The organism is Martinezella sp. CNPSo 3732 (genome assembly GCF_057784515.1).
Window position 1 is genome coordinate 1 of record NZ_JBXSOO010000023.1, and the last position, 112,206, is coordinate 112,206.

The following is a 112,206-nucleotide window of genomic DNA, read 5'->3' on the forward strand; positions in this document are numbered from 1 at the left end:
CGCGCCGGATTGGATCATTCGATTGGCTGCAGCCAGCCTCGATAATGAACGACGGGGCCGATGAACGGCAGGGCGATCGGAACATCGAAGTAGAAGCGATCGTCCTCCGCCCATTCATGAGCGATGCTTTGGGGTGCCAGAAGGAGCGGCAGCGGAATGCGCAGGAACGACCAGTGCCGCATCTCCATGCTGAGCCCGTTGCCACGAGTGGGAAGATCGAAGGAAAAGCGGAAGGGACCGAAGCGTTCGACGAGGCGGCCATTCTCTTCGCTCAAATGGCTGAGGAAGCGCCGGCCGGAAAAATCCCGCGCCCATTCTTCGATCCCGTTGTTTTCGTCGAAGGAGACATGTAGCGCGTGCTTTCCGGCTGCGGGAAAGCCGAATATTCTCGCAACCAGCCAAGAAAGAGGCGAGCGTCCGCGGGTGACGACTGCCTCGCCCCTGGCGCCGCCATCGCCGAAGACATGGTGCATGGCGCGTACCGGCTCGGATAGATGAGCAAATGTGGGACCCATGACACGCTGATAGAGCGGCGTGTAAGGGGCTTCCGTCGTTTCCTCGGTGATTGCCAGATCGCGAAACAAGCTCCGGAAATCCTCAAGCGACAGGAGCCCGCCGGCGTGACGGGCGCCGGGTGAAAGACGACCGTCGCGCAAGGCCCGCGCCAGCAATTGTGCCGGAAGCGTGGGAATTTCCACGCCGTCGCCATTTTCGGCAATCAGAGTCCAGCGGCGAGCCTTCATGGTGCCTTGTGCCACGCCCTTGATCTCGATCGTCACAGCCGATCGCGCTGTGCCAAGCCCCGCCGTCAAGCGTTGCAGCGGCAGCAGAAAGCGGCGGATCTTCCGAAGCGATGTCAACCAGCCCCAGGCAACCGGCCAAGACAGCAGCCAGAGGGCCAAAGTCTGAAAGGCGAATTCAGGCCCCGCCCGGAAGATGACGCTGGGCCGTCCGGCAAAGCTTTCGACCAGCAGGTCGTGATCCGGCACGTCGGCCAGCGCCACCAGCCGGTGCAGAGGGCGTTGGCCAGCGACGGCGTAGGTTTCGCGCTTCAGCATGTGCCAGCCCATCGCTTCTCGCCAGCGCCGGCCGCGCCAGAGCCGCACCGGCCTGCCGACATAACTCAGGATTGCCGATGCGACCGAGGCGCCGGCGGTCGTGCGATTCGAGGCGCTGATCGACATTTCTATCGAACGAACCTCCTCCATGTCCTTGGCAAGGTCCGCAACAACGGCGCTGGAGAGCGCCGGCACGCTCGATGCACCCGAGATGACGGTGACGCCGGCCGCCTTGGCCCGTTCATCGAGGCAGCTGATCGCGCCGACGAAATCGCGCGCGTCGGCGAGATCGATGTAGTGGATACCGGCCTCTATGCAGGCTCGCGGAACTCTGTCATCGCTTTGCTGGAAGGGGCCTGCCGCATCGATGAGCACAAACGGCTGATATTTTTCGAGGATCGCTGCGATATCGCCATTTCGATCGGCTTGCAGGCCAATCGCATGCGGCAATCGAGCGGCGAGTGCCTTTGCCGCTTCAAGATTGCGTCCGGCGACCAGAACCTCGAAATCGTCGCCGGCAAGGCGCCGCGACAGCCGCGCGCCGAACCCGCCATAGCCGCCGAGAACGAGGATTCTTTTCAAAGGATGCGGCTCGCCTGCTCTGGCGTCGGCAGCCAGCATGTCTCCCGCTTGCCGAAGATGCGGTAGCGATTGCGGGCAAGCCAGAGGTAGATCGGATCGCGCAGCAGACGGGGTACGATGCGCAGCACGGAAATCGCCTTCCAAGGCCAGCCGAGGCCGGCATAAATGGCCAGCACCGCGTCGCTGTCGCGTAATACCTTTGCGCCGTCGACGATGATGAGGCTGTCGGGATCGGCGGGATCCATGCCGCAGCGGCGATAGAGCGCGATGCCGGTTTCATTCTGCATGGAGGCAAGACGGAAACGACCAAGATGGTCATGACGAAGCACGAACTGGGCGTTGGCGGTACACAGGACGCACATGGCGTCAAAGACGATGATCGGCCCTTGATAGTCGCTGATGGTGCTTTTGCTCATGCTGGCGGCGTCTTTTTCCGCAAACCGGTCTCGCCACAGCTTTGACCAGTTGCATTACCGCCGTCAATTGCACGTTTCTGTGGGCTGCCATGTCAAACTGACAAACGACCGCGAGCTTTGCATCGCAGGGCTAGGCTGCGGAAGGATCGAAGAAAGCAGGCCGATCGATCTGTCGGTTGGCATGCGGCCCGATCTGCAAGATCGGGCCGCACACATCGCGGAAGAGTGGCTTAGCGATAACGCCAGCCACCATGCCACCACTCGCGATGCACCCAATAGCGATGCCCATCCCAATAGCCACGACCGGGGTAGAAGATGCCATAGGCCGGAACCGCCGGCACGACGACGACGGGTCGCCCATCCGGGCGGCAGTAGCCATACGGGTTGCGATGCCAACCGATGCCGCATCCATCGCGGGCCTCGGCTGGCGAAATGGCCGCAAGGCAGGCGGTCGCGACAAAGGCCAGCAAAATGATCTTTTTCATGATGTCCTCATTCGTCCTTGAAGAGCTTCAAGCTGTTATCCCTTCAGCGCTTAAACGGCGGCGAGAGACAAATCCGTCGCTGCACGGTGATGATTTTGCATTCGGTGAGAAAGGGTGGCATCGGCCGTGCCGAAGCAGACAAATGATGCGGGAAAGCTATACTCGCCTGAAGGGATCAGGATCGAATTTCAAGGCTACGAGATGCCAGACGAGCCTGCGATGGGCACGATTTTGCTGCAGGCACCGTTTTCTTGCCGATCATCGGCACTCGCCGGATCAAGGCGCGCAGCACAGCGAGAATTGCCTTGTATTGCTCCCCAGGACATAAGCGGCCATTGGAATCATAGGCGAACAGGAGGCGGCGCTGGGCGAATGCGTGTGCCAGCCAAAAGGTAAAGGCGACGCCGACGCCCCAGCCCATTAGCGTATCGCTTGCCCAATGCGCGCCGACCCATTGGCGCGACAGGCAGATCAGGATGCCGATTGGCATGAAGACGGGGCGAAGGCGGGGAAAGACGAGCGCCAGCGACATCGCCATGGCGCCGGCCGTTGCGGAATGTCCGGAGGGAAAGGAGGCGAAGTCGGCATGGAAGGCAAAGGGTCGGAAAGAGAAGGCGCCGTTCGTATCCAGCAGTTCCGGCCTGGCGCGACCGATGATGTTCTTGGCGAGCGAATCGACAATGCCGCCGCCGGCGACCGCCAGAAAGATGAAGGCAGCGGCCGTGGCGATGAGATCAGCGCCCGTTCGCATGGATTTCCGCAGTTTGTGCGCGGGCGCGAGGATTGCAAAAATCAGCAGCGCACCGCTGAATGAGAGCACCAGAAGCCCGGTACCGAGGCTGCTGATCCACTTCGCCGTCCCACGCAACTGCGCGGGAAAAGACTTCATCCAGATGCCCAAGGGATAATCGGCCGCCCACATGACGAGCAATGACAGCGCGAGGAAAATGGCGATGACGACGATCGGGCGCTCGAGAAAAGCACGATTTGCAGGGGGCTTGATGGTCGGAGTGTTGAAGAAGCAGCGAAGGCCCCCAGCCATGCGTCTGCGACCGGTGTCGGCGGAACGCTCCAGCATTTCTTTTATGGCCTCTCGGCCTCGCTGCCATGCCTGCATAAAGCCGACTTTCCATTGCTGTCGAGACAGCCGCTCGTGGAGCTGGGCTCACCAATCGCCTTCCGCTCCGTTTCCCTTGGAAAAAAGCTGCTACAGCAACACGCTGACAGGCGCCTGAAAGGTCTCGATTGGCGGGTCAGATCTCGGTTGCGTGCGCGGCAAGCCAAAATGCACGGCATCGGCCAGACAGCTTCGATTGTTGGACCGTGCAGTCATGGGCTGAAGAAAGGCGTGGCGCTGAAAAAGACCGTGCCGCCAACAAGGTAGCCGCTGAATTCCGCGATCCCGGACGAAAGCCGCCGGGAGGATTGCTTCAATGGCCATTTTTAGCGACAATTGGACCAGCGTTCGGTGGGAGGAGCCAAATGCACGACTATTCCGCACATGCGGATCAGGTTTACGCGTCGGCGCAATCCGCGGCGGCGAGTTCGTCAGTTGTGGCTTCCTGGCGACGGTGCATGGTCATGCATCGTCTTGCGCCGGAGGAGAAGCGTCTGCCGATGCGCTTGACCAGCCAGGAATTTCAAACGGCGTTGGAGCGATCGGAACTGCTGGTTGCCGAAGCTGCCAATGAGTTGGATCGCCTGTTTCTCGCGGTCGGCAAAGCCGGTTGCTGCCTGCTTCTGACCGACCGCAGCGGTATCGCGCTGGAACGCCGCGGCGCTGCCGGTGACGACAAGGAGTTCCACGATCTCGGCCTATGGACCGGTTCCGTCTGGACGGAAGCGAGTATCGGCACAAACGGCATCGGCACGGCGCTTGCCGACGAGCGGGCCGTTGCAATCTTCCGCGACCAGCACTTCTTCTGCTCCAACATCAATCTCAGCTGCACCACGGCACCGATCCGCGATCATCGCGGCCAGCTTGCTGGCGCGCTCGACATTTCCACCTGCCGCGACGACGTGAATGATGCGACATTGGCGATCCTGTCGCAGACGGTGCGCGACGCGGCAGTGCGCATCGAGCTCAATCTTTTCCGCAGCGCCTTTGCCGGTGCCCGCTTCGTCATGGTGCCGACGGATACCGCGTCCACCTTGGCACTGCTGGCGGTCGACCGCAACGACCTCGTGCTCGGTGCAACCCGCGCAGCCCGCCTTGCATTGAAGCTCGACGATCATCGCATTGCCGCCGGTATTCCAGCCTCCGATGTTCTTCGCGAGCAGCAAGGGGCTGTGGGCGAGGATCTGATCGAGGCAGAGCGCGCTGCCTTGCTTAGGGCTCTTTCGCGCGCCAACGGCAATGTCTCCCAAGCGGCGGCTGCGCTTGGCATGAGCCGCTCGACACTGCATCGGAAGATGAACCGGCTCAATCTGCACTGAAGCGCCACAACGCGCATTCAATCTGGTAGCTGTCGCAGAGTTGCGACACTGTGCGTTGCAGCATGTAAGGCGGCCCCTATCGCCTGCCGCCATGTGCCCGCAGACTTCTCCCATCCGGTTCGCTTATCGAACCTGCCGACCAAGGGAGGATGGCATGCTGCATCAAAAGATCGTTGAATCTCCATTCAAGCTGAAATACGGCAACTACATCGGCGGCCAATGGCGCGAGCCGATCGGCGGCAAGTATTTCGACAATCTCACGCCGATTACCGGCGGCAAGATCTGCGAGATACCACGCTCCGACGAAAAGGACATCAACGCCGCGCTCGATGCCGCCCATGCGGCAAAGGACAAGTGGGGGCGGACGTCTACCACCGAGCGCTCCAATATCCTGATGAAGATCGCCCAGCGCATGGAAGACAAGCTGGAAGTGCTGGCGCAGGCCGAAAGCTGGGACAATGGCAAGCCGATCCGCGAAACCATGGCGGCTGACATTCCGCTCGCGATCGATCATTTCCGTTACTTCGCCTCCTGCATTCGCGCCCAGGAAGGCTCGATCGGCGAGATCGACCACGATACCGTCGCCTATCATTTCCATGAGCCGCTCGGCGTCGTCGGACAGATCATTCCCTGGAACTTCCCGATCCTGATGGCGGCCTGGAAGCTTGCGCCGGCGCTTGCCGCCGGCAATTGCGTCATCATCAAACCGGCCGAGCAGACACCAGCCTCGCTTCTGGTCTGGGCTGAGCTGGTTGGCGATCTCCTGCCGCCGGGCGTGCTCAACATCGTCAACGGCTTCGGCCTCGAGGCCGGCAAACCATTGGCGACCAGCCCGCGCATCGCCAAGATCGCCTTTACCGGTGAGACGACGACCGGCCGGCTCATCATGCAATATGCCAGCCAGAACCTCATCCCCGTCACGCTCGAGCTCGGCGGCAAGTCGCCGAACATCTTCTTTGCCGATGTCGCGGCCGAAGACGATGATTTCTTCGATAAGGCGCTGGAAGGCTTTGCAATGTTCGCCCTCAACCAGGGCGAGGTCTGCACTTGCCCCAGCCGTGCCTTGATCCAAGAGTCGGTCTACGACCGCTTCATGGAGCGGGCCGTCAAGCGCGTGGAAGCCATCAAGCAGGGCAATCCGCTGGATGCCGCAACCATGATCGGCGCCCAGGCCTCGAGCGAGCAGATGGAGAAGATCCTCTCCTATCTCGATATCGGCAGGCAGGAAGGTGCCGAAGTGCTGACCGGCGGCGGTCGCGCCGATCTCGGCGGCGAGCTGTCGAGCGGCTACTACATTAAGCCGACAATCTTCAAGGGGCATAACAAGATGCGGGTCTTCCAGGAGGAGATCTTTGGCCCGGTCGTATCGGTCACGACCTTCAAGGATGAGAAGGAAGCGCTCGAAATCGCCAATGACACGCTCTACGGCCTCGGCGCCGGCGTGTGGACCCGTGACGGCAATCGTGCTTATCGCTTCGGCCGGGAGATCCAGGCCGGCCGCGTCTGGACGAATTGCTATCACGCCTATCCGGCGCACGCAGCCTTCGGCGGCTACAAGCAATCGGGCATCGGGCGTGAGACGCACAAGATGATGCTCGATCACTACCAGCAGACCAAGAACATGCTGGTCAGCTATAGCCCGAAGGCGCTCGGCTTCTTCTAAAGTTCTCCCAACCAAGCGAGCAAGACCCCCGGCTGCGGCCGGGAGCCTTCAAGCATTTTCGGGGAGTGATGGAGGATCATCATGGATCACAGTGGATCGGCGCCGCGGGTGCTCGCGACCGACAAGGCGCTCGAGCTTATCCGCGAGATACAGCAAGACCATCCGGATATCCTGTTTCATCAGTCGGGCGGGTGCTGCGACGGCTCTTCGCCGATGTGCTATCCGGCAAGCGAATTCATGATCGGCGACAATGACGTCAAGCTTGGCGAGATCGGCGGCGTACCGGTCTATATCAGCGGCAGCCAGTTCGAAGCGTGGAAACACACGCAGCTCATCATCGACGTCGTGCCGGGACGCGGCGGCATGTTCTCCCTCGACAATGGGCGGGAGAAGCGGTTTCTGACCCGCTCGCGCCTCTTCGGCGGCGGCGAGGCCTGCGCAATCCCGGACATCAGCCGTTCGCCGGCGCAATAGGCAGGGTCATAAACGGCGTGTAGTATTCGCCTAATACCCGCAACCGCAGGCGCTTTGCTAGACTGCTGTCCGTTGGTTTTGAGGGAGGAAGACGATGCCAGCAGCAAAGATTTTGATGATCACTGGTGATTTCACCGAAGACTATGAAACCATGGTGCCGTTCCAGACGCTGCTTGCCTGCGGCTATACGGTCCATGCCGTCTGCCCGGGCAAGAATGCCGGCGAGACGGTCGCAACAGCCATTCATGATTTCGAAGGTGATCAGACCTATTCTGAGAAGCGCGGCCATAATTTCGCATTGAACGCGACCTTCGCCAGCATCCGGGCTGAGGATTACGACGCACTTGTCATTCCGGGCGGTCGCGCGCCGGAATATCTGCGCCTGAATCCAGAGGTCATCAATGCCGTTCAGCACTTCTTCGAGGCGGACAAGCCGGTTGCCGCCATCTGCCACGGCGCGCAATTGCTGAGTGCTGCCGGTGTCCTCAAGGGACGCACCTGCTCGGCCTATCCCGCCTGCCGTCCCGAGGTGGAGCTAGCCGGCGGCATCTATGCCGACATCGCTATCAATGACGCCGTTGCCGATGGCAATCTCGTGACCGCACCGGCATGGCCGGCGCATCCGTCATGGCTGCGTCAATTCATGGCCGTGCTGGATGCCAACGCTTTGTCGGCGGCAAACGCCGCTTGAAACTTAAGGGAGACGCGCATGTGCGAATTGTTCATCAAGGCCGATGCCAGGCTCTGGGAAAGTACCACGCGCTCCCTCCGCATCGACGGCATGGTGACCAGCGTCAGACTGGAAAACTTCTTCTGGTCGAAGCTGGAGGAAATTGCCCGGCGTGACGGCATGAACGTGGTGCAGCTGATTACCAAGCTGCACCATGAATCAATCGATGCCGGCCATGATCTCGGCAATTTCACCTCGTTCCTGCGGGTCTGCTGCGCACGCTATCTCGACCTGCAATTGGCCGGCGACATTTCGAACGATCTTTCCCAGCCGATCGCTAGCGTCGACGCGCCCGCCATTCTTGGCCGCGAACGTCTGAAGTATCATTGAGCGTACGACTACGCCGCGCCCGGGAGGCGGCGTTCGGGTGCTCTTGCGGCCGACAATCGTTCGGCAATCAGCCGTGCTGCCGCATCCGCAGCGGTTTCCATGTAGCTCGGATCGCGATGGAGCAGCACGACGGCAAAGGAGCCGTCGAGCAGCAGCATGATCTGGCGCGCGAGCGGCAGGGCATTGTTGCCCGCACCCGCCTCCGTGAAAGCCGATCTCAGCCACTCCTCTACACGCTTCTTGTGAGCACGCGCCGCAACAAGGGCCGGATGGCCGGGGAGGTTGATGAGTTCCACCGAAGTCCGCAGAAAACCACAGCCCTTCCATTTGGCGCTGCGCGCCGATTGCGCCAGCTGGCGGAAAATGCCAGCAACCTTTTCTGAAATGTCGCCTTCGGTTTCCTCGAACCAGCGCTTGAAGATCGCTAGGTTCGGTTCATCGCGCGCTTGCAGATAGGCGGCGATCAGATCGTCCTTGCTGCGGAAATGATAATAAAGGGTGCGCTTGGTGACGCCCGCTTTCTCTGCCATGGCGTCGACGCTGATCGCACGAATGCCGTCGCTGTGGAAGAGTTTTGCGGCGGCCTGAAGAATGCGCTCGCGTGTCGGCAGGGAACTGTCTCTCATGGCTCAACGTATACCGGGTAGTGAATATACACAACGCGGCGATCGTCCCATCCTGGCGCCCATGAGCCAGCAACCTCGACCATCCTTGAATGAAAGCAGTCTTTCGATTTCCATCCCTTGTCGCGATGGCGTCGTTCTCGGCGGCCATCTTTGGCTGGCGCAGACGAAAAGGCCGGACGGTAGCGTCATCATCAATCCGGCCACCGGGGTTCTCGCGCGCTATTATCACCGCTATGCGCGATTCCTGGCGCGGCATGGGTTCGATGTCCTGACTTTCGATTATCGCGGTATCGGCCAATCGCGCCCGCAACGGCTCCGCGGATCCCGCTATCGCTGGCGGGATTGGGGCGAGCAGGATTTCGATGCCGCGCTTCGGCTGATGGCCGACCATCGTCGCAACGGTCCGCTTTTGGTGGTGGGTCACAGCGTCGGCGGGTTCCTGCCGGGATTGGCTGAGAATGCCCCGGAGGTCGACAGGATGCTGACGGTCGGAGCTCAATATGCCTGGTGGGGCGATTACATGCCGAGCAGGCGGGCCGCTCTGTTCCTCAAATGGCATGTCGCTATGCCTGTGATGACTGCGCTCTGCGGCTACTTCCCGGGCCGGCGGCTTGGCTGGCTGGAGGATCTGCCGAAAGGCGTGGCAAACGAGTGGAGCTTTCGTGGCCCCAGGTTCGAGCGCAGTCATCCCACGGGCGAGAGGCGAGAGGTGCTGCGGCGAATGAGCGCCGTCAGAGCATCGATCCTGGCCGTTGCCGTTTCGGACGATGAACTTGGCACCGTGCCGGCAATTCGCCGCACATTGAATTATTATACCGGCGCGCAACGCCAGTCGGTGCTGCTCTGTCCGGTTGATTTCAATAGGGACGCAATCGGCCATTTCGGCCTGTTTCACGATAGCCATGCTGCCGGTTTCTGGGTCGATACGCTGTCGTGGCTTCGGGAGGGCCGCAATCCTTGGCCGGCATCCGAGCTGAAATAGGAACGCCGAGTGTCCGTATCGGCTCCTAGCTCCGCGCTTGTTGCAGAGGCTGATTGTCTCGGGTAGATGCCACTCACAGATCGTGAATGAGATGAAGTCAGGCGTTTGCCGGCTTTGAATGCTCAAAGAAACCTTTAGGATGGAGTTTGGCATGACCAGCCAGAATGACGAATATATCTATGACGAAGTGACCGGCGAGTGGCGGCCCGCCGCAGAGATGGCAGCTGCCAAGGCCGCAGAGCTCAGCGTTTACGATGCAAGCGGCAACGTTCTCGCCGATGGCGACTCCGTTACCCTCATCAAGGATTTGAAAGTGAAGGGCGCCAATCAGACCTTGAAGCAGGGTACCGTTATCAAGTCGATTCGACTGACCGATAATCCTGAAGAAGTCGATTGCCGTTACGACGGGATCAAGGGACTGGTTCTCCGTACCGAATTCATACGCAAGCGCTAGACGAATTTCCCCCGATATCGCCAGACTCGATGAGCGCACGGTTCTTTTCATTGCCTCGGGCGTGAAGCACGGCAGAATGTGCACTTGCCGATACTGATCGAGGCGTTGCGCTATCGCGGTTGACTCTTCCTTTGAAGGTTGACCCAAGCGGTGCGGTCACAAACGACGCCGGCCGGTCTGCATGCGGCGGAAGGGAGTTACTCCCCATCGCCGGGCAGAGATAAAATTGATCGATGGCCGAGCGATTATCCGGATTTCCGAATTGTAAAATTGCAAATTGCCGCTTAATTCCTGTGTTGGCTGCTCTTACATAGCGTGTAAAGTTATGTAACGGCTGCAGGCCGGCTGGGGGACAATGCATGCATCTTGATGACTATGCCGCACTCGGCCGCTCGGAGTTGCGCGTCAGTCCATTTGCGCTCGGAACCATGACTTTCGATGAGGGGTTCATCCGGCATTCGCCCGAAAATCAGCCCGCGGCGATCTTGGCGCGCTATCTCGAACTCGGTGGTAATTATCTCGATACAGGCAACGGAGCCATGAAAGCGGGCGGGCAGACGGTTGTCGGCAGCTATGTCGCACAAAACTCGATCCAGCGCGATCGTCTTGTCATCGCCGCCAAATTCGATGTCGCGCGGCATGGCGAAAGGCTTGTCCGCAAAGGCGTAATCGACGGCTTCGAGGAGACCCTTCGTCGGCTGCGTACCGACTATCTCGACCTCTATTGGTTGAACAATTGGGACATACAGGCGCCTTTGGAAGAAATGCTGGAGGCGCTTCACGATCTCGTTCAGTCTGGAAAGCTGCGTTATTTCGGCATTTCGGATACGCCGGCCTGGAAGGTGGCGCATGCCCATCTCCTGTCGCAATCCAACGGCTGGGCTCCATTCATCGGTTTGCAGATCGAATATTCGCTTGCTGCACGGCTATTTGAAATCGAGCTCATTCCCTTGGCGCGCGGACTGGGGCTTGGCGTTGTCTCGCATTCGCCATTGAGTGGCGGTCTCATCAGCGGCCGATATACGCGGGCCAACAATGCGGGCGCGAGAACAGGACATGCAGCGCAATTGGCGCAAAGGCCGGACGAGCAGGATCTTGAAATCGTCGACGCCCTGTTCCGCGTTGCCGACGAACTCGGTACGACAGCCGCACGCGTCGCCCTTGCCTGGGCAATGGCGCGCCTTGGCGTATCTTCGACGATTATCGGCGTCCATACACTGGAACAGCTCAATGAGGACATGGGTGCGCTCGAAGTCCGGCTTTCGCCCGAACAGACGGCGACGCTGGATGCGCTTACGATCCCCAATCCCGTCATTGCCCTGCCGCTGCCATTGCAGAATGCAGCACCTCTGTGTTGTGTAGACTGAACCGCAAACCTCAGTTTGCGAGCGGTTGCGGCGCCGCCATCGCTGCCGACGATCGCAATGGCTTTCCTTATCGACTGGCTGGCCTATCTAATAGTTCAGTCGTTTAAATGAGGCATCGCATCAGCGACGGATCACGGACACCGAATGTCCATTGGAATGTATTGTGCTCTCAGCCGCAGCCATCGACAGATGAATGCGCGAGATAGCCTCAAAAGGCTATTTTGCACTTGCACCAATAGTACATTCTGCTCTGCAAGCTATGCATTGCCGCCCTACTTCATTGTTCATGGTCTCGGCGGGACGCCGATACCTCCTCTTCTGAAAAGCTCAAGGAGATCAGAAATGGACAAGAACCGTGTCAAAGGCGCAGTCAAGGAAGCAACAGGCTCCCTCAAGGAGGCTGCAGGAAAGCTGACAGGAAACAATCGGCTCAAGATGAAGGGTGCTGCCGAGAAGGTTGAAGGCAAGATCCTGACGAAAGTCGGCAAGGCCAAAGACGCCATCAGGAACGCGCTTCGCTGACGCCAAGCGCGCGCGAAACTTTGCCACCGCGATTTATCGAGGCTTCCAATGCTTTTCCTGGCCAGGTCCCCATCGCCGACGACACCGTCGGATCGCTACGCAATCTGTGCTGCGATCCGCTCTCTGATCGCTTATGCCGAGGGACTTGAGGATTGTCATATCGATGTTGCCGCCATTGAAGGCGCAATCGTTCTTTCCGGAGTGGCATCGAACGACGAGGCGCGGCAGCGGGCCATTGCAATAGCCGCTGAATATGCCAGGACCCGCATCGTCAGCTACATCACCCTCCGGGTTGATCGCGACCCTTCCAGCCATCCGCAGATGGAGCTGTCCAATTCCCCCGCGCCGTCCGGGCAGACCGCGGCGCCCAAAACGCCGAAGGAGACGTCATGAAAAAGGTTATTATAGCGGCCGCGGCAATTGCAGTCGCCCTTGGTTCTGCGGCTTCGGCCGCCAGCACCCATTCCAAAAGGCAGTCGACACAGGTGGTGTCCGAGCCGAAGCAAAGGCTCGGAACGCTGTCCTGCGAGGTCGCAGGCGGCGTCGGCATGATCATCGGGTCGAACAAGGCGATCAGCTGCACATTCAAACAGCGAACCGGCAGAGTTGAGCGCTATGCGGGCGCGATCGGCAAGCTTGGCATCGATATCGGGGTCACCCGCAAGACCTATATGAGCTGGGTCGTCGTCAATACCGCGCCGACGCGTGTGGGCGACGGTGCTCTGGCCGGCACCTATGTCGGTGCTTCGGCAGGCGCTTCGGTGGGTCTCGGTCTCGGCGCGAATGCTCTCATTGGCGGCAATTCCAAGAATTTCGCCCTGCAGCCGCTGAGTGCGGAGGCAGGAACCGGCCTGAACGTTGCAGCCGGCGTCTCGCGCCTTCAATTGCAGTCTGCGCGCTGAGGTCCGCAGCGCGTTTAGAAATTACGTCATGCCTGGACGCGACCCAAGTAGGGTCGCGTCCAGGCATGTTATTCAGTCACTTCAAGCGATGTCGAAGCGGTCGGCGTTCATGACCTTGGTCCATGCCGCGATGAAGTCCTGCACGAACTTCTTCTCGGCATCGGACTGGCCGTAGACTTCGGCGATCGCGCGCAGCTGCGAGTTGGAGCCGAAAACGAGATCGACGCGCGTTGCGGTCCACTTCACGTCGCCAGTTGCCCGGTCACGGCCCTCGAAGACGTCCTTGGCATCCGAAACCGCCTTCCACTCCGTGCCCATGTCGAGCAGGTTTACGAAGAAGTCGTTGGTCAAGGTTTCCGGACGCTTGGTGAAGACGCCGTGCTGGCTCTGGCCGACATTGGCATCCAGAACACGCAGGCCGCCGATGAGGGCGGTCATTTCCGGCGCCGTCAGCGTCAGAAGCTGCGCCTTGTCGATCAGCAGCTCTTCGGAAGAGACGGTGTAGGCCCGCCGCTGATAGTTGCGGAAACCGTCGACGATCGGCTCGAGAACGGCAAAGGCATCGACATCGGTCTGTTCCTGCGACGCATCGGTGCGGCCCGGAGCGAAGGGTACGACCACATCATGGCCGGCCTTCTTCGCAGCCTGTTCGATGGCGACCGAGCCGCCAAGGACGATCAGATCGGCAATCGATACCGTCTTGCCGCCGGTCTGGGCGTCGTTGAACTTCTTCTGGATGCCTTCGAGCGTCGCCAGCACGGAAGCGAGCTGGGCCGGCTGGTTGGCCTCCCAATCCTTCTGCGGCGCAAGACGGATGCGAGCGCCGTTTGCACCGCCACGCTTGTCTGAGCCGCGGAAGGTCGACGCCGAAGCCCAGGCGGTCGAAACCAGCTGCGGGATGGTGAGACCCGATGCAGCAATCTCGGCTTTGAGGCTGGCGACATCGCTGGGCTCGATCGACACGGGACCGGCAGCCGGGATCGGGTCTTGCCAGATGAGCTCTTCGCTCGGCACTTCCGGACCGAGATAGCGCACGTGCGGGCCCATATCGCGGTGGGTCAGCTTGAACCAGGCGCGAGCAAAGGCATCGGCGAATTCGTCCGGGTTTTCGAAGAAGCGGCGGGAAATCTTCTCATAGGCCGGATCGAAGCGCAGGGCGAGGTCGGTGGTCAGCATGGCAGGAGCGTGACGCTTGGACTTGTCGTGCGCATCCGGAATCGAGCCAGCGCCGGCGCCATGCTTCGGCACCCATTGATGCGCGCCGGCCGGGCTCTTCGTCAGTTCCCATTCATAGCCGAAGAGGTTCCAGAAGAAGTTGTTGCTCCACTTGGTCGGCGTCGAGGTCCAGGTGACTTCGAGACCGCTGCCGATCGTATCGCCGCCCTTGCCGGTGCCGAAGCTGTTCTTCCAGCCGAGGCCCTGTTCTTCGATGCCGGCGGCTTCCGGCTCAGGACCGACATGGGCCGCATCGCCGGCACCATGGGTCTTGCCGAAGGTGTGGCCGCCGGCAATGAGGGCGACGGTTTCTTCGTCGTTCATTGCCATACGGGCGAAGGTTTCGCGGATATCGCGAGCGGCTGCAAGCGGGTCCGGATTGCCGTTCGGTCCTTCAGGATTGACGTAGATGAGACCCATCTGCACGGCTGCGAGCGGGTTTTCCAGATCGCGATCGCCGCTGTAGCGCTTGTCGCCGAGCCAGGTATCTTCCGCGCCCCAGTAAATGTCTTCTTCCGGCTCCCAGACATCCTCGCGACCGCCGCCGAAGCCGAAGGTCTTGAAGCCCATGGATTCCAGCGCGACGTTCCCGGTCAGGACCAGCAGGTCGGCCCAGGAGATGCTGTTGCCGTATTTCTGCTTGATCGGCCAGAGGAGACGGCGAGCCTTGTCGAGGTTGACGTTATCCGGCCAGCTGTTGAGCGGAGCGAAACGCTGCGTGCCGGAGGAGGCGCCGCCGCGACCGTCGCCCGTGCGGTAGGTACCGGCGCTATGCCAGGCCATGCGGATGAACAGCGGACCGTAATGACCAAAGTCGGCTGGCCACCAATCCTGCGAATCGGTCATAAGGGCGGTGAGGTCCTTCTTAAGGGCCTCCAGGTCGAGCTTCTTGAATTCCTCGGCGTAGTTGAATGCCTTGCCCATCGGGCTGGAAAGCGCCGAATTCTGGTGAAGAATCCGAAGGTTCAGCTGATTCGGCCACCAGTCCCGGTTCGAACGTGCGGAAACGCTCGTGTTTCCATGCGGAAACGGACATTTGCCGGCAGTTTCGACTTTTGTATCCATGATACTCTCCCTTACGATGATTTGATTTGTGACGACCGGAGAAGGAGCTTTGCCAGCCCGCCGGGAAATGGCCCGGTTCCAAATTGGGTATGGCAGCGACATGTCAGACGCATGAATCTCTCGTTATTCTGGCCTCGCGTGAAACGGAGACGTGGAAGCAGGCAAAGCTTGGGTCCCCCTGCCTTCCGACCGGCCCGTGCATCGATGAACTGAACGCAGTCAAAGCTCTCAATATGAGCTCCATATGACAGGCGGCCGCATCTCATCTCTGCCGCGGCACTATAGCTAAGGCTTTCCATTAATTTAAGTTGGATTTCCTGATTGACGCGATAAGATGAGCTTATGGCAAACTTCACGCTCAAACAGCTTCGCTATTTCGAAGCGCTGGCTCGGCTCGGCCACTTCGGACGCGCTGCCGATCTATGTGCGATCTCTCAGCCCGCCTTGTCGATGCAGATCAAGGAGCTGGAGGAGCAACTCGGCACCGACCTCTTCGAAAGAGGTGCGAGACAGGTCCGGCTGACCAATTTCGGGGAAGCCTTCGCGATCCGCGTCCGAGACATCCTGCGCTCCGTCGATGAGCTGGGAGATCTTGCCCGCGCGTCACGCAATCAGCCGGTGGGCCGATTGCGTATCGGCATCATACCCACGGTCGCGCCCTATCTGCTGCCGAGCATCATCGGCAATCTCTCCCGTATCTATGACGGGTTGGATATCCATGTGCGCGAGACACTGACCTCGAAACTGGTCGAGGAGCTGGAGGAGGGGAGGCTGGATACGGCGATCGTCGCCCTGCCGATCTCTGAAGCATCGCTAACGGAAGTGCCGCTGTTTGTGGAAAATTTCGTATTGGTGCGGCCAAGCGAGGACGAGGGCAAGCCGGTGCCCAACCGCGAGGCGCTTCGCGAAATGCGGCTGCTGCTGCTGGAGGAAGGGCATTGCTTTCGCGACCAGGCGCTTTCCTTCTGCAACATCCAGTCGGCCCTGCCGCGGGAGCTGATGGATGGCAGCTCGCTCTCGACGCTGGTGCAGATGGTCAGTGCCGGCATCGGCGTCACTTTGATACCGGAGATGGCCGTGGCGGTAGAAACCCGCTCGGCCTCGGTGTCGACGGTGCGCTTCCAAAGCCCACAGCCCTCGCGCACCATCGGCATGATCTGGCGCAGGACGAGCCCTCTCGCCAAGCAGCTCATGCAGATTTCCGAAGTGGTGCGCGAGGCGGCCGACGCTATGCGCCAACATCACGATTCGATGTGGCGCGCACAGGACCTAGGGCGCGATGGCCAACTGCAACCGTCGGCTGCTCGCCACCCCGGCTTTGGTGCCGTCGATGACCCGTCATCGCGCCGGTAGGCTCTGCCTCGCGTACGAACGCTATTGGGATCTTTTCCACAGAAGGCGATATTTCAAACGATTGAAAATATTTTAATCGTTTAAATAGTTTAATGCCTTGATTTACAAAGAAACTCCTCCATGTCATGCCAGTAACGCATGGCAATGGAGGTCGTGATGCAAGAGTTTGAAAACGTAAGAAATGAAATTCCTACGTATGTGATTGATCGCCTCGAAAATGAATGGCGGGTAATGCAGACTCAGAATGGGCAGCCGGAAGCCGGGCTGGGGACTGAAACACCTGCAAATACAGCGCCTGCAACGGGCGATGGTCTCGGATCCTTCGATAAGTAGTATTTTTAAGGGCAGGAATCGCACCGCGCTCGCGGGTTTAGCGGCGCTATTGAAAGCATCGCATTCCGCCTTTTTCCATGACATCCAGAAAACGGATCAGCCCCGGCTTGTTGCCAGGGCTGCTGTTTATCGTGGCGTCGCCAGCTCCGCCTTGCGATCCAGATAGGAACCGGTTCAGGCGTCGAGATAACGCTCGGTCAGACGCGCCCACATAGCCGCGCCGACGGTGAGGCTTTCATCGGCGAAATCATACTTGGCGCTGTGGAGGATGGCCGAGTTCACGCCGTTGCCGAGGCGCAGGAAGCTGCCGGGCTTATGCTCCAGGTAATGCGAGAAATCCTCGCTGCCGGGGATCAGGCCGCAGGTGGTGACCTTCTCAGCGCCGACAAGTTCCTCGGCGACCATCCGCGCGAATTCCGTTTCCTTCTCCGAGTTGACGACCACCGGATGGCCGTGGACATAGTCGATCTCGACGCTTGCGCCATAACCCTCTGCAATCGACGCTGTCAGCTTGCGGATGCGCGCCTCAAGCAGCTCGCGCACCTTCGGATCGAAGGAACGGACCGTAAGCAGCATCTTCGCACTTTCGGGAATGACGTTCGATACTTCGCCGGCATGGATGGCGCCGACCGTCACGACCGCTGTCTGGGTCGGGTCGACGCTGCGGGCAACGATCGTTTGCAGGCTGACGACGAGGTTGCAGGCGACAACCACCGGGTCGATAGTCAGATGCGGGCGCGAGGCATGGCCGCCTTTGCCTATGATGGTAATCTCAACTGTGTCGGCGGCCGCCATCAGCGGGCCGGAGCGCAGCAGCCAGGTGCCTTCTGTAGCACCGGGGTGATTGTGCAGCCCATAAATGACGTCGAAGGGGAAGCGTTCGAACAGTCCGTCCTTGATCATCGCCGGAGCGCCACTGACGGCGCCCGCCTCCTCAGCCGGTTGGAAGATCAGGTTCACGGTGCCGTTGAAGCGGCGGGTGCGAGCGAGATATTCGGCCGCCCCGAGCAATATGGTGGTGTGGCCGTCGTGGCCGCAGGCATGCATCTTGCCGGGCGTCTTGCTGGCATAAGTGGCGCCGGTCTGTTCAATGATCGGCAGGGCGTCCATATCGGCGCGGATCGCGATGCTCTTCTTGCCGGCTCCAACCGTCATGCGCGCGACGACGCCATGACCGCCGACATTGCGGGTGACCTCGTAGCCCCAGGCCTCCAGCTTCTCGGCGACGAAGCGTGCGGTTTCAGCTTCTTCGAAAGAGAGTTCGGGATTGGCGTGCAGATGTTGGCGGATGCCCGTCAGCTCGGCCTTCATCGGCTCGAAGTCCGAGAGGCGGGCGAAATCGTTGTCGAGGGTCATGGCTATTCCAATGGTTCGCTTGAGCCGCCATCCGCCATAAAGCGTGCTGGCTTCCGTGATAATGGAGCCGCCGCGCTAGATGAAGCGCGACAGGAAGCTTCTGGTGCGGGGATGCTGCGGATTGCCGATAACATCTTCCGGCTTACCCTGTTCGACGATCTTGCCGCCATCCATGAAGACGACACGGTCGGCAGCCTCGCGGGCAAAGCCGATCTCGTGGGTAACGACGATCATCGTCAGACCCTGTTTGGCAAGGTCACGCATGGTGGCGAGCACTTCGCCGACCAGTTCCGGATCGAGCGCAGACGTCGGCTCGTCGAAGAGCATCAGCTTCGGTTTGATCGCCAGCGCTCTCGCAATCGCCACGCGCTGCTGCTGCCCACCGGAGAGTTGCCGGGGGTAGTTGTGAGCCTTGGCCGACAAGCCAACGCGGTCGAGCAATGCCAGCGCATTCTCGGTTGCCTGCTTGCGGCTTTCGCCATGGATGCCGATCGGCGCCTCGATGACATTCTGTAGCGCCGTCATATGCGGATAGAGATTGAACTGTTGGAACACCATGCCGATCTTGCGCCGCTGCAGCGCGATCGCATGATTGGACAGTTTGACCAGCCGGCCCTTGTTCAACCGATAGCCGATCTGCTCGCCATCGACTTCGATCGAGCCGCGATTGATCGATTCCAGATGGTTGATGCAGCGCAGGAAAGTCGACTTGCCGGAACCGGAAGGGCCGAGGATGACGACCACTTCACCGGGCGTCACATCGAGGTCGATGCCTTTCAGGACTTCAAGGTTTTCGAAGGACTTGTGGACGTTGCGCGCCTGCACCAATGGGGTCACGTTGACGACGGAGTTCATCGGAGCGTTCATTGGCCCGCCTCCTGAACCGGCAGGAGGGCCGGCGCATTCTCCGTTACCGCCTTGGTCCCACCGGAGCGGCGGTCGGCGCGGCTATAATGGCGCTCGATATAGCTCTGGCCGATATTAAGCACCGAAGTGATCAGCAGATACCAGATGACGGCGACGAGCAGCATCGGGATGACTTCGAAGGTGCGGTTGTAGATCGACTGCACGGAATAGAGCAGGTCTGCCATGGCGATGACGCTGACGAGCGAGGTCGCCTTGATCATGCTGATGAGCTGGTTGCCGGTTGGTGGCACGATGGAGCGCATGGCCTGCGGGATGATGATGCGGCGAAGAGCCCGGCTTCTCGTCATGCCGAAGGCTTCAGCGGTCTCGAACTGGCCCCTATCGACCGAAAGCAGGCCGCCACGGATGATTTCGGCCATATAGGCGGCTTCGTTCAGCGCCAGGCCGGCGATCGCCGCCGTCATCGGGCTGATGACGGAATTGGTATCCCAGCTGACGAAGGTCGGGCCGAAGGGAATGCCGATCGATAGCGTCGGGAAAAGCGTCGAAAGATTGTACCAGAAGATCAGCTGCACGAGCAGCGGCGTGCCGCGGAAGAACCAGATGAACAGCGAGGCGAGCGTGCTTGCCAGCGTGTCCTTCGACATGCGGGCAATCGCCAGCAACAGGCCGAAGACGATGCCGAGCACCATGGCGACGACGGTCAGCCCGAGTGAAACATACAGGCCGCTGATGACGACCGGATCGAAGAAATACTGTGCGACGACATGCCAGCCGAAGTTTTCATTGTGGGCGACCGACCAGGCCCAATAGGCCGCGATCGCAAGGGTAACGATCCAGGCCGCCACACGACCCTTCGGGAACGGTGTGTGGGCATTCGCCACATCCCGTTCCGACGCATCGCCTGAAGGCGATGCGATGTTTCCGGCGTTCCTACTCATTTCGGCAATGTCCCGCCAAGATTGATACCCGGTTCCTTGATCATGTTGTTCTCAAGGCCCCATTTCTTCATGATCGCGGCATAGGTGCCATTGTCCATGAGAAGTTTGACGGCATCCTTCAGAATTGGGCCGAGCGGCGAGCCTTTCGGCACGACGGCGCCCTGATAGAGATCTTCGAAACCGTTCTTCTGGCCGACGCCCGTTAGTTCGAGCTGGCCGTTCGCCTGCGAGACGAAATAGGTGAGCGGCGCCTGTGAGGAGAAGAAGGCGTCGGAGCGCTTGGAGCGGACGGCGAGGATCGAGCTCGGCTGGTCTGTGAAGGACTGGACCTCGATTGCACCCTTGCCGTCTGTCTTGCACTTCTCGGCTTGCACCTGGATGACCTTCTCGGCCGAGCCGCCGGCCATGACGGCAATGCGCTGGCCGCAGGCACTGTCGAGCGAGGTGATGCCCTTCGGGTTGCCGTTCTGGACGGCGAAGACCACGAATTCCTGTACCCAGTCGACGAAATCATTGGCCTCCTCGCGGCTCTTGAAATCGCCGATCGGGCCGAAGGCGAACTGGTAGCGGCCGGAATTGATGCCGGCGAGGATGGCGGGCAGGCCACTGACGCTTTCATGCTCGATCTTGACGCCGAGCACTTCGCCGATCGCGTCGGTCAGATCGGCGCTGGCACCGGTCAGCTTGGTGCCGGTGACGATTTCATAGGGAGGGAAAGAGCCGTTGTTGACGGAGATCATCTTGCCCGATGTGCGGATGGCTTCCGGCAGCTTGGCCTGCAGATCCTTGTTGACCGAAAGTTTCGGCAGGCTCGCATCCTCGGCGAAGGCGGCGCCCGACATCATCAGGCTTGCCAGGGCGACGTAGGTCATTTTCTTCAGCGACATGTTCATTCCCCTTTTTGCTTTGTGTCTCTGATTTTTGAGGCGGTGGTCAGGCAGCGCTCGTCCGGCTGCCGTCGACATCGAACGGGAAGAGTTCCTCCGGCGTCATCAGCCGCGGCAGGATGCCCTGCACATGCAGCTCCCCGGCGAAATCGGCGATCATCTTGCGGTTGGCGGCAAGGCCGCTCGCATCCCACCCTTCCGGCAGCTCGGCTGCCGATTTCAACAGCTCATCGAGCATAAAGGGCGTGGTGTCGGCATATTTGCGCCGCTTGCTCAGCCAGACACGCTGCGATTCATCGATGAGCGCGCTCAGTTCGGCCATGACCCATGGATGCTCGGCGACAAACTCCGCCTTGAAACCAATCAGATGCATACCCGGTACATAGCCCACATCGGCAAAATAGCGATGCTCGGCGGCGCGGAAATCCGGCAGCAGCTGGCGAAAGCCGGAATTGCCGGCGAAATAGCCGTCCGGCATGAAGGGCGTGAAGATCGCATCAAGCAGCCCTTCCTTCAGCAGCTCCACCATCGGCCTTTCGCCGGGTGCCGCCTCGATGCGGCCGGGGCGGCCAAAGCCGTCAAGGCGGTCGGTGATCGGATGGGCTTCGGTGAGGCGGCCGGCATACCACATGGCATCTTCGACGCCGACACCTTCGCGACGCAGCGCTGCTCGCGTCCAGGTATTGCCGGAGTCGCGCCAGCCGGTGACGCCGATGCGCTTGCCGGCGAGCTCAGCAAAGCTTGTGATCGGGCTTTCCTTGGCGGTGATGACGCAGCGATGGCGGAAGCCACGCATGATGAAGTTTGGAATGCCGACCACGCTGTCGTCGCCATCGATGCGCAGCTGCGTGTAGCGGCTGAAGGAGGTTTCGGCGGCGTCATAGGCGTCGCTCTTGCCGACATGCGAGATCAGTGTGCCGACCCGGTCCACCCTAATGTCGAGTTTCGGGGAAGAGACATCGCCCAGGACCAGAGGGGTCATGTAGTCCCAGTCGCGAAGGGCAAGGCGGAGAGTAAGGGGCATGAAATTCACTCGCGGGAAAACTTGTTTTCTCAACGAATAAATGTTCAATATAAGTCGATCAAATGTTATTACGTTATTGAACATTAAAAATGGTGCGGAAATGAGCGAAGAGCGGGATGCGAAATGGTTCGCCTCACAATTGAGCGATCGGACCATCCGTGGCATCGCGCTCGAAACGAGCGCGCTCATTCGCGCCGGTGCTCTGCCTGTTGGTACCAAGCTGCCGCCGATCCGCGACCTTGCCTTTGCCCTTGGGGTGAGCCCGGCAACCCTGTCGGAAGCCTGGAGCGAACTCAGACGTCAGAAGATCATCAGCGGACGCGGCAGGAATGGCACATGGGTCAGCGGCGACCGCTTCGTCGCCAAGCCGGCGCGGCTGGCAAGTGTCGGCGACTACGGTTCCGACGCCCTCAATCTGACGGCAGCCGTTCCCGATGTCCGGCTGCTGCCAAAGCTGGAGGCGGCGATGGCCTATGGCGCCTCGGCAGAAAATCTCAACAGCTATGAACGCAGCCGGATCCTGCCGGAGCTGGAGGAGCAGGTCAGGAAGACGTGGCCTTACGAGCCGGAGGCGTTTCTGGCGACCAATGGCGGCTATAATGCCGTCTACACCCTGATCAACGCCCTCGTCATGCCGGGTGCTGCCGTTGCGATCGAAGATCCGACGGGCATGCGGCTTCTCGATATTCTCGAGGATCGTGGCGCACGCATCATTCCGGTGAAATGCGACGAGGAGGGGCCGCTGCCGGCCTCGCTGGAGGAAGCGCTAAAATATCGCCCGGTCGCTTTCATCTTCCAGCCGCGCATCCATTCCGTCACCGGCCAGAGCGTGAGCCCGGCGCGCATGGCAAGCCTCACGGAGATCCTTCGCGACAAGGATACGCTGATCGTCGAGGACGATGGCATTGCCGATATCTCGACGGCACCACGTCATTCGATGGGGCATCTCTTTCCGGATCGGGTCATCCATATCCTGTCTTACTCGAAGACGCACGGGCCGGACCTGCGCCTCGCGGTCTTGTCGAGCTCACGGGCGATCATCGACCAGATCCAATCCTATCGCAGCTTCAGCTCCGGCTGGACCAGCCGTATTCTGCAGGCGGCGGCTGCCTGGCTGCTGCGCGATCCGGCAACGGCATCGTGCCTGGATCATGCCCGCAGGACCTATCGGGAACGCCGCGCAGGGCTCATCGATGCGCTTCGCGAGCGCGGCGTCGATGCGTGGCATGGAGAGGGATTATGTGCCTGGGTGCCGGTCTCCTCCGAGCCCTTCGCAATGGTGACGCTAGCTGCCCGAGGCATTGCCGTGCATCCCGGCGCAAAATTCTCGATCCTGCCCAGCAGCCATTTGCGTGTCGCGACCGCCAAACTCTTGGAGCGCCGCGAATATGTTGCCGATGCCATCGCACTTGCCGCCGTCCACACGTAACGCCCGGAAACAGTCAGCCGCGTTGGCTGGCTTCGATGCTTTTGGGAGCGCCTTTCGAGGCACCGATATAGCGAACCAGGATTTCAGCAAGCTTGGCCGAGATGAGGGCGATGATGGAAATCGCGACGAGATAGATCGCGATATAGACGGGCTGCGGTAAGGGGGTATCGCGCATCAGATGCCCGTAAATCTCGGTAAAACCGCGATGGCACATGTAGATCGGGTAGGAGAGATAGCCAAGAAAGATGCCGAGCCGCTGCAGCCTCTCCGGCAGTTCGAGCATCGTGCCGGCAAGGACGATGAGCGGCGAGATCAGGATGCAGAAAACAAGCGCATATTTCAGCGAATAGGTGGGGAGAAACAGCAAGATTAAGATCACCGCAATGGGCAATAGTGCCGCATAGCTGTTCATAGTGCGCCCAAGCGCGGTTTTACCTCGAAGCCGATAGATGATCATTCCGAGGGTGAAGGAGAAGAAGACGCGCGCAAGGCCGCCATCCACGGAGTGCCATTCCCAGCCGAGATCGAGCGATTTGTGGAAAAAAACCGAGACGATCAGCATCGCCAGAGATGCGAGGGCAATGACGATGAGGCTCCGCGTTTTCAATCTGAACAGCACCAGCGCGAATATGAGATTGGCCAGCAGCTCCCAAAACAGCGACCAGGCGGGGCCATTCAACGGATAAAGCGCCAGGATATCGCCCGCCGACCGCGTCAGAAAACTCGGCGAAGGCAGCATGAATATGGTCGTAAGGATGCTCGCGGCAAGATCGGCCCGTCCGACACCGGATGCCTGCCAGTGCAGCAGCAATTGCACAAGGCCGTAGACGCTGCCGATGAGGAAGAGCGGATAGAGACGCGCGTAGCGAGCCTTCATGAAGGCCAGCACGGTCATGCCGCTTGCGAGTTTTTCACCATAGGCCCTGGCAATCACGAAGCCGCTGAGCACGAAGAAGAAATCGACCGCGATATAGGCCGAAGGCGCATAGGGCCTGTCGAGGTGATAGACGACGACCGCGAATGCCGCCAGGCCGCGCATCGCATCCAGGGCGGCATATCTGTGTTTCGTCGTATTGGCCGGCATTGGTCGAAACCTCGTTGGGCGGAAAGGATTGCGCTTACGCTATCCGGCGGCGCGCGCGCCGAAGAATTCGCTTCTCAAGTTTCGATCGAGCGGGCGCACCCGCGAAAGATTGCCCAGGAACTGGCGGGGGCTTGTGAGTACCGACCGGTTCAGAAAATGGGTCCTGATCAGGCCGGAGGATTTGCTGTGGGCGCCGGCATGGCCGACCCGATAGATCGCGCCACGGAAGGGCAGCGATCCGAGCGGAGAGCCGGCATCGGCCAGCAGCTTGCCGATGCGCACGTGGCTGCCGAGCATGGATTTGATGTAATCGACCTCGGCATCCTCGAAGGTCGCCGGCAAGCGATAGAGATCGGAGCGAATGATCAGCGACGTTCCGCAATAATTGGCGAAATCATTGTGATGCATAAGCAGCCTGCCGCCTTCGTTCCAGAGATAGCCCCGGTTGATTTTCCAGCCATTGGCATCGGTATTTCGAGCTGCGAAATCGACGATATTGGCGCTGACGAAATCATCGTCGTCGACAATCATGAAAAAACGCGTCTCGCGCGCCGAAAGCATGCCGCTTAAGACACGACGGCCCTTGTCCAGCCGGAACGCATCGTAGACCTTTTCGCGATCGGCACCGTTGATGTCGTGCAGCTGGTTCGGCGGGAAGGTCACGCGTTCTGCCGTAAAATTCGGCGGCAAATCCGGCAGATCGGCGCCTTCATTGGCGACGACTACGCCGCGCCAGTTCCTGTTGGACTGGCCGGCGATCGATGCGATCGTTTGCGACAGCCGCCGTTTCAATGCCGGCCAATCATTGGAATTGGCCTGATGCCGAACGGGAATGATGAACGTAACCAGTGTCATGAGGCGCCTTTCCGACTTGGTATTCCTATCGCGAGATGGAATGAGCCTTGCTTCCGTCCCTATTCGCGATGACTGCTACTGTGCCTTCGCGCGACGGCCTTGCAGCGTCGTTCGCACGAGGAAGAGGACCCTTTCCCGGCATAAGAGAAGGATGAGGCCCGAGTAGGCGAGGCCACCGACCAGGACTTCGCAGACGAGGCGTTCCGCAAGGGGCCGGTCGATCAAGGCCGACGAAATTGCCACGACGGCGACAAGCATGCCGAGATAAGCGGCAATGGGCCTCAGGAACTGACCGAAATATTCCCGAATGCTGAGGCCGATCAATCGCGACACCATCCACAGCGTCACTGGCCAGAGCATCACCACTCCGAGCATGAGTCCGAAGACGACGGTCGCCACCCCATATTGGTGAAGAACGAACACGGTGAGGATCGAGACGACGTTGCGCACCAGCTGATAGTAGAACCACCAGTCGGATCTGCCCTGGCTGGTGATCAGGGATGCCTGGATGATGCCGATGCCGGCCATCAGGCCGATGACGCAGAAGAAGCGAACCGGCCAGATGGCCGCCGCCCAGTGCGGTCCGAAGATCAGCGGAATGGCATCGTCGGCGACCGCTGCAAGCCCCATAAAGGCCGGAAAGGACACCAAAGAGCAGCCGAAGGTCGCCATGAGGAAGGCTTCGCGCACCTTGTCCTTATCATGCTGCAGCGAGGAGAGCAGCACGTGGCTGACCGAATTCAGCCCGCCCGCAACGACATTGTTGAGCATCTCGTAGAGCCGCCGGGCGAAATTATAGATACCGAGAGCGGCCGGGCTTACCAGTGTGCCGATGATCAGCTGGTCGAGATTCATGGTCTGGAGGAAGCGGTTGCCCGAGGCGAAGATGCCGTAATGCAGCAGTTCGCGCAGGCTCGAGAGCTTTACTCTGAAGCCAGGCAGCCATTTTGCACCCCAGAAAGCGGCGATGCAGGCGGCCGCCGGTGCAGCGATCTGGGCGATTGCAAGCGCCCACAGACCGAAACCGGCGAAGATCAGCGAGAGACAGATGACCGCCGAAACAGAGGTGGCGATCGCGGTACGGGCCGCAGCAAGATGGAAGGACATCGTGCGGCCGATCAGTGCATTGGGGACGATGATCATCATGTCGAAGAAGATTTTCAGGCCGATGATCAGCAGCAGCTTGACGATATCGTCATGCCCGACCCAATGAGCTAGAAATGGCGAAAGCAGAAACAGCGCGGCATAGAGGATGGCTGCGGAGACGAAGGATAGCCAGAAGACCGTATCGAGATGGCTGCGCCGAATGGATTTCTGCTGGATTAGTGCCTCGCCGAAGGCCGTCGGGCCGAAGCCGGAGGCGAAACTGACGATGGCGAAGGTGAGCGCTACCAGACCGAAATCCTGCGGCAGAAGGAAACGGGAGGTGACGACGAAGACAAGGCTGTTGAGTGCCGTCGGGATAAGCGTATCCAGCGCCGACCAGAAGGCGCCCCTCAATGCGGCCCGCGACCGGTTTTCGCTCAGATGTTCAAAGACGACTTCATCCGCTTCGGACGCCAGCAATCGCATACCTCGCCGTTTTAGATCTGCGGCGGATACCGGAGTCCCGGCGCCCGCCATTGCCGCTTCGCCATCGTTCGATGGAGCAGGACGGCGTGTTGGATGCTTGATCTAGGCCAGCCCCTCGATTTGTCTAGGGAGAATTGTTGCATTGCAACATTGCGTTGCTGAAAGTGATCTCGCGATCAAGGCAAACGCGAAATTTGTCTCCCTAGAGCGGTGAAAAGCGCCGCCTCTACTGCGCGGCCGAGCGGATCCTTGGCTCGTCCCATTCGATTTCGGGAGCAGCATCGGTATCATCCAAAGGCTCGTTCATCTCGTATAGATAGCCTTCGAGCATGTCGCAGGCGCGTTCGCTGGCGCCGATCTTGGCTTCCGTTTCGCTGATGGCGGTGGCGATCGCCTTGATGCGGGCGCGCAGCATGTGGCCGACCACGTCCTTGCCGGGGCGCTTGCCCAGCCGGTCGAGGTGAAGGCCGATGCGATTGGAGTGTCGCTCGAGCTCGCTCTTGCTGAAATTCGCCTTGCGAATTTCTTCCAGAAGGCTCGCCCGCATCTTGGCGACCGGATCGAAAGTACCCGGTTCCCGCTCGTCCAGCACTATCTCGGTAATCAGCTTTTCAATGGCAACCAGCGCCTGCAGGTCGACGGCATCGGTCAGTTCGACATCATAGCCGGTATCGTCGAACACCTTGCGGCGTACGGGATCGAGAAGAAGCTCGTAGGCCTTCTGCAGCTGCGCGAAAGCTTCGGTATCGCCGCCGGAATCCGGATGGGCTGCCTTCGCGCGCTTACGATAAGCCGCCTTGATCTGCTCTTCGCCCGCATCGCGCGCAACGCCGAGAATATCGTATGGATCAGTCACTCCAACTCCTGCCGCCGCTCATTCCTGTTTTAAGGCCTGGCCGCTGATATCGCCGGCGCGGTTTAAACCTCCCGCCCGACCGTTTCAATCGGCTCCGGCGCTATTTGTACCATCACAAAGGCAGAGTTTGGACAAAAAGAGTCCTATGTCAAAGGCGAGCAACCTCTTCTGTGGAAATTCAGCGCCTCACAGCGTTCGGTCGAGGAAGACGTTCGAGCGTGACTGCTTGAGCCGGTAGAGTTGGCAAAGATCAGCATCGCTGAACGCCAGGGCTTGCTGGTGAGATAACGGCAATCGGCCCGCTTCGCTGTAGGAAGCGGGCCGATTGCAGAATGTCCCAGAATTTTTATGCGGCCGAGAACGGCACGGCGACGAAGGTCTTGTTGCCGTCGCGCTCGATCAGGAGCAGGACGGACTTGCGGCCATCCTTGCCGGCTTTGGCAACGGCCGTCTGCACCTCATGGGCGTTGCGCACCGGCTGGTCGTTGACCGAAACGATAATGTCGCCGGTCTGGATGCCGGCAGCAGCGGCGGGCTTCTCCGGATTGACGCTGGCGACGACAGCGCCCTCGACGCCATGCGGCAGGTTCAGCTGCTCACGCACATCGGGTGTGAGGTTGGCAAGGCCGACGCCGATGCTTGGCTGGTTGGAGGGCTGCACCTTACCGTCGCCGGCGCCGTTGGCAGCCTGCTTGCTGTCGTCATTGCCGCCGATGGTGACATTGACATCCATGCTCTTGCCGCCGCGCCACAGGGTGATGGAACGCTTGTCGCCGGGAGAGAGATCGGCGACGAGCCGCGACAGATCCTTCGGCGTCTTGACGGCTTCGTTCCCGACGGCCGTGACGATATCGCCGCTCTTGATGCCGGCGCGTGCGGCCGGCGTGTCGTCATTGACGCTGGCGACGAGCGCACCCTGGGTCTGGGAGAGGCCCATGGCATTGGCGATATCCGAGGTTACCGGCTGGATGGCGACGCCGAGATAGCCGTGGTCGATCGAGCCGTTCTTCTCGAGCTTCGCGACAATCGCCTTGGCCTCGTCCGAAGGAATGGCAAAGCCGACGCCGACGCTGCCGCCGTTCGGCGAGTAGATGGCGGTATTGATACCGACGACGTTGCCTTCGCGGTCGACCAGCGGTCCGCCGGAATTGCCATGGTTGATGGGGGCATCGATCTGGATGAAGTCGTCATAGGGGCCGCTGTGCAGGTCGCGGCCGCGAGCCGATACGATGCCGGCTGTGACGGTCGTGCCGATGCCGAAGGGATTGCCTATGGCGAGAATCTGGTCGCCAAGCTTCAGCTTGTCGGAATCACCCCAGGCGATGGTGGCGAGCGGCTTCGGCGCGTTGATCTTCAGGACGGCAAGATCGGATTTGGCATCGGCGCCCAAAAGCTTGGCCGGTAGCTCGGTGCCATCATCAAGCGTCACCTTGATGTCGACCGCATTCTGAATGACATGGTTGTTGGTGACGATTATGCCGTCCGGGCTGATGATGAAACCGGAACCGAGCGCCATGGCGCGCTGGCTCTGCTGCTGGTGCGGCATCTGCTTCGGGAAGGGGATACCCTGGTTTTCGAAGAATTGCCGGAACTGCTCGTCCATCGGCGAGTTGCTGCCGTCGGCGCTGGTATCGGTCGCCTTCATGGTGGTGGTGACGGTGACGACGGCCGGCTTGTCGGCATCGACGATCGGAGCGAAGGAGCCGCCGGGTGCGATGATGCCGGCCGGTTCGGCGGCCGAGGCGACGGTTGCGGATGTGCTGAAGGCAAAAGGCAGTGCGCCGGCCCCGACGATGATAGCGGCGCCGACAATGGCGGCTGTGCGATGTTTGCGGAGAAGAGAAGGCATGGCAAAAGTCCCTTGCGAGATCGTTGGCGGTTTGGCGGCCCGTCCATACCGGGGACGGGCTGTAATTGGTTCCGCGTCAATTTTGCGAGCGGCTTTGTTTCCCGTTTTTACTGCGGGAAGCAAAGTATAGATTTGAATTGGCGCTTGGTGTTAATATGATCCGCCAGAAAACTTTTACAAATTAAATATTGATCATGTTTTTATTGCAAAATTTTAAGATATTACATGAATTTAATGTTGGTCGACCGGAAATTTTCCATATTTAAAGCTGCGCTGCCGGCCAGCGCTTGAGGGCCTCTGTTCCAAGCTCCGTCAGTGCGTAAATGCCGCGGTCGATGCGCTCGAACCAGCCATAGACATTATCCCTTAGAATTTGTGGGGCCTTCGGTGCCGCTTCGCGCATATCCTTCGGGCGTTGCACGCCGTTTTCGATGGCGGCGGCGCAGGCAAGGGCCTGCTGGCGATAGGCGGTCATGATCGGCTTACGCGTGCTGCCGCCAAGTGCCGGGTCACCCTTGCGTCGGCGATGTTCGTCGACAAGGCGTGATCTGCGCCGTGCATTCTTGCGGGGCATCGGCGAGACGGGGCTGACGACGATGTCGACCAGGTCATTGTCGGATACCGCGAGCATGCCGAAGCCCAGCCTTCGGCAAAGGTCGCGGAACCGGCGATCGCCTTCCCGCCCCTTGCCCTTTGTCGAGACGCGGGCGGCAATCCAAACTTCGTCGCTGGCAGCGGCGCGATCCACTGCCTGCAGGATGAGTTCGAGATTAAAGGTCATCTTCAGCTCGCAGATGACGACGACCGGCGGCTCGCCATCAGTCAGTCCCACGAGGTCGCAGCCGCCGATCTCGCCTTTCACCGCATAGCCGGCGGCTTCGAGAAATGACTTGATCGGGAGATAGAGCGCCGTTTCCAAATCCGCCTCCGGGCTTTGCACATCCGCATGAGCTTAGCCGATTCGGTTAACCAGAAGGTCCACGGCGGCAAGAAGGCACTCCCAGAGGTGTTGGCGACTATCCCAGGCTGGCAAAAGGAGCCGGCGCTGCTGCCCCTCTTGCCATTCGCCGCTGCTCAGGCCTTGAAATCCAGCTTGACGTCGCAGGCGCCGATCGAGGCCGGCAGGAGCGGCTTGCGGATGCGCTGGCCGAATTGCCGCTTGAAGCCGAAGATGTTGCCGATCAGGCTCTTGGTATAGAGGCCGGGGCCGCTCGAATAGATGCGCCAGCCGCCATCGACGGCGATATCGCCCGCCTTGACGCGTGCCCATTCCGCGGATGCCTGATAGCGGTCGTCGAAGGCCGCGTCGCTGCTGCTGAAATAGGTGTTGCGCTGGCGGAGCGACGCATGTTCCACCCGGCCGCTGACGGCGATCGGATTGGCGAGCGCGAGTGCCGCCCATACGGCTTCGGCATCGTCTTCGAGCGCCAAGGCTTCGCAGTAGCGAAGATGCGCATGCACATACATGAGCCCGATCTCGCGACCGAAAAAGGACGAGGATTCGGCACGCCGGAAGAGTTTTTCCGGACCACCGGAATAGGTTGCCGGCTTTTCCATCAGCCGCACACCGTCCGGGAACAGCAGGTTCTCGCGGATGATCTTCATGTGGGCGTGGCGCTGATCCGGCGTGAAGAGGCCGCCGATCATCGGCTGCGTCATCGCGATCAGCGAATAATGCAGGCCGGTGCGGGTATCCTCTGGATGCAGCAGCAATTCGACGCTATCATGGCTCGGATCGAAGACGCCGTAGCCAGCGACGATGCCGTCGCGCATCAGGAGCCTGTTGAAATCGGCGCGCATGGCAACGGCGGTTGCCTGAAGCGACTGCGCTTCCTCATTGCGGCTGGCAAGCGTCAGGATGTTGGCGTAGCGCACCAGCTGCTCGTAAAGCAGCGATACCGTCCAGCTGCTGACCATCCAGTCGCGCAAATGCGGATCGGCTGGCTGCAGGCTGTCGTTCCAGTCGCCTTCACCGTAGCGGATCAGGCTCGTGCCCGGCACGAAGCGGCTGCGCACGGTGTCCAGCAGTTTCTCGATGTGATCGGAGATCGTTGCGCGTTCCGAGGTTAGCTGCATGGTGTCGTCGGCGCGCCACGGCACCGTTTCGGCGAGGAAGGTAATATCGCCGGTCGCCTCGATGTAATCGCAGAGCGCCTTCAGCGGCCAGACAACGATATCGCCATGCGCCTCGCCGGCGCGGATATTGGCATAAGGCTCGAGCATGAACCATTGCGGCCAGTCGCCGCGATCGCGATACTGCTCGGAAAAGAGCGTCAAAAGGATCTGCCGCACCTCTTCGTCATGCTCGTAGGCCAGCAGGAATTCGATCGGACCCTGGCAGACGTCACGCGTGCCCCAGGCAGCTCCCGTATATTGTTCGAGCCCATGCGGCACGCTCAAATGCACGATGGCGTCATGCGCGATCCAGGGGAGCATGATCGCTTGCGCCGCCACATCTCGGCCATCACCTTCGATGCATGCGCCCCGCGTCACATGGCTCCAGAAGCGGCGCGCCGGCGCCAGCATCTCTTCGCTTTCGACACCGGCACTATAGCGCGCGGCAAGAGCTTCGGCCTCATCCGGATCGGTCATCGAGCCCGTGACGGCAAAACGCAATTCCTTCGTCGGATGCGATTTCAGCGCGATGAACGGGCCATTGCGGGGAGTGCCGTCGCTATAGAGCAGTTCATCGCCGCCAACGGCGTCGAACGCATCCGGAGTCGACGTGACGAGATGGTAGCTCGCTTTCGGGTAGCGATCCCAGAGCCAGGATGGTTGCGGCCGGAAAGAGATGCGCTTGGCCGCCGCGTCGACTGCGATATTCGCCACGGCCTCATAGTCGCGCTCGCCGAGGATGATATGACCGAAGACGAGGAAGCGGCAGGCTTCGCCCTCCACCGAGACGCTCCATTGCATGGCTGGGTCGTCGCCGGAGGCGATTGCCGAGACGGTGATGGTGCGGCCAGGAAGCTTGTAGATCCAACGCGTATCACTCAAGCCCATTTCGAAGGCGGCGGGTACGCCAAGCAGACGCCAGCCATCGCCGAGATCAACGAGGATGCGCATGCCGCTCGATCGCGTCAGATTGTAGGGGTCGCGCGAGACCGAGAACAGCTTGTGGAAGGAGGTGTTGCCGATGGTCAGCTGCGCGGCGAAGATGCCCTGCATCCAGCAGGTGGCAGCCAAAGTCTGGTCATCGAGCAGCATGTTTTGGCCACTGCGGACAATGGCGCCATGGCGGCGAGCCACCAGGCGTTCTTTTTCCTGGAGCACGATGTGCCTGTTGTGCGCTCCATCCGGCACGAAGAAGGAGAGCAGTTTTCCGTCGGCGTGCTCCTCCAGCATCCGCTTCGGATAAAGCGCCTCGACAGCTGCCTGATCCAGGCTGTCGCTTTCAACAAGGGGGGCGTCCTGCACGAGACTGCGTGCCGATTGCGCGGCAGCAATCGTATCGATCGCCAATTCGCCCTGAAGTTTCGGCAGGCGATCGAGATGGGCAAGATCGGCATCGCTGGAAGCGGCCGGATGGTCGGCGATGAAGAGACCGAAGAAGGTCGTGGTGGTTGATGCACCTGCTGCAAGGGAAAGCGGCTTCGACTGTATTGTCGGGCAAGCGACCTCATGCTGGCGGCGCACGCTCGGCAGGCTGGCGCCGAAATCCGGCACCATGACGCCATCATTGTTCTTGGAGGGCACCAGGAGCTGGATTGCATCGGTTGCGTAGGCCGCCGCACCTTCGAGGCAGCCCTGAGCAAGCCACGGATTTCGCCCGCCACTCTGTTTGAGGTTCTGCCTGACCATGATGACAGGGCCGAAGGCGCTATGATCGGCAATATGGTGATCGATATATTGCGAGGCATAGGCTTCGCTGTTCATCAGGAAGCCGCGATCGCCAAGGCCGACATCCTGAACCAGGATGAGGTCTGCCGAAAGCGTCGCATTGGTGCTGTTTTCCAGCGAAACTTGCCAGAACCATGCGGTCTCGTTCGGGTGCAACCGCAGGCTGACCGTATGTCTGACCCCGGCCGTCTCGCCGCTCCAGGAAAAGCCGGTTCTGCCATGGCCGAACTGCACGGCAGCTTTCGGACCAACGATTTCGACCGTCGCCGGCTTGGGCCCGCCGACGCGCAGATAGAGCCGGCCAATGCCGCCATAGACAGGCGACCCGAGCACCTGATTGATCATGACGCCGCCCTGCTGGTCGGCAAAGTCGATCGAAAACAGCGTGCCGTTCGGCAGGGCCGAAGCCGAAAGTCCGGCGGTATTGCCGAGTGTGATGAGGCCAAGTTCTTCGCGGCGGGGCGTTTGAAAGCTGCGATTGGTGTCCGAGGACATAAGCGTGATCTCGCTGATTCATGGATCGGATGAGGGGCACTAGATCACAAGGCGCCGTCCGATCATAGGAGGCAATTCGCCATTCACCAGCGCAATCTTTTGGGACGGCGTACGGAAAATATGGGCCTCGATCCGGCGCAACGCGCCGGATCTTTTCGCGTACGGAGGCTCGGTTTCAGTGATGTGGAAGCTCCGCAACCTGATTGGCCGTGCGAAGGATTGACGAAAGATCGGCATCGTCGAAGGCTTCCTTGGAGATGGCTTTGACCTTGAATGTCCTGCTTTCGCCCGGCGCGAGATTGACCAACATCTCGTCGACCTCGGCATTCGGATTGATGCGATCGACGAACAGGCAGACATCCCGCAGGAACGACTGAGCGGTGATGGTGACTGCGACACCGTCCACCATTTGGATGGTCTCGATGTCGAAGCGAGGCTGCGGATATTGCAGCTGCATGTCCTTTTCGAAGAACCACCAGGCTTCGGCATCACCGAGACGGGCGCGCAGATATTCGCGGCGCGGATCGCTTGGGGTCGCGACCTCGGCCGGGATCTCGATATCCGCATTTTCGAAACGATCGCATAGGATGCGCCAGACGTGATGACGGGCGAGCAGCTTGCCGGTGAAATCGAAGCGTTCGACCGTGAAGGGCACGCGCCAGAACAAGGTCGCGTCATTGACGGCAACGGCGGCCAGCCCATCGCCGCGCGGCTGGATGGTGAGGAGATGCGGCGCGTAGCTATGCTTCAAGGCATACCAGAGCGGCTTCTTCCGGCCAGCGCCATCGACGGCCGCCCAGGAGGTCACCGGCCAGCAATCGTTGAGCTGCCAGACGATCGTGCCCATGCAGGTCGGCCGATGCGAGCGCATGTGGTCGATGCCGAAGCTGATCGCGCGCGCCTGGTTCAGCTGGGTGACGAAGAGCCAGTCGTCGAAATTTTGCGGGTGGGGAAACCAGCCTTCCAACCCCTGCAATAGCTTGTCATTGCCGCCGGTTGCCTTCTGGTGATGCATGACCGCGGGAGAGGCCGGGGCGCGATCCTTCTCGCGAACGGATTGGGCAAGGGTTGCGAAGGTCGGCGGAGCCTGCCAGCCGAATTCGGAGCAGAAGCGCGGGATGTAGTTGCGGTAAGTCTCATAGCCCACCTCGTTCCAGACGTCCCATATGTGTCTGCAACCGTGCTCGTCCGCATTCGGGGCGATTTCCATCGAACCGGAATAGGGGCTGCCCGGCCAATAGGGTCGGGTCGGGTCGATTTCGGCCACAAGCTTCGGCAGGAGATCGAGGTAGTAGCCGGCGCCCCAGGGGCGGTTGCCGAGCACATCCTGCCAGCCCCAGTCGAAATAGCCCCAGATATTCTCGTTATTGCCGTTCCAGATCACCAGCGAGGCGTAGGGCATGAGCCTTGTGATCGCTTCGCGCGCTTCCGCCTCGATCTCGCTATAAACCGGCTCTTCCTCAGGATAGGTCGCGCAGGCAAAGAGGAAATCCTGCCAGACCATGATGCCGGCGGCATCGCATTCCTCGTAGAACGTATCGGTCTCATAGATGCCGCCGCCCCAGACGCGCAGCATGTTCATATTGGCATCGCGCGCCTGGGCGATCCGCTCACGGTAGCGCTCGCGCGTCACGCGCGGCAGGAAGCAATCGTCGGGGATCCAGTTGGCGCCGCGGGCAAAGACCGGCACGTCGTTGACGACAAGCGTGAAGGCGGAGCCGATCTCGTCCGGCGTCGTATCCAGCCGCACGGAGCGGAAGCCGACGCGCCGCTTCCAGCCGTCGAGCGCCGTCTCATTCGAGCCGAGCAGCTGCAGGTCGAGATCGTAAAGCGGCTGACCGCCCATGCCATGCGGCCACCAGACCTGCGGGTTATCGATGCGGCATTCGATCAGCGCATGGGTCTCGCCTTGCGCGACGCGCACTTCCGCGCGCTTGCCGCCGACGGAGAGCACGAGCGCCACGCTATCCGTGCCCTTGTCGGCCCATTCGATTTCGACCTGCAGGCGTGCGACGCCGTGGCTGCCTTGCAGGGTGATTTCCGGGCGGACGCTGCCGAGACGGGCCTTCGACCAGCTCTCGATGATGACCGGTTTCCAGATGCCCGAAGTGACGACGGTCGGGCCCCAGTCCCAACCAAAATTGCAGGCCATCTTGCGGATGAGATTGCTCGGGCCGGGATAATTCTGGGGGATATCGGCGGCGCTGCCCAGCTGCTTGCGGACTTCCTCGCCATGTTCATAGGCGGATTGGAAATCGACGATCAGCTCGTTACGGCCGCTTTTCAGGTGATCGCCGATGCCGAAGCGGTAGCTGCGATGCATATTGCGGGTTTCGCCAAGCAAACTGCCGTTCAGTTCCAGGCGTGCCGCCGTGTCGAGGCCAAGGCAGGAAAGATCAATGCGCTCGGCGTCTTCGCCATCCCAATCGAAGGCCAGGCGGTAACGCCAGGCGGAACGCCCAATCCAGTCCTGCGAGATCTCGTTGACGTCGAGATAGGGATCGGTGATCAGCTGCGCCGCCATCAGGTCGAGATGCACATTGCCCGGCACGGTCGCGGGGATTGAATTGGGCAGGGCCGGTGCACTGGATGGCGCGCGAAGGCGTGAGATGGTCCAGCCGGTGTCGAGCGTCTGTCTTTTCATGTCATGTATCCGTGATGAAATGGATGTCTCAAACAGCCTTTGGCGCAATGAACTGCAGGCCCGCCTGCAGGTGGCGGTTCATATGATAGGCGTAAGCGATTCGATCCCGTTGTTCCAACGCTTCGATAATGGCGCGATGGTCATGATAGGCGCTGTCGACAGCCTCGCGTGAGCGCTTGCCCGCCTCCATCAGCCGCTGCAACAATGGCTGCAGAATGCCATAGACTTGTGACAGGGTCTGATTGCCGGCAAAGCCGACAAGGGCGGCATGAAACCTGAAATCAAGTTCCGCAGCCTCGGCCAATGTCGAAGCGGCCTTCATCGCGTCGTTGATGGAACGCAGCCTTTCGATGGCGACTTCATCAAGCGTTTCGAACAGAAGATCGCTGAGATTGACCTCGATAAGGCGACGAAACCCCTGGATATCGAGAAAGCTCTCTGCCGAGATGTCGATAGCGAAGGAGAAGAGGTCCATCAGTGCCTGCTGGCGGCGGTCCGTAATTACCGCGCCGACCTTCTGGCGGCTTTCGACAATGCCATAGGCCTTCAGGATGCGGATCGCTTCGCGCACCGTATTGCGGCTGGCATTGAACATGGAAGCGAGCTCGGCTTCCGAGGGCAGTGCGTCTCCGAGACCGAGATTACGCTCGCGCATCAGCCGCCGCAGCGCGTCGACCACCTGATCGACTGCGGAACCTCTATCCTCGATATCAGCGGTATCCACCACCGTCTCTCCTCCGTTGTTGAAAGCATATTGTTGGTCAATAGTAGCGTCAAGCGATCAGAGATGATGGACATTTCGCTTTTCAGCGGTATTTTGACCGACAAATGGAGGAGATATCATATGGAAAGCTGCTGGCGTTGGTTCGGTCCGAAAGATCTCGTTCCGCTCTTGCATGCGCGCCAGGCCGGCGCGACAGGCATCGTCACGGCATTGCATGAAGTCTCGCATTCGCGCGTCTGGACGCTGGCCGAAATCGAGGCGCGAAAGGCGCTAGTGGAAGCGGCCGGGCTGCGCTGGGGCGTCTGTGAATCGATACCCGTTCCAAGCGCGATCAAGCTCGGCGGGGCAGGGGCAAAGGCCGCGATTGGTATCTGGAAAGACAGTCTCGCCCATCTCGCCCGCGCTGGCATCAAAACCGTCTGCTACAATTTCATGCCCGTCGTCGACTGGACACGTACGGATCTGCGCTTCGAGATGCCGACCACCGCGCTTGCCCTGCGCTTCGACATGGTGGAGTTCGTCGCCTATGACGTCTTCGTCCTGCGCAGGAAGGGTGCGGAAGAAAATTATGCGCCGGGTCTGCTGCAGCGTGCCGAGGAGCGTCTGAAGGGGCTCTCGCCGGAGGCCGTGCAACGGCTGGAGAACAACATCATCGCCGGTCTTCCCGGTGGCGAGGATAGCTATGGCCGTGATGCCATCCGCTCGGCCATCGCCCTCTTCGACGGCATGACGGCAGAAGATCTCCAGACCAATCTCGATGCCTTCCTGCGGGAGGTCGTGCCGGTCGCGGTCGAATTCGGTGCTCGGCTCGCAATCCATCCAGACGATCCGCCGATTTCGCTCTTCGGCCTGCCGCGCGTCGTGTCGACGGCGGCAGACCTGCGCCGCATCCTGGGCATTGTCGATGATCCGGCCAACGGTTTGACGCTCTGTGTCGGCTCTCTCGGCTCCCGTGCCGACAATGATGTGCTGGCGATCGCCCGCGAATTCGCCTCGCGCATCAATTTCGCGCATCTGCGCGACGTTGCGCTCGAAGCTGATGGATCCTTCGTGGAAGCCTCCCATTTGGAAGGGCGCAGCGATATGTATGCCATTCTGCGCACATTGCTCACCGAGGAGGCGCGGCGCCGCAAAGAAGGCCGGGAAGATCATGTGATCCCGATGCGGCCGGACCACGGACATCTGATCGGCGATGATATCGATAAGCCGACCAATCCCGGCTATTCCCTCATCGGCCGCCTGAAAGGTCTTGGCGAGCTGCACGGCGTCATCCATGCGATCGGCAAGGCGGGACTTTGAACCTTACGGCATTTGCGATCTCATATCGATGAAACGGGGCAAAGGGAATAAAGCCTATCGTTGCATATTCGATAGGCTTTTGCCTAAAGTTTAATCTCGTTACTATTTTGATTTTATTTAGTTTTTTCGTCTATCAATGTCCAATTCGCTAATCTTCAAACTCGAATTGGCAAGGTCGACCTTCCTATGAATTCCGTTTGGCCCGACGCCCCGAACGACGATTTTCGGTCGCTTTTCAAGACGCATCCGTCACCGATGTGGGTCTATGATCCGCAGACGTTGAAGTTTCTGATCGTCAACGATGCGGCCCGCGATCTCTATGGCTATGGCGATTCGGACTTCGCGGTCATGACCGTGCTCGACATCAGGCCATCTCTGGAGCGCGAGCGTATGCTGGATGCCGTGCACCACCGTACCGACATCGAGACGGCGCAGCGCTGGACGCATCTGAAGGCAGATGGCGAGACATTCGAGGTTCTGACCTATGGGCGGGAGATCCGCTTCGACGGCAAGATGGCGATCCTGGCGATCGTGCAGGACCGCACCGAGGTCAATGCGGCACGGCGGCAGGTCGATGCCACCCAGTCGCTGCTCGACAGCATCGTCGACAATCTCCCGGTCGGCGTCTTCGTCAAGGATATGGAGCGGGACGGCCGCTATATTCTGTTCAACGAGGCGTGCGGCGGTATCGTCGGGCGGGCAGCACGGGATATGATCGGCAAGTCGGACCGGGCGATATTTTCCGACGAGCAGACGGCGCTTTTCCGGGAGCAGGACAAGCTCGCCTTCGAAACCGCCGAAACCGTCTACTTCGAGGAAACCATTCACACGGTGGATGGCGTGTTGCGTATCCTGAAGACAGCGAAGCGGGCGCTTCCCGCCCCGTCAGGGCAAGCGCCGCGCTATGTTCTCGGCATTTCCCAGGATGTCACCGCGGAACGCAGCGTCGAGGCGCGGCTTGCGCATCTTGCGATGCATGATTCCCTTACCGGCCTTCCGAACAGAGCTTTCTTTTCCGAGAGCATCGTGCGGCAGGTGACCACTGCGAGGCCGGAAAAGCCGATCGCGCTGCTCTACATCGATGTCGATCATTTCAAGCATATCAACGACAGCAAAGGCCATGCCGCGGGTGACATGCTCCTGCGCCAGGTTGCCGAACGCCTCCAGCAGCTTGCCGAGAGGAGCGATCTGGTCGCACGCCTTGGCGGCGACGAGTTCGCGCTGGTTTTAAGGATGACGGATGCGGGGCGAGCCCGGCGCTTCGCCGACCTGTTGTTGCAATCGCTCTCGGCACCCTTCGATCTCGACGGCGTGCGGGAACACGTGACCTGCAGCATCGGCATTGCCATGGCGCCCGAACACGGGAACGACGCCGATGTCCTGATGCGCGATGCGGATCTGGCCCTCTATGCAGCCAAGGCAAGCGGCCGCTCAACCTATTGCTTCTACCAGACGGAGATGCGGCTCGAAGCTGAACGGCGCCATCAGCTTACGCTGGAGCTTCGTGATGCATTGCAGAACGACGAATTCGAGCTTCATTACCAGCCGATCATCCGGCTGGACGAGGATGCTCTTTCCGGCTTCGAAGCTTTGATCCGCTGGCGCCATCCCAAGCGTGGGCTCATCGCGCCGGCGGAATTCATCCCCGTCGCCGAGGAAACGGGGATGATCGTGCCGATCGGCGACTGGGTGCTGCGGGAAGCCTGCCGGGCTGCCATGGAGTGGCCGGAACATCTGAAGGTGGCCATCAACCTGTCCGTCTATCAGTTCCGTCATGCGAGCCTGCTGGCCACCGTGGTCTCGGCGCTGAGCGAGACAGGTCTTTGCCCGGGACGCCTGGAGATCGAAGTCACGGAATCCATCCTGCTTTCCGAGGTCGAGCAAAGCCTGTCGCTGCTGCGAGCTCTCAAGGAGCTCGGTATTCGCATCGCGATCGACGATTTCGGCACGGGCTATTCCTCGCTCAGCTATCTGCGCTCCTTCTCTTTCGACAAGATCAAGCTCGACCGCAGTTTCGTCGCCGGCATGGATGCCGATCCCGGCAATCTCGCCATCGTGAGGGCCGTAGTTGGCATAGCCTCCGGCTTCAATGCGGTGACATTGGCCGAAGGCATCGAGACGGAGGCGCAATTGGCGAAATTGCGGGCTGAAGGTTATCATGAAGTGCAGGGTTTCCTGCTTGGGCGGCCAATGTCGCGCGAGAATGCCCTGGCGCGAATTCTCCATGAGGCCTACCCCGCTCGGACCTTACGTGCCCGAAAACCAGCACATGTATGAACGCCGAAACGCTTGGGCGGCTGTCGCAAATAAAGGCTAAAAAATTTGGTACCTTGTTGTCGGGAAGGGTAGTTGGCCAACGTCCTTGGGTCAGCCCCGACAAGGGCGTGACACCAAGAACCGTTCCAAGGAGACCAACATGACCGATGCAACAGAACAATCCCAGCAGCCACGCGTGCCGGTTCGCGGCGGCGTCGTAGCCTATCTGACGGTGGATGGTGCCGTGAAGGCAGCCGAATTCTACAAGCGCGCCTTCGGTGCCGAACAGGCATTCATGTATCCGGTCGACGAGAAAGGCCGGACCATGCATATCCATCTCTACATCAACGGCAGCTCGGTCATGCTCGGCGATGCTTTTCCGGAATATGGGCATGCGCTGGAAAAGCCGCAGTCCTTCACGATGCAGCTTGTCGTCGATGATCTCGATTTCTGGTGGAAGCGTGCCGTCGATGCCGGAGCCGAAGTCGTCGTCGAGCCGCAGGTGATGTTCTGGGGCGATCGTTGGGGTCAGCTCCGCGACCCCTTCGGCGTCGCCTGGGCGATGAATGCGCCGGTCAACGGCTGACACTATCTCTGTGACTGATAATAGGAGTGCCCTCGGTGCGGATAGCGCCGAGGGAACCTCTTTTGTCCTGCTGCGAAAACGTTATTCGGCGACCAAGGCCCGCGTCAGCGGATGTTCGGCCTCCATGAGGCCGTCCAGAACCGAATAATGATGCTTGTCCGGCTCGACCACGACCTCGGTCGCCGTGCCAAGGCCCGTCCAGATATTGGCAAGCAGCGCGTTCTGGCGGACGAATTCGGCGCGCTCGGCACCGCCAACCCAACAGGTAAGACGAATGCCGTCGATCGGTTCTAGAAGCGCCGGGCTTTCGGTCTTTGCTTCGGCGTCATCGATGCGAAGCTGCGCGTTCATGCTGCGCTTCATGATCGGGCGCAGGTCGTGAAGACCGGAAATGGCAAGCACATGCCGGATGCGCTTGAGGATCGCCTCGCCAAGCGGTGATGTCGTCGTCATCATGCGGGCTACGAGCTGACCGCCGGCCGAATGGCCCGTCAGAACAATGGGGCCGCCGACGAGCTCGGCCGCTGCCGTGATTGCCGCCGCAATCTCCCTGCCGATCCCGCCGATGCGATTTTCCGGGCAGAGCGTGTAGGACGGGATCGCGACCGCATAGCCGGTCGCAATCGAGCCGGCGGCGAGGTGCGACCAGTAGCTTTTGTCCAGTTGCAGCCAGTAGCCGCCATGGACGAAGACCACCAATCCCTGCGGCCGGCCTTCGGGCAGAAAGAGATCGAAGCGATTGCGCTCCCCTGGACCATAGGCCAGATCGAGTTTTGCACGTCCCGCGGTTGTCAGCCTGTCACGGAAGGATTTTGCCGGCGCGACCCAGGCGGCCGGCCATTGATCGCCGTCGACGATATAGGCGCCGTTCGTGTAGGCGGCGTCCCAATCGGCGACCCTGAAATAGCTCATGTTCAGCTTCCTCTCTCCAGCTGCCGGTACCTGAGGTCAGGTCACGGCGGCCCGCACGGCGAAGCGCGCGTCCTTCCATGATCCGCTGCCTAGGATTTCCTCCAGCACTGTCACGGCGCGCCAGACGTCGCGATAACCGACATAGAGCGGCGTGAAGCCGAAGCGCAGCGTCGAAGGTGCGCGAAAATCGCCGATGACGCCGCGCTCGATCAGGGCCTGCATGACCTCGTAGGCATTGTTGTGGATGAAGGAGACCTGGCTGCCGCGCTTCTCGCTGTCACGCGTCGTCTCAAGTTCCACACCATATCGGCCGCATTTGGCTTCGACCAAACGGATGAAGAGATCGGTCAGTGCTATGCTTTTGCGGCGCAGCGCGTTCATGTCCACCTCGTCCCAGATGGAGAGCGCCCCTTTCAGCGCCCGCAAGGAGAGGATCGGCTGCGTGCCGCAGAGAAAACGCTTAATGCCGGTATCGCCATCGAAACTCCTTTCGAAGGCAAAGGGGCGTGCATGGCTCCACCAGCCGCTGAGCGGCTGAACGATTGATGCGTGATGACGCTTCGCCGCATAGATGAAGGCCGGTGCTCCCGGCCCGCCATTCAGATATTTGTAAGTGCAGCCGACGGCGAAATCGGCACCGGCGCCATCGAGATCGACGGGCAGAGCGCCGGCGCTGTGGCACAGATCCCAGATGACGAGTGCGCCCGCCGCCTGAATGCGCTTCGTCAGCGCCGCCATGTCGCGCAGCTCGCCGCTCTTGTAGTTGACATGATTGACGAGGACGACGGCGACGTTCTCATCGATCAAATCCTCGATGGTGTCGGCATCGCGGCCTTCGAGACGCAGCGTGACACCGGGCCGGGTCGAGACGACGCCTTCCGCCATGTAGAGATCGGTCGGAAAACTGTCGTCCTCCGCTACGATCACGTTGCGATCCGGTCGCATTGCGAGCGCCGCATGAAGTGTTTTGTAGATGTTGATCGAGGTGGAGTCGGTCACGACGGTCTGGCCTTCGGCCGCGCCGATCAGCCGGCCGACGCGGTCCCCGAGCTCCAGCGGCAGATGAAACCACCCGGCGCTGTTCCAACTGCGGATCAGGCCGTTGCCCCATTCTTCCATGGCGGCCTGGCGCACTTCGGCAAAGACCTCGTGCGAGGCTGCACCGAGCGAATTTCCGTCGAGATAGATGACGCCGGCGGGCAGGGCGAAGCGGCTGCGGAAGACGCGCAGCGGGTCGGCCTCGTCCATGGCCTCGACCGCGGCGAGATCGGGAAGGCTATCCATATGTCGTTGCCTCGTAAACTTATTCGCGAATGGTTTCTCGAGTGGCAGCTCCCCCGCGGCTACGGCGGATGCTCGGCAGCGCCAGCATGATCAGCACGAAAAGGCCGGTTGCGAGCTTCAGGTTCGGCGGCGGCATGCCGGCGGCAAGGCAGAGCGACACCAGCTGGTAATAGATAATGGAGCCGACGAACGGTGCCAGCAGCTGGCGCAGCACGGTCTGCTTGCCGGTAAAGGCTTCGCCGATCATCAGCGCCGCCAGACCGTTGATCAGGATGCCGATACCCATATTGACATCGGCAAAGCCCTGCGACTGCACCATCAACGCACCGCTTGCGGCTGAAAAGGCACTGGCGATGCCGACGCCCCCGATGGTGGCCGCCCAGACATTGATGCCCTGCGCCTCGGCCATGTCGGGATTGGAGCCGACGGCACGCATGGCCGTGCCCTTTTCCGTCTTGAAGTAGAGATTGAGGGCGATCAGGACGATAACGGCCAGCAGACCGGCGATGACGATCTTGCTCGCGGGAAAGCCGGGCGTCGTGAAGGGTACCCAGTCGAACACGGTCGGCGAGCCGAAGACGGAGAGGTTGGATTTACCCATGATACCGAGATTGACACTGTAGAGCATCGTCGACATCAGGATACCGGCAAGCAGCGTATGGATACGGAAGCGCAGGTGAATGAAGGCCGTGCAGCAGCCGGCGGCAAGGCCCACGACGAAGGCGACGGCGATCGCCAGCGGCGGTGCGACGCCGGCGGCAAGCAGGATGCCGCAGACGCAGCCGCCGAGCGGAAACGCGCCTTCGCTGGTCAGATCCGGAAAGCTCAGCATCCGGAACGGGATCATGATGCCGAGGACGACGAAGCTCAGGATGAAGCTCTGGGCCAGCGTCACCGGGATGAGCGAGACGAAGCTCGAAACGGTTGTCTGAATGAAGTCCATCATGATCTCAGCTCACCAGCAGCATTCGGTCGGTCTTGACGGCGAAGTGGCCGATCAGCTCGGGTACGGTGATGCGCCGCTTGCCTTCGCCGGTAATTTCAAGGTGAACGCGGCCGGCGTCTAGCATGATGATGCTGTCACCGAAATCGACGGCGTGCTGCATGTTGTGCGTTACCATCAAGGTCGTCAGCTTCAGCGCCTCGACGGTGCGTACCGTTGCCTGCATGACAATATCGGCGGTGCGCGGATCGAGCGCGGCTGTGTGTTCATCGAGAAGCAGCACGTCTGGTGAGCCACCGACCGCCATGATGAGGGACAGCGATTGGCGCTGGCCGCCCGAAAGCAGCTCGACCTTGGTATCCAGCCGGCTTTCGAGACCGAGGCCGAGTACGGCGAGGCGCTCTTTATAGGCGGCAAGGCGAGCGGCGTTCAGGCCGGGGCGAAATCCTCTGCTCTTGCCGCGCAGTTCCGCCAGAAGCATGTTCTCGCCAACCGTCATGCTGGCGGCGGTGCCCTTCATCGGGTCCTGGAACACGCGGGCAAGACGCGCGGCGCGCTTGTGGACCGGCATATTCGTCACGTCATCGCCGTTGATGAGAACCTGACCGGAATCGAGGCTGAGAGCACCGGAAATCGCATTCAGCATGCTGCTCTTGCCCGCGCCGTTCGAGCCGATCACGACGCCGAATTCACCTGTCTTGAGGGAGAGCGTCAGGCCATTGAGCGCGACCTTCTCGTCGGGCTGGCCTTTATAGAAAACCTTGCGCGCGGATTTGACATCAAGCATCCGTGCCTCCCTGTAGTATAGGGTTATGAAATGGCGGCGTCCCTGACGCCGCCATGGATTGAATTGGTCCCTAGAGGATGCCGCCTATTACTTCGTGAAGCAATTGCAATCGGCAAGCGAAGCTGGAACCTCGGCGCCGAAGGCTTTCAACACGGTCTTGTTGATCAGCGGCGCATGGTCCTTATAGGCAGGAACGGAGGGCTTGATCGTCTTCGGATCGGCACCCTTCAAGATCTGCGCGGCGATCTTGCCGGCGTTTTCGCCAACCTGCTCATAGTTGACGGCAAAGCTTGCCGGAACGACGCCGTTACGAACAGCAGCGTCGTCGGAGTTGACGATCGGGATCTGTGCCTGGCGGGCGGCGGCGGCAACGGCCGGGATTGCCGGCTGCAAGAGGTTGGAGGCCGGCGTGTAGATCACGTCTGTCTTGCCGGCGAGCGAAGCAATGCGCTGCTGGATGTCGTTGACATTGTCGACACCGACGGGAACCACTTCGAAGCCGGCTGCCGGAGCGGCCGCCTTGACCTTGTCGAGCAGCGCCACGTCGTTGGCCTCGCCCGGATTGTAGGGAATGCCGATACGCTTGGCATTCGGGAGCAGTTTCTTGGTGAAGGTCAGGATCGCGGAGATGTCCTGCAGATCGCTCGAGCCGGTAATGCCGGTGTCGCCCGCGTCCCAGGAGGGGACGAGCTTGGCGGCGACCGGGTCGGTGACGGCAGTAAAGACGATCGGAATGCCGGAGCCGGCGAGCGCCTTCTTCGCGATCTGCGACACCGGCGTGGTGACCGTATATATCAGCTTCGGATGTTCGGACTGCAGCTTGGCGATCATCTGCGGAACAAGCGAGGCGTCGAAGCTCGTGTTGCTTTCGGAATAGACAACATCCTTGCCTTCGACGAAGCCGTTGTCGGCAAGAGCCTTCTTGAAGCCCGCGATCGAGGCATTGAGCTGCGGATGCTCGCCGAAGTTGGCGATGGCGATCTTGATGGGCTCCGCCGATGCGGTTGCAACGCTCGCTGCGAAAGCGCCGGCGACAGCGAGGCCGGCCAGCCATTTGGACGTGGATCTCAGCATATTTTCCTCCCGGATGTGACAAGGAGCCGTGTTCCTTCGGCTCTCTTGGGCAGGGATCATAGCGAGTGCTGCAGGCCTGTCAATTTGTGATATATGATACTCACGACGGACGTATATAATATATAATTTCGAGATATGGCAGTTTTATATATAATTGCGCCAGGGAGGATCGGGACGAGACCATGCAGGACAAGGATGCGCTCAGCAAAACAGAGGCGGCTTACTGGCTGTTGCGACGCGACATCCTCAATACCAAGCTAAGGCCCGGTGCGTCCCTGCGGTTGACCGCCCTTCGGGATATCTACGGCCTCGGCTGGACGCCGCTTCGCGAGGCCCTGTCGCGGCTGGAGGCCGAAAAGCTTGTTACTGCGATCAGCAATCGCGGCTTCGCTGTCGCTCCGGTATCGCGGGCCGAACTGGAGGACCTGACGCGGGCGCGCATGGTCGTGGAACTGCCGCTTCTCATGGAGTCGATCGAGAAGGGTGGCCCGGATTGGGAATCGGCTGTCGTCACCGCACATTATCGCCTCTCACGCTGCAAGATCGTGCCTGACTCCGCCTCGGAGGAGATGGCGGACGAATGGGATGAGAAGCACAGTGCCTTTCACGCTGCGCTTGTCAGCGCGGCAACGTCGAACTGGCTTCAGCGTTTCCAGTCCACCATCTCGGATCAACTTCGCCGCCACCATCGTTTTCTCGGTCTTGCGCCGACGCAGCGCGCGGCTGCCGGCCTTTCGATCGGCTATGAAAAAGCGGTTGCCGCTTTGCAGGACGCCATGGCGATCGAGCATCATACGGCATTGATGGACGCGGCCCTCGACCGGGATCTGGAACGTGCCAGAGCGCTAATGACCGAACACATCGGTTATACGCTGCAGGTTTATATTCGCTCGGAGAATCATGGGCGTTAGGTCGAAACCCGATCATCGGTCCAGGGTCTTCCCAGCCCTTTTGAATGATTGCAACTCCATCGGTTCGGTTCCCATCAGGGCGTTCATTCGGGGTCTGCCTGGAGTCCGCGATCGGTCATTGCCCAAAACGGCTGGGTAGAAAAGGGCATGCATTGTCGCTGATGCGACGTTCCAATGCGTCGAGTACCAGATCTGCGGTTTTGGGAGCTGCCGCGATGCCGACATGCCCGTGGCCGAATGCAGCGATCAGGCTGGGATGGCGCGACAGCGGGCCGATCACAGGAAGCCCGTCGGGCGTAGACGGCCGATGTCCCATCCAGAGACGAAGGTTGGGTGTCTTGTCGGCGGCCAGATAGGGGTAGCTCGCCAGGGCATGCCGTTGCAGCACCTGCGCGCGCTCCCAGTTCGGAGGTTTGTTCACGGTGGCAAGCTCGACCTGGCCCGAAAGGCGCAGACCCATATTGGTCGGCGTGTTGGCCATCCGGCCGGTACTCGGCATGACGGGAATTTCGAAGGGTGTTTGCCCCGATGTCACGGTCACATGATAGCCCCGTTCGCTCTGCATCGGAATGCGCACGCCGAGCGGGCGAAGCAGGCGGCCGGAATGTATGCCCGCGGCCACGACGATGCGGTCGGCAGATAGCGTCTCGCCACCCTCAAGTACCACCTGCGGCGTCATACCGTCCAGGATGGCTGTCACGGCGGACTGGTGGAACTGCACGCCCTTACGTCGAGCGGCTTCCACGATGCCGGCCACATAGCCTCCAGTGTCACGGCAATGGGCACCGTTCACCACATGGATGGCGAACCGATAGTGAGGACCGAGAGCCGGGAGCCTTTGCCGGATTTCGGTCTCGTCCCACTCCACATATTCTACGCCGTTTTCTCGGCGCAGCTCCCAGCTCAGCGCTTCCGCCTCGAAGGAAGCCCGGTCGGGATAGGCGTAGAGCAGCCCTTTTTGAAGAACGAGCTGCTCCTGTCCGGTCTTTCGCGCGAGTTCCAGATGTCGCTCAGGGCCATCATGCAGCAGGAAGTTCAACAACTTCGCCGTCCGGCGTACGCGGGTCTTGCTGGCGCCAGCCCACAAGAATCGCAAGAGCCAAGGCGTCAGTTGCGGCAGCGATCTCCAATCGATCGTCAGCGGCCCGTTTCGATCGAGAAGGAAACCGGGAACCTTCCGCCACAGGCCGGGCATGCTCATCGGAATGATCGACGCCGGGCTGATCCAGCCGCCATTGCCGTAGCTTGCTCCAGCTTCGCTGCCCGGGGCGTTGCCGTCGCAAAGCGCGACATCCCAGCCCGCTTCCGCCAATCTCAACGCAGCGGTGGCACCGATAATGCCCGCACCAACCACGATTACCTTGCCTGTCATTGCCGTTTCGTCCTGCTCTCAGGAAAGTCCGCCATGGAAATGGCTGAGGAATTCTCGCGTTCTCATCTCGCGAGGCTCGTTGATGACCTGGCGCGCATCACCCGACTCGACGACGAAGCCGTCCTGCATGAAGATGACCGTGTCGGCGACATCGCGGGCAAAGGCCATCTCATGAGTGACGAGGATCATCGTCATCCCTTGCTCGGCGAGCTGACGAATGACCGCCAGAACCTCGCCGACCAGTGCGGGGTCGAGCGCAGAGGTGGCCTCATCAAACAGCATGACTTCCGGTTTCATCGCGAGCGCACGCGCGATCGCCACGCGCTGCTTCTGTCCACCCGAAAGCTGCTCCGGACGCGCGTCGGCTTTCGCGACCAGGCCGACCTTGGCGAGAAGCTCCATCGCGACGGTCCGGGCGGAATTCCTGTCCTGCTTCAACACGCTCACCGGCCCGACCATCACATTGTCGATGACGCTCATATGCGGGAACAGATTGAAGTTCTGAAACACCATCCCTGTATTGGCACGGAAGGCTGCGAGATCCCGATCGCGCATGGCGATCCGGCCTGCGGAAAAATCCATCCGCCTTCCGCCGATGGTAATGCAGCCCGCATCCGGCAATGACAGCAGATTGAGGCTGCGCAACAGGGTCGATTTTCCCGAACCGCTTGGCCCGATCATTGCCACCACATGACCGCGTGGCACGGAAAGGTTGATGTCCTTCAAGACCTCGAGAGGACCGAAGGATTTCTTCAGGCCTACCACCTCGATCATCGGCTCTTCTGCACCCGTTCTCTCTACCTTGCCATTCATGCCTTGCGGCCCTCCAGCCAGTGCGCCAGGCGTGTCATGGGGAACAGGACCGCCAGATAGACGAATGCAATCAAAGTGTAAGTTTCAAGCGGCCGGTAGGTGGCCGAGGTCACGAGTTGCCCTTGATAAAGCAGGTCGGGCACGGCAAGCACGGAGAGGAGCGAGGTATTCTTGAGCTGCAGGACAGACTGGTTGACCAGCGGCGGTACCATGCGGCGCAACGCCTGCGGCAGGATGATCTTGGCCATCAACTGGCCTCGACGCATGCCGATCGCGCGGCCGGCATCCCATTGCCCGGCCTCGATCGAGACGATGCCGCCTCGTATGATCTCCGCATAGAATGCAGCGCCGTACATGGTAAGCGTGATGAAGGCTGCCATCGCTGGGGAGATCTGAATGCCCACCAGCATGGGCAGGGCATAGTAACACCAGACCAGTTGCACGAGGACGGGCGTGCAGCGAAACAGCTCTACGATCGTCATGATCGGAACGGTGACGATTTTCAGACCCGAAAGCCGGGCAAGAGCGAAGACCGTGCCGACCAGGATTCCGGAGACGATGGTCAAAACGGTAAAGCCGACCGTATAGCCCAAGCCTTGAAGAAACAGGCCGCGGTACTGCCAAAGGCTGGAAAAGTCCCATTGATATTGCATCACAGCGCGCTTTGTTCGGCCCGACGGAAAGTCCGGGGAGAGGTTGAGGTGAAAAGCCACTCGCCAAGCGTCAGGATATCGAAGACGGGGAGATCGAGGGCAGCCGAAATCGCCTGGGCAAAGGGCGGCATGTTGGTGCATTCCAGCACGATGGCGCCGACGGATGGATGTTCGGCGACGAGCTTGCGTGCAGCATCGACCACTTCGGCCTCCAGTGCCGCATGATCGTATGCCGCCGAGCCCTCGATGAGCGTGTGAAATGCACCGTTGGCGGGCACGCCGCGCACGGGTACGGATGGATCTGCCCCGCAGGCTTCGAATATCTCGGGACCGAGGCTTCCGGCATCATATGTTATCACACCGGGGCGCAGGCCTGCGCCGAGCGCCATTTCGACCATGGGCAGCTGCATCAGACTGGAGGCGGCCACCGGCACACCCAGTGCCTCGGCCAGCTTTCGTTGGTGTCGCGCCATGAAGCCGCAAGACGTGATAATCGCGCTGCAGCCCTCCGAAATCAGCTCTCGTCCGGCGGCGACGAAATCGTCGACGAGATCCTCGCCGCCCGCACGGACGACGAGGGAAACGGATGCACCGCGCACCTGACGGAACCTGACCGGAAAGCGCCATGACCCAGCATGGCCGACATCGCCGGGCGGACGTTCAAACGTCGTATCCAGCATGATGATGCCCAATGCACCTGACGAGACGGACATGGTCGTGCCTGTCAGAAGGTCAGGTTTGCAGGCAGCGCGGCCTTGTCAACACCGACGAGTGCGAGGCTTTCGACAATCCAGCTCGAGACTTTGCCTTGCCCACGGCGTTCCGCAAGCCAGGCATCGACATAGTCGCGGAATTCGCCATTCGGATCGCGACGCACGCCGATAGTGGTCGGCTGGCTTCCATGGGGATCCGGAATGATGAGTTTGACGTTTGGCGCGAGGTGTTTCGTCGTCACGACTGCAAGGAGCGCGACCTGAATGATGGCGTCGGCACGACCCGACTGAAGCGCCAGAATGGTCTCATCGGCAGATTTGAGCGCGACCAGCGTGCAGTTCGGCAGGTTCTTACGGGCGAAATTATCTTGCGTCGAGCCGAGGTCGACGGCCACCCGCATCTCCGGTCTGTTCATTTCTTCCCACTTCGTCACCTCCAGATCCTTTCGGGCAACGAGTGTGAAGGTATTGTCCATCAACGCCTTGGTGAAGTCGACAACCTTGGCGCGCTCCGGATTGTTGCTGAGCCCGAACATGATGTCGATCTTGTTGCTCTGCAGATCGATCACGGAGTTGCCCCAGGTCGTCTCGACCAGTTCCAGCTTGACGCCGATATATTGCGCGAGGTCGTGTCCCATCGCGACGCAGAAACCTTCCCATTCTCCGGTTGCGAGATTCTTGTGATAATAAGGCTCGGTGCCCGCAAACACGCCGATCCGCAGCGTGCCCCGCGCCCGGATCGCTTCGAGCGTCGGACCTTCGATCGCTGCAAGAAGTGCGGAGGATGGAAGTAGCGCAGCAGCGCCTGCGAGCAGCACTGCCCTTCCGAAGTCACGTCTGTTCATGGTCATATCCCAGTTGATTGCTCGTTCCCTATTGCGCCTTACGGGCGATCAATGCGTTTTCGCGATTGATTTTGTTGGAAAGCACGACGGAATAGGTCACGCTTTCGATTTCTTCGATCCGGGCAAGCTCCTCGATGAGTGCTTCCAGATCTTCTAAAAAATTGACGTTCACGCGGCAGAGAATATTGGCCGGGCCGCTGATCGCGTCGGCGGTCACGATCTCGGGATAGCCGCGCAATACCGCAAACAGCCGTTGCGTCGCGCGCAGGGCAGTGGTGATGAAGATATAGGCTGAAACGCTTTGATCAATCTCGCGACGGCCCACGATCGCACGATAGCCAAGGATGACGCCGCGACGTTCCAGCCGCTCGATACGCTCCTGGACACTTGAGCGCGCGAGGCCGACGCGTCGCGCCAGTTCACTGGCCGTTACGCGTGCATTTTCCTCCAGGATGCTAAGCAGATTGCGGTCAATGCTGTCGCCGTAGTCCATGTCGTTCCCACTTTCTTTTATGGGAAGACTGGGGCCAAATTTTCCCAAAGAAAAGCATTGAAAAATGGGTTCTTCATGACTTTTATTCATGGTGATCAACAGGAGCTTCGTCATGCGCCGTTTTCTGCCGTCCTTGAGCGCCTTGCATGCCTTCGATGCATCTGTGCGTCACTTGAGCTTTACCAAGGCCGCCGAGGACATGGGGATCACGCAAAGCGGCATCAGCCGGCAGATAAAAAACCTTGAGGATTTTCTTGGTCTTACCCTGTTCGAGCGAGCCGGCCCGAAGCTGATCCTGACGGAGGAGGGCGCGCGCTATTATGATGAGATTTCGCGCCTGCTCGACAAGTTGGAAGATGTCTCCATCGATGCCGTCCGCGGTCGAAAGGCACAAAGCATGCTGAAGATCGGCTTTCCGCCGACATTGATGCGGCGCTGGGGTGCTGCGATGCTGACTGCCTTTGCAGCCGCGCATCCCCAAACATGGTTCGAAGTCTATCCCTGCCGTCACGATCTCGATTTCGCGGCATCCGAGCTGGATCTTGCGTTCGTGCGCGGTACGGGCAATTGGAGCGGGGCGCGCAGTCAGTTGCTCTTCGATGAGGAATTGATCGTTGTGGGAGCGCCGAATTTGGTGCCATTGCTAGGCCTGCCGAACGACGAGGCGCTGCTGGAATACCCGCTGATCCAGAATTCAAGCCGGCCGAGCCTGTGGCTGCATTGGCTGCGGGGAGCAGGCGTGCACTACAAGAGCCGCATCTACGGTCCGCGCTTGCCGAACTTCGATATGATCCTCGAATGCGCCATTAGCGGCATGGGGCTGGCGGTCGTTCCCGAGCTCCATGTGCGCACCGAACTAGCCGCAGGAATTCTGAAGCCCGCTTTAAGCAGGCTCCAGACATCCGGGGAAGGTTTTTATCTCTGTTTCCCGCAGGCGCGGATGAACTCGGCCAATGTGCGGATATTCCGCGATTGGTTCGCCACCGAATTCACGCGCCGGCGGCAATTCCTGCCTCTGGCGTATCCCTTGGATCAAAAATAGGCCTTCTCCACCGGTTTCAGCTCGAGCGGATTCTCTCCCCGCTTCAATAGCCATGAATAGACCGGCGGTACCCGGTCTCCGATGGATTCGACATGAACGTCGAGGAAGCAGGGCCCGTCGTCGTGAGCAAAGGCGGCCGCCAACGCTGCATCGAGTTCCGAAGCTGTTTTGGCCGTCCATGCCTTGAGACCATAGGCCTCCGCTATTGCCTGACCGCGCGGCGCCAGAAAATCCACGCCGAAGCACTGATTATGACCTTTGAGCCGGTGGAGGCCCTTGATCCAGCCGAATGTCCCGTTGTTGAAGAGGATAAGGATCGCCGGTACCTGCAGACGCACCAGCGTTTCCAATTCGCCGACCGTCATGCCGAACGATCCGTCACCGAATAGACCGATCGGCCTCTTGGATGGATCGGCCCGCCAGGCGCCGACTGTGGCGGGAAGCGCCGAACCGAGGCCACCAAAGGCACGTGGTATGGCAAAGCGTGTCTCACCGTCATTGATTTTGAGGAAGCGCGTCATGTATGGGGTCGGCGTTCCTGCATCGGAGTAGATGAGCGCGGGCTTGCCGGAAGATTGCAAAGCTTGATTGAAGGCACGCACCGCGCGCTCGGGCCGCAACGGAACCCGTTCGTCGGAAAGCGCCTCCTCCGCATGCTCCCAAAAGACTTGCCGACGTCGGTTGAGCTCGCTGACCCAGGCTTCGTGCTGGGCGGGCTCGATACTTGCTTTCAGCTCCAGCAACTCCTTGAGAACAAGCAAGGCATCCCCCTGGATTGACAGCAGATTCTCGTAGTTGTTTGCCATGATTTCCGGCGAGATATCGATCTGCGCCAGCCGCCGATTGAGCGTGATCCGTGGAAAGGTCCAGCCGATGGTGACGACCGAGCCAATGCGCGAACCCACGAACAACGTGAAGTCGGAATGTTCAAGCGCCCAGTTCGCATGGGGATGATATCCGTTGTCGCCGATGACGCCGATCGCGAGGCGATGGTCGTCATCGATAGCCCCCTGGCCGGTCATCGTCGTGCACATCGGTACGTTGAATTTTTCGGCAAGCCGGGTGATCTCGTCGCCTGCGCGGGCGCGGTTCACCCCACCTCCTGCCACGATCAACGGCCGTTCGGCCCTGGAAATGAGCTCCAGCAGCTCTTGGAGTTTTGAGCGCGGCGGCAGCGTGGGATAGGCAGGGAAAGTTCGGCATTCCTCTTCGACATGCAGGGATATCCGGGTCAAGTCTACCTCGGCCAGCAGCATGTCCTCGGGAATCTGCAGGTGCACGGCGCCAGGCTTGCCGGAGCAGGCGACACGAAAAGCTCGGCGGATGATTTCGGGTAGCTTCTCCGGCGTCTTTACCTGCACGGACAGCTTTGTCACCGGTTCGAACAGTTTCGCGCAATCCAATTCCGTCAGGACGCCGCGTCCCTCGCCGGGCAGTGGGATGTCGATGGTCAGCAGGATTACCGGCACCGACGATCCGTTCGCTTCAGCGACCGGCGGCAAGGAATACATCGCGCCGGCGCCCGATGGGCATTCAAACACGCCTGGCTTGTTGGTGAACCGCCCATAAGCATCCGCCATGAAGCCGGCAGAGCGCTCATCACGGGCCATCACATGCCGTATCTCGCCCTCTCGGTGCTGGAGTGCTTCATAGAGCGGCACGTTGGTATCTCCGGGGACGCCAAAGATCGTATCAACCCCGTATCCGATGAGCATGTCTACCAGAATGTCCGCACCGCGCATTCGTCTCTCCTGTGTCTCGCTGCGATGATCAGGATAATGAAGCGGAGGTTTGCCGGGGACCGGTAAATCGGCGGTTTGAAGTGGTATTAGCCGGCAATCTGCCGGCTCTGTCCTTGAGATTGCACGGGGCTGGCGTCCGCCGAGCGCATCGCAGTCATATCCGCGCTGCGACGTGCCAAGCGAGGCGTTATTGATTGCTGTCGCGAGATGGCGAGGCGACCGATCCGCGCATGATCAGGCCTGCTTTGATGGCGGTTCGCTCGACGGGTAGATCCTTGCCGTTCAGCCGCGAGATCAGGCGCTCGGCCGCCTTCTTTCCCATCTCGTAAACGGGCTGGTCGATGACGGTAATCGGCGGTGTCGTGACGGTCGTCCAGTCCGCGTCCAGGAAAGAGATCATCGATATGTCGCGTGGTATGGACAATTCCAGTTTTTGCAAGGTCTTGAAGACCCTAAGCCCGACGAGGCTGTCCGACGCGATAATGGCGGTCGGAGGTGCCGCATCATGCAGCAGGCTCTTGACGATATCATCCGTCATTGGCTGATCGGTCGCGCCGAGCCGCACGTAATATCGCGCGTTCTCGATGCCCGCATCGGCCTGCTCCTTCAACATGCCATCCACGCGTTCGCGCACGGCGGAATTGGAAATGCTGCTGATATCGACAAGGGGTTCGCTCCTGGCATCCATCGCCGATATATAGGCAATCCGTCTATGCCCCATGTCGAGAAGACGGCGGGTTGCGATCATGGCGGCATCGAAGTCATCACCCGTCACGGCGTCGACGCCGAGCTCCGGAATGTTGCGGTCAAAGAGGACGAGAGGCACGCCGACGCGGCGTATGTCCTGAAGATGCTCCATTCGGTCGCAGCGTGCCGGCGTCACGATTAGTCCATCGACGCGCTTGCCGATGAGGAGATCGACCGCCGACTTTTCCGCATCGAGTTCTTCACCGGAATTGGCAATGATCACATTGAAGCCGGCCATGCGCGCAGCATCGCTGATGCCTCGGACGGCAAGGCTGAAGAAGGCATTTTCGATATCGCCGACCACGACTCCGATGATGCCGGATTTGCCTGTCGTCATGCTACGGGCAAGTTCGTTCGGCCGGTATTCGAGCGTCGCCGCAGCGGCAAGCACCTGCTCGCGAACCTTGTCGCTAACGACGCCATAGCCGCCGAGCACGCGGGCGGCAGTCGCCTTCGAGACATTCGCGGCCCTGGCAACGTCTGCAACAGTTACGGAGCGTTTCGAGGTGAGGGGCTCTTCCATGGGATGACGATTACAAGAGTTGTTGACGGACGGTCAATCTGAAGTTAACAAATAGCATTGAGACCGGTCTCTTTTTGCATGATACCGGTCTCTTGTCCAGAAAATCTCTTGCTGCCGTAGGGAGTGGAGATGAGGACGCGCATGCATGAATGCCGATAAGAGCATCCTTCAGAGCGGAGAACGAACATGAAATTATCCAGCATTTTCTCGGCCATCGCCGCGCCTCTGCGCGCCGGCGTGCTCGCCTATATCGTCGCAGCAAGCGTCGGCCCGGCGGTTGCCGCCGACAATCCCTATAATCTGATCGATCCGAACGTCATCAGCGTCGGCACGATGGGAGATTCCAAGCCCTACACGTTCACGACAGCCGATGGGCAATTCACCGGCTTCGATATCGAGCTCTTTCTGAACGTCGTTTCGCGCATGGGCTTTCCCAAGGACAAGGTGACGTTTACCGGCCAGGAGTTCTCGGCCTTGCTGCCTTCCGTTGCCAACCAGCGTTTCGACGTCGCCGTTGCCGCAATCGGAACGACCGAGGCACGCAAGAAGACGGTCGATTTCTCCGATGGCTATCTCGCCGGCTATCTCTCGGTTCTGACATCGGATGCCTCGATCAAGGATACGAGCGGTCTCAAGGGCAAGCGCCTCGGCGTCGTGCAGGGTACGCTGCAGGAGGTCTATGCCACGAAGAATTTCACCGGCACCGATCTCGTCAAATTTCCGGACAACAATTCCGCCGTGGCGGCGCTGAACAACGGCACCATTGACGCGCATTTCCTCGATTATGAAGCAGCCAAACAATATGGCGAGCGCTATCCGGCACTGAAGATCGCAGTGAATATCCCATCCTTCGACGCACCGGCGGGCTTCGTCGTCCACAAGGGCAACGACGCCTTCCGGCTGGCGCTCAACAAGGCGCTGCACGAAGCGATGCAGGACGGCACCTGGAAGACGCTCTATGAGAAGTGGTTCCCCGGCTCGCCGATGCCCGATCAATATCTTCCCAAGAAGTAAGGCCGCGCCGCTGCCCGGCTTGCCGGGCGGCGGCATCAACCTGCTTCACGAATTTCATGGGGAATTGAATGGATTGGCTTGAAAATCTCCGTCGCAGCTTCCTCGATTGGGATGCGATGGCAGAAGTCCTGCCGAGCATGATCACGGTCGGACTGAAGAACACACTCATCCTGGCGGCGGCCTCCACCGTGCTCGGCGTCATCATCGGCATGGTGCTGGCCGTCATGGGCATTTCGCAGTCCCGTTGGCTGCGGCTGCCGGCACGCATCTACACCGATATTTTTCGCGGCCTGCCGGCGATCGTGACGATCCTCATCATCGGCCAGGGCTTTGCCCGCATCGGCCGCGAGATCTTCGGGCCGTCGCCTTTTCCGCTTGGCATCATCGCGCTGAGCCTGATTGCAGGCGCCTATATCGGTGAGATCTTTCGATCGGGCATTCAAAGCGTCGAGCGTGGTCAAATGGAAGCCTGCCGCGCGCTGAGCATGAGCTACGGGCAGGGCATGCGGCTGATCGTCATTCCGCAAGGGGTCCGGCGCGTCCTGCCCGCCCTCGTCAACCAGTTCATCGGCAACGTCAAGGATTCAAGCCTTGTCTACTTCCTGGGGCTGCTGGCCTCAGAGCGCGAAATCTTTCGCGTCGGCCAGGATCAGGCTGTGGTGACGGGCAATCTCTCACCTCTGCTGCTGGCCGGCATCTTCTACCTGGTCATCACCGTGCCGCTGACGCATCTCGTCAACTATATCGACGCACGTCTGCGCCTTGGGCGTCAGGGGCGCGGCTCCGGTGGCACGAGCGGCCTCGTCGAGGTCGGCGAGCTGGAGGCCGCTTCGGGTACCGGGACGCCTTCCGACGCCGCTGCTTCGCGTTTCAAGGGTGGGGCCGTTCAAATCCGCGATCTCAGCATGTCCTATGGCGATCTCGAAGTGCTGAAGGGCATCGATCTCGACATAGCGAGAGGCACGGTGACCTGCATCATCGGGCCGTCCGGTTCCGGCAAGTCGACGCTGCTCCGATGCCTCAATCGGCTCGTGGAGCCGAAGCGCGGCGCCATCGAGCTGGATGGCGAAAGCATCCTATCCATGAAGCCGGAAAGCCTGCGCCGCCGCGTCGGCATGGTATTCCAGCACTTCAATCTCTTTCCGGACCACACCGCGCTTGAAAACGTCATGCTGTCGCTGACGAAGATCAAGAGGATGCCGAAAGCTGAGGCGCGGCGGATTGCCGAGACCCGCCTGGCGGAAGTGGGGCTTGCCGGGCGCAAGGACCACCGCCCAGCCGGTCTTTCCGGCGGCCAGCAGCAGCGTGTCGCCATTGCCCGCGCCCTTGCCATGGATCCGGAAGTCGTCCTCTTCGACGAGGTCACGAGCGCGCTCGATCCGGAGCTGGTCAAGGGCGTGCTCGACCTGATGGCCAATCTCGGGCGCCAGGGCATGACCATGGCGGTTGTTACTCACGAAATGGGATTTGCCCGCAAGGTCGCCGATCAGGTCGTCTTCATGGATGAAGGCCGCATCGTTGAAGCCGGTCCGCCGCAACAGATCTTCGACAATCCGCAAAGCGAACGGCTGAAACGCTTCCTCGCCGAGGTCCTCTGACAAACGGGCCGGCGAGAAATCTGGCGGCCCTTCGATCATAATATTCCCTACTGACAAGGTTTTCCAACATGCATGCTCCCACTCGTTCTTCAAAAGCCGTTGTTGTCGGCGGCGGTATCTTCGGTGTTTCCACGGCCGTTCATCTCGCGCGGCTTGGCGTTCAGACAACGCTGATCAACGACGGCCCACTGGCGAATGGCGCATCGGGCCGCTCGCTCGCCTGGCTCAATTCCGCAAGGCGCCGCTCCGATGCCTATCATCGGCTGCGTCTCGCCGGCATCGACCGCTATCGCACGCTTTCCGCAAGATATCCGGACGCGGCATGGCTACGCTTCGACGGCGGCCTGACCTGGGATGCCGACGAAGCCGATAACGACATTGCCGCCGTCTTCGATTACGAGCGTGACCTTGGCTATCATGCACAATTGCTGACGTCGGGTGAGATTGCGAAAGTGACGCCGGGCGTCGATGCAAGCGCCGTTACGCAGCAGGGCGCAATCTTCAATCCGGGCGAGGGCTGGGTCGATCTGCCGTCCCTGATCAGCGTTCTTGCCGAAGAGTTCCGGGCATTAGGCGGCGAAATCGTCACCGATGCCGGCCGGGCGGCTATCAAGGTGGAGGATGGCCGCGCCTGTGGCGTCACGACTGCGAATGGCGCCCGTTGGACTGCCGATGCCGTATTGTTGGCGGCCGGCGGCGAGGTGCCGGCGATCGTTGCGGAAGCCGGTCAGCATATTGGCGACGATACGCCGATCGCTCTTCTCGTTCGGACGAAGCCGATCAAGCATCCCCTGAAGGCCGTGCTGAATACGCCGAAGGTTGCCATCCGGCCCACTCCTGACGGCGCTTTTGCGCTCGATTCGGCCTGGTCCGAAGAAGAGGTTATCGTAAATGCCGATGGCAGCTATGAAATCAAGCCTTCGACACTCGAAGGGCTGCTGCGGGAAGCGTCAAAGGTCTTGGAAGGGAACCCGAAGCTCGAAATCGGCGACTACGGCGTTGGCCCCAAGCCCATTCCGGGTGATGGCGAGCCGGTTTTCGGCGAATTGCAGGCCATACCGGGCTATTTCGTTGCCTTCAGCCATAGCGGTGCCACTCTCGGTCTGATCGCAGGCGAACTGCTTGCCGACGAGATCGCCACTGGCAAGCGTCATCCGCTTCTGACCTCTTTCCGGCCGGAACGCTTTGCCAGATAGTTTGATCGGAACGGCAGCGCACAGGTTCAAGAGTGTCCGTGAGCGCGGGCAAGCGATCTTCACGGTCAAACCTGTCGCAGCCAGCCGGCGTTCGGCCTTCTCCTGATACCAAGGATGTTGACGGCGATCAGGCATGCGGGGGCAAGGGAACGCCCGCCAGTTTGTTCTTGATCCAATCCGAAATACGATAATAGCGCAGCGTCAGCTTCGGACCGTAATTCATATAGAAGGGAGCCGCCGAAAGCGGCTCCAGCTTCAGCGACAGGTCTTTTTCCGGCACGCCTCTGGCCCATTCCGACAGGATGCCGCCGAGCATGCTGCCTGTTGGTACGCCGCGGCCGGACAGGCCGGTCAGCGCCACGACGCCTGGCGCCAGATCGTAGAGGCGGGGGATGGTGCGGTATTGCATGTCCAGCTCGCCAAACCAGAAATATTCCCAGCGGATCTCCTGTTTGATCTGCGGATGCAGCCATTTCAACCGGTCGCTCATGACCTGCCGCGTATAGTCCATGTCGCGGCCGCGCCGTCCCATCGGGAACATGGAGGCGACGATCCGGCCCTCGGCATTGTATTTGTAGACATAGATATCGCCACGCCCATCGTGGATGGTGGTGTTGCGCGGGAGCACCGACAGCCGCTCGTCGTCGGAAAGCGGCTGGGTAGCAGCGACGAAGACCCTCTGGATCTTGAAGGTCCGATCGAGTTTCGGCCAGCCGCCGACAGTATAGGCGCCCGTCGCGAAGATCACCTTGTCGGCAAAGACCTTCCCCTTCGGCGTGCTGACCGCCCAGCCGCCCGCCACGCGCTCGCATCCCGTCACCGGCGAATCGGTGTGAATAACGCCGCCTTCCTGGATGACAGCGCGTGCGAGACCGCGGGAATAGCCGAGGGGATTAAGATGGCCGGCCTCTTCATGCAGCCAGCCGCCGTGGAAGCGCGGGCTGCCGGTGATCGCTGCAACCTCGTCCCTGCCGATGGCTCGCGTTTTCGCGCCGACGGCATTGTAGGTGCGAACCTTCTCCTCGATTGTCTTCATCAGGCGGGGGTAAAGCGCGCCCATGACATAGCCGTTCTGCTGCCATTCGCATTGGATCTGGTACTGACGGATCATGCTGGAGACACGGTCGTTGGCGCGCGTCTGCCGGGCGATCAATCGCTCGGCCCAGGGCTCGCCCAGCATGGAGCGCAGTTCCGGCAGGCTGTAATGGGTGAAAGTCGGCGTGCAGTGCCCGGCGTTGCGGCCCGAGCCGCCGAAGCCGATTTCCTCCCTTTCGAGAAGCACGACACTTGTGCCGCTCTTCGCAAGCTCAAGAGCGGTGGTTAGCCCCGTATAGCCGCCACCGACGATGCAGACATCTGCCTTGATCGTGCCTTCCAGCTCCGTTGTATCGGGTGCAGGGGCCGCCGTGGCGTACCACAGGGTTGTTTTGAACGGCGAAAATTTCGTCATCCCGCATCCTCAATGCAGATCGCTGCGGGCATCGAGTGCATCGCGCAGGCCGTCGCCAATGAAGTTGAAGCTGGTGACGGCAAGCGTGATGGCGACACCCGGAACGATGGCCAGCCATGGCGCGCTGGCGAGATATTGCTGGGCGCCGTTCAGCATATTGCCCCAGCTCGGGAGCGGCGGCTGGATACCGTAGCCGAGGAAGCTGACATAGGCTTCGAGCAGGATGGCGCGGGCGACTGTCAGCGTAGCGGCGACGATGATCGGGCCGATGGCGTTCGGCAGCAGTTCGCGAAACATGATCCATCTGTTGGAGAGGCCGAGCATGCGCGCGGCGAGCACGAAATCGCGTTCGCGCAGCGATCGTACTTCCGCCTCGACGATGCGCGCGGTCTCCATCCAGCTCGTCACCGCGATGATGACGGTGATCATGAACGGGCTCGGCTTGATGAAGGCGGCCAGCGCCAGCAGCAGGAAGATGCTGGGAAAGGATAGAAAGGCATCGACGAAGCGCATCAGCAATATCCCGATGCGCCCACCGTAATAGCCGGCGACCACACCGATCACCGTGCCGATCAGGGTGCTGAGCACCATCGCGAAGAAGCCGACGAGGAGCGAAATCCGGCCAGCCATGAACAGGCGTACCGCAACGTCGCGCCCGAGCGGGTCGGTGCCGAAAATATGGTAGCCAGCCGCGAAGGGCGGTGCGAAACGAGCCCGCAGGTCGATATAGAGCTCGTCATAGGGAAGCAGCGACGGCCCGAGCAGGCAGGCAAGGACTATGAGCGTGATCATTGCCACGCCGAGGAGCGCGAGCCTGTGGCGCATGAAACGGCGCAACGTGCGATTTTGCCACCAGCGCGAATGGGCGAATAATGATTGCGAAAGGGTTGCGGGAGAGGAGGAAGACATGGCGTTTCTCCTAACCAAGCCGGACGCGCGGATCGACGAAGGCGACGAGCAGATCCGCAAGCAGATTGCCGATCAGCACGAAGATTGCCGAGAACATCAGGAGGCCCATGACAACCGGGTAGTCGCTGTAGCCGAGGCTATCGAGGAAAAGCCGGCCCATTCCCGGCCAGGTGAAGACCGTCTCCGCCACCAGGGCACCGCCGAGAATGGTCGGCAATTGCAGGCCGGCAAGCGTGATCATCGGCAATAGCGCGTTGCCGACGACATGGCGCATCAGAACGCGCCGGGGCGAGAGGCCCTTGGCCTTGGCGGTGCGCACGAAATCCTGGTTGATGACCTCGAGCGTGGCGGTGCGCATGTAGCGGCTCCAGACCGCGATGTTGACAAGCGCGAGCACGAGGCTCGGCATGATCAGATGGATCGCATAATCACCGAGCGAGCCGTTGCCGACTGTGTACATGTTGCCGGCCGGCAGCCATTTCAGCTTCAGCGAGAAAATATAGATGGCGACGAGACCGAACCAGAAGGTCGGTATCGACAGCGCCACCATGGCGCCGACGGTGGCGCTGTAATCGAAGATCGAATAGCGGCGGGTTGCCCCCTTGATGCCGATCCAGGTGCCGATCGCGATCGAGATCACCATGGATGTGCCCATTAGCAGCAGCGTGGCGAAGAGATGGCCGAAAATGATCGACAATACCGGCTGGTTGTCGCGGTAGGAGCGGCCCCAATCGCCCATCAGCAGATGTCTCAGCCAGTCGAGATATTGGATCGGCAACGGCCGGTCGAGGCCCATCTGGGCCGCGATCCTGTCGAGCGCTTCCTTGGTCATGCCTGGCGTCAGCGTATATTGCGACAGCGGACCGCCGGGAGCGAGGGTAAGGACGGCAAAGCCGATCATTGATACGAGGAGCAGCAGCACCAGGCTCTGCCACAGGCGGCTCAGGAGATAGCGCAACATGGCATTCGTCTCCGATGGTTGCGGAATGGGAAGCGATCAGCCCTTCGACGCCTCGGCCGAAGGGCTGGACAAGCAGCCTATGCCTTGGCCCAATACCAGGTGCCCACATTCCAGCTGTCGATGCGCACGTTGATGTTGGGAGTGACGTTTTCGACCCCCACCTTATGGCCGCGCACGGTCGCATACTGGAATAGCGGCAGGAAAGGCAGGTCGTGGCGCATGATCTCCTGGATCTTCTGGTAGACCTTCTTGCGTTCCTCCGGCACGAAGATCTGGCCGCCTTCCGCCAGAAGCTTGTCGACCTCCGGATTGGCATATTGCCAGGAGTTCTGGCCGGCTCCGCCCTTGGCGGTGATCGCCGTGGAGCGGAAATAATCCGAGGTGTCGGGATCGGAGCCGGTCTGGAAGTTGATGCCGACGATGACGGAATCGAACTTCGACATCGTCCAATAGTCGCCCCACATGACCGCCGGCGGCAGGTTGGAGATGGTGAGCTCCACGCCGATATCCTTGAAGGTCTGCTGCATGAACTGCTGCACCTGCTCACGGATATGATTGCCGGCGGTGGTGGAGTTGGTGAAGGAAAGCTTGACGCCGTCCTTCACGCGAATGCCGTCTGGACCCGGCTTCCAGCCGGCGTCATCGAGGATCTTTTTGGCCTTGTCGGTGCTGAATTCCTGTTTCGGCAGGTCCGGATTGTAATAGAAGGACTGCTGCGGAATGTAGCTCTCTGTCGGTGTCGGCAGGCCGTAGTAGAGTGCATCGATGATCGTCTGCTTGTCGATTGCGTAGTAGAGTGCCTCGCGCACCGCCGGGTCCTTGAATTGCGGCTTCTCCATGTTGAAGCCGACGGATTCGACCGTGGCGGCCGGAACGACGGCAACGGCCTTCCCATCCAGCCCCTTGGCCTCATCATAGTGATCCGGGGTGATCCATTGCAGGCCGACGACGTCGATATCGCCGGTCTTGAACTGCGTATAAAGCACCGTCAGGTCGGGAACATATTTGTAGACCACGGTTTCGAGATAAGGACCGTTGCCGAAATAGTCGGTATTGGCCGCGAGCGTGATGTGATCGCCGGGGACACGCTCGACCCATTTGAACGGGCCGGTGCCAATGGGCGCATTGTTGAAGGGGGCGGTGTTCTTGTCCTTCTCCGCACCAAGGATATGCTTGGGCACGATGAAGGTCATGGCGAGGATCGATGGATAGGGCGCAAACGGCTTCTCCATCCGCCAGGTGATTTCCGTCGGCGAGACGACGGTCAGGTCGCGCACCAACTCGTGGCCGGTCTTGCGCCAGCTGCGGAAGTTCGGATCGACCATGAGTTCGAGGGTGAACTTGACGTCTTCGGCGGTGAACGGCGTGCCGTCATGCCACTTCACGCCATCGCGCAGCTTGATCTTCCAATGAAGGCCGTCGGCCGAGATGCCGCCGTTTTCGACCGTCGGGACTTCGGTTGCAAGCGAAGGGGTAAACTTGCCCTCCGGTGTGACGGTAAAGAGCGGATCGAAGACGCTGAAATGGATGCCCTCATCGACTTCGATGTGGATTAGGTGCGGATTGAAGACGGTCGGCTCCTGCGAGAAGCCGATGACAAGCTGCCCGGTCGGCTTGGCGGGCGGTGCCGCGAAAGCTTCGCCGCGACCGAGGATATTGGGCATGATCAACCCGGAGGCGCCGAGCGCCATCATAGTCAATGCCTGGCGGCGGGTTGGTTTCAGGAGGATGGTGTCATTTACATCGGTCATGATCGTTCCCCTTTTTTGTTGCTAGGATTTCGGCTGTTCGTCTCTTTCGTCGTTGTGCTGTCTGCTTGGTTCGGAGAGGTTAGAAACCACTGATCAGTTCGATCTTCGAACCGTCGTGGAAGCGGGAAAAACGGAAGTTCTTGCGGTCGACCACTGGCGGCTTGCCGGTGACGATGTCGGCCATCAGCCGTCCGGCCGCCGGCCCGATGCCGAAGCCATGGCCGGAGAAGCCGGCGGCGATATGAAAGCCCGGAATGCTGTCGATCGCATCGATTACCGGCACGGCATCCGGCGTCACGTCAATATAGCCCGCCCAGCGCTGGGCGATCTCGGCCTTCTCGAAAACCGGAAAGGCTTTCTTGAGATTGGCGAGCGCCGCGTTCGAAAGCTTGGTGGAGGGTTTGGGGTCGAGGACGCGGCAATATTCGAAGGGGCTTGCCTCGTCCATCGCCCACCGATTGGGAATGCGCGCTTCGTCGAAGAACCGGCCGGAAACGCGGAAGTTCAGTGAGCGCCACTCCTTTTTCAGCGCCGGCAGGAACTTGCCGGCGTAGCGGAAGGAGCTCGGTACGATGTCCACGATGTTCTCATGGCCCGAAGCGATCGTGTAGCCGCCATCCTGACGCTTGCGCAGGGCAAAGCCGCTCGCCCAGATGGCTTGCTCGGGGCCGCCTTCCAGCGGCTTGGTGCGCAAGACGGAATTCATCACCTTCAACTGTGGCAGATCGAGCCCGAACATGCCGGCAAACAGGCTGGACCAGGCGCCGCCGGCAAGCACGACGGCCTTGCAGGCGATCGGGCCACGTTCGGTGATGACGCCGGAGATGCGGCCGCCGGCCGTCTCGATGCCACGCACTGCGCATTCGGTCAGAATGGAGGCCCCATTGTCGCGGGCGGCCTCGGCAATGGCGGGGGCGGCTCGCTGCGGCTCGGCACGGCCGTCGGCGGCGGTAAGGAGCGCACCCTTGAGCTCCATCTGCGTGCTGGGAAAGAGGGTCTTGAATTCGGCGCCACTGATCATGCGGCTTTCCAGCTGGTAGCCTTCCAGATTGCGGTTCCAGCGCTCATGATCGGCATATTGCTTGTCATCCGCGCAGGTGAAGATGATACCGGCGCGCTTGTAGCCCGTGTCGCGGCCGGTACGTTTGTCGAGCGTGCTCCAGATGCGCAGGGCCTCCGCCATGAGGGGCACTTCGCGCGGATCGCGCCTGGAAATGCGCACCCAGCCCCAGTTGCGGCTCGATTGCTCCTGGCCGATGCCGCCTTTCTCACAGAGCGCGACCCGCAGACCGCGTTCGGCAAGTTCCAGCGTCGTCGAGGTGCCGATGATGCCACCGCCGATGACGACGACGTCGACTTCCTTGGGCAGTTCCGCATCCCCGTGAACGGGCACAACATAGGGGCCAGGCATGGTCAGAAAGACTCCTCTAACTGGCAATTGATCGTAAATTCGGCAACGCTTGCCTCGTTCGGCAAATCCATCAGCATGGAAATGATGCGGGCGAGGTCGCGCGGATCGGTCATCTCGCTATCGGGCTTGCTCGTAAGCCCGCGCGCCATGTCGGTCGCGACGAAGCCGGGGCAGATGGCGGTAGCGCGGATGCCTAGGTCAAAGCCGGTGTGGCGTATGGCATGGGCCAGCGCGACCGCCGCGAATTTGGAGACGGCATAAAGGCCGGAGTTTGCGGATTTCACCCGCTTTCCCGAAAGCGAAGCGACGATGATGACCCGGCCGCGCCCGCTTGAAGCAAGGGCGCTCCATGCGGATTTTGCAAGTCTTCGGGGTGCCTTGACGTTCACCTCGAGCAGACCGTCGAGGTCGGCATCATCGGCTTCGATCACGCTCTTCGCGATGCCAATGCCGGCATTGGCGACGACCGCGTCGATGCGCCCGAAGGTGCGAAGCGTCTCTTCCGCCCAGCGATCGGATGCGTCCGCATCGACGGCATCATAGGCAAAGACGCCAACGCGCGCCGGGTCTGCCCATGCGGGCATTTCAGGACGGCGCATGCCGAGCGAGAGCCGCCATCCCTTGGCGGCAAGTTCCTCGGCGAGTGCTGCGCCGATCCCTCGGCTGGCACCGGATATCATTGCGACACGCTCGTCACTCATGCCCATGTCTGCTCTCCCATGGTTTGCCGGCTCACGATTGCGCCACGATGCGCCGGTAGGTCCGGCGCAGTATGTCGATCAGCAGCCTGTGTTCTTCGTCGGTGATGTCGGAAAAGAATTCGCGGGATTGCTTGGTGACGATGGCACGCACGCGTTTTGCCAGTTCGTGACCTTTTTCCGTGATGTAGAGTTCCTGGGCGCGGCTGTCGTCCGCCGACGTCTCGCGCGTAAGGAGATCATGTGCTTCCATCTGTTCGATCAGCCTGCCGGTCGCCGAGCGGTCTTTCAGGATGATTTGCGCGATGGTGGAAGGCCGGATTCCCGGATTGTCGTCGACCAGGAACAGGGTAGTGATCTTTCCCGTTCCGCGGGCGACGTCCAGACCTTCCAGCTTCTCGTCCAGATCGCGCGAGACGGCGAGATTGATGCTGCGGATATAAAAGCTCAGCGTATCCTCAAGGACATCGATATCGATATCCTTCACGGACGTTGGCGGGGTCTTGGTCGGCGGCATGGCTCGGAACCCTTGAAAGGTAACGAAACACCGTTCCCGCCACCTTCATGCCGTGGCAGGTTCATGATCGTCTGCGGCGGATCGTCGCTTGAAATCTCATGCTCATGAAAGGGCGGATAGTGGATAAATGCAACTATTTTTTCGCCCAATCAGATAAAAAATAATCAGCGCGGAAGACTGCCTGTTTCTCAGGCATCAATCGCCGCCGGCGCGTGCACGAATGGTGGTAATTAAGCAGAAGCGGGCCGCATTCGGCGCTGCCACGCCTCGTTCGATGGACGTTTCAGCCGACCGCTTCCCAGTCGCTGCCGGGTATGGCAGCCAGCAGGCTTTGGGTGTAGGCATGCGACGGCGCGCGGAAGATCTGCGAAGGCGGACCATATTCGACGATCTCGCCCTTGTACATGACGGCGACTTCGTCACAGATCTGACTGGCAACGCGTAGATCGTGGGTAATGAAGATCATCGCCACTTTGGTATCCAGCTGGATTTCCGCAAGAAGCTTGAGGATTTGCGCTTGGATCGAGACGTCGAGAGCGGAAACCGCCTCATCAGCCACGAGCAGCACGGGGTCGAACATCAAGGCACGGGCGATGCCGATGCGCTGGCGTTGGCCGCCGGAGAATTCATGGGGAAAGCGGTCGAAGGCGCCTTCGTCGAGGCCGACGCGCTTGAGAAGACGTAGCGCCTTCGCCTTGGCCTCATGCATCGGCAGGCCGTGCGCCATCGGTCCGACGGTGAGAATGCGGCCGATCGTATGGCGCGGGTTCAGTGAGGCGAAGGGGTCTTGAAAGATCATCTGGATATAGGGGCGCAATGGCCGGAAGTCATCGTCCGACAGCGGGGCGATATCGCGGCCATCAAAGAGAATCCGGCCGCTGTCCGAGCTCGAAAGCTTCAATAGGACGCGGCCGAGCGAGGATTTTCCGGAGCCGGATTCACCGACCACACCCAATGTGCGTCCCTTGCGAATCGAGAAGCTGACGTCGTTGACCGCCTGCACCGTCCGCGATTTCGACAGGAAGCCGCTTCCCGCTCGATAGGTCTTGTTGAGCTTATCGACTTCCAGCACCACGGGCGCTTCGGCAATGGTTTCGCGACCGGCGGTGGTCATGCGGGGAACGGCCGCGATAAGACGCTGCGTATAGGGATGAACAGGCGCATTCAGTACCTGCGCTGCCGGTCCCTGTTCGACGAGGTGACCCTTCTCCATGACGATCACCCTGTCGGCGATCTCGGCGACCACGCCGAAATCATGGGTGATGAACATGACGCTCATCTTCTTGCGCGCCTGTATCTTGCGGATCAATTCGAGGATCTGGGCCTGCGTCGTCACGTCCAATGCGGTGGTCGGTTCGTCGGCGATCAGCACGTCCGGATCGAGCGCCAGCGCCATGGCGATCATCACCCGCTGCCGCTGTCCGCCGGATAGCCGGAAGGGATATTGATGCTGGAGAAGATCCGGATCGGGCAGGCCGACTTCGCCGAGCAGTTCCTTCACCTTCTGCCGCCGGCTTTCCGGCGTGCCGATCTTGTGAGCATCGAGAACCTCGATGATCTGGTCGCCGATCGTCATCAGTGGATTGAGCGCCGAGAGCGGGTCCTGGAAAATGATCGAAACGGCCCGTCCCCTCAGGCTTCGAAGGGTGGCGTCGTCGGCGCTTACGAGATCCGTTCCCTTGAAGCGGATCGTGCCTGCCGTTACCTTTATGATGGATGGCAGCAGGCCCATGATCGCGTTCGCGGTCACCGATTTCCCCGACCCGGATTCACCGATGATGCAAAGGATCTCGCCTTGCATCAGGTCGAAGGAGATATCTTGCACTGCATGCACGCGTTCCATATTCTTCGGAAGGCTGACCGTCAGACCGCGTACCGAGAGTACGGGATCATTCGGCGGGACTCTATTTTGAGTATCGGATAGGATCACGGAAAGCCTCCTTGTTCTGAACCAGCGAACGCGCCCTCTCAGTGAGAGCTCATGAATTGTCAGAAGCAAGAAGAATGCCGGTATTGCTGCCCGTAAGGCAAGCGAAGGAAATTCATCGGGGGATTTTGCCGTCCATCACCCATGCTTCAAGCGACCAATCGCCGTGGCATGCGGATATGGAAGTTTCCGCCTATGGACATTCGCTAGCGTTCAAACGGTTCGCCGAGCGAGGCGACGCCATTGAGCTTCAAGAGGCGGCGATCTACGGAGATGACGCCAAGGACGATGATCGTCACGAGATAGGGCAGGCATGCAAGCAATTGCGAGGAAATTGCGAGCCCGCTGGCCTGCGCGGCGAGACCCATCAGCGATACCGCACCGAACAGGCAGGCGCCCAAGAAAATCCTGGATGTCAGCCAGGTCCCAAAGACAACGAGGGCAATGGCAATCCAGCCCCGCCCGGCGATCATGCCGTCCGCCCAGAGTGGCGTATAGATCGTCGAGGCATACGCACCGGCAAAGCCGGCCATCACGCCACCAAACGTAACTGCCGCTAAGCGGATCGAGACGATGGGATAGCCGATAGCATGCGCGGCTTTCGGATTTTCACCGACGGCGCGGAGGATAAGACCAACCTTGCTATAGGCAAACGTCGCCCATATGCCGATCGTCACGACAAGCGAGATCCAGACGACGATATCCTGACTGAAAAAGGCCCCGACGACCGGAATTTGCGAAAGCCCGGGAATTGCGATCTTTGGCAAGGTGGTAACGGTCAGGCTCTCATAACTCTTGCCAAACAGCGCGGAGAGGCCCTGGCCGAAAATGCCGAGGGCAAGACCGGCTGCAACCTGGTTTGCGTTGAAGCCCAGTGTGATACCGGCAAAAATCATGGAGAGGAGCGCACTTCCGAGACCTGCCGCAAGGAAGGCAAGAAGATGACCACCGCCATGATAAACGACAATGAACGCTATGACGGCGCCAACGGCCATCAAGCCCTCTACGCCGAGGTTCAAGACGCCCGCGCGCTCAGCGACAAGCTCGCCCAGAGCTGCCAGTAGAAACGGCGTTGCTGCTGCCAGCATGCCGGCAAGAATGAACTCGACGGCGCTCATGATGTGCTCCGGGCGGGTGTGGGGCGCCAGACGATGCGATAGCGCACGAAGGCGACGGCAATGAGATAGATGAGAAGCAGACTGCCCTGGAACACGCGGACGGCTGCAATCGGCAGATTGGCGGAGACCATGGCGTTATCGCCACCGATATAGAGCACTGCCATAATGATCGCGGAGATGACGATGCCGATTGGATTGAGGCCGCCAAGATAGGCAACGATGATTGCCGCATATCCATATCCGGTCGATATCGAACGCTGCAGCTGGCCAAGCGGTCCGGCAACTTCGGCGGCACCCGCAAGGCCGGCTGCCGCTCCGCCAATGATCAGCGACAGCCAGATTGCCCAGCTCTCTTTGAAACCGGAATAGCTCGCCGCCCGAGGAGCCAGTCCGCCGACCTGCAATTTATACCCGGCGAAGCTTTTCTGCATGAAGATCCACGCGGCGATCGACAGGCCGACAGCAAGGATAAGCGAGACATTGACGCGGGTTCCCTCGAACAGGATCGGCACCATTGCATCGTACTGGAACATGACCGACTGCGGGAAATTGAAGCCGCCCGGATCTTTCCATGGGCCGAGAAGAAGATAGTTGAGCAATTGCGCGGCAACGAAGCTCAGCATCAATGAGACGAGGATTTCATTGGCGTTGAACCTGACGCGCCAGAAGGCAGTGAGAGACGCCCACAAAGCGCCGCCGAGAGTGCCGAGCAGCAGCATTGCGGGCCACATCCATTGGCCCGTCGCCTGCGGCAGCCAGATGGGTATGGCGGAGGCGAAGATTGCGCCAAGAATGAATTGGCCTTCCGCGCCGATGTTGAAGACCTTGGCGCGAAAGCCGATTGCGAGACCCTGTGCGATCAGAAGTAGCGGACCGGTCTTCAGCAATACTTCCGAGAATGAAGCCCAGGAGATGAATGGTTCGATCAGCATGGCATAGATCACGGCCACCGGATCACGGCCCATCGCGATATAGAGACCGAGATTGAGCGCGATGGTGACGATGAGGGCGATCGGCGGCGCGAGCAGCTTTGCGGTAAACGAGGCTCGATCGCGGCGGATCAAGCTGGGGAGGATTGCAGAAAAGGAAAGGCTCATGCGGATACCTTTTCGCCTTGGGGCTGTACGCCGATCATGTATCGACCGATCTCCTCAGCTTTTGTATCGCGGGTGACGAGCGGCGGGCTCAGCCTACCGTGGTAAAGGACCTGGATGACGTCGCTGAGCTCGAACAATTCCTCGAGCTCTTCCGATATGACGAGAATTGCCATGCCCTGATTGCGCAGTTGGATCAGCCGCTTGCGAATGGCGGAAGCCGCGCCGACATCGACGCCCCAGGTTGGTTGCGCAAGAAACAGCAGTTTCGGCGCCAGCATGATTTCGCGGCCGACGATGAACTTCTGCAGGTTCCCCCCGGAAAGCGACCCGGCTTCGGCCTCCGGACCGCGCGTGCGCACGTCATAATCCCGGATGCACTCGTTTGCGAAATCCGTTGCCTTCGCTTTGTCGATGAAACCATGCCTGATGAGCTTCAAGGGATGGGCCGTCAGCAGGCTATTGAGCGTTAACGACATTTCGGGAACGGCGCCATGCCCGAGCCGGTCCTCCGGAACAAAGGCAAAGCCAAGCTTCCGGCGGCTGGCGGCGTCGAGGCTGCCGACATCCTGCCCCATCATGAAGATCTGATCGCGCTTGTCCCGCGGCAGTGGCGTTTCCCCTGAAATCAGCGCGGCCAGTTCCTTTTGTCCATTGCCGGAGATGCCGGCAAGGCCCAGAATCTCGCCGCTGCGCACGCTCAGGCTGATGGTGGAGAGCGGCACGCCGAAAGGATCGTCGGGTCGGTAATCGAGGCCAATGAGTTCCAGGCGCTTTTCGCCTTCAGCCATAGGCAATGCGGGGATTGCTTCCGGCATGTCGCGGCCGATCATCATGCGGGCGAGATCATGGGCATCGTGCTCGCGCGGATCCACATGCCCGGTCACACGGCCGGCACGCAGGATGGTGGCGCGGTCACACAGAGACTGGATTTCCTCCAGCTTGTGCGAGATGAAGAGGATCGAGACGCCGCCGTCGCGCAGCCGGCGCAGCGTCTCGAACAGCTTGCCGACGGCCTGCGGCGGCAGCACCGATGTCGGCTCGTCGAGAATCAGCAGCTTCGGATCGGTCATCAGGCACCGGATGATTTCCACCCGCTGCCGCTCGCCAACAGACAGTTCGTGCACATGGGCCAGCGGATCGACTTCAAGTCCGAATTCATCGCCAAGCGTGCGGATGCGCCGCGCAAGTTCGGCCTTGCGGCCCGAGACGATCAGGCGGATGTTTTCGACCACCGTCAGGCTCTCGAACAGCGAGAAGTGCTGAAAGACCATCCCGATGCCGGTACGCCTCGCCTCCGCGGGAGAGGCAAGGCTGAGAGGCTGCCCATGCCAGGCGATAGTCCCTTCGTCTGGTTGTTCGACGCCGTAGATCAGCTTCATCAGGGTCGATTTGCCGGCGCCGTTTTCTCCGAGGATGGCATGGATCGAGCCCTTGGCCACGTCCAGGTCGACATGCTTGTTAGCATGGACTTGGCCGTAGCTTTTGGAGATGCCGCGCAGCGAGAGCAGCAGAGTGGTCATGAGCGACTTACTTCGGCAAAGGCGTCTTCACACCTTTGACATGCCAGTCCATCGCGACGATCTGCGCATCCGTCAGTGTCGCGCCCGAAGCTGCTCCTTCACTGCCATCAGCCTTAGTGATCGGGCCGGTAAACGGCGAGAAGCTGCCGCTTGCGATCTTGCCTTCGGTCTCTTTGATCTTTGCCATGGTATCGGCCGGGATTGCCGGGCTCCAGTCGACGACTTCGACGACCTTCTCAGCGACGCCGAGAAAAGCGTTGGCGCCCTTGAAGGTGCCGGCCAGATGGGCATCTACCGATGCCTTGAAGAACGGCGACCAGTCCGTGGAGATACAGCCGAGATAGGTTTTCGGCGCATATTTCTTCATCGAGGAATTCAGGTTGAAGGCGTAGACACCGGCAGCCTCGCAGGCTGATATGACCGAAGGCGTATCCTGTGCGTTCGAGAAGATCACGTCGCAGCCTTGCGAGATCAAAGCCTTTGCCGCTTCCTGTTCCTTCGCCGGATCGAACCAGGAATTGACCCAGACGACCGATACTTCGATGTCGGGCTTCACGGCCTGTGCGCCAAGCGTAAAGGCGTTTACCGACGTGATCAGTTCGGGAATCGCGAAGGCGGACACGGAGCCGAGCTTACCCGTCTTGGAGACGGCGGCTGCCGCCATACCGAGTAGATAGGTTCCCTGAAAATATTTGGCGGCAAAGGGCGAGAAATTCGGTGCGACCTGGAAGCCGGAGGCATGCAGGACGCTAACCTTCGGATTGCGGCGAGCAACCTGAAGCGCGCCGTTCTGATAGCCGAACGAGCCGGCGATCAGGAAGTGGTTTCCATCGGCGACCGTCTTGTTCATGATGCGGTCCGCATCCGGACCTTCGGCAATGTTCTCGATCACGGTCACCTTGACCTTGTCGCCGTAGGCGGCCTTGATCGGATCAAGGCCGGCAGCTAGCGCGTGACCCCAGCCGACATCGCCGATCGGCGAGGGCACGACGAGCGTGATGCCGAGCGGTTCGTTTGCGGCAAAGGCAGAGCGGCCGGTAAAGGCCGTTGCGAGGCCTGCCACAGCCGCGCTCTTCATCAATGTTCTGCGGGTCAGATTCTTCTGCATCCCAGTTCCCCTTTTGGTTTTTCAGAATTCCACTGTTGCAAGTGTGGCCTCGGCCGCGGCAAACAGCGCGGCCTCGTCCAGTCCTGTGAATTCGCCGCCCTGCCAGACGATGCGTCCGTTGATCATGGTCAGATCGGTGGGCATGCCGATCCCGACCTTGGCAATCAGGCTCAGCGGGTCATGCCGCGTCCCGACATAGTCCATCCGTCGCGTATCGATCGCGAAAAGGTCGGCGGCCATTCCAGGGGCGAGACGCCCGATATCCGTACGCCCAAGCAGGCTTGCGCCTCCGCTTGTCGCATAGCGCAGAAAATCGAGCGGGGCCGGCACGGCATGCTGACGCGTCGAGGCCGTCAGGCACTGCAGCATATAGGCGGAATGGATGCAGTGCATGAGGTTAGAATTGTCGTTCGATGCCGCTCCATCGCAGCCGAGGCCGATGCGCAGGCCGAAGGCCTGCATCGCCGGAATATCCGTCACTTCGGCGCCGACGAGGTAGACCGGCTCCGGACAATGGGAGACGCCGGTGCCGCTTGCCGCCATCTTGCGCAACTCGTCATGCGTCAGTTCCCAGCAATGGGCGTAGAATGCATCAGGGCCGGCAAAGCCCAATTCGGTGCAGTAATCGACCGTGCGCATGCCGCGCCGCGCCTCGACAACAGGGCTTTCGCCTTCGCCGACATGCGTGTGCATCTGTACGCCGCGATCGCGCGCCAGCGCAACCGACTCGACGAAGGTTTCGCGATAGCAATTGACCGGTTGGCAAGGCGCGACCACCACCTGGCGCATGCTGAAGGGGCCGGCATCGTGATAGCCGTCGATCAGCCGCGCGCAATCGGCGATGAATTCATCCGTGGTTTCTAGCATGGCGTCCGGGATCGTCGACCCCTCGGATTTCGGCAGGGTGTTGCCGCCGCGGCCTGCATGAAAGCGCATGCCGAGAAGGTCGGCTGCCTCGAACTGGCGATCGATCAGGCGTTTTCCCGCATGGCGGGGAAAGCAATATTGATGGTCGAAGGCGGTGGTGCAGCCGTGCTTGATCATCTCGGCCATGGCGGTTACCGAGGAATGATAGAAGCAGTCCTCCGTCAGCCGAGAGAAGATCGGATAGATGCGGTCGAGCCATTCGATGACGGAAAGTTTCGTCCAGTCGAGGTCGGCCCGGTTGCGCACGAAACACTGAAAGAAGTGGTGATGGGTGTTGACGAGCCCCGGATAGACGAACCAGCCGGATGCGTCCTGGACGATCGTGCCCTCGGGCAGGGCATTCAGCAACAGGTTTTCGCCGATCGCCTGGATCGCCGGGCCGTTGGTGAGCAGGTCGACGTTTCGGCGTACGCTCGTTCCCTTGCCCTCATCGACGATCACAGCGGCGCAATTTTTCAGGAGATAGCCGGTCATTTCATCACGTCTCCGCTGCCGGGTGCGGATCGGGTTTCAGCTCGTGCAGGCGGTGAATGCCGGGCATTTCTATGAAACCGGGCAGGCTGCGGATGGCGCGCATCCAAAGCCGGATCAAGGGGTAGGGGTCAAGCGAGATGCCGCCGTCGGGCGCAAGCGCGACATAGGGAAAGCAGGCGATATCGGCGATCGTTGCCCGGCTTCCTGCGAGGAATTGCATGCCGCGCTCGCCCTGTTCGAAGAGGCCTGCTTCGAGCTCGCGCAGGGCAGCAACCCCTTGCGCCTGCAATGTCTTGATATCTCCTGGTCGCAGGAGCATTTCGTGGAGCCGCGCGCCCCCAAGATTGGCGGTCAGGCGATGCGAGAAGGAGAGCCATTGCTGCACGCGAGCCGTCTCCTGCGGCGAACCCTGCCCCAGCCATTCCGGCGCAGCATTGGCAGCGAGATAGGCAAGCATTGCCGAGGATTCCGTGAGCACGAGATCGCCATCTTCGAGGATCGGGATGGAGCCTGCCGGATTGAGCGCCAGAAGCTCCGGCCCGCGATGCTCCGCGCCTGGATGGAAGTCGACCGGCCGGATGTCGAGCTTGATGCCGAGGATCGCGGCCATCAGCCGTACCTTGTAGCAACTCGGCGATAGAACATAATCATAGAGCTTCATTGTGCGACCAACTGTGCGCCGTAGGTATAATTATGGCGCTTGAGCCATCGCCGGTAGGCGACCGAGGTGAGATCGGCCCTTGTCGGAATTTCCATGCCGGGATCGAGCGGAAGAAGCGCGGGTATCTGGTTCTCAAGGATCGAGCGATCCTGCAGGAAGATCGTCTGCTGAAAGTGGATGAGGTCCGTCATCGGCGTTTCATCATCGAAGAGCGCCATCCACGGCCACACGTCGCACACATCTTCTGCAAGCGGCTGAACGAACAAAGTGATGACGTCCCATTCGCCTGGTCGCGGCGGACATGTCTTGTAGAGGACGGAACAGGTCGGGGCTGGCACGCGGTACATGTATTCGGTGGTAATGCCGCCGGTCGCCGACTTGGCAGCCTGCGGCTGGTAGAATTTTACCTGTGTTGCCCAGACTTCATCGACGCCCTCGCGGATCTCGACCTTGTAGTTTTCGACCTCAGTATGCGGTTCCGCGCCGAGGATGTCGGTGTGGACAAAGGGAAAATGCGCGATATCGAGAAAGTTCTCCACGGCGCGAAGCGGCGAGCAGCGCACGCGGACCACGCCGACATCGACGAAGCGGCGACCCGGCTGGTCGGCCTCCGGAATGGCAAAAAGCTCCTTCTCCGGCGTTCCGAGGGAGGACCAGACATGGCCGTACTGGACGCGAATGGGGAGGGTTCTTCCTTCGGCGGTCGTCACGCGGGCATTGCCATCCTGATCGCGGGCGACCTCGATTGCCTCGCCCATCAACCAGGTCTTGTTTCCCTTCTCGCTGAGTTGGCTGAAGAGGCCGACCGGATACCATTCATCGATCATGGCGCCGCCTTTCATTCCGCGACCTCCCTATGGCGCTCTTCCGCCGCACGGCGGATGGATTCGACAATCCGGGACGCCGCAATGCGGTCTGCCGGGCTGCGATTCCTGTCGATCATGAGAAGAACGAGCGTACGCTTCTCCTGTGGCGCCAGAAGCAGCCCGATCCAGGGAGATTGAGGCAGGCGGGCCAGCCCTCTCGAGTCGACCTTCGCCCCTGCCGCGGCCTCGATTGCCGCGACATCCGCTTCTACGCTCAAAGAGCGTAACGGGACAAGCTCGTCGAACTGGGGTGGTTGCGTTGCTGGCTGCCCGACGGCAGCCCATAAGATACCGCCCGTTTCTTCGATCTGCTGGACGGCGACACGGATGGTTTCCGGGGGAAGCAGATCCGGATGAGCGGGAATGCGAATGCATCCGCCTGACAGCGAATAGCTCCATCCGTGATAGATGCACGACAGCGCTTCGCCACGGACGAAGCCATGCGACAATCTCATTCCACGATGCGGACAGCGATCGGAGGATGCGGTTGCGCGGCCCGATTGACTGCGCCATAGGGCAATCGGGCCAGCCGATGTCCAGGCCGGTATGACGGTTCCTGGTGGCAGATCGGAGGAAAGGGCGACTGGCGCCCAGGATCCGGCCCCATCAAATGGCATGGTCTCAACTCTCTAATTTCACCAATGGCTTAGCGCCGCTGGTCATAGGCAGGCACTGATGCCTGCATCCCCGTAGCGTTCAAAGATTTTGCATAAATAATTCGCATTGGCAACAATGATTAAATAAAAGGCAATAGATCAGGAATTCCTAAGATGCGATGTTTCCGGCCCGTTCATGACCCTGCGCTGAATCTCGTCTACCCAGACGTCGATCGGACCGAGTGAGCAGCCCATTTCTAGCATGTCGATCAGTTCCACAGGGCCGGTGACCTCAAGTTCGATCCGGTCCACATCGGAATGGAAAAACCTCTGCGAAAGCCCGAGCTTGTTGGCGTGACGCTGGATCCAGGGGACGAATGAGGCTGCGTTAAGGTCGCCCAGTATCGTCATGCGCTCCCGAAATTCACCTTGCGGCACGTGCATTCGCCAATGATCCTTGCCTTGCATCAACATGACAGAATAACCGCTTCGCGGGTTTGTGAAAGGGGTCATCTTACAAAGCTGTGCTCCGCTGTCCTTGTGGACAGCGGAGCTTGAGGCTGTGTCAATTCTTGACCGTATCTTCCAAGAAGAAGCGGCCGAGCGGGTTTTGATGGAAGTTATCGATGTTCTTGCGTGCAACGTTGATATAAGGGCTGTAGTAAAGGTCGATCCAGTTGACGTCGTCCTTTGCCATCTTCTGCAGGTCGATATACATCTGCTCGCGCTTCTTCGGATCCAGCTCCAGCCGCGCCTTGGCGACGAGATCCTTTACCGCATCATTCTTGTAGTTGGTCATGTAGTTGTTGTTGGAATCGTGACCGAGAACGAATGTCGTCTTCTGATCCGGGTCGAGAATATCGTTGGTCCAGTAGTTGACGGAAATGTCGTAGTCACCAGCGATGGTCATGTCCCATTCCTGGCTAGGGTCTACCTTCTGCAGGTTGGCTGTAATGCCGGCCTGGGCAAGCTGCTGCTGTACTAGGACGGCCGTCTGCTCATCCACCTCATCGCCGGCGCGAATGAGGTATTTTAACGTGAGATTGGAGACGCCGGCCGCCGAAAGCATCTGCTTGGCCTTTTCCGGATCGTAGGGGCGTTGCGGATTATCCGCATAGTAATACAAGGCGCCCTTGGGAATGTAGGAATTAGCGACTGTGCCCTGATGGAAGGTAACGGCATCGACGATCGCCTTTTTATCGATCGCCATGTCGAGAGCCTGGCGGACCTCCTTCTTGCCGAGGTCGCCATGGGCGTGGTTGATTAGCAGGTGATCCTCACGCGTGGACGGATCGATCAGCACGTTGAGGTTTGGGTCCTTTTTCAGCTCTTCGACGCGCGAGAACGGAACGAAAATGGCGGTATCGAGCTGGCCGGCCTGCACGTTCAGCATGCGGGTGTTGTCGTCCGGTACCGAAATCCATTCGACGCCGTCGAGCTTGACGCGGTCGGCCTGCCAGAAATTCGGGTTCTTCTTCAGGATGATGCGGTCGCCGCGGCGCCATTCTTCAACAGAGAAGGCGCCTGAGGCGATCGGCTTTTCCGCATAGGCATCCGGCCCCATCGATTCCATCCCGACCTTTGAAATCACCGACGCGTTCGGCAAGGCGAGCGTCGAAAGGAAAGGCGCTGAGGCGTGCTTGAGCTTGATCGTCAGCGTGTGCGGATCAGTCGCGACGGCGGTATCGATCACCTTGTATGAGTCGCTCCAGAGCGATGCCTTGTCGTCGCGGATGCGCAGCAGGCTGAAGGCTGCATCGTCGGCCGTCAGCGGTGACCCGTCAGAGAATTTCGCATCGCGGATCTTGAAGACATAGGTCAAGCCGTCATCCGAGGTCGTCCAGCTTTCCGCAAGACCCGGCTCCAGCTTCGTGCCCGTCTTGTCGACGCGCACAAGCACGTCGTAGACGTTCGAGAATACCCAGTTGTCGATATTCTGCGCGGTCTTGATCGGATCGAACGTCGTCGAATCCTCACGGCGGCCGATGGTCAGCACACCGGCCGCTTCCGCATAGCTCGCGCTCAGCGTCAGGCCGGCGAGAATGGCGGCAAGCCCGATTGTCTTCCATTTGTTGGTCATGAATTCGTTCCCTTCGTTGTTATCGCATGCGTTTGGCTGATTGGGTCTGCCCGGCCTGTGCCGCGTCGCGCTCGCTATGCAAGGGCTTGTCCGGATCGATATCGGGAATGGCTGCAATAAGCGCCGCGGTATAAGCATGCTTCGGGCGAGAGAAGATTTCCTGCGAGCGGCCTTCCTCGACGATCTCGCCGCGATACATCACGACCGTCCGCTCACAGAGGTCGCGCACAATGGCGAGATCGTGGGCGATGAAGATCAGCGTCAGGTTCATCCGGCGCGTCAGTTCACGGAAGAGATCGATGATCTGCGCCTGGATGGTGACATCGAGGGCAGCCACGCATTCGTCGGCGATGATAAGCTTCGGGTCGACCGCAAGCGCCCTTGCAATGCCGGCGCGCTGGCATTGGCCACCGCTCATGCTGCGCGGCTTGCGATCGGCGAATTCGCGCTCCAACCCGACGAGATCGAGCAATTCGCCGATGCGTGCGGGGATCTCAGCCTTTGCGATCTTGCCCTGGACTTTCAGCACCTCTGCAAGCGTCTGGCCGATCGTCAGGCGCGGGTTGAGCGCATTGAACGGATCCTGGAACACCATGGCGGTTTCGCGCCGGAGCCTTGCGAGGCCGGCGCTCTTCTGCTGGGTCAGATCGACACCGTCGAAAGTGACATGGCCCGAGGAAATCGAGGTGAGGCCGAGAATTGCACGGGCAAGCGTGCTCTTGCCGCTGCCGGATTCTCCCACGATGCCGATGGTTTCGCCCGGCATGACCTGCAGGCTCACGCCGGAAACGGCGCTGACCGTCTTTGCCCCGCTGCCCTTGAAGAAACCGCTGCCGACCCTGAAGTCGACACGAAGGTCATCGATTTCGAGAAGCGGCTTGGCTGACCTCTCCGGCCTTGTGGGTTCCGGCTGCGTCATCGCCGCTTCGTCAGGCAGGGAAGGGTGGCTGTTGATCAGATCGATCGTATAGGGATTTTCAGGCCGGCTGAGGATCATCCTTTTGGGACCCTGTTCAAGCAGCCGGCCGCCGCGCATGACGGCGATCCTGTCGCAGGTCTGGGCGACGATGCCGAGATCGTGGGTGATGAGGATGATTGAAAGCCCGCGCTTGTCGCGGATGTCAATCAGGAGCCGCAGGATCTGCGCCTGGATGGTGACGTCGAGCGCCGTCGTCGGCTCATCGGCGATCAGGATCTTCGGATTGCAGGAGAGTGCGACGCCGATCATGGCACGCTGCCGCATCCCACCGGAAAACTCGTGCGGATAGCTGTCATACTGTCTTTTGGGATCAGGAAAGCCGACCTGCTCCAGGATCTCGGTTGCGGCTGCGCGCGCCTCGCGCGTTTTGAGCCCCTGATGGTAGCGGATGCCTTCGGCGATCTGGTCGCCGATGCGCATGACGGGATCGAGATGGCTCGTCGGATTCTGGAAGATCATGCCGATCTCGCCGCCACGCACCTCAAGCATCTCGGCATCGCTGATTTCCGTGAGCTCCCGCCCTTGGAGCCGGATGGAGCCGCTTTCGATCTTCAGAAGCGACGAGGGTAGCAGCCGCACCAGCGAGCGGCACAGGAGGCTCTTGCCCGAGCCGCTCTCGCCGACGAGGCCAAGAATCTCGCCCTTGCCGAGATCGAGCGAAACGCCATCGATCAGCGTGCGTTCACCGCCGTCGAGATGGGCCTTGACCACGAGGTCTCGAACGGAGAGTAGGGGCTCGCTCATTCATGCACCCCCAGCAGCTCGCCGAGCGCGTCGCCCAGCATGCTGAAGCCGAAGGCGAGGCAGACGATGGAAAGGCCGGGAAACAGCGTGATCCACCACGCCGTGGTGATGAAGCTCTGGCCCTCTGCCACCATGACACCCCATTCGGCAAGCGGCGGCTGAACACCGAGGCCGAGATAGCTGACGGCCGCACCGCTCAGGAGCACCAGCACTGCATCTGACATCGAAAAGACGATCGAACCGGCAATGGCGTTCGGCAGCAGATGGCGAAACATGATGCGGGGACGGCTGAAGCCGAGGCTGACGGCCGCAACAGCATAATCGCTGCCTTTCAGCACCAGCATCTGCGCGCGGATGAGGCGGGCATAGGATACCCAACCCACGAGCGCCATGGCAATATAGAAGCTGCTCAGTCCCGGCCCAAGAATGGCGATGATCGACAGCATCAGCACGAGGAAGGGAAAGGCCAAGATGATATCGACGATGCGCATGAAGAGCGCGTCAATAATGCCGCCGAAAAAGCCGGCAATGGTGCCGACCGTCGTGCCGATCAGAAAGGGGAAAAGCACGCCGATGACGGCGATCTGCAGATCGATGCGCGCACCCCAGATGACGCGCGAAAGAATGTCGCGCCCGAAATTGTCCGTGCCGAACGGATGCAGGAACGAGGGCGCCTGCAGGCGCATGTCGGCATTCTGGAAGATTGGGTCATAGGGCGCGACAAGTGGCGCTGAAATCGCCAGAAGCAGGAAGAACAGAAGGATGCCGCCGCCGAGCGTCAGCGTCAGGTGCTTTCCCAAAAATCTGTTCCATCCGAGGAATGTGGTCGCTGTCGTGTCGATGCTCATAGTTTCACCCGAGGATCGACGGCGACTGTCACGATATCGGCGAAGAAGTTGACCAGCACCGTGGCGCAGGCAAACACCATCGCCACCCCCTGAACGACCATGTAGTCGCGCGAGAAGATGGCACGCACCAGCAGTTGCCCCATGCCGGGCAGGGCAAAGACGCTTTCGACGACCACCGTGCCGCCGATCAGCCAGCCGATGTTGACGGCGAGCAGATTGATTGAAGGCACCAGCGAGTTCGGCACCACATGCCGCCAGAAGACGATGCCCTCGGGCATGCCGCGGGCACGGGCTGCAGTCGCCACGTCCGATTTAAGCGATTCGATCATGGCTGCCCGCAGGCTGCGGGTCAGCACGGTCGAAAGCGACAGCGCAACGGTGAGAGCCGGCAGGATGAGATGGGCGATCTTCTCGCCGATCGTCGAGCCGTAGCCCGAGACCGGCAGGGCGCCGAGTTGGACGCTGAAGAGGATGATCAGCATCAACCCAAGCCAGAAGGGTGGAAAGCCGATGCCGAAGGTCGAGACGACGCGCACGATGTGATCCGGTGCGCGGCCGACATTGCGCGCGGCGATCGCCGACATCGGCACGGCAATCAGGATCGACAGGATGACGCTCGATACGACCAGTGCGATCGTCGGCTCGATCCGCGTCGAAATCAGCGGCAGCACGTCGATCTTGTAGAGGATCGATTTGCCCATCTCGCCATTGCCGAGGTTTTTGATGAAATAGAAATATTGCAGCCACATCGGCTGATCGAGGCCGTATTGCGCGCGGATGCTGGCAAGAGCGGCCGGCGTGGCGCGCGTACCGAGGATATTGCGCGCGGGATCGCCGGGAATGAGGCGGACCAGAACGAAGGTGATGACACTGATGCCGAAGAGGACGGGCAGGAATTGCAGCGGCCGTGTCAATACGAATCTATAGCGATGCATGGCGGCGATCGCCCCCTTGTCGTCGGTGGGATTGGATCACCTTAACTTGCATCAGCTTTCCCTATGCCGTGACAGGAAATCGAGGAGCGCCGGATAGTAATCCCACGGGTTCTCGTAGAAGGGCATGTGGCTGGCATTGGCGAAGACCTTGAGTTCGGCATCCTTCAAGGCAAGCTTCATCCTGAGTGCGCAGGCCGGCGTCAACTCATCATGTTCGCCCGCCGTGATCAGCACCGGCATGGCAAGTTTCGGAAGGTCCGGAATGCGGTTCCAGTCCTTGAGATTGCCGATGTAGAGAAATTCATTCGGCCCCTGCATCGTCTCGTAGGGCCCCATGTTCCAATCGTCGAGCGAACGGCGGACAGGTGCCGGCCATTCCGGCAGGCGGCAGACATGGCGATAGTTGAGGATGGTGACGGCTGCGAGATATTCGGGGTGGTTATAGGTGCCTTGCGCCTCGTGCTTCTGCATCATCGCGACAGTTTCCGGGCCGAGCGCCGCGCGCAGCCGCTCCAACTCCGAAATCAGATGCGGCATGTCGGCAACGGTATCTTCGAGGATCAGCGTCTTGAGGTTCTCGGGATAGGTCAGCGCATAGTCGATTGCCAGCCATCCGCCCCAGGAGTGGCCGAGCATATGGACCTTGCCGAGGCCGAGCGCCTTGCGGACAGTCTCGGTTTCCTCAACATAACGGCCGATGGTCCAGAGGCTCTTGTCTGTGGGACGGTCGGAGGCGCCGGTGCCGAGCTGGTCGAAGGCAACGACCCTGTACCCCTTGTCGATCAGGCAGGAATGAGCCTCGCGCAGATAATCGCAGGGCAGACCGGGGCCGCCGTTCAGGCAGAAGACCGTCTCAGGCCCGTTGCCAAAGCTGTAGGCGACCACCTTATAGCCAGCGACCTCGACGACATGCCGCGCCTCCGGCTCAATTTCACGCCACATTGACAACTCCGGCGAAAGATTCTGCTTGCTCAATATTTGAGCATGGCTAAATTTTTACCTTAAACCGCGCTCGGCACCAGCTATAAGAAGTGATAGGTTGGGAGGTCGCAGGCACAGACGGGAACCGCTGCATGTTCGATCAAATCGGAACCATCAGGCGCCAGTTCACCGCGCATCAGACGCTGGACGGCCGTATCGACCATATTTTCGAGGGCATGAAGGCAATCGGCTTCGAAGCTTTGATCTACGATTATTCGCCGGTTCCCTACGACCTCGACGGCAAGATCATGATCCCATCGCTTCTGAAGCTCAGGAACATCTCCGACGACATGTATGAATATTGGTTCGATCGCGGCTATTTCCGCATCGATCCGGTGCAGCAGGTGGCGCTACGGACTTCGGCGCCCTTCTTCTGGAATTATGATCCCGACGCCGATACGCTGATCAAGCGCTTCATGAGCGAGGACACGGTTCCCGTTGCGCGCTACCTGAGCGAGCGCGACATGTCGACGGGTGTCACGGTGCCGGTGCACATGCCGCGCGGCGATTACGCGACGGTCACGGGAATTCGCTTCGGTGCCAACAAGGAATTCGAGCGCGACGCCCTGCGCTATATCGCCGATTTCAACCTGCTTGCGCATGTCTTCCACGAGACGGCCTATTCGCTCTTCGACACCGCAGCCCTCAGTGTCGGCAAGATCCGGCTGACGGAACGCGAGAGGGAATGCCTGCGCTATTCCGCCGAGGGCTATTCCGCGAAGGAGATTTCGCGCATCATCGATCGCTCGGTGCCGACGGTCGTCATGCATTTGAACGCCGCGGCAAAGAAGCTGGGCGCCAAGAACCGCACGCAGGCGGTCGTCCGCGCCACGCATTATCGGCTGCTGGAAGCGCAACCATCCTATAACTTCTGATAGCTGCCGCACCCGTTTCGGCCGCGTTATGGTCTGGTCCATCGAAGCCTGAAGATGGAGAGACACGTGGCCGCAATCCCGATGCAGGAAGCATTTCTGCCCTTTCGCGAATACCGGACATGGTACCGCATCACCGGCTCGCTTGATTCCGGCAGGCTGCCGCTCGTCGTCGCCCATGGCGGGCCTGGCTGCACTCATGACTATGTCGACAGCTTCAAGGACATTGCCGAAATCGATGGCCGCGCCGTCATCCACTACGACCAGCTCGGCAACGGCAAGTCCACGCGACTGTCGGAGAAGGGGCCCGACTTCTGGACGCCGGCGCTTTTCCTGGATGAGCTGGACACGCTGCTGAGGCACCTCGGCATTCAGGATCGCTACGCCTTTCTCGGACAGTCCTGGGGCGGCATGCTGGGTGCCGAACATGCGGTGCGTCGACCGAAGGGGCTGAAGGCGCTGGTGATCGCCAATTCGCCGGCCAACATGCATACCTGGGTCGCGGAAGCGAACCGCCTTCGCGAGGAGCTGCCGCAGGAGGTGCAGGATACGTTATTGAAGCACGAACGCGCCGGCACGATCACCGATCCGGAATATATCAGCGCCTCGCGTGTCTTCTATGATCGCCATGTCTGCCGAGTCGTGCCCTGGCCGGAGGAGGTTGCCCGCACCTTCGCCACCATGGACGAGGACAATACCGTCTACCGCAACATGAACGGCCCGACCGAGTTTCGCGTCATCGGCACGATGAAGGACTGGACGATCGAAGACAGGCTTCCGCTCATCGAGGCGCCGACCTTGCTGATCTCGGGCAAATATGATGAGGCGACGCCTCTGGTGGTCAAGCCTTATGTCGATCGCGTCAAGGGTTGCGAGTGGGTGCTCTTCGAAAACTCCAGCCATATGCCGCATGTCGAAGAGAAGGATCTTTGCCTGAAGACGGTCTCCGAGTTCCTGGAGCGGTATGACTGATCTTTCGGTCTTAACGGCGTGTCAATTGCGATGCCCGCCTCGCTTCTTCCATCGTGGACCACTTCGGTCCCCGATGGAATGGCGCGGTCGCTCTAGATCGGTTTGTGGAGCATAGTGCGACCGTTGTCGAAGCTCTTGCGCCCCTTTTTCCAACCGGCAATCACACGGGCGATTTCGCGCACAGCTGCACTGGGGCCGGGGCTGTCGAGGAGCACGATCGTCGCCTCGCTGTCGACCTGCAGACGCGTGCTGCCGTCGAATTGGCCCGCTGCCATTCCGCTCACCATGTCGAAAACCAGGGCCATCTCGTCGTCACGCGAAAGCTGGGCGACGTTGGCGTAAAGATTAGCCATGCGGATGAGCGAAGCATCGCCATAGGGCGTGAAGGGATTAAGGACATTGTTGGTCGCGATTGATGTGGCGACCCCTTTCCCGGCGAGCAGATGGGCTGGCGCTACACCACGCGGAACCAAGCGGTCTTGACCGCGGCCCATCAGAAACAGATCGGTCGCCGGAAGCACCGATAAAGCGATCCCTGCTTTTGCCAGGTCGTCGGCAATAGCAAGAATCTGCGCGTGCGGGATGGCCGACAGATTGGTGACGTGGCCGATCGATACGCGACCTTGCCAACCATGACGGACCGTCGCGTCGATCACCTTGGGCAGATCGGTTCGATCCGGATCGAGACTGAAATCGAGATGAAAGTCGACCGCAACATTGTGCTTTGATGCCAATGCGAAAATCATGTCTACATGCCGGCCGGGAGAGGGATCCGTATAAGGACAGCCGCCCACCAGATCCGCACCATCGGCAAGTGCTGCGTCGAGCATGTCGTATGTTTGCTGCTCGTTCGTGAGCCCATCCTGGGCGAAGGCACAGATTTCGATATCGACCGCGAAAGCATAATCCCTGCGGATACGCTTGATTGCCTCAAAAGAGCGGAAGCCCGCGCGCGGGTCGATTTCGACGAAGGTTCGCATCCGCGTCGTGCCGTGGGAAATCGCCCTCTCGACGACGCGTGCCGCGCGCGAATAAACATCGGCTTCTTCAAAGCTCGCCTTGGCTTTGGCGACTTCCCGTACTGCCTCGGCAAGCGTCCCCTCGCAAATCGTGCAGCGATCGAGAATGCAGGCCTTGTCGAGATGAATGTGGGTATCGACAAATCCGCCAAAGGCGAAGCTTCCTCCGCCGTCGACGTCCGATACCGCGTCGCACCGAATGCAAGGTTCTATGGCTGCGATCCGGTCACCCCGCACGCCAATGTCGACGAAATTGCCATCTTCCTCGATGCGGACATTTCGGATGATGAGATCGAATTGTTGATCGCTGGCGCTCACAGCAGGATCGCGCCTCCGTCGCTCCGCGGATCATGCGCGCCGTCGATCGCCCCGTCTTCGCCGATGCGGATCACGCCGGCTTGGCCGCCAAGTGGACTGAGTGCATCGATGGTGGAGATCTCATGTCCCATGGCGGCCAGCGCGGAGACCAATTCGGCACCGATATTCTCCTCGATCTTCAGGCTGTCGCGGCTGTCCGAGAATGTACGGCCGAGCAAAAAGCGCGGGCGTACGAGGGCGGCAGCGGGATCAAGGCCGTGATCGATCAGCAGGCTGAGCAGCAGCGATAGCGTCTGCGGCTGGCCGTCCGCCCCTTGCGTCCCATAGACCAGATGCGGGCGCCCGTTCTTTAGCGCAAGGCCCGGATTAAGGGTATAGAAAGGACGCTTTCCCGGTTGGATGCAATTGGGATTTACCGGATCGCTGCTGAAAGCCGCCCCCCTGTTTTGCCAGAGGAGGCCGGTGTCGCCGATCACCACGCCACTGCCCCAGTCGAAATAGAGGCTTTGGAGCAGGGAGGCGCATCGTCCATTGGCATCCACGGCCGCAAGCAGCGCCGTATCGCCGTGTCGATAGTCTTGCGGCCATGGCAAGGCCCATGCCGGATCGATCGCGGCAGCCTTGGCCACGAGGCGATCCGGATCGAGAAGGTGTTTCGAGACATCAGCGGCGAAGCGAGGATCGGCGATTGCGTGCCGGTCGAGGAACGCCTGTTTCACGGCTTCGACCAGCGCATGATAATAGGCTGGGCTGTGGGGTGAGAAATCCGCCATCGGCAGATGGTCGAGCACACCCATGATGCCGAGGGTGGTTATGCCTTGGGTCGGCGGCGGCGGAGCAAGAAGTATCGTGTCGCGATATGCCTGCTGGAGGGGAGCGACAATATCGGTGCGCGTGGCGGCGAGATCGGCGGCGGAGAGCGGAGAACCGACCTCGGCAAGCCCGCTCGCAATTCGCCGGGCCAGCGCGCCCTCGTAGAATTCGCGGGCGCCATGACGAGCTATGGCCTCGAGCGTCCGGGCCAAAGCGGGCTGGTGCTGGAGGCCGCCGCACCGAAAGAGCCCGGTGAAGCCGGGCCAGCCCTTCAGTTCATCCCGCCTGAATTCATACCAGAAGGCTTGCGACTTGCTGACTTCGAAGCCGCCTTCCGCCAGTGCGATGGCGTCGTCAAGAAGGGCTGGCAGTCGCTCCGTGCCGCCCCAAGTGTCGGCGGAATGGGTAAGCACTTTCTCCCAGCTATCCACGAGGCAGGCCGTCGTCAGCGTAGAGGCTGCGCCCCGCAAAGGTATGTCTCCACGCGGAATGTCTGCCGCCGCCTGCCCGATGCCGAGGAAAGTCTGTGCATTGCCTGTTTCGTCCGCTACCAGCCAGACCGCGTCGCCGCCGAGCCCGCAGAAATGGGGATAGGTGACCGATAGAGCAGCTCCCGCCGCAACCAATGCCTCAATCGCATTGCCGCCGCGCCTGAGCACTTTCGCGCCTGCTTCGCTGGCCTGCCAATGCGGTGTCGCAATCATGGCGCGGGACGATGGCGAATTGGTTTGAGCGGTCTGTCTGGTGAAGGGAGTCATGAAATCGGCAGTCGCACCGATGGCGATGATGTGTTGTTCGGCATGGGAAAATCCTGGCGGCATGGTCTGGAAAACCAGACATGCAATACCGATGCCATAAGGCGCAGTAGCTGCACGAGCATAATTTAAGCTATTGTATTCATGGAGAATAAATCAGCTCCTCGTCGTCAAGGCGGCAAAGATGCCAAAGGCCGATCTTGCGCCCATAGCTCGGCGAGTGCCTAGGAATTCGCATACTCATGTATTGGTGATCGAAAAAGTGGCGGGTCCCCGATGCGATCCGGAAGATACCGCTGCCATTGGATGACGCGTTGGGTCGTTTTCGAGTGCCACCCGCAATCTCGCTCGCAGCGCCTTACACCGCTGTATGCGTCAAAGTGACGTTCGGATGCCTCCGTCACCGCCTCCTGCAATAAGACGATGAAGAATGACTTTTTCAGCCATGAGAAGGGATGACAAAGTCGTCTGCTCTCCTATTCTCACGGAGCAGATCATTTCTTGGACATCGGCAGCCGCCGATTTCGATTCTGACCGTTGGGAGGACAACATGACGCGCACGGTGATTATCGGTGCAACGGGCCATATCGGCACCTATCTCGTGCCGCGGCTCGTGGAAGCGGGGCATGAGGTCGTGGCGATCAGCCGTGGCCAGGCAAAACCCTATTCGCCGAACAAAGCGTGGAATGATGTGGAGATGCGGGCGATGGATCGCGCCGCCATGGAGAAAGAAGGCAGCTTCGGCCCGGCCATCCGCGCGTTGAAGCCGGATATTGTCGTCGACATGATCTGCTTCACGCTCGATAGCGCAAGGCATTTGACCGAGGCACTCACCGATCATGTCGGCCATTTCCTGCATACGGGCACGATCTGGACGCATGGATTTTCGACCGTCGTTCCGACGCCGGAAGAGGCGCCAAAGCGGCCCTTCGGCGATTATGGCACCCAGAAAGCTGCGATCGAAGCGCATTTGCTTGAGGAGGCGCGCCGCAGGGGATTCCCCGCAACCCTGATCCATCCCGGCCATATCGTCGGTCCAGGCTGGGAGCCTCTTAATCCCGCCGGGCATTTCAACTTGTCGGCGTTTTCGACCTTGGCGCGCGGTGAAACCTTCGTCCTGCCGAATTTCGGCCTGGAGACAGTCCACCACGTTCATGCCGACGATGTCGCGCAAATGTTCATGGGCGCCATCGCCAATTGGCGGGCCTCGACGGGAGAGGCTTTTCATGCGGTTTCAGGCGGTGCGTTGACGCTCAGAGGTTATGCAGAGGCCATGTCGCGCTGGTTCGGACATGAGCCGAAGCTGGAATTCCTGCCCTATGGGGCATGGGCCGAAGGTCAGTCGGCGGAAGATGCGCAGGCTACCTGGGAGCATATTGCCAGAAGCCCGAATTGCTCGATTGCGAAGGCTGAAAGGCTGCTTGGCTACCGGCCTCGCTACACCTCGTTGCAGGCTGTTCAGGAAGCGGTTGCCTGGCTGATGGAGAGGGGCCGGATCGGCTAAAGCTAGGGCGTGCCGGCTTGGATCAACTGGCCTTGAGCCAGGAATCCATGCCTTTTGCCGCTGCATGCCCGGTCGCAAAACAGGCTGTCAGAAGATAGCCGCCGGTCGGCGCTTCCCAATCGATCATCTCTCCGGCGACGAACATGCCGGGGAGCTTCTTCAGCATGTATCTTTCGTCGAGCTCATCCCAACGAATGCCGCCGGCAGACGAGATGGCCTCGGCAATGGGTCTCGGCCTCAGCAACGGAATCGGCAAAGCCTTGATCAGGCCGGCAAGCGCTTCCGGATGCGAGAGAACGGCGGGTTCGGCAAGCTCGCGCAAAAGACCCGCCTTGACGCCCTCGATGCCGGCGCCCTTGCGCAGGCGATTGGAGAAACTGGCCTTGGGATCCTGCCGCGCCAGATCGCGCGCCAAACGCTCCTCATTGCGTCCGGGCGCCAGATCGACAATGAGCGAGGCCTCGCCCATTTTTGCCAACCGGTCGCGTAACGAGGCTGCATGCGCATAGACCAGACTGCCCTCGATTCCTGTTTTTGAGATGACGAATTCGCCGGGAAAAATTCCGGCTTCCGATGCTGCCGTCACGGCTTTGAGGGGTTCGCCGGCAAAGCGCTCGCTGAAGGTCGCACTCCAGGTGACATCGAAACCGCAATTGGCTGGCTGGAAGGCGGCGATGTCGATCCCTTTATCGCGCAGCCGGCTGACCCATGCCGCGTCCGATCCGAGCCGGGCATAGCTTGCACCGCCGAGCGCGAGCAGAACGGCGTCATGGCGCACGAGCCTGTGCCCGTTTGGTGTTTCGAAGACCAGACTGTCGTCCTCGAAGCCGCACCAGCGGTGCCGCGTCAGAATGCTGACGCCGCGAGCCTCCAGTCGCTCCAGCCAGGCGCGCAGCAGCGGTGATGCCTTCATGACTTTCGGGAAGACGCGGCCGGAAGAGCCGGTGAAGGTTTCCGTTCCCAGGCCTTGCGCCCAGGCTCTCACGTCATCAGGCTGGAAATCGTCGAGCGCTGCACGCAATCGGGACGAGGAAGAGCCGAAGCGGGTGGCAAAAACACCGTAGTCTTCCGAATGCGTGATGTTGAGGCCGGATTTTCCCGCCAGCAGAAACTTGCGCGCCACCGTCGGCATGCTGTCATAGATCGCGATGCGATGGCCGAGCAGGGACAAGGTTTCTGCCGCCATCAACCCGGCCGGGCCGCCGCCGATGATTGCGATTTGGTTTCTGGTCGTGCTCATCCGATGCCGCTTGCTATTGTTGTCTAAGGCCGGATAGGGGCCGAACGCAAGATTGTCGCCGTCCTAGTCCAATCTCACTGTTGTTCAGACGGGTTACGGCAGCGCTGGAAATTCCACGTTTCTTGTCCGTATCCTTCGCCATATTCACATTTAAATCGATATAACCATATGGTTACTATTGCCTTCGATTCATCGGGGGCTGTCAACTTATGCGATGATCGGTTACTTATCGGCGTGAGGATGGGCCGCATAAGCCTTACGAAATGCCGCCGGGAGCCATGATGTCGGAATCCAAGACCGTGAAGCGCAGCGCAAAGAGTGCAGACCTTGCGAATGCAGAGCAAACTCCCTCGCGCACAGCTTCCGAACGGCCCCGTCTCAGGGATGCGGAACGTACCAGTAAGGCGATTTTGGCGGCCGCGACCAAGGAGTTTGCAGAGCGGGGCTATGGCGGTGCCCGCGTCGATGCCATCGCCGAACGGGCGAAAATCAACAAGCGGATGCTCTATCACTATTTCGGCGGCAAGGATGCGCTCTACGTCGCCGTTCTGGAAGGCAGCTATATCGCCATCCGTTCCGCAGAGGCACGGCTCGATCTCTCGCATCGCTCGCCTGCGGACGGCATGCGCGAGCTGGTGGTCTTCACCTGGCAATATTTTCTGGATCACCCGGAGTTCCTGGGGATTCTCAGTACGGAAAATATGCATAAGGCCCGTTTTCTGAAGCGTTCGGCGCGCATTTTCGAGTTGCACTCGCCGCTGGTGTCAGAGATATCCAGCCTACTCGATCGCGGCGCGGCGGCGGGCGTATTCCGCAGCGATTGCGATCCGGTGAAGATCTATATGAGCATTGCGGCCCTCGGCTCGTTCTTCCTGACGAACCGTTGGACGCTCTCGACGATCTTCCGCCGCAACCTCTCGGACAAGAGCGAAATCGACGCCTGGGGCGAGCATATCGTCGATGTGATTTTCGCCTATCTGCGTCCCTAAAATCCTTAGGTAACAAGCTAAGCAATCATAGATGATTGCCGCTGCGGCCATTGACGATGGCCGTTGACAGCATCGGCTCGCCATGTCAGTTATGTAACTATATAGTTATTTACGGGAGGAAGAAACTCATGGCAACGAAGCCGATCGGCATCATCATGCACGGCATTACCGGCCGCATGGGCTATAACCAGCATCTCGTGCGCTCCATCCTGGCGATCCGCGAACAGGGCGGCGTTCTTCTGTCGAACGGCGACCGGCTGATGCCGGAGCCGCTGCTTGTCGGCCGCAATGCCGAAAAGATCGAGGCGATCGCCCGCAAGCATGGTCTTTCGAAGACCACGACCGATCTCGACGCCGCCCTTGCCGATCCCAACAATACGATCTTCTTCGATGCCGGTTCGACGCAGATGCGCGTCGAGCTTCTGGAGAAGGCGATTGCCGCCGGAAAGCATGTCTATTGCGAAAAGCCGATCTCGGAGACGCTGGAGGAGGCGCTCTCGGTTGCTGCTTCCGCCGAGCGTCGCGGCGTCAAGAACGGCGTCGTCCAGGACAAGCTCTTCCTGCCGGGCTTGCGCAAGATCGCCATGCTGCGCGACAGCGGCTTCTTCGGCAAGATCCTCTCCGTGCGGGGCGAATTCGGTTACTGGGTCTTCGAAGGCGATTGGGGGGTGAAGGCACAGCGTCCGTCCTGGAACTACCGCAAAAAGGATGGCGGCGGCATGATCCTCGATATGTTGCCGCATTGGCGCTATGTGCTCGACAATCTCTTTAGCGAGGTCAAATCCGTCAGCTGCCTTGGCGCGACGCATATTCCAAGCCGCGTCGACGAGAATGGCAACACCTATGCCGCCGATGCCGACGACGCCGCCTATGCCACGTTCGAGCTCGAAGGTGGCGTTATCGCGCATATCAATTCCTCCTGGGCGGTGCGCGTCCGTCGCGACGATCTCGTTACTTTCCAGGTCGACGGCACCCATGGCTCAGCCGTCTGCGGTCTGATGCGCTGCTGGACGCAGCATCGCGTCAATACGCCGAAGCCCGTCTGGAACCCGGATCAGCCGCAGCCGATCAATTTCTTCGACACCTGGGAAGAGGTGCCGGATACGCAGGCCTTCGACAATGGCTTCAAGGCGCAATGGGAGCAGTTCCTGTGCCATGTCGCCGAGGATTCGCCGTGGAAGTTCACGCTGCGCGAGGGTGCCAAGGGCGTGCAGCTGGCGGAGCTGGCACAGAAGAGTTGGGCCGAGCGTCGCTGGGTCGACGTTCCCTCTCTTTCGGCCCGCTAGGAGGCTGGCCTGATGGAGAGAAGCCTTCACTTGCCAAGGGCGGACGGCACCATCGCTGCCTTCACACCCACCAATGAGCCGTTGATCGCGCCTGTGAAACCGGCGGGCGGCCATCACTTCAATCGCGTGGCCTATGCTGCCGCGCATGTCGTGGTCGATGCGCTTGCGGACAACGATCCCTGGCTTGACCGCAACATCGACTGGGAGCGCACGATTGCCTTCCGCGAATATCTCTGGGGCCTGGGCCTCGGGGTGGCGGAAGCGATGGATACCGCACAGCGCGGCATGGGGCTCGACTGGAGCGGCGCAAAAGAGCTGATTGCGCATGCGCAGTCGGCAGCCCGTGGCCGATCGGATGCGGTGATCGCCTATGGCGCCGGCACGGATCATCTCCAGCCCGGTCCCGATGTCACCATCGATGACGTCATCCGCGCCTATGAGGAACAGATCGCCTATGTGGAAGGGCAGGGCGGTCGCGTCATCCTGATGGCGAGCCGGGCGCTCGCCGCCGCGGCCAAGAGCCCGGACGATTATATAAGGGTTTACGACCGCATTCTCGGTCAGGTCAAAGAGCCTGTCATCATTCACTGGCTCGGCTCGATGTTCGATCCGGCGCTGGCAGGCTACTGGGGGTCGGCTGATGACATGCGGGCCATGGAGACCGCGACCGCGATCATCAACCAGAATGCGGCCAAGGTCGATGGCGTGAAGATTTCGCTGCTGTCGGCGGAGAAGGAAATCATCATGCGCCGCCGGCTCGATCCGTCGGTCAAGATGTATACCGGCGACGATTTTAACTATGCGGAACTGATCGCCGGCGACGACCAGGGCCATTCGCATGCCTTGCTCGGCATCTTCGATGCCATTGCACCGGCGGCGAGCGCGGCTCTCGCAAAGCTCGCTCAGAACGACCTCGACGCCTTCCACAAGATCCTTGCGCCGACCGTCCCGCTGTCACGCCATATCTTCAAGGCGCCGACGCGGTTCTACAAAACCGGCGTCGTCTTCCTCGCCTATCTCAACGGCTTCCAGGATCATTTTCAGATGCTCGGCGGCCAGCAGAGCGCCCGCTCCATCCAGCATCTTTCGGAGCTTTTCCGTCTGGCGGACACGGCACGCGTGCTGCGTGACCCGGATCTCGCCGTCTATCGCATGAAGACGATCCTTGCCACCGTCGGCATCGACTAGCGGACAAGATCGGGGAGGATCATCACGATGGCCATAGAGGGTCTGTCCATCAATCTGGCAACGGTGCGCCAGCAATATGACATGCGCCAGGCGGTCGAAGCGTGCCTGAAGCAGGATATCGTAGCGATCGCGCCCTGGCGCGATCAGGTGCACAACATCGGGCTTTCCGAAGCCGCCCGCATCGTCGCCGACAACAGGCTGAAAGTCACCGGGCTTTGCCGCGGCGGCATGTTTCCTGCCGCAAGCGCCGAGGGTAGGGCGGCTGCAATCGACGACAACAAGCGAGCGATCGACGAAGCAGCGGCGCTGAATGCCGATTGCCTCGTTCTCGTCGTTGGCGGATTGCCGGAGGGGTCGAAGGATATCGCTCATGCCCGCGAGATGGTGGCGGACGGGATCGCCGCGATCCTGCCGCATGCGCGCAGCTCCGGAATTCCGCTCGCGATCGAGCCCCTGCATCCGATGTATGTGGCTGATCGCGCCTGTGTGAACACGCTTGAGCAGGCGCTCGACATCTGCGATCTCCTGGGCGAAGGCATCGGTGTCGCGGTCGATGTCTACCATGTCTGGTGGGACCCGAAGCTTTATGAACAGATCGCGCGCGCCGGCGCCGGTGGCCGCATCCTGGCGCATCACATCTGTGACTGGCTGGTGCCGACTACGGACCTGCTGCTCGACCGCGGCATGATGGGGGATGGCGTCATCGACTTGAAGCGTATTCGCGCCGAGATCGAGAGGGCCGGTTTCTTCGGCTTGCAGGAGGTCGAGATCTTCTCTCAGAATAATTGGTGGAAGCGGCCGGGTGAGGAGGTTCTCTCCACCTGCATCGAGCGCTTCCGCACCGTTTGCTGAGTGGCAGCACCCCAGGATCGACAACAAAGAACCGGGCCAGCAAGTGGCCCGGCTCTATTCCGAAGCGATGACGGGACGGCTTATTCGGCCGAAACGATCTTGCCGCCTTCCCACTTGTAGAGCGAGAAGCTCTGCGAGGTCAGGTCGCCCGTTTCGCCATAGGTGACCTTGCCGATGGCCGTGTCGATCGGTTCGCCCTTCTTCAGCGCAGCGCCGGCGGCTTCGGCATCATCTGCCTTGCCGGCTTTTTCGATACCGGCCTTCAGCACCTGCACGGCAGCATAGGCGTTCAGCGTGAAGGCTTCGGCCGGGATGTTGCGTGCCTTGAGGGCGGCAACGGCGCTCTGCGAATCCGGGTTCTTCAGCGCGTCAGACGCATTGGTGAAGAGCGTGCCGGCTGCGGAATCGTTGGCGATCGCCCAATATTCGGTGTTGGACAGGCCGTCGCCGCCGATGATCTGCGCCTTGACGGAGATGTCGTGCAGCTGGCGGGCCAGCAGACCTGCTTCCGGATGATAGCCGCCGAAATAGATCACTTCGACGCCGGCCTGCTTCAGCTTCGTCGTCAGCGCGCTGTAATCCTTTTCGCCGGGGGTCAGCGAGTCGTTGACGACTTCGGTGATACCGCCCTTGTTGATCGCTGCCTTGAAGGCATCGGCCAGGCCCTTGCCGTAGGCGCCCTTGTCGTTGAGGATGGCGATCTTCTTGTCCTTGAAGTTCTTCACCACATATTCGCCGGCAACGACGGCCTGCTGGTCATCGCGGCCGCAGGTGCGGAAGATGTTCGTCAGGCCGCGATTGGTCAGGTCCGGAGCGGTTGCGGTCGGCGTGACCATCAAGATGCCGTTTTCGGCAAACGCGTCGGAAACCGGAATGGCAACGCCCGAGGTCACCGGGCCGACGACGAAGCGGATGCTGTCGCCGACGAAGCTGTTGGCGACGGATACGCCCTGCTTCGGATCGCCGGCGTCATCGCCGAGCTTCAGAACGAGCTTCTGGCCGAGAACGCCGCCGTTCTTGTTGATTTCTTCGATAGCGGTCTGCGCGCCGTTCTTGACCTGGTCGCCGTAAGCTGCGACCGGGCCGGTCAGCGGGGCGATGAGGCCGATGGTGATGTCCGCATGCGCGAGAGGTGCGAAGGCCAGCGAAGCGACGAAGGTCGCGGCCGTCAATGTCTTCAGACTCATGTTAGCTCTCCTTGGATGGGCGCGGCAGCGCCCTTTGAACCCGCCCGCAATCGCCTGTCTCGACGCGCAAACTGCCGTAAGGCGTTCTTTTGGAGAAGACAGAGCTGATATCGAAGCCGATGGGCGCTTTCGGACATTTTTTGATCTCGAAAGCGCTCATAGGGGTATTTTCTGTAGGAATATTGGGACGATTCCGCAAGAAAATAACCGTCGCGAAGACAATTTTGACGATCTTTTTGAATTTCTGTCGAGGGATGGTTGTTGTGCATCTGCTTCCAAGACCCGGGCGATATGGCGGTAAGGCGACGTGAATCTAAAAGTGGAAGTTTCGATGCCGCTGACCCACATAGGTAGCGGCGCCTGTCATGGCGTGGCCTATGCCGAGGAGATTGATGTCGCGTGAATGAGAATGACGGTTCAAAGACCTATTTCGACCTCTGGCGCCTGATCCCGGATGGCGATCCGGTCGTCACCCATTCCAGCCGGCTTTTTCCCGTGCGCCGTGACGGCGAGCCGGCGATGCTGAAGATCGCGGACGCGCCGGAGGAGAAATCGGGTGCCGAGCTCATGGTCTGGTGGAATGGCATTGGTGCTGCGCGCGTTCTCGAACATCAGGACCATGCTATCCTGCTCGAACGGGCAACAGGCAGCCGCTCGCTTGCCGAGATGGCAAGGAATGGCGAGGACGACGAGGCAAGCCGGATCATCTGCAAGGCCGTCGCTGGGCTTCATGCCTCTCGCGGGGGCGGTTTGCCGCAATTGATTCCGCTTGTCCACCGGTTTCGTTCGCTCGAAACTATGGCCCACTGCGAAGGTGGCACTTTCGTACGGTCTGCTGTCACGGCCCGCAAACTGCTGTCGGAACCCCGCGATGTCGTGGCGCTGCATGGCGACATCCATCACGGCAATATTCTTGACTTCGCAGAGCGCGGCTGGCTTGCGATCGATCCCAAGGGCCTCGTGGGCGAGCGCGGCTTTGATTACGCCAATCTCTTCTGCAATCCAGATAATGCAGTCGCCACGTCCCCCGGCCGTCTTGCCCGGCAAGTGACGGTCGTTGCCGAAGCAGCGGGAATGGAGCATGGGCGCCTGTTGCGATGGATCGTTGCCTGGGCCGGCCTTTCAGCAAGCTGGCTGATCGAAGATGGCGAGGACGAGCACGTCGAACTAGCGCTGCGCGTTGCCGAAATCGCGGCGGCAGAACTATTCGGGACCGAGGCTTAAGAGCTTAATGCGTCGCGCCAGGCCTGACGATAGTCGATCAACCCGGCCAGTTCGGCGCGAACCGGCGAGTTTTCCGCTGTTGTCGCGGGGCGGATGCCCGTCAGTAACGCTGCCCCCTGGCTGGTGCCTGTCGAGCCCGCCAGCGCAATAACGTCGCTGTTCGTCAAAGCGGACAGGGCTTTGAGATAGGCGCTGTTGAGCGCGAAGGGGCCTTCGACGAAAATCGGTCCTCTGGCGCCGATCAGACCGAGGCAGGCTTCCGTCATCAGCGCGAGATAGAGGCTGACAGCGGCAAGGCGCTCGGCATTGCTCGCGGCGTTATCTGCGATCCAGCGCCGCTTGCTGCCGGGAAAGGGACCCGATCCTTCAACGATGTTGGGCAGCAGCATGAGGCCCTTGCCGATCGTTGGCTCCAACGCGGCTTCGACCGCATCGGATGATGCGGGACCGATTTCGGCAGCCAGAATCTCGAATTCGCGGCCGCCCATGAAGCGGGAAGAGGGCACGGCGCGGCCGTAGGCATCGACATTGGCAAGGGTGTCGCGCGCGGGATCGAGATGTTCGAGATCGCCACCCACGCCAAAGCTGATCACCCATGTCCCCGTCGACACGACGGCAAAGGGGGCTTTGTTCTCGACCAGATGGGGCAGAAGCGAGGCGTTGGAATCGTGAATGCCGCAATGGACTGGCACCGGTTTCGTGAGACCCATATCTATCGCAAGTGCCGGCAGGACCGGTCCAAGCGCGTCGAAAGCCGAGCGAACCGGCGCCATCAGTCCGCGAATGCCAAGCGTGTCGACCAGAGACGAATAGTTTTGCGTCGTCGGATTCCAGAGATCCGTATGGCAGCCCAGCGAGGTCACCTCGTTGGCGGCAATGCCGGTCAGGCGAAATGCCCAATATTGCGGATAGGTCAAAATCGTCGCGACGCGGGCGAAATCGGCCGGAAAGGTGGTTTTTAAATAGTGGATTTGCGCGCCGACATTGAGGCCAATCGACAATCCGGGCGAAAACGTCTCAGCAAACTTGGGGCGCAACAGGCTGTACGCGTTCTGAATGGCCTGCGGATAGCCATGCTCATAGTCGAGAACCGGCATGGCGAGGCTGCCATCGGCTGAAAGCATCGCCATACATGCACCATGCGTCGTGATCGAAATGGCATCGAATCCAGGCGTGCGGGCAAAACCTTTGAGAGCCGAAATGATGAAATCCCACAGGCCCTCGATATCGTAATGCGGATAAGGACCCGACTTCAGAACGCTGTTTGCGGTCCTGACGGCGGCAATCTCGGCACCTGTGCCGGCATCGAGCACCACCACCTTGGCGTTGGTCTTGCCAATGTCGATGACGGCGATGTGGCGGTAGGCTGTCTCGTTGCTCATGGCAGATAAAAAACCGTGTCCAGATCGCTCTGAATGGGCGAATTGTCTGGATTGGTCGCCATGATATCGGCCATGTGCGCCCACCATTTCTTCATGACGGGGTGTTCGGGCAGGCTGGCCATGGCATGATCCTTCGGCCGTGTCAGCACGCCGAAAAGCGTGTTGGTGTCGCGGTCGAGGTGGATGGAATAATCGCTGACGCCGGCCTGATGCAGCAGATCCACCAGCTCGGGCCAGATTTCATCATGCCGCTTCCGGTATTCTGCCTCCATGCCTGGATTGAGCGTCATCTTGAAGGCGTGGCGTTCGAGAGCAGCGGTCATTTGGAGCTCATGGTCCTGATGCGGCGGGCGACGATCGGCAGCGCGATGGTGATGATGAGGAGGAGACCGATGAAGATCGACATGACGATGCCCGGGACGTTCAGCAGGCCGAGGCCGAATGTAACCAACCCCATGACGAAGGCGGCGATGACGACACCGCCGATCGTGCCGGAGCCGCCGAGGATCGATACGCCTCCGAGCACGACCATGGTGACCACCTCCAACTCCCAGCCGAGCGCGATCGAAGGACGCGTCGAGCCAAGGCGCGAGGTGAGGCAGACGGCGGCGATGCCGCTCATGATGCCGGTCAGGAGAAACAGGATGAATTTGACCCGTTCGACCGGAATGCCGGAGAAGCGCGCGGCAAAATCATTGTTGCCGATCGTATAGACCTGACGCCCGAAATTCGTCGCATGCAGCAGGATTGCGAAGGCGATCGCAAGCCCGATGAAGAGCACGAATTCGAACGAGAAGACCCAGACGACATAGCCCTGGCCGAAATAGGCAAAGCTATCCGGATAGTTGCCGTAAGCCTTATCGCCGAGAACGATGTAGGAAATGCCGCGAAACAGGCTCATCGTGCCAATAGTGACGACGATCGACGGCAGCTTCAGCACCGAAACCAGGAGGCCGTTGAAGATGCCGCAGACGAGGCCAACGCCGATACCGATCGCGACGAGACCGGGCGTATCGACGCCCAGTTGCGCCGCGGCACCCATCGCCGTCGACGCCAGCGCGATGATGGCTGCGACAGACAAGTCGATTTCGCCCGATATGACGAGCAGCGCCATGGCAAAGGCGATCATCGCCTTTTCGGTAAAGTTGAAGGTCGCGTCGGAGAGATTGAACGGGTCGAGGAAATAGGGCGAGGCTAGCGAATTGAAGATGAAGATCGCGATCGCGACGCCGAAGAGCAGCGTTTCCCAGCTCGATAAGATGCGCTTGAAGGGAGTGCCGAGGCGATCCGGAATGACGCGCTTTTCCGCCGTTGCCGCTTGCGAACCGTTGCTCATGCGTGTGCTCCCTGGCTGGCGGTGTCTTTTGCGGCCTGATCGCGCAGGATGATGCGGCCGCGGTTGCGCTCACGTCGGGCGTTGAAGACGACGGCAAGGATGATGACGGTGCCTGAGATCGCCATCTGCGTGAACGGCGAGATGCCGATGACCGGAAGTGCGTTCTTGATGACGCCGAGGAAGAGGGCGCCGAGCACCGCGCCGGCGACCGAGCCGACGCCGCCGGCAATCGAAATGCCGCCGATGACGCAGGCCGCCACGCTATCGAGTTCGAAGCCGTTGGCGATATCGACATAGGCCACCGCATAGCGCGAGACCCAGAGATAGCCGCTGAGACCGGCGAGCGCGCCGGACAGAACGAAGGCGAGGAAGCGCGTCCAGCCGACATCAATACCGGCATAGACGGCCGCGACCGGATTGCCGCCGCTCGCATAGGCCGAGCGTCCGAACTGCGTATAGCGCAGCACCAGATACATCATCAGCACGATGGCGATGCCGATCCAGGCAAGCACGGGCAGGCCGAGAAGCTGAGTGCGCGGCACGTTCAAAAAGATCGGCGTGAATTGGTGGGCATTGACCCAGGCGCCGCCGGACAGCACGAAGGCCATGCCGCGATAGATCGTCAGCGTGCCGAGTGTGACGACGATCGGCGGGATTTCCAGCGCCCAGACGAGGTAACCGTTGATGGCGCCGAGAGCCGCGCCCATCAGGATTGCCATCAAGACGAGCGCGATCAGCGGAATATCGGGATAGCCCGCATTCAGCATAGCAACCGCCATGCCTGTCAGTGCCAGATTGGCGGCAACGGACAGATCGATCGACTTCGTCAGGATGACCGTCATCTGGGCAAGAGCCAGAATGATGAGGATCGAGGTGTCGTTGAAGATATTGGCGAGATTGGCGGGCTCGGCAAAGCCGGCCGCACGCGTTGCGAAGCCGGCGATCATCACGGCGATGATGATGGCGAGCAGTGTTTCGCGCTTTTTGAGGATGCGTGGCATCCGGCTCTCCTTATGCATTCCCCGTGGCGGCGCGCACCAAGGTTTCCGGCGTCAAACCTTCGCGCTCGAAAAGGCCAGCGGACAGACCCTCCTTCATGACCAGCACGCGATCCGACATGCCAAGAATCTCGGGCAGTTCGGAGGAGATCATGATGATGCTGAGGCCTTCGGCCGCCAGCTCGCTGATGAAGCCGTGGACGGCAGCCTTCGAGCCTATATCGATCCCCTTGGTGGGTTCATCCAGAATGATGATCTTCGGCTGCGTCGCCAGCCACTTGCCGATGACCACCTTCTGCTGGTTGCCGCCGGAGAGCGTTCCCACGGGCACGGATAGGGCGGCGGCGCGCAGATCGAGCCGCTCGGCATATTTACGGGCAAGCGCGAATTCATCGGCCGCCTTCAGGAACCCCTTGCGCGAGGTGCGCCCGAGCGATGGCAGCGACATGTTCTGATAGATCGGCATCGGCAGCGCCAGACCGTGGCGGCCGCGTTCTTCCGGCACATAGACGATGCCGGCGGCAATGGCGTCCTGCGGCGAACGCACCTGGATTTCCTGTCCGTCGAGCGTCAGACGTCCGGAAAGCGGCTTGGTAATGCCGAAGAGCGATTGGCAAAGCTCGGAGCGTCCGGCGCCGATCAATCCATAGACGCCGAGAATCTCGCCGCGCCGAAGCTTGAAGGAGATATCGCGGAACTCGGTGCGGTGACAGTATTTGTCGACTTCGAGAACGGTGCCGCCGATGGTAACAGGCACTTTCGGGAAAGCGTCCTTGACGTCGCGTCCGACCATCATGCGAACGATTTCGTCCTGCGGCGTCGACTTCAGTTCGCCATGGCCGACATCGCGGCCGTCGCGAAAGACGACGAAATTGTCGGCGATCTCGTAGAGTTCGTCGAACTTATGGCTGATGAACAGGATGGCCTTACCCTTCGCCTTCAAGCCTTCGACGATGCGGAAGAGATCGTCGATCTCCTTGCGGGAAAGGGCGGCGGTGGGTTCGTCCATGATGACGATGCGGGCCTCGATCGACAAGGCGCGGGCGATTGCCACGAGATGGCGTTGCGCAATGGAGAGGTCTTTCAATCGGGTTGTCGGATCGATGGCGCTTTCCAGCGATTGCAGAAGCTCTTTCGATCGGCTGTTCATCCTCTTCCAGTCGATGGTGCGCCAGGATGTGCGCGGCGCATGGCCGAGGAAGATGTTTTCGGCAACAGTCAGCTCGTCGAAGAGTACGGTTTCCTGATGAATAGCCGTGACGCCGGCATCGATGGCCGCCTGCGCACTGGCGAAAGCCGTTGGTTTGCCGTCGACAAGGATCTCGCCTTCGTTCGGGCGATAGATACCTGTTAGAATTTTTACGAGTGTCGATTTGCCCGCACCGTTCTCGCCGATCAGGGCTGTGACCTTGCCGGGATAGAGCGAAATGCTGACGCCATCCAGCGCCTTGACGCCGGGAAAGATCTGGGAAATGCCGCGCATTTCCAGAATGGCCTGATTGTTCGCGGCTGGTGCGTCCGCGATGGAGCGTTGAAGGACTGTGGTCATCAGCAATGTACCGGATCAATGAAACCAGGTCCGGCGGCTGGTGCCGCCGGAGAGCTGCGAGTTCGATTTTCGATCAGAAAACCTTGGAGAACTGATCAATGTTCGAAGCGTTGTAGACGAACGGATCGGCCATGGCGGCTTCGCCGTTTTCGCCAACCTTGATCTTGCCCATGCGGCCGGCATTGATCTCGCTGCCCGGCTTGCCGTCGGTTTCGCCCTTGACGAGGCGATAGGCGATCTGCGTTGCGGAGTAGCCGAGATCGATCGGATTCCAGATCGCGAATTCCTTCGTCGCGCCTGATTTGATCGCGCCGGCCATTTCGGACGGCAGGCCGAGACCGGTCACATAGACCTTGCCGATCTTGCCGGCATCCTTAACGGCCTGCGAAGCGGCAAGCACGCCGACCGTCGTCGGGGCGACGATGACCTTGACTTCCGGATGCGAGGTTAGGAGGCCTTGGGCTTCACGATAGCTCTTGTCCGAGAGATCGTCACCATAAACGGTCGTGACGAGGTTGAGGCCCGGAAAATCCTTGAGCTGCTTCTTCATCTCGCCGATCCAGATGTTCTGGTTCGTAGAGGTCGTCGTTGCCGACAGGATGGCGAAGTCGCCCTTGCCGCTGTCAAGATGATCCTTGGCGAGCGTCAGGCACATCTTGCCGATCAGCTCGTTGGACGAGGGGTTCAGCTGCAGGATGCGGCCGGCCTTTGCGACACCGGAATCCCAGGAGATGACCTTGATGCCCCGCTGCGTCGCCTTCTTAAGCGCAGGGACGACTGCATCAGGGTCATTGGCCGAAATCGCGATGGCATCGACGCCCTGCGCGATCAGCGAGTTGATCACTTCGATCTGGCCTTCGGCCGTGGTCGAGGTCGGTCCGGTGTAGATCACCTGCACGCCGCCGAGATCCTTTGCGGCTTCCTGTGCGCCCTTGTTGGCGGCTTCGAAGAAGCCGTTGCCCAACGACTTCACCACGAGACCGATCTTGATGTCCTTTGCACTGGCCGCGCCGGCGAAAAGCGTGGCGGCGAGCGCAACGCCAATCGCCAGTTTCTTTGCAATATTCATGTCACTTCCTCCCAAAGTTAAAAGGCATGCTCACCCCGCCTGAGCCGCGCGTCTCATGCGACCGACGGGGAATCTTCCTCCTCGGCCTGAGCCGAAACATTTGCAATAATGAGCGAAATGCCCGCATCCTCGATCATGCGGACCGTGTCGGCGGAAACGCCGTCATCCGTAATGATGGTCGAGACCTGCTCGAGCGGACAAAGGATCAGGCTGGAGCGCTGACGGAACTTGCTCGAATCGACCATGACGACGAGTTCGTCGGCCTGGCGCATGAGCTTCTGCTCGCTCTGGATGACCAGCGCGTCGGCTTCCATGACGCCGAGCGGGCCGACGCCCTGCGCACCGACGAACATGCGCCGCGCATAGAAATTCCGGATCGTATCGTTGTCGAAGGGCGAGAGGATCAGGCTTTGTTCGCGATAGATCGCGCCACCCGGGACCGTCACGGTGTTCTTCGAATGCTTGACCAGGTGTTCGGCGATCGCGAAGGAATTGGTCATCACCTGCAGCCGGGAGGCCGAGATATAATGCACGAGCTGGAATGTCGTCGTGCCGCCATTGATGATGATGGCGTCGCCGGGATTGCAGAGTTCGGCGGCCTTGCGCGCAATTGCGCGTTTCCTATCGATGTTGACGGCTTCGGATACACGGAACGGTCGCGCTGCTAGATTGCCGAGTTGTGGGGGATGGATCGACTCCGCGCCGCCGCGCACACGTCGGATCTTTCCCTGGACGTGCAGGGCAGCGATATCACGGCGTATCGTCGCTTCCGAAGCCTCGGTCAGCTCGGAAATATCCTGAATCGTTACGACAGATTTTTCCTGTACGGCGCTCAGAATAATGCGATGGCGTTCACGTTCGTGCATCGGCTCCTCCTTATTGGCGGTTATTTCGCAAATATGACAAAGTGTCAATCATAAACGATCATAAACTTTCATATTGCATCGCAGCATTATCGAATTTGATCGTTTTCGATTGACAGGGTGACTATATGTGAGCGATACCCTGCTCACAAAGGGCGGTTCCAATCGTAACGCGATCCGCCTGCAGGACTTGATTTTCAAGGGAGGATGACATGGCGGCTGACGTTCAGCTTCTGAAGAACCGTTGGGATGATGCATATGCTGATGGGCTCGATGAGCCGGGCAAGCTGCTTTATCGGTCGAATCTGCTCGGTGCCGACAAGCGTATCACCAACTACGGTGGCGGCAACACATCGGCCAAAGTCATGGAAACCGATCCGCTCTCCGGCGACAAGGTAAAGGTGCTCTGGGTCAAGGGCTCCGGCGGTGATGTCGGCACCATCAAGCTCGATGGTTTCGCCACACTTTATCAGGAGAAGCTCGATAGCCTGAAGAACATCTATCAGGGTGTTGCCGACGAGGATCGCATGGTCGGCTTCCTGCCGCATTGCACCTTCAATCTCAGTGCTCGCGCGGCTTCGATCGATACGCCGCTGCATGGTTTCGTTCCGTTCACCCATGTCGATCACATGCATCCCGATGCCATCATCGCCATCGCCGCCTCGAAGAACTCGCGCGAACTGACGCGTGAAATCTTCGGTGACGATATCGGCTGGCTTCCCTGGCGTCGTCCGGGCTTCCAGCTCGGCCTCGATCTCGAAGCCTTCGTCAAGGCGCATCCGAATGCCAAGGGCGTCGTGCTCGAAAGCCATGGCCTCTTTACCTGGGCCAATGATGCCAAGGAATGCTATGAGCTGACGCTTGCCATTATCAACAAGGCAATCGAATGGTTCGCCGCCAAGACGGAAGGTAAGACCATTTTTGGCGGTGCCGTCGTTCAGAGCCTGCCGCAGGCGCAGCGTCGTGCCATCGCCGCCCGGCTGATGCCCGAGATCCGCGGCCGCATCGGCAAGGCCGAGCGCAAACTCGGTGATTTCGACGATCAGGATGCCGTGCTCGAATTCGTCAACTCGAAGAACCTCCGCCCGCTCGGTGCACTCGGAACCAGCTGCCCGGATCACTTCCTGCGCACGAAAATCAGACCGTTGATCGTCGATTTCGATCCGGCCAAGCCCGATGTCGATGCCGTCATTGCCGGTCTCGACAAGGCGCTGGAAGATTACCGCGCCGATTACGCGCGTTACTATAATGATTGCAAGCATGACAATTCGCCTGCCATGCGCGACCCGAACCCGGTGATCTTCCTCGTGCCCGGCGTCGGCATGCTCTCCTTTGCCCGCGACAAGGCGACTGCCCGTATTGCCGGCGAGTTCTATGTCAATGCCATCAATGTCATGCGCGGCGCATCCACCGTTTCGGAATATCAGGGGCTGCCGGAGCAAGAAGCCTTCGATATCGAATATTGGCTGCTGGAAGAGGCGAAGTTGCAGCGTATGCCGAAGCCGAAGAGCCTCGCCGGTCGCGTTGCCTTCGTCACCGGCGGTGCCGGCGGCATCGGCCGCGCCACGGCCGCCCGTCTGGTGGGCGAGGGGGCCTGCGTGGTTCTGGCTGACATCGACCAGGCGGCACTTGAGAGTACGCAGGCCGATTTCGCCAAAAGATACGGAGCGGATGCCGTACGCAGCGTCAAGCTCGACGTGACAAAGGAAGATGCGGTCATCTCTTCTTTTGCCGAGGCCTGCGTCGAATTCGGCGGCGTCGACATTCTTGTATCGAATGCCGGTATCGCGTCGTCCGCGCCGATCGAGAGCACCGAGCTTTCGATGTGGAACCGCAATATCGATATTCTCGCGACCGGCTATTTCCTGGTTTCGCGCGAGGCCTTCCGGCTGTTCCGCCGTCAGAATCTCGGCGGTAACGTCGTGTTCGTCGCCTCGAAGAACGGTCTCGCGTCCTCGCCGAACGCCGCCGCCTATTGCACGGCAAAGGCAGCGGAGATCCATCTCGCCCGCTGCCTGGCGCTGGAGGGCGCAGAAGCGGGCATCCGCGTCAATACCGTCAATCCCGATGCCGTCCTTCGCGGCTCAAAGATCTGGAACGGCGAATGGCGCGAGCAGCGCGCCGCCTCCTCGAAGATCGAGGTGGACGATCTGGAGGAACATTACCGCAAGCGCTCAATGCTGAAGCTCAATGTGTTCCCGGAGGACATTGCTGAAGCGATCTATTTCCTGGCCTCGGATCTTTCCGCCAAATCAACAGGCAATATCATCAACGTCGACGCCGGCAACGCGCAGAGTTTTACGCGGTAATGGCTGCATTTTTCCTTCTCCCCACCGGGGAGAAGGTGGCCCGAAGGGTCGGATGAGGGGGACTGCGGAAAATGCAGTTCTATCTTTCGCTTACGCTCAAGATGTGAGGAGCTATGCTCCTCACTCCCCCTATCTGCCCGTTGGGCATCTTCTCCCCGCCGGGGAGAAGAGGGCACCGCCAGTCGAGAGGCTGTAACATTTCGAATGACGTACATGGGAGGAAAGAATGGCCGAGTTTAGAATTGCGCCGGATCTGGTCGCCGCAGAAAACGACAAGCGCGCCGCCGCGCTGAAGTCCGATTATGAGGCGCTCGGCGCCGCGCTCGCCCGCCGCGGCGTCGATATCGAAGCCATCACCAAAAAGGTCTCCGAATTCTTCGTCGCCGTTCCGTCCTGGGGTGTTGGCACCGGCGGCACGCGCTTTGCCCGCTTCCCCGGCACTGGCGAGCCGCGCGGCATCTTCGACAAGCTCGACGATTGCGCTGTCATTCAACAGCTGACGCGGGCAACACCAAGGGTTTCGCTGCATATTCCCTGGGACAAGGCGGATGCGAAGGAATTGAAGGCGAAAGGCGATGCGCTTGGCCTCGGCTTCGACGCCATGAACTCCAACACGTTCTCCGATGCGCCAGGCCAGGCTCATTCCTACAAGTTCGGTTCGCTCAGCCATGTCGATGCGGCAACCCGCGCCCAGGCTGTCGAGCACAACATCGAATGCATCGAAATCGGCAAGGCCATTGGCTCGAAGGCGCTGACCGTCTGGATCGGCGACGGCTCGAACTTCCCCGGCCAGACCAATTTCACCAAGGCGTTCGAGCGCTATCTCGCTGCCATGGCCGATGTCTACAAGGCGCTTCCTGACGATTGGCGGCTGTTCTCCGAGCACAAGATGTACGAGCCGGCCTTCTATTCGACGGTTGTTCAGGACTGGGGCACCAACTATCTGATCGCGCAAACCCTCGGCCCGAAGGCGCAGTGCCTCGTCGATCTCGGTCACCACGCGCCGAATACCAATATCGAGATGATCGTCGCGCGCCTCATCCAGTTCGGCAAGCTCGGCGGCTTCCACTTCAACGACTCGAAATATGGCGATGACGATCTGGACGCCGGTGCGATCGAGCCCTACCGCCTGTTCCTCGTCTTCAACGAGCTGGTCGATGCCGAACGGCGCGGCGTGAACGACTTCAATCCGGCGCATATGATCGACCAGTCGCACAATGTCACGGACCCGATCGAAAGCCTGATCTCCAGCGCCAACGAGATCCGCCGTGCCTATGCCCAGGCGCTCATTGTCGATCGCAACGCACTCGGCGACTATCAGGATGCCAATGATGCCCTGATGGCATCGGAAACGCTGAAGCGGGCCTATCGCGCTGATGTCGAGCCGATCCTGGCCGAAGCACGCCGCCGCGCCGGCGGCGCCATCGATCCGGTCGCAACCTATCGGGCGAGCGGCTATCGCCGCAAGGTGGCCGGCGAACGTCCGGCCTCCGTTGCCGGCGGTGGCGGGATCATCTGAGATTATCGGGTGCAGGCAACCGATGACCTCAGCACCCGATAATCACCCTTTCCGTTGAGTTTGCTGGAGTTCTGCCTCTCGCCAGGCTGACCAGTGGCGGCGAAGCTCGCCTGGGCGCAAGCCATGACGGTCATCCAGCATGTCGGCCTCGGTAATCCGTTCCGTGCGGAAATGCCGGAAGCCCTGGCGCAGCTCGCACCATGCCACCAGAATGCGGCTCGTATCGGAATAGCCGAGGATGACGGGCCAGACGATCCTTGTGCTTTCCGCGCCCGCATCGGACCGATAGCGCAGCCGAAGTTTTCGTCCTTCGCGGATTGCCGCCCGCAACATCGGCAGATCGATGTTGTCCTCTTGGCCTCCCTGAAGAAGTGGTTTGGCGCCGACACTCGGCTCAAGGATGAAGGGACGCAGGTGCCCGGGCACGATCGCGGTGATCTTGGCGACCACGTCGCGTGCGGCATTGGCAAGAGCCTTGTCGGCACGGCCCGCAACCCATTGCGCCCCGAGAACGACGGCCTCGATCTCCTCAGGCGTCAGCATCAGTGGCGGCATTTCGTAGCCAGGTGACAAAAGATATCCGAAGCCTGCCTCACCTTCGATCGGAACCCGCTGGCCCATCAGATCGGCAATGTCGCGATAGACCGTGCGCTTCGAGATTTCGAGTTCATCCGCCAGCGCGGCAGCAGTTACCGGCCGGCTCGACCGGCGCAATATCTGTATGATCTGAAACAAACGGTCGGCGCGACGCATTCCTGCTGACTCCTGCTGCCAGTATGGTGGCAACAGCCTTATGCAACAAGAGCCTTCGAGCCGCCAGCGACACAGCGGGCGGGACTTTCGAAGGAGCATTCGATGAAACTAGCATCCACGCGTCTGATCGCCTCAGACATCAAGAAGATGGTCGGCTTTTATGAGATGGTCACCGGTCACCCGGCCGAGTGGCTGGCGCCAGTCTTTGCCGAGATCGTCACCCCTTCGGCGACGCTTGCGATCGGAAGCGCCGAGACCGTCGCCCTGTTCAAGGAGGGCAGCGCCGAACCCTGCGTCAATCGCTCAGTCATCATCGAATTCCAGGTTGACGATGTCGATGCCGAATTCGCAAGGTTGAAGGACAAGGTAGAGGTCGTGCACGAGCCGAAGCTGATGCCATGGGGCAACCGGGCAGGGCAGATTCGCGATCCCGAGGGTACGCTCATCAGCCTCTATACGCCTGTCACGGACTTTGCGAAACAGCGTTTTGCCGGGCGTTGAGCGGTAAGGAGGCGCCGAAATCTTGTGATCGGACGATGCCGTCTGCCTGGCGGTATCGCTCGCCTTGAGTCACGCCTTGGTCGCCCGGTGAGCGCGGCTAACCGATCCAGATAGCTGCAAATTTGTCATGGTCGTCTGGCAGATTTGAAATCATCTTTCTGCACGGTAGCTGACCACGGTCGAAGCCGTGCTTTGTCGATTTGTGTCCGTCGCATCTGCACTTTCGAGTGGCTCGGCAATGGGAATTGAGTATTGTCGATTGCAACGGCTCGCCGTGATTTGGCGGTTGAGGCGAGCTCCAAAATGGGGCCTGGTGTTGATAGGTGAGGAAAGACGATGACGACTGACATGAACGGTTTTGCCGGACGGCTGAAACGCCGCGAGAATGGCGGCATGATCTCCGGCTGGGTCGGCATACCCGATCCGATGCTCGTCAATCATCTGGCGCAGGAAGACTTCGATACCATCGTGCTCGATATGCAGCATGGCATGTGGAACATGGAGTCTGCCGCCAACGGGATTGCCTATGTGCGCCTGGCTGGCAAGCCGGCGATTGCCCGCATTCCCGTCGGCGATTTTGCTTCTGCCTCGCGCCTTCTCGATGCCGGCGCCTCCGCCATCATCGCGCCGATGATCAACTCTGCCGATGATGCGCGCGCCTTGGTGCAAGCAACGAAGTATCCGCCGCTCGGCGAGCGGAGCTGGGGACCATCTCTGGCGCTCAATCATTTCGGCCTGCCGGCTGAAGATTATTTGCAAAGCGCCAACAGCCTGACCGCTACCATTGCCATGGTGGAGACCCGCATGGCGCTCGACGCCATCGACGAGATACTTGCAGTCGACGGTATCGACGGCATCTTCGTCGGCCCGTCCGATCTTTCGATCGCGCTTTCGAACGGCGCCCGCCTTGCACCCGATAGCGCAGCGATCG

The 112,206-nt window shown here is 60.4% G+C and carries 101 protein-coding genes; 34 read left to right on the forward strand and 67 right to left on the reverse strand.

All coding sequences use genetic code 11. The features are described 5' to 3' along the window. Positions 1 to 14: 14 nt before the first annotated feature. From AC13RM_RS27200 to AC13RM_RS27215, 4 genes are all read right to left on the reverse strand, one after another. Entirely contained in the window at positions 15 to 1,679 is a 1,665-nt protein-coding gene (locus AC13RM_RS27200; protein ID WP_374818975.1) for a saccharopine dehydrogenase family protein, read from the reverse strand. After that, complete coding sequence (locus tag AC13RM_RS27205; protein WP_374818977.1) at positions 1,637 to 2,056, reverse strand: thiol-disulfide oxidoreductase DCC family protein; 420 nt, start codon at positions 2,054 to 2,056, stop codon at positions 1,637 to 1,639. Before AC13RM_RS27205 ends, AC13RM_RS27200 begins: the two co-directional genes overlap by 43 nt. Positions 2,057 to 2,286: 230 nt before the next feature. Further along, positions 2,287 to 2,541 carry a GCG_CRPN prefix-to-repeats domain-containing protein gene (locus AC13RM_RS27210; RefSeq protein ID WP_113232865.1) on the reverse strand — a complete coding sequence of 85 codons (255 nt, stop codon included), beginning with the start codon at positions 2,539 to 2,541 and terminating at the stop codon, positions 2,287 to 2,289. Between the two features lie 175 nt (positions 2,542 to 2,716). Next, entirely contained in the window at positions 2,717 to 3,619 is a 903-nt protein-coding gene (locus tag AC13RM_RS27215; RefSeq protein WP_374818980.1) for a phosphatase PAP2 family protein, read from the reverse strand. A 404-nt stretch (positions 3,620 to 4,023) separates the two neighbouring features. On the opposite strand from AC13RM_RS27215, the gene AC13RM_RS27220 reads away from it, so the two are divergent. The 5 genes from AC13RM_RS27220 to AC13RM_RS27240 all read left to right on the forward strand — a co-directional run bounded on the left by AC13RM_RS27220 (position 4,024) and on the right by AC13RM_RS27240 (position 8,174). Then, positions 4,024 to 4,977 carry a GAF domain-containing protein gene (locus AC13RM_RS27220; RefSeq protein ID WP_374818982.1) on the forward strand — a complete coding sequence of 318 codons (954 nt, stop codon included), beginning with the start codon at positions 4,024 to 4,026 and terminating at the stop codon, positions 4,975 to 4,977. Between the two features lie 154 nt (positions 4,978 to 5,131). After that, the gene (gene adh / locus AC13RM_RS27225) at positions 5,132 to 6,640 is read left to right on the forward strand and encodes an aldehyde dehydrogenase (RefSeq protein ID WP_374818984.1); all 1,509 of its coding nucleotides are present in this window, start codon (positions 5,132 to 5,134) and stop codon (positions 6,638 to 6,640) included. 81 nt (positions 6,641 to 6,721) lie between these two features. Further along, complete coding sequence (locus tag AC13RM_RS27230; RefSeq protein ID WP_095437013.1) at positions 6,722 to 7,114, forward strand: DUF779 domain-containing protein; 393 nt, start codon at positions 6,722 to 6,724, stop codon at positions 7,112 to 7,114. A 94-nt stretch (positions 7,115 to 7,208) separates the two neighbouring features. Continuing rightward, a complete protein-coding gene (locus tag AC13RM_RS27235; protein ID WP_285171741.1) occupies positions 7,209 to 7,805 on the forward strand; it encodes a DJ-1/PfpI family protein in 597 nt (198 codons plus the stop codon). A gap of 18 nt (positions 7,806 to 7,823) precedes the next feature. After that, positions 7,824 to 8,174 (forward strand): ribbon-helix-helix domain-containing protein, encoded by a 351-nt coding sequence (locus tag AC13RM_RS27240; RefSeq protein WP_113232870.1) that lies wholly within the window; start codon positions 7,824 to 7,826, stop codon positions 8,172 to 8,174. Between the two features lie 8 nt (positions 8,175 to 8,182). Here the strand turns inward: AC13RM_RS27240 and AC13RM_RS27245 are convergent, their stop codons facing one another. Then, positions 8,183 to 8,800, reverse strand: coding sequence for a TetR/AcrR family transcriptional regulator (locus AC13RM_RS27245; RefSeq protein ID WP_488555885.1), 618 nt, complete (start codon positions 8,798 to 8,800; stop codon positions 8,183 to 8,185). A gap of 61 nt (positions 8,801 to 8,861) precedes the next feature. Here AC13RM_RS27245 and AC13RM_RS27250 point away from each other — a divergent pair, with 61 nt between their 5' ends. The 6 genes from AC13RM_RS27250 to AC13RM_RS27275 all read left to right on the forward strand — a co-directional run bounded on the left by AC13RM_RS27250 (position 8,862) and on the right by AC13RM_RS27275 (position 13,027). Next, positions 8,862 to 9,782, forward strand: coding sequence for an alpha/beta hydrolase family protein (locus tag AC13RM_RS27250; RefSeq protein ID WP_488555918.1), 921 nt, complete (start codon positions 8,862 to 8,864; stop codon positions 9,780 to 9,782). A 151-nt stretch (positions 9,783 to 9,933) separates the two neighbouring features. Then, positions 9,934 to 10,236: a zinc ribbon domain-containing protein YjdM gene (locus tag AC13RM_RS27255; RefSeq protein ID WP_113232934.1), complete on the forward strand. Its 303-nt coding sequence runs from the start codon at positions 9,934 to 9,936 to the stop codon at positions 10,234 to 10,236. A 359-nt stretch (positions 10,237 to 10,595) separates the two neighbouring features. Then, on the forward strand, positions 10,596 to 11,603 hold the full coding sequence (locus AC13RM_RS27260) for an aldo/keto reductase (protein ID WP_488555886.1): 1,008 nt from the start codon (positions 10,596 to 10,598) through the stop codon (positions 11,601 to 11,603). A gap of 342 nt (positions 11,604 to 11,945) precedes the next feature. Then, positions 11,946 to 12,125, forward strand: a complete 180-nt coding sequence (locus AC13RM_RS27265) for a CsbD family protein (RefSeq protein WP_113232874.1) — start codon at positions 11,946 to 11,948, stop codon at positions 12,123 to 12,125. A 48-nt stretch (positions 12,126 to 12,173) separates the two neighbouring features. Further along, complete coding sequence (locus AC13RM_RS27270) at positions 12,174 to 12,518, forward strand: BON domain-containing protein (protein ID WP_113232875.1); 345 nt, start codon at positions 12,174 to 12,176, stop codon at positions 12,516 to 12,518. Next, entirely contained in the window at positions 12,515 to 13,027 is a 513-nt protein-coding gene (locus AC13RM_RS27275) for a DUF992 domain-containing protein (protein ID WP_488555887.1), read from the forward strand. Before AC13RM_RS27270 ends, AC13RM_RS27275 begins: the two co-directional genes overlap by 4 nt. Positions 13,028 to 13,108: 81 nt before the next feature. Here the strand turns inward: AC13RM_RS27275 and katG are convergent, their stop codons facing one another. Continuing rightward, positions 13,109 to 15,307 carry a catalase/peroxidase HPI gene (gene katG / locus AC13RM_RS27280; RefSeq protein ID WP_488555888.1) on the reverse strand — a complete coding sequence of 733 codons (2,199 nt, stop codon included), beginning with the start codon at positions 15,305 to 15,307 and terminating at the stop codon, positions 13,109 to 13,111. A 342-nt stretch (positions 15,308 to 15,649) separates the two neighbouring features. On the opposite strand from katG, the gene AC13RM_RS27285 reads away from it, so the two are divergent. Together AC13RM_RS27285 and AC13RM_RS27290 are read left to right on the forward strand one after the other, a co-directional pair. Further along, a complete protein-coding gene (locus AC13RM_RS27285) occupies positions 15,650 to 16,660 on the forward strand; it encodes a hydrogen peroxide-inducible genes activator (protein ID WP_488555889.1) in 1,011 nt (336 codons plus the stop codon). 156 nt (positions 16,661 to 16,816) lie between these two features. Beyond that, positions 16,817 to 16,993 (forward strand): hypothetical protein, encoded by a 177-nt coding sequence (locus AC13RM_RS27290; protein ID WP_488555890.1) that lies wholly within the window; start codon positions 16,817 to 16,819, stop codon positions 16,991 to 16,993. Positions 16,994 to 17,167: 174 nt separating this feature from the next. Here the strand turns inward: AC13RM_RS27290 and AC13RM_RS27295 are convergent, their stop codons facing one another. From AC13RM_RS27295 to AC13RM_RS27315, 5 genes are all read right to left on the reverse strand, one after another. Then, the gene (locus AC13RM_RS27295) at positions 17,168 to 18,349 is read right to left on the reverse strand and encodes a M20 aminoacylase family protein (RefSeq protein WP_488555891.1); all 1,182 of its coding nucleotides are present in this window, start codon (positions 18,347 to 18,349) and stop codon (positions 17,168 to 17,170) included. Positions 18,350 to 18,424: 75 nt separating this feature from the next. Further along, complete coding sequence (locus AC13RM_RS27300; protein WP_374819011.1) at positions 18,425 to 19,216, reverse strand: amino acid ABC transporter ATP-binding protein; 792 nt, start codon at positions 19,214 to 19,216, stop codon at positions 18,425 to 18,427. Next, positions 19,213 to 20,157, reverse strand: a complete 945-nt coding sequence (locus AC13RM_RS27305) for an amino acid ABC transporter permease (RefSeq protein WP_374819013.1) — start codon at positions 20,155 to 20,157, stop codon at positions 19,213 to 19,215. The genes AC13RM_RS27300 and AC13RM_RS27305 overlap by 4 nt, the downstream gene beginning before the upstream one ends. Then, entirely contained in the window at positions 20,154 to 21,044 is an 891-nt protein-coding gene (locus AC13RM_RS27310) for an ABC transporter substrate-binding protein (protein WP_374819015.1), read from the reverse strand. Before AC13RM_RS27310 ends, AC13RM_RS27305 begins: the two co-directional genes overlap by 4 nt. A 46-nt stretch (positions 21,045 to 21,090) precedes the next feature. Then, the gene (locus AC13RM_RS27315) at positions 21,091 to 22,068 is read right to left on the reverse strand and encodes an ABC transporter substrate-binding protein (protein WP_488555892.1); all 978 of its coding nucleotides are present in this window, start codon (positions 22,066 to 22,068) and stop codon (positions 21,091 to 21,093) included. A 100-nt stretch (positions 22,069 to 22,168) separates the two neighbouring features. On the opposite strand from AC13RM_RS27315, the gene AC13RM_RS27320 reads away from it, so the two are divergent. Then, positions 22,169 to 23,497: an aminotransferase-like domain-containing protein gene (locus AC13RM_RS27320; protein WP_374819019.1), complete on the forward strand. Its 1,329-nt coding sequence runs from the start codon at positions 22,169 to 22,171 to the stop codon at positions 23,495 to 23,497. A gap of 13 nt (positions 23,498 to 23,510) precedes the next feature. Here the strand turns inward: AC13RM_RS27320 and AC13RM_RS27325 are convergent, their stop codons facing one another. The 9 genes from AC13RM_RS27325 to AC13RM_RS27365 all read right to left on the reverse strand — a co-directional run bounded on the left by AC13RM_RS27325 (position 23,511) and on the right by AC13RM_RS27365 (position 37,416). Beyond that, positions 23,511 to 24,581: an acyltransferase family protein gene (locus AC13RM_RS27325; protein WP_488555893.1), complete on the reverse strand. Its 1,071-nt coding sequence runs from the start codon at positions 24,579 to 24,581 to the stop codon at positions 23,511 to 23,513. Between the two features lie 39 nt (positions 24,582 to 24,620). After that, positions 24,621 to 25,436, reverse strand: a complete 816-nt coding sequence (locus tag AC13RM_RS27330) for a galactosyl transferase (protein ID WP_285171754.1) — start codon at positions 25,434 to 25,436, stop codon at positions 24,621 to 24,623. A gap of 75 nt (positions 25,437 to 25,511) precedes the next feature. Further along, positions 25,512 to 27,008 (reverse strand): lipopolysaccharide biosynthesis protein, encoded by a 1,497-nt coding sequence (locus AC13RM_RS27335; protein WP_488555894.1) that lies wholly within the window; start codon positions 27,006 to 27,008, stop codon positions 25,512 to 25,514. Positions 27,009 to 27,234: 226 nt separating this feature from the next. Then, the gene (locus AC13RM_RS27340) at positions 27,235 to 27,864 is read right to left on the reverse strand and encodes a DnaJ domain-containing protein (RefSeq protein WP_488555895.1); all 630 of its coding nucleotides are present in this window, start codon (positions 27,862 to 27,864) and stop codon (positions 27,235 to 27,237) included. Between the two features lie 346 nt (positions 27,865 to 28,210). After that, positions 28,211 to 29,713, reverse strand: coding sequence for a DegQ family serine endoprotease (locus tag AC13RM_RS27345; protein WP_488555896.1), 1,503 nt, complete (start codon positions 29,711 to 29,713; stop codon positions 28,211 to 28,213). Positions 29,714 to 29,975: 262 nt separating this feature from the next. Continuing rightward, complete coding sequence (locus AC13RM_RS27350) at positions 29,976 to 30,632, reverse strand: DUF2161 domain-containing phosphodiesterase (RefSeq protein WP_285171757.1); 657 nt, start codon at positions 30,630 to 30,632, stop codon at positions 29,976 to 29,978. Positions 30,633 to 30,787: 155 nt separating this feature from the next. Further along, positions 30,788 to 34,048 carry a GH36-type glycosyl hydrolase domain-containing protein gene (locus AC13RM_RS27355; RefSeq protein WP_488555897.1) on the reverse strand — a complete coding sequence of 1,087 codons (3,261 nt, stop codon included), beginning with the start codon at positions 34,046 to 34,048 and terminating at the stop codon, positions 30,788 to 30,790. A 175-nt stretch (positions 34,049 to 34,223) separates the two neighbouring features. Continuing rightward, positions 34,224 to 36,692, reverse strand: coding sequence for a glycoside hydrolase family 2 protein (locus AC13RM_RS27360; protein ID WP_374819035.1), 2,469 nt, complete (start codon positions 36,690 to 36,692; stop codon positions 34,224 to 34,226). Between the two features lie 28 nt (positions 36,693 to 36,720). Beyond that, the gene (locus tag AC13RM_RS27365; RefSeq protein ID WP_374819037.1) at positions 36,721 to 37,416 is read right to left on the reverse strand and encodes a FadR/GntR family transcriptional regulator; all 696 of its coding nucleotides are present in this window, start codon (positions 37,414 to 37,416) and stop codon (positions 36,721 to 36,723) included. Positions 37,417 to 37,536: 120 nt separating this feature from the next. On the opposite strand from AC13RM_RS27365, the gene uxuA reads away from it, so the two are divergent. The 3 genes from uxuA to AC13RM_RS27380 all read left to right on the forward strand — a co-directional run bounded on the left by uxuA (position 37,537) and on the right by AC13RM_RS27380 (position 41,557). Further along, entirely contained in the window at positions 37,537 to 38,715 is a 1,179-nt protein-coding gene (gene uxuA / locus AC13RM_RS27370) for a mannonate dehydratase (RefSeq protein WP_374819039.1), read from the forward strand. Between the two features lie 186 nt (positions 38,716 to 38,901). Next, a complete protein-coding gene (locus AC13RM_RS27375) occupies positions 38,902 to 40,992 on the forward strand; it encodes a putative bifunctional diguanylate cyclase/phosphodiesterase (protein ID WP_488555898.1) in 2,091 nt (696 codons plus the stop codon). A gap of 139 nt (positions 40,993 to 41,131) precedes the next feature. Continuing rightward, positions 41,132 to 41,557, forward strand: a complete 426-nt coding sequence (locus AC13RM_RS27380; protein WP_095436986.1) for a VOC family protein — start codon at positions 41,132 to 41,134, stop codon at positions 41,555 to 41,557. 81 nt (positions 41,558 to 41,638) lie between these two features. Here the strand turns inward: AC13RM_RS27380 and AC13RM_RS27385 are convergent, their stop codons facing one another. From AC13RM_RS27385 to AC13RM_RS27405, 5 genes are all read right to left on the reverse strand, one after another. Then, positions 41,639 to 42,469, reverse strand: coding sequence for an alpha/beta hydrolase (locus AC13RM_RS27385; protein WP_374819043.1), 831 nt, complete (start codon positions 42,467 to 42,469; stop codon positions 41,639 to 41,641). A gap of 36 nt (positions 42,470 to 42,505) precedes the next feature. Next, entirely contained in the window at positions 42,506 to 43,753 is a 1,248-nt protein-coding gene (gene kynU / locus AC13RM_RS27390) for a kynureninase (RefSeq protein ID WP_374819045.1), read from the reverse strand. A 19-nt stretch (positions 43,754 to 43,772) separates the two neighbouring features. Beyond that, positions 43,773 to 44,696: an ABC transporter permease gene (locus AC13RM_RS27395; RefSeq protein WP_112335736.1), complete on the reverse strand. Its 924-nt coding sequence runs from the start codon at positions 44,694 to 44,696 to the stop codon at positions 43,773 to 43,775. Positions 44,697 to 44,703: 7 nt separating this feature from the next. Beyond that, complete coding sequence (locus AC13RM_RS27400; RefSeq protein WP_374819047.1) at positions 44,704 to 45,483, reverse strand: ABC transporter ATP-binding protein; 780 nt, start codon at positions 45,481 to 45,483, stop codon at positions 44,704 to 44,706. 87 nt (positions 45,484 to 45,570) lie between these two features. Then, positions 45,571 to 46,557, reverse strand: a complete 987-nt coding sequence (locus tag AC13RM_RS27405) for an ABC transporter substrate-binding protein (RefSeq protein ID WP_113232898.1) — start codon at positions 46,555 to 46,557, stop codon at positions 45,571 to 45,573. A 182-nt stretch (positions 46,558 to 46,739) separates the two neighbouring features. Here AC13RM_RS27405 and AC13RM_RS27410 point away from each other — a divergent pair, with 182 nt between their 5' ends. Beyond that, positions 46,740 to 47,468 carry a GntR family transcriptional regulator gene (locus tag AC13RM_RS27410; RefSeq protein WP_285171767.1) on the forward strand — a complete coding sequence of 243 codons (729 nt, stop codon included), beginning with the start codon at positions 46,740 to 46,742 and terminating at the stop codon, positions 47,466 to 47,468. A gap of 115 nt (positions 47,469 to 47,583) precedes the next feature. Here AC13RM_RS27410 and AC13RM_RS27415 read toward each other — a convergent pair whose 3' ends face one another. The 6 genes from AC13RM_RS27415 to AC13RM_RS27440 are packed head-to-tail and all read right to left on the reverse strand — an operon-like array spanning position 47,584 to position 52,471. Beyond that, complete coding sequence (locus tag AC13RM_RS27415) at positions 47,584 to 48,840, reverse strand: NAD(P)/FAD-dependent oxidoreductase (protein ID WP_440479396.1); 1,257 nt, start codon at positions 48,838 to 48,840, stop codon at positions 47,584 to 47,586. Positions 48,841 to 48,858: 18 nt separating this feature from the next. Continuing rightward, positions 48,859 to 49,653: an amino acid ABC transporter ATP-binding protein gene (locus tag AC13RM_RS27420; RefSeq protein ID WP_440479397.1), complete on the reverse strand. Its 795-nt coding sequence runs from the start codon at positions 49,651 to 49,653 to the stop codon at positions 48,859 to 48,861. Next, entirely contained in the window at positions 49,650 to 50,306 is a 657-nt protein-coding gene (locus tag AC13RM_RS27425) for an amino acid ABC transporter permease (protein WP_113232902.1), read from the reverse strand. The genes AC13RM_RS27420 and AC13RM_RS27425 overlap by 4 nt, the downstream gene beginning before the upstream one ends. Then, positions 50,306 to 51,019: an aspartate/glutamate racemase family protein gene (locus AC13RM_RS27430; protein WP_285171770.1), complete on the reverse strand. Its 714-nt coding sequence runs from the start codon at positions 51,017 to 51,019 to the stop codon at positions 50,306 to 50,308. The genes AC13RM_RS27425 and AC13RM_RS27430 overlap by 1 nt, the downstream gene beginning before the upstream one ends. An 11-nt stretch (positions 51,020 to 51,030) precedes the next feature. Next, complete coding sequence (locus AC13RM_RS27435; protein ID WP_440479398.1) at positions 51,031 to 51,864, reverse strand: transporter substrate-binding domain-containing protein; 834 nt, start codon at positions 51,862 to 51,864, stop codon at positions 51,031 to 51,033. 28 nt (positions 51,865 to 51,892) lie between these two features. Continuing rightward, on the reverse strand, positions 51,893 to 52,471 hold the full coding sequence (locus AC13RM_RS27440; protein ID WP_488555899.1) for an Lrp/AsnC family transcriptional regulator: 579 nt from the start codon (positions 52,469 to 52,471) through the stop codon (positions 51,893 to 51,895). Between AC13RM_RS27440 and AC13RM_RS27445 the strand changes: the two genes are divergently transcribed. Further along, positions 52,470 to 53,399 carry a LysR substrate-binding domain-containing protein gene (locus tag AC13RM_RS27445; protein WP_440479400.1) on the forward strand — a complete coding sequence of 310 codons (930 nt, stop codon included), beginning with the start codon at positions 52,470 to 52,472 and terminating at the stop codon, positions 53,397 to 53,399. The two genes, AC13RM_RS27440 and AC13RM_RS27445, sit on opposite strands and share 2 nt — an antisense overlap. Here AC13RM_RS27445 and AC13RM_RS27450 read toward each other — a convergent pair. Further along, positions 53,390 to 55,141 (reverse strand): thiamine pyrophosphate-binding protein, encoded by a 1,752-nt coding sequence (locus AC13RM_RS27450; protein WP_488555900.1) that lies wholly within the window; start codon positions 55,139 to 55,141, stop codon positions 53,390 to 53,392. The two genes, AC13RM_RS27445 and AC13RM_RS27450, sit on opposite strands and share 10 nt — an antisense overlap. A gap of 187 nt (positions 55,142 to 55,328) precedes the next feature. Beyond that, the gene (locus AC13RM_RS27455) at positions 55,329 to 56,411 is read right to left on the reverse strand and encodes a LacI family DNA-binding transcriptional regulator (RefSeq protein ID WP_440479402.1); all 1,083 of its coding nucleotides are present in this window, start codon (positions 56,409 to 56,411) and stop codon (positions 55,329 to 55,331) included. Positions 56,412 to 56,597: 186 nt separating this feature from the next. On the opposite strand from AC13RM_RS27455, the gene AC13RM_RS27460 reads away from it, so the two are divergent. The 3 genes from AC13RM_RS27460 (at position 56,598) to AC13RM_RS27470 (ending at position 60,219) form a co-directional block, all read left to right on the forward strand. Next, positions 56,598 to 57,425: an ABC transporter substrate-binding protein gene (locus tag AC13RM_RS27460; RefSeq protein WP_488555901.1), complete on the forward strand. Its 828-nt coding sequence runs from the start codon at positions 56,598 to 56,600 to the stop codon at positions 57,423 to 57,425. Between the two features lie 68 nt (positions 57,426 to 57,493). Beyond that, a complete protein-coding gene (locus AC13RM_RS27465; RefSeq protein ID WP_488555902.1) occupies positions 57,494 to 59,023 on the forward strand; it encodes an amino acid ABC transporter permease/ATP-binding protein in 1,530 nt (509 codons plus the stop codon). Between the two features lie 68 nt (positions 59,024 to 59,091). Further along, positions 59,092 to 60,219, forward strand: coding sequence for an NAD(P)/FAD-dependent oxidoreductase (locus tag AC13RM_RS27470; RefSeq protein WP_488555903.1), 1,128 nt, complete (start codon positions 59,092 to 59,094; stop codon positions 60,217 to 60,219). A gap of 127 nt (positions 60,220 to 60,346) precedes the next feature. On the opposite strand, the gene AC13RM_RS27475 is transcribed toward AC13RM_RS27470, so the two are convergent. The 22 genes from AC13RM_RS27475 to AC13RM_RS27580 all read right to left on the reverse strand — a co-directional run bounded on the left by AC13RM_RS27475 (position 60,347) and on the right by AC13RM_RS27580 (position 84,738). Beyond that, a complete protein-coding gene (locus AC13RM_RS27475) occupies positions 60,347 to 61,669 on the reverse strand; it encodes an NAD(P)/FAD-dependent oxidoreductase (RefSeq protein ID WP_488555904.1) in 1,323 nt (440 codons plus the stop codon). Positions 61,670 to 61,678: 9 nt separating this feature from the next. Further along, a complete protein-coding gene (locus AC13RM_RS27480; RefSeq protein ID WP_488555905.1) occupies positions 61,679 to 62,578 on the reverse strand; it encodes an ABC transporter permease in 900 nt (299 codons plus the stop codon). A gap of 10 nt (positions 62,579 to 62,588) precedes the next feature. Further along, the gene (locus AC13RM_RS27485; protein WP_113346852.1) at positions 62,589 to 63,539 is read right to left on the reverse strand and encodes an ABC transporter permease; all 951 of its coding nucleotides are present in this window, start codon (positions 63,537 to 63,539) and stop codon (positions 62,589 to 62,591) included. Positions 63,540 to 63,616: 77 nt separating this feature from the next. After that, positions 63,617 to 65,290 carry a peptide ABC transporter substrate-binding protein gene (locus AC13RM_RS27490; protein WP_488555906.1) on the reverse strand — a complete coding sequence of 558 codons (1,674 nt, stop codon included), beginning with the start codon at positions 65,288 to 65,290 and terminating at the stop codon, positions 63,617 to 63,619. 79 nt (positions 65,291 to 65,369) lie between these two features. Beyond that, complete coding sequence (locus tag AC13RM_RS27495) at positions 65,370 to 66,701, reverse strand: NAD(P)/FAD-dependent oxidoreductase (RefSeq protein WP_488555907.1); 1,332 nt, start codon at positions 66,699 to 66,701, stop codon at positions 65,370 to 65,372. Between the two features lie 2 nt (positions 66,702 to 66,703). Further along, positions 66,704 to 67,402 carry an SDR family NAD(P)-dependent oxidoreductase gene (locus AC13RM_RS27500; RefSeq protein ID WP_488555919.1) on the reverse strand — a complete coding sequence of 233 codons (699 nt, stop codon included), beginning with the start codon at positions 67,400 to 67,402 and terminating at the stop codon, positions 66,704 to 66,706. Positions 67,403 to 67,433: 31 nt separating this feature from the next. Next, on the reverse strand, positions 67,434 to 67,916 hold the full coding sequence (locus AC13RM_RS27505) for a MarR family winged helix-turn-helix transcriptional regulator (protein ID WP_488555908.1): 483 nt from the start codon (positions 67,914 to 67,916) through the stop codon (positions 67,434 to 67,436). A 283-nt stretch (positions 67,917 to 68,199) separates the two neighbouring features. Further along, the gene (locus AC13RM_RS27510) at positions 68,200 to 69,843 is read right to left on the reverse strand and encodes an ABC transporter ATP-binding protein (RefSeq protein ID WP_488555920.1); all 1,644 of its coding nucleotides are present in this window, start codon (positions 69,841 to 69,843) and stop codon (positions 68,200 to 68,202) included. A gap of 206 nt (positions 69,844 to 70,049) precedes the next feature. Beyond that, on the reverse strand, positions 70,050 to 70,961 hold the full coding sequence (locus AC13RM_RS27515) for an ABC transporter permease (protein WP_488555909.1): 912 nt from the start codon (positions 70,959 to 70,961) through the stop codon (positions 70,050 to 70,052). Beyond that, the gene (locus AC13RM_RS27520; protein ID WP_488555910.1) at positions 70,958 to 72,058 is read right to left on the reverse strand and encodes an ABC transporter permease; all 1,101 of its coding nucleotides are present in this window, start codon (positions 72,056 to 72,058) and stop codon (positions 70,958 to 70,960) included. Before AC13RM_RS27520 ends, AC13RM_RS27515 begins: the two co-directional genes overlap by 4 nt. Then, positions 72,055 to 73,578 carry an ABC transporter ATP-binding protein gene (locus AC13RM_RS27525; RefSeq protein WP_488555911.1) on the reverse strand — a complete coding sequence of 508 codons (1,524 nt, stop codon included), beginning with the start codon at positions 73,576 to 73,578 and terminating at the stop codon, positions 72,055 to 72,057. The genes AC13RM_RS27520 and AC13RM_RS27525 overlap by 4 nt, the downstream gene beginning before the upstream one ends. Positions 73,579 to 73,585: 7 nt before the next feature. Then, complete coding sequence (locus AC13RM_RS27530; protein WP_374819102.1) at positions 73,586 to 74,686, reverse strand: BMP family ABC transporter substrate-binding protein; 1,101 nt, start codon at positions 74,684 to 74,686, stop codon at positions 73,586 to 73,588. 21 nt (positions 74,687 to 74,707) lie between these two features. Continuing rightward, entirely contained in the window at positions 74,708 to 76,087 is a 1,380-nt protein-coding gene (locus AC13RM_RS27535; protein WP_374819104.1) for an amidohydrolase, read from the reverse strand. 4 nt (positions 76,088 to 76,091) lie between these two features. Next, the gene (locus tag AC13RM_RS27540) at positions 76,092 to 76,748 is read right to left on the reverse strand and encodes a glutathione S-transferase family protein (protein ID WP_374819106.1); all 657 of its coding nucleotides are present in this window, start codon (positions 76,746 to 76,748) and stop codon (positions 76,092 to 76,094) included. Further along, positions 76,745 to 77,590 carry an aromatic ring-hydroxylating oxygenase subunit alpha gene (locus tag AC13RM_RS27545; protein ID WP_374819108.1) on the reverse strand — a complete coding sequence of 282 codons (846 nt, stop codon included), beginning with the start codon at positions 77,588 to 77,590 and terminating at the stop codon, positions 76,745 to 76,747. Before AC13RM_RS27545 ends, AC13RM_RS27540 begins: the two co-directional genes overlap by 4 nt. After that, the gene (locus AC13RM_RS27550; protein ID WP_374819110.1) at positions 77,587 to 78,231 is read right to left on the reverse strand and encodes a Rieske 2Fe-2S domain-containing protein; all 645 of its coding nucleotides are present in this window, start codon (positions 78,229 to 78,231) and stop codon (positions 77,587 to 77,589) included. The genes AC13RM_RS27545 and AC13RM_RS27550 overlap by 4 nt, the downstream gene beginning before the upstream one ends. A gap of 138 nt (positions 78,232 to 78,369) precedes the next feature. Continuing rightward, complete coding sequence (locus tag AC13RM_RS27555) at positions 78,370 to 78,654, reverse strand: acylphosphatase (RefSeq protein ID WP_113232924.1); 285 nt, start codon at positions 78,652 to 78,654, stop codon at positions 78,370 to 78,372. 121 nt (positions 78,655 to 78,775) lie between these two features. Further along, a complete protein-coding gene (locus AC13RM_RS27560) occupies positions 78,776 to 80,290 on the reverse strand; it encodes an ABC transporter substrate-binding protein (RefSeq protein WP_374819113.1) in 1,515 nt (504 codons plus the stop codon). Between the two features lie 19 nt (positions 80,291 to 80,309). Continuing rightward, positions 80,310 to 82,013: a dipeptide ABC transporter ATP-binding protein gene (locus tag AC13RM_RS27565; protein WP_374819115.1), complete on the reverse strand. Its 1,704-nt coding sequence runs from the start codon at positions 82,011 to 82,013 to the stop codon at positions 80,310 to 80,312. Then, positions 82,010 to 82,861 (reverse strand): ABC transporter permease, encoded by an 852-nt coding sequence (locus tag AC13RM_RS27570; RefSeq protein WP_285171792.1) that lies wholly within the window; start codon positions 82,859 to 82,861, stop codon positions 82,010 to 82,012. Before AC13RM_RS27570 ends, AC13RM_RS27565 begins: the two co-directional genes overlap by 4 nt. Then, positions 82,858 to 83,796, reverse strand: a complete 939-nt coding sequence (locus tag AC13RM_RS27575) for an ABC transporter permease (RefSeq protein WP_374819117.1) — start codon at positions 83,794 to 83,796, stop codon at positions 82,858 to 82,860. The genes AC13RM_RS27570 and AC13RM_RS27575 overlap by 4 nt, the downstream gene beginning before the upstream one ends. Positions 83,797 to 83,847: 51 nt before the next feature. Continuing rightward, complete coding sequence (locus AC13RM_RS27580; protein WP_374819119.1) at positions 83,848 to 84,738, reverse strand: proline iminopeptidase-family hydrolase; 891 nt, start codon at positions 84,736 to 84,738, stop codon at positions 83,848 to 83,850. A gap of 131 nt (positions 84,739 to 84,869) precedes the next feature. Here AC13RM_RS27580 and AC13RM_RS27585 point away from each other — a divergent pair, with 131 nt between their 5' ends. Both AC13RM_RS27585 and AC13RM_RS27590 read left to right on the forward strand, forming a co-directional pair. Further along, complete coding sequence (locus tag AC13RM_RS27585) at positions 84,870 to 85,652, forward strand: LuxR family transcriptional regulator (protein WP_169645283.1); 783 nt, start codon at positions 84,870 to 84,872, stop codon at positions 85,650 to 85,652. Positions 85,653 to 85,706: 54 nt separating this feature from the next. Further along, complete coding sequence (locus tag AC13RM_RS27590; protein WP_374819122.1) at positions 85,707 to 86,621, forward strand: proline iminopeptidase-family hydrolase; 915 nt, start codon at positions 85,707 to 85,709, stop codon at positions 86,619 to 86,621. 92 nt (positions 86,622 to 86,713) lie between these two features. On the opposite strand, the gene AC13RM_RS27595 is transcribed toward AC13RM_RS27590, so the two are convergent. Together AC13RM_RS27595 and AC13RM_RS27600 are read right to left on the reverse strand one after the other, a co-directional pair. Further along, entirely contained in the window at positions 86,714 to 87,958 is a 1,245-nt protein-coding gene (locus AC13RM_RS27595; protein WP_374819124.1) for an amidohydrolase family protein, read from the reverse strand. After that, entirely contained in the window at positions 87,955 to 89,475 is a 1,521-nt protein-coding gene (locus tag AC13RM_RS27600) for a gamma-glutamyltransferase family protein (protein ID WP_374819363.1), read from the reverse strand. Before AC13RM_RS27600 ends, AC13RM_RS27595 begins: the two co-directional genes overlap by 4 nt. 601 nt (positions 89,476 to 90,076) lie before the next feature. On the opposite strand from AC13RM_RS27600, the gene AC13RM_RS27605 reads away from it, so the two are divergent. Continuing rightward, complete coding sequence (locus AC13RM_RS27605) at positions 90,077 to 91,030, forward strand: NAD-dependent epimerase/dehydratase family protein (protein ID WP_374819126.1); 954 nt, start codon at positions 90,077 to 90,079, stop codon at positions 91,028 to 91,030. A gap of 22 nt (positions 91,031 to 91,052) precedes the next feature. Here AC13RM_RS27605 and AC13RM_RS27610 read toward each other — a convergent pair whose 3' ends face one another. Continuing rightward, positions 91,053 to 92,270, reverse strand: coding sequence for a TIGR03862 family flavoprotein (locus AC13RM_RS27610; protein WP_488555912.1), 1,218 nt, complete (start codon positions 92,268 to 92,270; stop codon positions 91,053 to 91,055). Positions 92,271 to 92,551: 281 nt separating this feature from the next. Here AC13RM_RS27610 and AC13RM_RS27615 point away from each other — a divergent pair, with 281 nt between their 5' ends. The 4 genes from AC13RM_RS27615 (at position 92,552) to AC13RM_RS27630 (ending at position 96,585) form a co-directional block, all read left to right on the forward strand. Beyond that, entirely contained in the window at positions 92,552 to 93,259 is a 708-nt protein-coding gene (locus AC13RM_RS27615; RefSeq protein WP_374819130.1) for a TetR/AcrR family transcriptional regulator, read from the forward strand. A gap of 128 nt (positions 93,260 to 93,387) precedes the next feature. Continuing rightward, positions 93,388 to 94,545, forward strand: coding sequence for a Gfo/Idh/MocA family protein (locus AC13RM_RS27620; RefSeq protein ID WP_374819132.1), 1,158 nt, complete (start codon positions 93,388 to 93,390; stop codon positions 94,543 to 94,545). 12 nt (positions 94,546 to 94,557) lie between these two features. Then, positions 94,558 to 95,733, forward strand: a complete 1,176-nt coding sequence (locus tag AC13RM_RS27625) for a dihydrodipicolinate synthase family protein (RefSeq protein ID WP_374819134.1) — start codon at positions 94,558 to 94,560, stop codon at positions 95,731 to 95,733. Between the two features lie 27 nt (positions 95,734 to 95,760). Further along, a complete protein-coding gene (locus tag AC13RM_RS27630; RefSeq protein ID WP_374819136.1) occupies positions 95,761 to 96,585 on the forward strand; it encodes a sugar phosphate isomerase/epimerase family protein in 825 nt (274 codons plus the stop codon). An 80-nt stretch (positions 96,586 to 96,665) separates the two neighbouring features. Here the strand turns inward: AC13RM_RS27630 and AC13RM_RS27635 are convergent, their stop codons facing one another. Next, positions 96,666 to 97,772, reverse strand: a complete 1,107-nt coding sequence (locus AC13RM_RS27635; RefSeq protein ID WP_374819138.1) for a branched-chain amino acid ABC transporter substrate-binding protein — start codon at positions 97,770 to 97,772, stop codon at positions 96,666 to 96,668. A 399-nt stretch (positions 97,773 to 98,171) separates the two neighbouring features. Between AC13RM_RS27635 and AC13RM_RS27640 the strand changes: the two genes are divergently transcribed. Next, a complete protein-coding gene (locus AC13RM_RS27640; RefSeq protein WP_374819140.1) occupies positions 98,172 to 98,996 on the forward strand; it encodes an aminoglycoside phosphotransferase family protein in 825 nt (274 codons plus the stop codon). Here the strand turns inward: AC13RM_RS27640 and AC13RM_RS27645 are convergent. The 7 genes from AC13RM_RS27645 to AC13RM_RS27675 all read right to left on the reverse strand — a co-directional run bounded on the left by AC13RM_RS27645 (position 98,993) and on the right by AC13RM_RS27675 (position 106,196). After that, entirely contained in the window at positions 98,993 to 100,378 is a 1,386-nt protein-coding gene (locus AC13RM_RS27645) for an FGGY-family carbohydrate kinase (RefSeq protein ID WP_374819142.1), read from the reverse strand. The genes AC13RM_RS27640 and AC13RM_RS27645 overlap by 4 nt on opposite strands. Next, complete coding sequence (gene rhaM / locus AC13RM_RS27650; RefSeq protein ID WP_374819144.1) at positions 100,375 to 100,701, reverse strand: L-rhamnose mutarotase; 327 nt, start codon at positions 100,699 to 100,701, stop codon at positions 100,375 to 100,377. Before rhaM ends, AC13RM_RS27645 begins: the two co-directional genes overlap by 4 nt. Further along, entirely contained in the window at positions 100,698 to 101,714 is a 1,017-nt protein-coding gene (locus tag AC13RM_RS27655; protein WP_374819146.1) for an ABC transporter permease, read from the reverse strand. Before AC13RM_RS27655 ends, rhaM begins: the two co-directional genes overlap by 4 nt. Next, on the reverse strand, positions 101,711 to 102,715 hold the full coding sequence (locus AC13RM_RS27660) for an ABC transporter permease (protein WP_374819148.1): 1,005 nt from the start codon (positions 102,713 to 102,715) through the stop codon (positions 101,711 to 101,713). The genes AC13RM_RS27655 and AC13RM_RS27660 overlap by 4 nt, the downstream gene beginning before the upstream one ends. A 10-nt stretch (positions 102,716 to 102,725) precedes the next feature. After that, entirely contained in the window at positions 102,726 to 104,261 is a 1,536-nt protein-coding gene (locus AC13RM_RS27665) for a sugar ABC transporter ATP-binding protein (RefSeq protein WP_440479272.1), read from the reverse strand. A 73-nt stretch (positions 104,262 to 104,334) separates the two neighbouring features. After that, positions 104,335 to 105,330 (reverse strand): rhamnose ABC transporter substrate-binding protein, encoded by a 996-nt coding sequence (rhaS, locus tag AC13RM_RS27670; RefSeq protein WP_440479273.1) that lies wholly within the window; start codon positions 105,328 to 105,330, stop codon positions 104,335 to 104,337. A gap of 53 nt (positions 105,331 to 105,383) precedes the next feature. Then, the gene (locus AC13RM_RS27675) at positions 105,384 to 106,196 is read right to left on the reverse strand and encodes a DeoR/GlpR family DNA-binding transcription regulator (RefSeq protein WP_488555913.1); all 813 of its coding nucleotides are present in this window, start codon (positions 106,194 to 106,196) and stop codon (positions 105,384 to 105,386) included. 209 nt (positions 106,197 to 106,405) lie between these two features. Here AC13RM_RS27675 and AC13RM_RS27680 point away from each other — a divergent pair, with 209 nt between their 5' ends. Both AC13RM_RS27680 and rhaI read left to right on the forward strand, forming a co-directional pair. Beyond that, positions 106,406 to 108,502, forward strand: a complete 2,097-nt coding sequence (locus AC13RM_RS27680) for a bifunctional rhamnulose-1-phosphate aldolase/short-chain dehydrogenase (protein ID WP_440479542.1) — start codon at positions 106,406 to 106,408, stop codon at positions 108,500 to 108,502. 226 nt (positions 108,503 to 108,728) lie between these two features. Beyond that, a complete protein-coding gene (rhaI, locus tag AC13RM_RS27685; protein WP_488555914.1) occupies positions 108,729 to 110,021 on the forward strand; it encodes an L-rhamnose catabolism isomerase in 1,293 nt (430 codons plus the stop codon). A gap of 42 nt (positions 110,022 to 110,063) precedes the next feature. Here rhaI and AC13RM_RS27690 read toward each other — a convergent pair whose 3' ends face one another. Continuing rightward, positions 110,064 to 110,774 carry a helix-turn-helix transcriptional regulator gene (locus AC13RM_RS27690; protein ID WP_488555915.1) on the reverse strand — a complete coding sequence of 237 codons (711 nt, stop codon included), beginning with the start codon at positions 110,772 to 110,774 and terminating at the stop codon, positions 110,064 to 110,066. A 102-nt stretch (positions 110,775 to 110,876) separates the two neighbouring features. On the opposite strand from AC13RM_RS27690, the gene AC13RM_RS27695 reads away from it, so the two are divergent. Together AC13RM_RS27695 and AC13RM_RS27700 are read left to right on the forward strand one after the other, a co-directional pair. Further along, positions 110,877 to 111,275 carry a VOC family protein gene (locus AC13RM_RS27695; protein WP_488555916.1) on the forward strand — a complete coding sequence of 133 codons (399 nt, stop codon included), beginning with the start codon at positions 110,877 to 110,879 and terminating at the stop codon, positions 111,273 to 111,275. A 336-nt stretch (positions 111,276 to 111,611) separates the two neighbouring features. After that, positions 111,612 to 112,206 (forward strand): HpcH/HpaI aldolase family protein (locus AC13RM_RS27700; protein ID WP_488555917.1); only part of this gene is annotated, 595 nt, incomplete at its 3' end.

Excerpts from the sequence above, each read along its gene's own strand:
- AC13RM_RS27425 (WP_113232902.1), bottom strand. The coding sequence starts at position 50,306 with ATGCAATATCAATGGGACTTTTCCAGCCTTTGGCAGTACCGCGGCCTG.
- AC13RM_RS27440 (WP_488555899.1), bottom strand. The coding sequence starts at position 52,471 with ATGACGAAGCTCCTGTTGATCACCATGAATAAAAGTCATGAAGAACCC.
- AC13RM_RS27415 (WP_440479396.1), bottom strand. The coding sequence starts at position 48,840 with ATGACAGGCAAGGTAATCGTGGTTGGTGCGGGCATTATCGGTGCCACC.
- AC13RM_RS27300 (WP_374819011.1), bottom strand. The coding sequence starts at position 19,216 with ATGAACGCTCCGATGAACTCCGTCGTCAACGTGACCCCATTGGTGCAG.
- AC13RM_RS27525 (WP_488555911.1), bottom strand. The coding sequence starts at position 73,578 with ATGACCACTCTGCTGCTCTCGCTGCGCGGCATCTCCAAAAGCTACGGC.
- AC13RM_RS27555 (WP_113232924.1), bottom strand. The coding sequence starts at position 78,654 with ATGCACGTGCCGCAAGGTGAATTTCGGGAGCGCATGACGATACTGGGC.
- AC13RM_RS27515 (WP_488555909.1), bottom strand. The coding sequence starts at position 70,961 with ATGAGCGCCGTCGAGTTCATTCTTGCCGGCATGCTGGCAGCAGCAACG.
- AC13RM_RS27380 (WP_095436986.1), top strand. The coding sequence starts at position 41,132 with ATGACCGATGCAACAGAACAATCCCAGCAGCCACGCGTGCCGGTTCGC.
- AC13RM_RS27285 (WP_488555889.1), top strand. The coding sequence starts at position 15,650 with ATGGCAAACTTCACGCTCAAACAGCTTCGCTATTTCGAAGCGCTGGCT.
- AC13RM_RS27665 (WP_440479272.1), bottom strand. The coding sequence starts at position 104,261 with ATGACCACAGTCCTTCAACGCTCCATCGCGGACGCACCAGCCGCGAAC.
- AC13RM_RS27585 (WP_169645283.1), top strand. The coding sequence starts at position 84,870 with ATGTTCGATCAAATCGGAACCATCAGGCGCCAGTTCACCGCGCATCAG.
- AC13RM_RS27530 (WP_374819102.1), bottom strand. The coding sequence starts at position 74,686 with ATGCAGAAGAATCTGACCCGCAGAACATTGATGAAGAGCGCGGCTGTG.
- rhaS (WP_440479273.1), bottom strand. The coding sequence starts at position 105,330 with ATGAATATTGCAAAGAAACTGGCGATTGGCGTTGCGCTCGCCGCCACG.
- AC13RM_RS27305 (WP_374819013.1), bottom strand. The coding sequence starts at position 20,157 with ATGAGTAGGAACGCCGGAAACATCGCATCGCCTTCAGGCGATGCGTCG.
- AC13RM_RS27215 (WP_374818980.1), bottom strand. The coding sequence starts at position 3,619 with ATGCTGGAGCGTTCCGCCGACACCGGTCGCAGACGCATGGCTGGGGGC.
- AC13RM_RS27330 (WP_285171754.1), bottom strand. The coding sequence starts at position 25,436 with ATGACACTGGTTACGTTCATCATTCCCGTTCGGCATCAGGCCAATTCC.
- AC13RM_RS27570 (WP_285171792.1), bottom strand. The coding sequence starts at position 82,861 with ATGAGCATCGACACGACAGCGACCACATTCCTCGGATGGAACAGATTT.
- AC13RM_RS27235 (WP_285171741.1), top strand. The coding sequence starts at position 7,209 with ATGCCAGCAGCAAAGATTTTGATGATCACTGGTGATTTCACCGAAGAC.
- AC13RM_RS27400 (WP_374819047.1), bottom strand. The coding sequence starts at position 45,483 with ATGCTTGATGTCAAATCCGCGCGCAAGGTTTTCTATAAAGGCCAGCCC.
- AC13RM_RS27485 (WP_113346852.1), bottom strand. The coding sequence starts at position 63,539 with ATGTTGCGCTATCTCCTGAGCCGCCTGTGGCAGAGCCTGGTGCTGCTG.
- AC13RM_RS27260 (WP_488555886.1), top strand. The coding sequence starts at position 10,596 with ATGCATCTTGATGACTATGCCGCACTCGGCCGCTCGGAGTTGCGCGTC.
- AC13RM_RS27210 (WP_113232865.1), bottom strand. The coding sequence starts at position 2,541 with ATGAAAAAGATCATTTTGCTGGCCTTTGTCGCGACCGCCTGCCTTGCG.
- AC13RM_RS27645 (WP_374819142.1), bottom strand. The coding sequence starts at position 100,378 with ATGAGCAACGAGACAGCCTACCGCCACATCGCCGTCATCGACATTGGC.
- AC13RM_RS27610 (WP_488555912.1), bottom strand. The coding sequence starts at position 92,270 with ATGAGCACGACCAGAAACCAAATCGCAATCATCGGCGGCGGCCCGGCC.
- AC13RM_RS27405 (WP_113232898.1), bottom strand. The coding sequence starts at position 46,557 with ATGCTGAGATCCACGTCCAAATGGCTGGCCGGCCTCGCTGTCGCCGGC.
- kynU (WP_374819045.1), bottom strand. The coding sequence starts at position 43,753 with ATGGATAGCCTTCCCGATCTCGCCGCGGTCGAGGCCATGGACGAGGCC.
- AC13RM_RS27655 (WP_374819146.1), bottom strand. The coding sequence starts at position 101,714 with ATGAGCAACGGTTCGCAAGCGGCAACGGCGGAAAAGCGCGTCATTCCG.
- AC13RM_RS27465 (WP_488555902.1), top strand. The coding sequence starts at position 57,494 with ATGGATTGGCTTGAAAATCTCCGTCGCAGCTTCCTCGATTGGGATGCG.
- AC13RM_RS27680 (WP_440479542.1), top strand. The coding sequence starts at position 106,406 with ATGGCGGCTGACGTTCAGCTTCTGAAGAACCGTTGGGATGATGCATAT.
- rhaI (WP_488555914.1), top strand. The coding sequence starts at position 108,729 with ATGGCCGAGTTTAGAATTGCGCCGGATCTGGTCGCCGCAGAAAACGAC.
- AC13RM_RS27460 (WP_488555901.1), top strand. The coding sequence starts at position 56,598 with ATGAAATTATCCAGCATTTTCTCGGCCATCGCCGCGCCTCTGCGCGCC.
- AC13RM_RS27250 (WP_488555918.1), top strand. The coding sequence starts at position 8,862 with ATGAGCCAGCAACCTCGACCATCCTTGAATGAAAGCAGTCTTTCGATT.
- AC13RM_RS27355 (WP_488555897.1), bottom strand. The coding sequence starts at position 34,048 with ATGTCCTCGGACACCAATCGCAGCTTTCAAACGCCCCGCCGCGAAGAA.
- AC13RM_RS27630 (WP_374819136.1), top strand. The coding sequence starts at position 95,761 with ATGGCCATAGAGGGTCTGTCCATCAATCTGGCAACGGTGCGCCAGCAA.
- AC13RM_RS27410 (WP_285171767.1), top strand. The coding sequence starts at position 46,740 with ATGCAGGACAAGGATGCGCTCAGCAAAACAGAGGCGGCTTACTGGCTG.
- AC13RM_RS27325 (WP_488555893.1), bottom strand. The coding sequence starts at position 24,581 with ATGCCGGCCAATACGACGAAACACAGATATGCCGCCCTGGATGCGATG.
- AC13RM_RS27220 (WP_374818982.1), top strand. The coding sequence starts at position 4,024 with ATGCACGACTATTCCGCACATGCGGATCAGGTTTACGCGTCGGCGCAA.
- AC13RM_RS27395 (WP_112335736.1), bottom strand. The coding sequence starts at position 44,696 with ATGGACTTCATTCAGACAACCGTTTCGAGCTTCGTCTCGCTCATCCCG.
- AC13RM_RS27255 (WP_113232934.1), top strand. The coding sequence starts at position 9,934 with ATGACCAGCCAGAATGACGAATATATCTATGACGAAGTGACCGGCGAG.
- AC13RM_RS27480 (WP_488555905.1), bottom strand. The coding sequence starts at position 62,578 with ATGTCTTCCTCCTCTCCCGCAACCCTTTCGCAATCATTATTCGCCCAT.
- AC13RM_RS27620 (WP_374819132.1), top strand. The coding sequence starts at position 93,388 with ATGGCAACGAAGCCGATCGGCATCATCATGCACGGCATTACCGGCCGC.
- AC13RM_RS27615 (WP_374819130.1), top strand. The coding sequence starts at position 92,552 with ATGTCGGAATCCAAGACCGTGAAGCGCAGCGCAAAGAGTGCAGACCTT.
- AC13RM_RS27270 (WP_113232875.1), top strand. The coding sequence starts at position 12,174 with ATGCTTTTCCTGGCCAGGTCCCCATCGCCGACGACACCGTCGGATCGC.
- AC13RM_RS27560 (WP_374819113.1), bottom strand. The coding sequence starts at position 80,290 with ATGACCAACAAATGGAAGACAATCGGGCTTGCCGCCATTCTCGCCGGC.
- AC13RM_RS27505 (WP_488555908.1), bottom strand. The coding sequence starts at position 67,916 with ATGCCGCCGACCAAGACCCCGCCAACGTCCGTGAAGGATATCGATATC.
- rhaM (WP_374819144.1), bottom strand. The coding sequence starts at position 100,701 with ATGACCGCTGCTCTCGAACGCCACGCCTTCAAGATGACGCTCAATCCA.
- uxuA (WP_374819039.1), top strand. The coding sequence starts at position 37,537 with ATGGAAAGCTGCTGGCGTTGGTTCGGTCCGAAAGATCTCGTTCCGCTC.
- AC13RM_RS27545 (WP_374819108.1), bottom strand. The coding sequence starts at position 77,590 with ATGAAAGGCGGCGCCATGATCGATGAATGGTATCCGGTCGGCCTCTTC.
- katG (WP_488555888.1), bottom strand. The coding sequence starts at position 15,307 with ATGGATACAAAAGTCGAAACTGCCGGCAAATGTCCGTTTCCGCATGGA.
- AC13RM_RS27660 (WP_374819148.1), bottom strand. The coding sequence starts at position 102,715 with ATGCCACGCATCCTCAAAAAGCGCGAAACACTGCTCGCCATCATCATC.
- AC13RM_RS27495 (WP_488555907.1), bottom strand. The coding sequence starts at position 66,701 with ATGCCTGGCCCCTATGTTGTGCCCGTTCACGGGGATGCGGAACTGCCC.
- AC13RM_RS27290 (WP_488555890.1), top strand. The coding sequence starts at position 16,817 with ATGCAAGAGTTTGAAAACGTAAGAAATGAAATTCCTACGTATGTGATT.
- AC13RM_RS27445 (WP_440479400.1), top strand. The coding sequence starts at position 52,470 with ATGCGCCGTTTTCTGCCGTCCTTGAGCGCCTTGCATGCCTTCGATGCA.
- AC13RM_RS27450 (WP_488555900.1), bottom strand. The coding sequence starts at position 55,141 with ATGCGCGGTGCGGACATTCTGGTAGACATGCTCATCGGATACGGGGTT.
- AC13RM_RS27520 (WP_488555910.1), bottom strand. The coding sequence starts at position 72,058 with ATGAGCCTTTCCTTTTCTGCAATCCTCCCCAGCTTGATCCGCCGCGAT.
- AC13RM_RS27435 (WP_440479398.1), bottom strand. The coding sequence starts at position 51,864 with ATGAACAGACGTGACTTCGGAAGGGCAGTGCTGCTCGCAGGCGCTGCT.
- AC13RM_RS27315 (WP_488555892.1), bottom strand. The coding sequence starts at position 22,068 with ATGCCCCTTACTCTCCGCCTTGCCCTTCGCGACTGGGACTACATGACC.
- AC13RM_RS27205 (WP_374818977.1), bottom strand. The coding sequence starts at position 2,056 with ATGAGCAAAAGCACCATCAGCGACTATCAAGGGCCGATCATCGTCTTT.
- AC13RM_RS27240 (WP_113232870.1), top strand. The coding sequence starts at position 7,824 with ATGTGCGAATTGTTCATCAAGGCCGATGCCAGGCTCTGGGAAAGTACC.
- AC13RM_RS27625 (WP_374819134.1), top strand. The coding sequence starts at position 94,558 with ATGGAGAGAAGCCTTCACTTGCCAAGGGCGGACGGCACCATCGCTGCC.
- AC13RM_RS27535 (WP_374819104.1), bottom strand. The coding sequence starts at position 76,087 with ATGACCGGCTATCTCCTGAAAAATTGCGCCGCTGTGATCGTCGATGAG.
- AC13RM_RS27375 (WP_488555898.1), top strand. The coding sequence starts at position 38,902 with ATGAATTCCGTTTGGCCCGACGCCCCGAACGACGATTTTCGGTCGCTT.
- AC13RM_RS27590 (WP_374819122.1), top strand. The coding sequence starts at position 85,707 with ATGGAGAGACACGTGGCCGCAATCCCGATGCAGGAAGCATTTCTGCCC.
- AC13RM_RS27455 (WP_440479402.1), bottom strand. The coding sequence starts at position 56,411 with ATGGAAGAGCCCCTCACCTCGAAACGCTCCGTAACTGTTGCAGACGTT.
- AC13RM_RS27320 (WP_374819019.1), top strand. The coding sequence starts at position 22,169 with ATGAGCGAAGAGCGGGATGCGAAATGGTTCGCCTCACAATTGAGCGAT.
- AC13RM_RS27635 (WP_374819138.1), bottom strand. The coding sequence starts at position 97,772 with ATGAGTCTGAAGACATTGACGGCCGCGACCTTCGTCGCTTCGCTGGCC.
- AC13RM_RS27600 (WP_374819363.1), bottom strand. The coding sequence starts at position 89,475 with ATGATTGCGACACCGCATTGGCAGGCCAGCGAAGCAGGCGCGAAAGTG.
- AC13RM_RS27200 (WP_374818975.1), bottom strand. The coding sequence starts at position 1,679 with ATGCTGGCTGCCGACGCCAGAGCAGGCGAGCCGCATCCTTTGAAAAGA.
- AC13RM_RS27490 (WP_488555906.1), bottom strand. The coding sequence starts at position 65,290 with ATGACCGATGTAAATGACACCATCCTCCTGAAACCAACCCGCCGCCAG.
- AC13RM_RS27275 (WP_488555887.1), top strand. The coding sequence starts at position 12,515 with ATGAAAAAGGTTATTATAGCGGCCGCGGCAATTGCAGTCGCCCTTGGT.
- AC13RM_RS27605 (WP_374819126.1), top strand. The coding sequence starts at position 90,077 with ATGACGCGCACGGTGATTATCGGTGCAACGGGCCATATCGGCACCTAT.
- AC13RM_RS27335 (WP_488555894.1), bottom strand. The coding sequence starts at position 27,008 with ATGCGATTGCTGGCGTCCGAAGCGGATGAAGTCGTCTTTGAACATCTG.
- AC13RM_RS27550 (WP_374819110.1), bottom strand. The coding sequence starts at position 78,231 with ATGCCATTTGATGGGGCCGGATCCTGGGCGCCAGTCGCCCTTTCCTCC.
- adh (WP_374818984.1), top strand. The coding sequence starts at position 5,132 with ATGCTGCATCAAAAGATCGTTGAATCTCCATTCAAGCTGAAATACGGC.
- AC13RM_RS27295 (WP_488555891.1), bottom strand. The coding sequence starts at position 18,349 with ATGACCCTCGACAACGATTTCGCCCGCCTCTCGGACTTCGAGCCGATG.
- AC13RM_RS27575 (WP_374819117.1), bottom strand. The coding sequence starts at position 83,796 with ATGCATCGCTATAGATTCGTATTGACACGGCCGCTGCAATTCCTGCCC.
- AC13RM_RS27470 (WP_488555903.1), top strand. The coding sequence starts at position 59,092 with ATGCATGCTCCCACTCGTTCTTCAAAAGCCGTTGTTGTCGGCGGCGGT.
- AC13RM_RS27420 (WP_440479397.1), bottom strand. The coding sequence starts at position 49,653 with ATGAATGGCAAGGTAGAGAGAACGGGTGCAGAAGAGCCGATGATCGAG.
- AC13RM_RS27245 (WP_488555885.1), bottom strand. The coding sequence starts at position 8,800 with ATGAGAGACAGTTCCCTGCCGACACGCGAGCGCATTCTTCAGGCCGCC.
- AC13RM_RS27360 (WP_374819035.1), bottom strand. The coding sequence starts at position 36,692 with ATGAAAAGACAGACGCTCGACACCGGCTGGACCATCTCACGCCTTCGC.
- AC13RM_RS27230 (WP_095437013.1), top strand. The coding sequence starts at position 6,722 with ATGGATCACAGTGGATCGGCGCCGCGGGTGCTCGCGACCGACAAGGCG.
- AC13RM_RS27430 (WP_285171770.1), bottom strand. The coding sequence starts at position 51,019 with ATGTCCGTCTCGTCAGGTGCATTGGGCATCATCATGCTGGATACGACG.
- AC13RM_RS27475 (WP_488555904.1), bottom strand. The coding sequence starts at position 61,669 with ATGACGAAATTTTCGCCGTTCAAAACAACCCTGTGGTACGCCACGGCG.
- AC13RM_RS27580 (WP_374819119.1), bottom strand. The coding sequence starts at position 84,738 with ATGTGGCGTGAAATTGAGCCGGAGGCGCGGCATGTCGTCGAGGTCGCT.
- AC13RM_RS27690 (WP_488555915.1), bottom strand. The coding sequence starts at position 110,774 with ATGCGTCGCGCCGACCGTTTGTTTCAGATCATACAGATATTGCGCCGG.
- AC13RM_RS27565 (WP_374819115.1), bottom strand. The coding sequence starts at position 82,013 with ATGAGCGAGCCCCTACTCTCCGTTCGAGACCTCGTGGTCAAGGCCCAT.
- AC13RM_RS27695 (WP_488555916.1), top strand. The coding sequence starts at position 110,877 with ATGAAACTAGCATCCACGCGTCTGATCGCCTCAGACATCAAGAAGATG.
- AC13RM_RS27675 (WP_488555913.1), bottom strand. The coding sequence starts at position 106,196 with ATGCACGAACGTGAACGCCATCGCATTATTCTGAGCGCCGTACAGGAA.
- AC13RM_RS27385 (WP_374819043.1), bottom strand. The coding sequence starts at position 42,469 with ATGAGCTATTTCAGGGTCGCCGATTGGGACGCCGCCTACACGAACGGC.
- AC13RM_RS27345 (WP_488555896.1), bottom strand. The coding sequence starts at position 29,713 with ATGCCTTCTCTTCTCCGCAAACATCGCACAGCCGCCATTGTCGGCGCC.
- AC13RM_RS27265 (WP_113232874.1), top strand. The coding sequence starts at position 11,946 with ATGGACAAGAACCGTGTCAAAGGCGCAGTCAAGGAAGCAACAGGCTCC.
- AC13RM_RS27310 (WP_374819015.1), bottom strand. The coding sequence starts at position 21,044 with ATGTCGCTGAAGAAAATGACCTACGTCGCCCTGGCAAGCCTGATGATG.
- AC13RM_RS27500 (WP_488555919.1), bottom strand. The coding sequence starts at position 67,402 with ATGAGTGACGAGCGTGTCGCAATGATATCCGGTGCCAGCCGAGGGATC.
- AC13RM_RS27540 (WP_374819106.1), bottom strand. The coding sequence starts at position 76,748 with ATGAAGCTCTATGATTATGTTCTATCGCCGAGTTGCTACAAGGTACGG.